We start from the raw sequence: 114709 nt of genomic DNA on the forward strand, positions 1-114709 counted from the left end.
CAGCGGCACGGCCGTGAACGGGACGCCGTAGGCGAGCGCGGCGAGCTTGTAGACGACGAAGGCCGGGTCGGCGAACACGATGTGCGACCCGGGCGTCGCGAAGGCGTGCACGATCAGGTCGAGCAGCTCGTTCGAGCCGTTTCCCTGGACGATCTCCTCCATCGTGACGCCGTGGACCGCCGCGAGCCGCTCGCGCAGCCGGTAGGCCGCCCCGTCCGGGTAGAGGTGCACGCTCTCGAGCGCCCGGCGCGCCGCCTCGAGGGCGCGCGGGCTCGGGCCGAGCGGGTTCTCGTTCGAGGCGAGCTTCACGGCGTCCGTCACGCCGAGCTCGCGCGCGAGCTCGTCGAGCGGCTTCCCCGTCTCGTAAGGCGAAAGCAGCTCGACGGAGGGCAGAACTAGCGCAGACATAGCGCGCACCCTATCACACCTCGGCCGTGGGGAGTGAGCCGGCTCGCCGGCGCCCCGCCGCGGGTTCGTCGCCGGGAGCTGCCGGGATCTGGCCTCTCCCACGGGGCTCCGTGTGATACTCGCCGTCCCGATGAAACCCGGGGACATCGTCGCCGACCGCTTCTTGATCGAGCGCCTCGCCGGGTCGGGCGGGATGGGCTCCGTCTACCGCGCCCTCGACCGGCACACGGGCGAGACGGCGGCGCTCAAGGTCATGTCGGGCCGCGGCCTCGAGCACGGCGAGCGCTTCGCGCGCGAGGCGCAGGTGCTCGCCGAGCTGCGGCACCCCGGCATCGTCCGGTACATCGCGCAGGGCGCCACCGAGAGCGGCGAGCCCTGGCTCGCGCTCGAGTGGCTCGAGGGCGAGAGCCTCGGCGACCGGCTGCGCCGGCGCGGGCTCACCATCGCCGAGAGCGTCACGCTCGGCCTCCGGGTCGCCGAGGCGCTCGCCGAGGCGCACCGCCACAACGTCGTCCACCGCGACCTCAAGCCGAGCAACCTGTACCTCGTCGACAAGTCGGTCGAGCAGGTCAAGCTCCTCGACTTCGGCATCGCCCGCCTCACGTCGCTCGCGCCCCTCACGATGACCGGCGTCGTGATGGGCACGCCGTTCTACATGGCGCCGGAGCAGGCGCGCGGCGAGCGCGACGTCGGCACCCAGGCCGACGTGTTCGCGCTCGGCTGCGTCCTGTTCCACTGCCTCACCGGGCGCCCGCCGTTCGTCGGCGACGACATCCACACAGCCCTCCTCCGCGTCGTGCTCGACGAGGCGCCGCGCCTCCGCGACCTGCGCGCCGACGTCCCCGAGAACGTCGACATCGCCGTGGCGCGCATGCTCGCCAAGGCCCCGGCGGACCGGCCCGCGAACGGCGCCGCCGTGGCCCTCGAGCTGCTCCGCGTCGGCGAGATCAAGAGCACCCCCCCCGCGCCCGCGAGCCGGCGCGCGAGCGCGCTCACGACCGGCGAGCGGCGCACGCTGTGCCTGATGCTCGCGCGCATGGGCGCGCCGGAGGCCCCCTCGTGGCAGGGGCCCACCATGCCGATGACGCTCCCGATGACGATGCCCCTCGCGCGCACCGTCCCGGAGGACGAGGTGAAGCGCGTGGCGTCGCGCTTCGGCGGGGCGCTGCAGACGCTGCCAACGTTGAGCGACGGGCTCCTGCTCATCACGCTCGAGGGGCGCGGCCTCATCACGGACCAGGCGGCTCGCGCGGCGCGGTGCGCGCTCGAGGTGCGGGACCTCCTGCCCGGCGTGCAGATGGCCCTGGTCGCCGGCCGCGGCTCCGCCGACGACCAGCTCCCGATGGGGCCCACCATCGACCGCGCCGTGCGGCTGCTCGACCGCGCCGACGGCGGGTCGATCCGCCTCGACGAGGTGATGGCCGGCCTGCTCGACGCCCGCTTCGAGGTCGGCGGGGACGCGACCGGCCTCGTGCTCCGCGCCGAGCGCGACCTCGTCGAGGCCGCGCGGACGCTGCTCGGGCGCACGACGCCGTTCGTGGGGCGCGACCACGAGCTCGCCATCCTCGACGCCGTGCTCGACGAGTGCCTCTCCGAGCCGACGGCGCGCGCGGTGCTCATCACGGCGCCCGCGGGGCTCGGCAAGAGCCGGCTGCGCTACGAGTTTCTGCGCCGCGTCGAGGAGCGCAAGGAGCGGGTGCAGGTCTGGCTCGGCCACGCCGACCCGATGAGCGCCGGCTCGCCCTTCGGGATGCTCCGCCAGATGCTCCGCCGCGAGGCCGGGCTCTCGGGCGGCGAGCCGCAGGAGGTCCGCGAGCAGCGCCTCCGCGCCCGCGTGGGCCGGTACCTGAGCGGCGCCGACCTCGACCGCGTGACCGAGTTCCTCGGCGAGGTGGCGCGGATCCGCTTCTCCGACGAGGGCCGGGTGGAGCTGCGCGCCGCGCGGAGCGACCCGATGCTCATGGGCGACCAGATCCGCCGCGCCTTCGAGGACTTCGTGCTCGCCGAGTGCCGGGCCGAGCCGGTGCTCCTCGTGCTCGAGGACCTCCAGTGGGGCGACGTGCCCACGGTGAAGCTCATCGACGCGGCGCTCGCGCTCCGCGACCAGCCGCTCATGGTGCTCGCGCTGGCGCGGCCGGAGGTCGAGACCGTCTTCCCGAAGGTGTGGGTCTCGCGCGGCGTGCAGGAGCTCCGGCTGCGCGAGATCGGGCGGCGGGGGAGCGAGCGGCTCGTGCGCGAGGTGCTCGGCGACGCCGTGACGCCCGACGTCTGCGCGCGCCTGTGCGAGCGGGCCGGGGGCAACGCGTTCTACCTGGAAGAGCTCATCCGCGCCGCCGCCTCGGGCCGGACCGAGGCGCTCCCCGAGACGGTGCTGTCGATGGTGCAGGCCCGCCTGGAGTCGCTCGACGGCGAGGCGCGGCGGGTGCTCCGGGCCGCGAGCGTGTTCGGCCAGAAGTTCTGGCGCGGGGGGCTGATGGCGCTGCTCGGCGGCGAGCGCCGCGCCCCCCAGGTGGACGGGTGGCTCGCGGTGCTCGTCGATCGCGAGCTCATCGCGCGGCGGGGCGAGGGCAAGTTCCGGAGCGAGGACGAGTACGCGTTCCGGCACGCGCTCGTGCGCGAGGCGGCGTACGCGACGCTCACGGACGCGGATCGCGCGCTCGGCCACCTGCTCGCCGGCGAGTGGCTGGACGCGGCCGGCGAGCGCGACGCGGCGCTCCTGGCGGACCACTTCGAGCGCGGCGGCGACGCGGAGCGCGCTGTCGTCTGGTTCCGGCGCGCGGCGGAGCAGGCGCTCGGGGCGAACGACTTCCGCGCCGCGATCCAGCGCGCCGAGCAGGGGGCCGCGAGCGCCGACGTGGACGGCGAGTTCTTCGCGGCGCTGCGCCTCGTCCAGGCCGAGGCGCACAAGTGGCTCGGCGAGGCCTCCCAGGCCGAGCGGTGCGCCGTCATGGCGATGCGGGGCTTCCCCCGGAAGAGCGCGCTCTGGTACGCGGCGGCCGGGGAGGCCGCGTCGATGCGCGTGCGCCTCGGCATGGGCGACCGGCTCGCGGATCTCGTCGAGGAGCTCCGGGGGGCCGGCCCGCGCAGCGGGGACCGCGGCTCGTGGGTCGACGTCGCGGAGGCGACCGGCGCCTCCGTGAGCGCGCTGGCGCGCATCGCCGGGTCGCTCCTGCACGGGGGCCAGTACGCCGCGGCGGAGGAGATCGTGCAGGAGCTCGCCCGGGTGGCGATGCCGCTCGCCGAGCGCGACGCGGCGGTGGCCGCGCGCATCCACGCGCTCCGGGCGTCGCGGGCGCTCTGCTACGGCGACCCTGCGGCGTCGCTCGCGTGCACGGAGCAGAGCATCCCCGCCTACCTCCAGACCGGCGACCTCAGGAACGCGTGCCTGAGCCGCGTGAACGCGGCGCACTGCCTGCTCCAGCTCGGGGTCTACGGCCGCGCCGAGGCCGAGCTGCGCGACGCGCTCGCGGAGGCGGGGCGGCTCGGGCTCTACAACGTGGCGGCGTTCGCCAAGCAGAACCAGGGCCTGCTCTGGATCCAGCAGGGCGATCTCGGCGCGGCGCGCGCGGCCACGGCCGAGGCGATCGACGCCTTCGTGGCGCAGGCGAACCGGCGGCAGGAGGCGCGCTCGCGGGCGTACCTCGCCGCGATCCTGACGCGGCTCGGCGATCTCGACGCGGCGGACAACGAGGCGGGCGCGGCCGTGGCGATGCTGGCGCACGTGCCGACGCTCCAGGCGCACGCGCTCTCGGTGCGCGCGCGGGTGCTGCTCGAGCAGGGCCGGGCAGCGGAGGCGCTCGAGGCGGCCCGGCGCGGGCTCGGGCTGCTCGTGTCGGTCGGCGGGACCGAGGAGGGCGAGGCGCAGATCCGGCTCGTCTATGCCGAGTCGCTCCGCGCCTGCGGCCACCACGAGGCGGCACGCGAGGCGATCACGGTGGCGATGCAGCGGCTCGTCGCGCGGGCGCAATGGATTCAGGACCCGGCGCGGCGGCAGAGCTTTTGCCAGGCCGTGCCGGAGAACGCCAAGACGTTCGCGCTGGCGGCGCTCTGGCAGCAAGAAGCGGAGCCGACGCTGCAGTGAGGCGCCGAGTCACAGCCGCGCTGTGGACGGAAGAGCTCATGTGTGATGGCTCGCCCGGCTGCGCCGGCGGGCGGGGGCGAGGGGGGGCGCAGCGCGCGTGTCACCGCGCCGCGGTGAGCGGATCGAGCTGAGCCGCGCCGCTGTCATGAGGAGTTCACTCATGCCATCTCCGCGGTAACCAATCGTGGCCGCGGGTGGCGTGGCGTGCGCGACATGTGGGTGGGCGCGGGGGCGTGGGTGGCGCGCGCGTGGGGAAGCGGCGACCCGGCCGTGGCTGCTTGACTGTGTGGCCGAGGTTCGAAAGAATCCTCAGCAGCCATGTATTCAACCCTCTTTCGGAACGTGCTCTTTCCGTTTTACGAGACGAAACTCCGAGGGAGAGCCACGCTGGCCTACCTGGGGGAGCTGGAGCGGTCCCAGTGGCGTCCGGAGCGCGAGCTCAGGGAGCTCAACTGGAGAAAGATGCTGGCGGCCCTCCGCTTTGCCGAGCAGAGCGTGCCCTTCTACCGGCGCCGCTTCGCCGAATACGGGGTGCGGGTCAAGGACGTGCACGCGCCCGAGGATCTCGCGCGCTTTCCGGTGTTGACCAAAGCCGATCTCCGCGCGCACGGCAGCGAGCTCATCGCGGATGGGTGGCGCGGCAAGCTCTTCAGGAGCGGTACGGGCGGATCGACCGGAGAGCCTGCGCGCTTCTTTTACGATCACGCGACGTACGAGTGTAGAAGCGCCGCGGCCCTGCGCTCCGACGCGTGGGCCGGCGGCCGGATCGGGGACAAGGAGCTGTACATCTGGGGGATTCCGACCCTGGAGCCCCGCTGGAAGAAGGCGAAGCGCACGCTGCACGAGGCGCTGATCCGGAAGAAGACGGTCAGCGCGTGGAACCTGGCGGAGGAGCGGCTCGCGGGGGTGGTGGACGAGATCCGGCGCTACCAGCCGAACCTGGTTGTGGGGTACACGAGCCCTCTCTACTACACGGCGCGCTATGCGCTCGAGACGGGGCACCGGCTGCCCACGCCGAGGGGGATCATCGCGACGGCGGAGCGGCTCTTCCCTCACCAGCGCGAGGTGATCGAGCGGGCGTTCCAGGCGCCGGTCTACGACCGCTACGGGTGCAGGGAGATGATGCTGATCGGCGCGGAGTGTGAGCGCCACGAGGGCAAGCACCTCAACATCGAGAACGTCTTCCTCGAGGTGGTGCGCGGCGGCCGGCACGCGCGGCCCGGCGAGCCGGGCGAGGTGATCCTGAGCGATCTCGTGTGCCGGTCGATGCCGCTGCTGCGTTACAAGAACGAGGATGTGGTGGTCGCGGCCGACAAGGCCTGCTCGTGCGGCCGCGGGTTGCCGCTGCTCGCCTCGGTCGAGGGGCGGGTGCTCGACATGATCGTCGGGACGGACGGCCAGCTCCTCTCGTCCGTGTTCTTCCCCTACTTCTTCAAGGACAACCCGACGGTGGAGCGGTATCAGGTCCACCAGGACAAGACGCGGGCGATCACGATCAAGATCATCCCGGGCGAGGGGTACGGGCCGGAGACGTCGCAGGCCATCGAGCGCGATCTGCGCCGGTTCCTCGGGGAGCGGGCGGACATCCGGGTCCAGCTCGTCAGCGACATCCCGGTCACCTCGGGGGGGAAGTTCCGCTTCACCATGACCGAGGTGCCGATCGAGTTCGGTCGCGGGGCCGCGGCGTGACTGGAGCGCCCGGGGTCCGGCCGGCGCCGCGCGCCGCGCCGGGCCGTCCCGCGAAGGTCGCCCACGTGGTGCTCTCGCTCAACGTGGGTGGGCTCGAGCGCGTGGTGCTCCGGCTGCTCGACAGGATGGCGCGCGACCGGTTCGCGCCGGTGGTGTGCGCGCTCCAGGAGCCCGGCGCGCTGGCCGAGGAGCTGGCGCGGCTCGGCGTGCCGCTCGTGGTGCTCTCGCGGAAGCCCGGCCTCGACCCGGGGCTGCCGTTAAGGCTCTCGGCGTGGCTGCGGCGCGAGGGGATCGCGCTCGTGCACACGCACAACCCGGGGCCGCACCTCTATGGCGCGCTCGCGGCGGGCCTCCTGCGGGCGGCGGCGCTCCCTGGCGGCGGCGGGCCGCGCGTCATCCACACGAAGCACGGGCGCAACTACCCGAAGCAGAAGCGGAAGGTGCTGGTCAACCGGCTGGCAGCGGCGCTCACGGACCGGGTGGTGGCGGTGAGCGACGACGCGCGGGCGGTCGCGCTCGAGGTGGAGCATGTCGATCCGGCCAAGGTCGTGACGATCTTGAACGGCGTGGACACGGACGTGTTCCGGCCGGGCGACGCGGGCGCGGCGCGCGCGCGGCTCGGGGTGCCGGCGTCGGGCTACCACGTGGGCTGTGTCGCGCGGCTGTCTCCGGAGAAGGATCACGCGACGCTGCTCGACGCCTTCGCGCGGCTCCGCGCGACGCGGCCCGACGCGCATCTGACGCTGATCGGCGACGGCCCGCGGCGGCCGGCGCTCGAGGCGCAGGCGGCGCGGCTCGGGCTCGGCGGGGCGGTGACGTTCACGGGGACGCGCGGGGACGTGGCGGAGCTGTTGCCGGCGTTCGACGTGTTCGCGCTCGCGTCGTTGACGGAGGGGATCTCGCTGACGCTCATCGAGGCGGCGGCGGCGGGGTTGCCGATCGTCGCGACGCGGGTGGGGGGCAATCCGGAGATCGTGGTGGATGGCGAGACAGGGATGCTGGTGCCGCCCGGAGCGCCGGAGACCCTGGCGGGCGCGCTCGAGGCGGTGGCCGTGCGGGAGGATCGCGCGGAGATGGGGTTGCGCGGGCGGGCGCGGGTGATGGAGCGGTTCGGGATCGACCGCATGGCGCGCGCGTACGAGGACCTCTATGACGAGGTGCTCGGGCGGTAGCCCCCGCGGCGCACGACACCCAACGCCGGTTCCCCATGTGAAGGCTCGGTCTTCGATTTCGCCCCCGCGACGAGAAGCGGCTGGTGTATCCCGCCCGCTCGTCGTGGGTTGCTTCGTATGCCAGCTGTGAGATACTTCGGGATACCACGCTTGCTTGCTTGACGAAGCAACAACATAGCAAGACTACGACGGTCACCCACGGGGCGTGCTTGCTTGCCCGAATGGAGGGACGAGATGCGTTTTCTTGAGACAGGGTACAAGAAGAGAGATCTCGCGCTGGGACGGCGCATCTTCTTGAAGGCGCTCGGGGCCGGCATCGCGGCGCCGCTGGCCTTCCGGATGAGCAACCTGGCGCTGGCCGAGCCGAGCTCCGCGCCGGTCCGGCTGTTCATCTACTTCGTCCCCCATGGCATGCCCATGGAGTATGCCGAGCCCTACGGCTCGGGAGCGGACTTCCTGAAAGGCTCCACGGTCCTCTCGCCACTCGCGCCCTTCGGCAAGTACATCAATGTCTGCCGCGGGCTCGGCATCAACGGCTTCAACAACCACGAGGCGGTTTCCGGCGTGCTCACCGGCGTCAAGGACGGCGCCGGGGTCGACTCGGTCGACCACACCATCGCGCAGGCGCTTGGCGTCGAGGCCTACAACCTCGGAGCCAACCCCTATCGGAGGTACCAGGACGGGACCGGGTTCGACAAGAACTCGTACCTGATTCAGCACGGGGGCGTGTGGGTGCGCCCGACGGAGGACCCCGCGGCCGCGGCGGCGGCCATGCTCGGGGCCGTCGGCGGCGGGCAGCAGGGCGGCGGGAGCGGGCCAGAGGCCGACGAGGTGGCGTTCCGCAACGAGGCGCTGGGGCTCACCGAGCGCCAGCTCGAGAGGATGCAGAGCGCGCTCTCGGGCCTCACGAAGGAGCAGAACAAGCTCGCCGTACACCTCGAGTCGGTGCGCTCGCTCAAGGCCGCGGCCGACAGGCCGGTCATGAACGGCTGCAGCAGCAAGCCGGCGCTGCCGGCGCTCGACGCGCTGGCGGGCAAGAGCGTGTTCGAGCAAGAGAACCTGCGGCGCGTCGTCGACGCGCACCTCGAGGTCGCCGCGAACGCCATGGTGTGCGGCACGGCGCGCGTCGTCACGATGCAGAACCTGTGGGTCAACTGCGATCTCCCCATGAGCTTCGACGGCGGCCCCGGGAGCGAGAGCCCCTACCATGGGGCCACGTCCCACGCCCGCGAGCCGCCGGGTCGCATGGAGTTCGCGACTGTCCAGAGCTGGTTCTTCGCGCGGCTCGCGGAGAAGCTGCTCACCCTCCTCGACCAGCCGGATCCGCTCGATCCCGGCAACACCGTCCTCCACAACTCGCTCATCTATGTGTGCAGTGAGATCGGCGACGGCGCGGATCACAACTCCAACGTCCACGACGTCTATCTCGGGAACCAGATCGTCCACTCGTACCTCCCGGCGATCCTGATCGGCAATGCCGGCGGCCGCATCGCGAGCCGCGGCGTCGTCGACGTCGACACCGACCACGTCAACATGCTGGCGACGCTCGGCGACGCCATGGGCGTCTCGATCAACAGGTTCGGCGCGCAGAGCGCGCAGCCGATCCAGGAGCTGAAGTCATGAAGCGCTGGCAAACGTGGGCGCTCGCCGGGCTCTCGTCCTCGCTCCTCGCGTGCGGCGCGGGCAGCATGGGGGGTGAGGACGACCCGGTGAAAGGTCCCGTCATCGACGGCAGCTCGTGCGAGCAGGCGCAGGTCGGCGCTCCGGTGCTGCGGCGGCTCTCCGCCCTGGAGCTGGAAAACAGCCTCCGCGACGTCTTCCCCGAGCTCGGCGCGGCGGCCTGGTCCGGCGTCCGGCTGGGCACGGACCCGACATCGGAGCTCGGCTTCACCAACGACGCGCAGGCGCTGCAGGTCGGCGCCCAGACCGCGAAGGAGCTCCTGAGCACGGCGGAGGAGGTCGCCGACATCGTGACCGCCGACGCCGCGCTGGCCGCCTCGCTCCCGTGCGCAGCGGCCCAGCCCGGCCCCGAGTGCGCTGCCGAGTTCGTCACGCGGCACGGGCTGCGGCTGTTCCGCCGCCCGGTGACCGAGGAGGAAAAGGGCGAGCTCCTGGCGCTCCACGCCTCGGTGAGCGGAAAGTCCGACTTCCGCGTCGGGCTCAAGTGGACGCTGGTGTCGATGATCCAGTCGCCCCAGGCATTCTACCGCTCGGAGATCGGCGTGCCGAACGCCGGGCGCTACGAGCTGACCCAGCACGAGATCGCGACGGCGCTGGCCTACAACACCACGGGCACGACGCCCACGCCCGAGCTGCTCGACAAGGCGGCGCGCGGGGAGCTCAGCTCGCCGGAGGCGCTCGTCGAGGAGGCGCGCGCGCTCCTGAGCACGCCGCGCGGCCGCGAGGCGATGAGCCGCTTCTTGCAGCAGTGGCTCAGCTACGGGAAGGTGAACGGGATCGCCAAGGAGAAGATCCCCGACTTCAGCACGTATGGCGCCCTCATGCAGGAGGAGACGCGCCTCTTCCTCGAGGAGATCATCTACACGCGCGGCGCCGGCGTCACCGAGCTCTTGACCGCGCCAACCACCTTCCTGAACGCCCAGCTCTCGACGTTCTACGGATACGGCGGCGTCACCGGTCAAGGCTTCCAGCGCGTGGAGCGGCCTCTGGAGTGGGGCGTTGGGCTGCTCGCCCAGGGCTCCCTCCTCGCCGGGAACTCGCGCATGGACAGCTCGTCGCCGACCCACCGTGGTCTGCTCGTCTTCGAGCGGCTCCTCTGCGGCCATATCCCCCCGCCGCCGGCGAACATTCCGGCGATCACCAAGCCTGATCCGGGGAAGACGACCACGCGCGCGCGCTACGAGCAGATCCACATCTCGGCCGACGGCTGCAACACGTGCCACGCGAGCTTCGACCCCACGGGCTTCGCGCTGGAGCACTTCGACGAGATGGGGCGTTACCGCGCCGACGAGGGGGGCCTTCCCATCGACGACTCGGGCTACATCGCCGTCGCGGACGAGAAGCGGCCTGTCGCCGGCGCGAAGGGCCTTGCGGAGACGCTCGCCAGCGCGCCCGAGGTGACCGAGTGCGTGAGCAAGCTCGGCTCGACGTACACGTACGGCGGGGCGCTCGGGGCCGAGTGCGCCATCGAGGAGGTCCAGCAGAGCCTGATGAGCGGGCAGATCGGCCTGCTCGAGTTCTTCGCGCGCCTCGCGGGCACCGAGCACATGCGCGCCCGCGTCCGCCGCGAGTAAGTAGCCCCCCGCGTCAGAGGCGCTGTCGCCTCCTCAGGCCGGCAGCCCTGCGGAGGAGTCGAGCGGTCGTGAGCAGGGCGAACGTGGAGGGCCCGCTTGAGGCCGCTCGGATGCCTCTCCGCGGGCGCCCGCTCAGATCAGCGTCGTCAGCGCCCCTCGCAAGAAGTCGCGCGCGACAACGACGTCGTGCACCTCGTCCGGACCATCGGCGATGCGAGCGGACCTGGCGAATCGGTACCAGAGCGAGAACGGCATGTCTTCGCTGTATCCGAGCGAGCCGTGCATCTGGATCGCGTCGTCCAGCACCTGGCAGAGGAGCCGGGCGACGTGGTTCTTCGCCATCGAGGAGTAGGGGCGCGCCTCCTTCTCCTTGCCTTGCTCGAGCATCGCCGCGCAGTGCAGCGTCATCAGGTTGCCGGCGTGGATGCCCGACGCTGCGTCGGCGATCTTCTTCTGGATCATCTGGTGGTGAGCGAGCGTCTTGCCGAAGCTCTCCCGCGTGAGGACGTAGTCGCGGCACATCCCGAGCGCGCGGTCGGCCCAGCCGAGCCAGCGCATGCAGTGCGTGAGGCGCGCCGGCACGAGGCGCCGCTGCGCGAGGAGGAACCCCTCGCCGACGCCGCCGAGGACCGCGTCGTCGCCGACGCGCACGGCGCGGAAGCGGAGCTCGGCCTCGCGGTGCTGGAGCATTGGCGGGCTCATCACGGGGATGTCGCGCACGTGCTCGACGCCTTCGGCGTGACGATCGACGACGAACAACGTCGCGCCGGTGCGAGGATCGTCGGACGTCCGCGCCATCACGATGAGGAACGCCGCCTCACCGCCGCCGGTCGTATACCACTTGTGGCCATCAATCACCCAGCCGCCGTCGACCCTGGCCGCCCTCGTGCGCAGATTCGATGGATCCGCGCCGGCGCCGGGGGCGGGCTCGGTCATCGAGAAGGCGCTCGAGATCTCGGCCCGGGCGAGCGGCGCGAGGTATTTCGCGCGGATCGCGGGCGACGCCGCCTTGTGCAGGAGGTCCATGTTGCCCTGGTCCGGCGCGTCGCAGTTGAAGCAGGCCGCGCCGAGCGGAGAGCGGCCCATCTCGCGAAAGAGCGCGCACATGCCCATGACGCCGAGCCCGAGCCCGCCGTGCTCCGCGGGCAGGTGCGGGACGAACAGCCCCTCGGCCCGCGCGCGCTCGCGGAGCGCCGCGAGCGTATCCCTCCGTCCCGCGCGATCCTCGTCGAGGATCGACGTCTCGTTCGGAATGACATGCGCGTCGACGAACGCGCGCACGCGGCCGCGGAGATCGGCCAGATCGGGGGGCAGATCGAAGGAGATCGTCACAGCGGCAGTATAGGAGGCCGAAGGGCTGCGTGATAGCGTCGGAGCTGCGATGGCCCTCACGCCGCCGACCAACACACGCGCGCCCCGCGAGGCGCACCGGATCGACGAAGCGGCCCTCGGCCGCTGGCTCGCCGCGCACGTCGAAGGCTGCGCGGGAGGCGCCGTGACCGTCGCCCAGTTCAAGGGCGGTCAGTCGAACCCGACGTACTGGGTGGGCGTCGACGGCGGAGCCGGCGGGGATCTCGAGCTCGTCTTGCGGAAGAAGCCGCCCGGCAAGCTCCTTCCCTCCGCGCACGCCGTCGAGCGCGAGTACCGGGTCATGCGCGCTCTCCGCGACACCGAGGTGCCCGTCCCGGACGCGCTCGCCCTCTGCGAGGACGGCTCCGTGCTCGGCGCGCCGTTCTTCGTCATGCGGTATGCCGCCGGACGGATCTTCTGGGATCCGACGTTGGCTGAGCTCGCGACCTCCGAAGAGCGCCGCGCGATCTATGCAGCGTACATCCGTGTCCTCGCGGCGCTCCATCGCGTCGACTACGCCGCCGTGGGGCTCGGGGACTACGGCAAGGTGGGCGGCTTCGTCGCGCGACAGGTCGACCGCTGGTCGAAGCAATACGAGGCGTCGCGCACGGGCGAGGTGCCGGCGATGGAGGCGCTCATGCGCTGGCTCTCCGCGAATGTCCCGGCAAACGACGAGACGACGCTCGTCCATGGCGACTACCGCATCGACAACATCATCTTTTCGACCGGCGCCGCGCCCGAGGCGATCGCGACGATCGACTGGGAGCTCTCGACGCTCGGACATCCGGTGAGCGATCTCGCGTACGCTTGCATGGGTTACCGCATCAACCTCCCTGGCCGTGGCGGCCTTGCCGGGGTCGATGTCGCGTCGCTCGGGATCCCGACCGAGGACGAGATGGTCGCCTCCTACTGCGAGCTCTCCGGTCGCAGCGGCATCGACGCGTGGCCGTACTTCATGGCCTTCGGCGTCTTTCGCCTCGCCGCGATCGCCCAGGGGGTCTACCGGCGGAGCCTGCAGGGCAACGCGAGCTCCGAGGACGCCGGCGGGTACGGCGCGGCCGTGACCCTGCTCTCGGAGCTCGCCTGCGGCATTGCGGGGATCTCTCCGCGCCAGGCCAGGTGAACGCGCGGCCTTCGATTTCGTCCACGCGGCAAGCAGCCGCGGGTGGCGCTGGGCCACGGCTCGCCGTTGAGCCTGGTGATTGCCGTCGTCGCCGCAGGTGAGGGGACCACGAAGGCCGACGTTGCGGACGCCGCGCTCACAAGGGGAGTCTTGCCGCTCGCGCTATACGGCCCACCGGGACGTCTTGTCCGGCGATGCGGCGCGGTGTAGCGTGCGTCACACGCAGGAGGGGGCGTATGAGACGTCTATGTGTCGCGGTGCTCGTTCCGCTCGTCGTCGGCTGCTCGATCGTGGACCCAGAAGATCGAGCGGAGCTGAGACGTCAGATCGCGATGCTGCCGCACGACAACCTGATGCAGATGAAGCGCTGGACCATGCACGAGCTGGCGAAGGAATGGTTGGAGACAAGGGACGAGAACGACCAGGTGGGCAAGGTAGTGTGCCGCGACAACGAGGGTGGTATGTGGAGCGGATGGTACGATCGTCCGAATAAGTACATCACCGTGGACGATATGCTCCGCTGTCTCAGGGAGAAGCCCGATCTTCCGAACTATCTCTTTTGCGCCGAAGACTTTGCGTCGTGGGTCGTCCCTGACGCGAAGAGGGAGATCGAGAAGTTGCTGCCCGCGTACACCGACATCGAGTGCAAGTACGTGTGGGATTTTCGATACGAGCCCGAGAAGGTGGATCCGAAGATGGTCGATATCGATGCGATCGAGTCGGATGATATCATCCAAGCCATGATCACCCTTCCGGGGCCGCCTCCAGGGTGGGCTATTCCTCGGTTCGCGCCGCTCCTCTGCCCGCTCGGCGCCGGGGAGGGCTGGGGATGCCCTCCCAGACCGTCCGACTCGTTCCCTACGGGCGGAGAGCCCACAGACCCTCCTGGCGGGGATCAACCGTGAAACGTTATCTCGTCGCGCGTGAGGCGGGCAATGGGTCGGTCATGTTCATGACCAAGGACCCACGAGAATGGAAGTCCTACGTCCAGAACCTGGGCGAGGTGTGCGGCACGGCATGGCGAGACGATCTGTTAGAGGAGGATGAACGCGCGTGGGCCGAGGCGCACCGGAAAGAGTTCAACCACTGGGTCGACGGCAGAGCCGCCCCGCCGTGGCCGATGCTGATCGCCGCCGTGAAGCGGGCGTTCGTTGCCGGTTATGGGGCTCTCGAGCGAAAGCCGATCACGCAGGCCGAGGCGCTCGCGCGCCTGGACACGACCTATCTCTGGAAGCTGCTGACGGCCGACGATGTGGCCCAGGGCCACGGCCCCGAGGCGCTCCGCGCCTTCCAGCGGGGCTTCCGGCTGGGACGAGGCCAGAGACCCTTCTCCACGAAGAGGAACATCCCCCGGATGGTGGATCCTCCCTATCACTGGTACCGCCAGCAAGCGGAGGCGAACTTGCTGGGACCGAGCGCGGCCCGCGAGCGAGCCCTCGTGGCCGCGTGGCGCGCGAGCGGCGCGAGTCGCGAGGACGTGGAGGCGAGCCAGCGAGCACTGCGCGAGCTCCACGCGGGCGCCTGGCGCGATGATGTGCCCGAGGAGGACCGCGCCTGGGCCGAGGCGTACCGCGAGACGTGCGCGCACTGGGTCATCGTAAGCCGGCGCGACGCGATGGCGCAGAGCGCCTACGATGCCTATCTCCGGAGCAGCGACGGAATCCTCGACGGGGAGCCTGCGCCCCCTCGGTCGAAGCGGTGCAACCGCGACTCGGAACCATGGCGGTACTTCGCAGATCGCGTCGAGGACGCACCCGAGGACGAGAGCGAGCTCGCGACAGCCGAGGCGGCCGCGCGCGAGTACTGGGACGCGCGCTGGCGCGAGGCGCCGCCGTGGGACGGCGATCCGGACCAGGTCCACTGGCTCGCGGCGGTCCGCGCCGCGCGGGAGACGTCGGCGGAGATGGCCGACCACATCCCGAGGCCCTGGTAGCTTTACCCGAGACGCCCACCGCCGTGGCCGTCGTGCCTCTGGCCACCCGGAGGCACCGGCGTCACCGCGGCTCTGCTGTTCTATGTTCTATTTGCGCTCGTAGAAGGTGAGGCTCACTCCGCCCCCCGCGCCGCCCGGGTCGGAGCTCACATACTGCTTCGTGTTGAGGATCGCATAGGGGCCGTCCGCGCGCGTCTCGAAGACAGGAATGAGCGCGCCGAACGGTCCGCAGTTCCTCACCACGATGACCTCGCCGTCCTTCGAGGACAGCGCGTACCGGGCGTCCAGCACCGTGGTCGATCCGATGAGCTGGTAGTCGGCGCCTCCGGGGAGCACCGTGCCCGACAGGCCGCTCAGCAGCGTTCCGCCGGTGACCGTGCCCCCGGTGATGGGGATGATGTTGCGCGTGCCGCGCTTGCTCGCGCCGACAGACACGGATGAGCCGAGCGTGACGGTCTCGGTGAACACGCTCGAGCCCCTCGCCCCGGTCGCCTTCGAGCACTCCCACGATTGGTTCGGGACGCCCTCTGGATCCTTGAGCTGGATCTTCGGCTCTCCGGCGGCCACCTTGCTGATGTCGTAGACGTCGAGCTGGATCGTGCCCGCCGCGGCGTTGACGACACGGGTGCCCGCGAACTTCCCGGTGTTGAGCCACGCGAGCGAGCTCGAGTTGGCGACCTCGAAGTCCGGGACGATCCGGACGACGTCATCGCCGGCGGCGGCCACGCCGCAGGTTCGCAGCAAGATGGAGCTGCCGTCGCTCGCCTTCAGGATGTTGATCTCCTCGAGCTCGACGGATCCGTTCGACAGCGTGAGCTCGAGGTCCATGCCGCCCGTGAGGAACGTGGCCTGGATCTTGTCGCCCGTGAGCGTGCCCCCCTTCACGTCGAGGAGGCGGCGGTGGCCGAACTGGGTGGTCCCGACGTCGTGGGTCTCGCCGAGCTGGAGCGTCGCCCGGAAGACGAGCTCGCCGCGCGTGGGGAGCGGAATGCCGTCCGGCATCGCGCAGGTCCACGACGGATCGGGGACGATCGTCGCCTCACCGCTGCCGCTGCCGCCGCCGCCAGCGCCGGGCGTCCCGCCAGCGCCGCCGCTGCCGCCGCTGCCCGTCTCCTCAGCGCCACCGGCTCCCGTGGTTCCGCTGCCCGCGGTGGTCCCGCTGCCCCCGCCGCCCGTGCCGGCGTCGCCGCCGGTGCCGGTCGCTCCGCCGGGACCGCTCGACGCCGCGCTACCGGAGCTGCTGCTCGTCGTCCCTCCGCTGGTATCGTCGGCCGACGAACCACACCCTCCGGAGCAAATGCCCAGGATTCCAGTTATCAAGAGCTTCGCTGGCAGATTTTTGATCACCATCGCCGGACCCATCCATTCAATCCACGCTGCGATTCGATGCGCCCTGAAACGTGGCGCTGGTTCGAGCGACACCCGGTTCAGAACTTCGAGAAGAAGCTCCAGATCGACTCGCCGGAGTTGTTCTGCGGGGCGTGGCCCCCGTCGAACTCGCACCAGACGACGGGATAGCCCGCGTCGCAGCCCTCGTAGCTGACGCAGGGGCTCGGCTCGACCGGTGTGGTCTGCTGACCGCAGTGGTTTCGCTCGAGGAAGACATCGCGAGCGCTCTGACCGTTCTCGAGCGGAACCACGTTGTCGCTCTTGCCGTGAGCGCCCCACATGGCCACGGGGCTGTCGCCGTCCTCGCAGCCGCTGTAGAGCGCGCCGGACATGGAGGCGATGGCGCGGAATTCGTCGCCCATCGCACAGCCGATCGCGTAGGACATCATGCCGCCGTAGCTGAACCCCGTCGAAAAGATCCTGCTCTCGTCGATGCAGAGCTCGGCGCGGAAGCGGTCGAGCATGGCCCGGAGGAACGCGATGTCGCGGCCCCCCGTGTTCGCCCAGCCCTGGTCGATGCCCTCGGGCGAGACGAAGATCGCCGAGCCGTTGGCGCGGCTCTGGAGGCCGTAGTAGCCGCCGCCGAACCCGGTCGCGACCTGCTCGGCCGAGCCACCGCGGGGATGCCAGGCGAAGATCAGCCGGTAAGGGTGCTTCGAATCGTAGTTGTCCGGCACGGCGAGGATGTACTCGCGCGTCGTGCCCCCGACATCGACGCTGAAACGGCCGCTCTTCGGCGCGGTCGCGCTGCCGCAGCCCGCGCTCTGCGCCTCTCCGCCAGCGCCGCTCGAGCCGGAGCCGGCAACGGCCCCGCCGCCCGCGCCAGTTTCCCCCGAGTCCGGGCGCCCGCCGCTGCCGCCGGCGCCGCTGAACGTCCCCGACGAGCTACCGGTTGTCGACGAGCCACCGTTTGCCGACGAGCCACCGGTCGCCGACGTGCTACCCGTGGCGCCGGAGGCGCTGGAGCCGGGCCCAGCGGGCCCTCCGGCGCTGCCGCCGGATGATGCCTCGGTCGTTGCTTCTCCCTGGCTGGCGCAGCCCAGCGCCGCGAACGCCGCGAGCGCAACGATCCCAGGAGCGATCACGCCGAAATTGCGAAGCGTTTTCATTCGTTTCCGCCTCTCTATTCGAAGAATTCTAAGATCGCCGTCCGTCCTCGCATCACCCGATGCAGGTCATCTGCGACGATGTCGTACCCTATGCCTCACGCCCGAGGCATAGGCATATTTGCCTATGCCTCGATGCGAGACGTCACGCCCAGAGGGGCGGACTGGACGACGCGGGCGAGGGGCGAGCTCGAAGCGGCAAGGTCGGCGCGAACGGCGCGGTTCTAGCTAGCCGCTCGGATCGAGCTGCACGCCGACGGTCCACGCGGCGCCGCCCACGTCGTCTTTCACGGTGATGCGCCCCGTCGCGGTGTCGAGATCGAACGCCGGGTCGCCGCCGTTCGGGGTCGTGTTCCCGTCGTGGACGCGGACGACCTTGTCCCCCTCCACCGTGCACTCGGAGACGCCAGTCGTGCCCGCGCCATAGAGCATGCGGCCGGCGCACGCGAGGCGCGTGAGGCACTTGCCGCCGCGCGGGAGCGGCGAGACGAGCAGCGCGCACCTCTGGCCCACCTTCACCGGGCTCGGTCCCGTGGACTCGGTGACGCGCGCGGACCGGCGCAGCGCTTTCCGCGTCGCGTCGAGGAGCGGCTCCCCCGCGACGGGCAGGCTCTGGTACGCCAGCGTGAGCTCGACGCGGTACGCGGGCGCCGAGTCGCGCCAGACGGCGCCCGCCTTGCGGATGCTGTCGAGCGAGACCTCGGCCCGCTCCCCGGCGCGCGACCCCTTGTCCTGGTACGAGAGGGCATAAGCATAGGTGCCAGGCTCAGGACCGGAGTCCTCCTCCACGCCGCTGCTGAACATCGACATGCCGTTCAGCGGATCGCTCGACCGGTAGATGGGCTTGCCGCCGCAGAGGACCCGGAGCGCGGGCACGCGGATGTCGTCGCCCGAGCTCGCGAGCTCCGCCTCGACGGTGCACGCCGCGCCGGCCGCGAGGGGGAGCCCCGTGGCGCGCGTGACGGCCGCCTTCCAGGTCGCGGTCGCGGTCCGCGACGGCGCCTCGCTCGCCGGCGCGGCCGGCTCCGGTGGCGCTTGCGCTGGCTCGGGGACCGGCGCCGGCAGCTCCGGGAGGGGAGGGGCAGGCGGGGGCAGGGCCGGCTGCTGGACGATCGCCATCGTCTCGCGCGCGGGCCGCGCCAGCAGATAGCTCGCGATCATCGCGCAGAGCCCCACGCCCGCCATCGTCACAAGGAGCGGCACCGCCGACGACCGCTTCGGCTGGCCGCGCACCGCGGCGAGCTCCCGGCCGAGCTGGTCGAGCACGCGGCGGGCCTCCGCCATCTGGCGCTCGATCTGCTCGACCCGCGCGGCCCGATCGTCGTCGCGGTGCTCCTCGAGCTCCTTTCTGGCCGCCGCGAGCTGCTCCTCGAGGCTGTCCACACGCCCCCGCAGCGCGTCTCGTTCGTCGCGGTATTGCATTGCTCGACGATACCACCGACCAGCTCGCCAGCGACGCCAGGCGCCGGCGGCGCGCCGGTCGTCGGAGCGCGTCGAAGCGCGTCGACACGCGCGCCGCGTGTGGGGCGGCCATGTCCGCAGTCTGACGCCACGCTCCGGATTCCACGGCAGGACACGAGACTCCTCGCCCGGGCCGGCGGCGCAGCGTATACGATGTAGCCGGTCCGCAGCGGCCGTGGGAAAGGCGGTCAGGTTGTGGAGCAGGAGGCCGTCGGGAATGGGTCAGCGTCGCCAGGGCAGTGCGGTACCGTTGCCGGAGCAGTGGGGCGAGCTGCCTGGCGCAGCGGAGCGGAAGGCCAGGGGAAAGGCCGGCGTCTCCGGCGCTGATCCGCGCCTGTCGGAGGGCGCGCACGCGGCGGTCCGCCCTCCCACCCTCGGCGTCGTCGCCCCGTTTCTCTCCGGCGCGTTCTGGGGCCCTGTCCTGCTCGGCATCCATGAGTCGGCCCAGCGGCGCGGGATCCGCACGCTGGTGCTGCGCGGCACGCCGTCCGAGGTCCTGGTCCCCTCGCTCGCCAGAGAGCAGGTGGACGGGTGGCTCGTCATCATCGAGTTCGGCGGCCTCGAGGCGCTCGCCGACGCGGGGGTCCCGTTCATCACGCTCGGCGCCCGCCCCGCCGGCGTCCGCTGTCCCGCCGTGGTCCCGGACAACCACGGCGGCATCCGGAACGCGGTGCTCCACCTGATCGAGCACGGGCACCGGCGCATCGCGTTCGTCGGCAACTTCGCCGCATACGACGTGCGCGAGCGCCGCGACGCCTACGTCAGCACGCTCGCCGAGGCCGGGATCCCCTTCGACCCCGATCTGGTCATCCCGTGCGACAACAACATGTACAGCGGAGGCCGGGCCGCCGCGCCGGCGCTCCTCGCGCAGCTGCCCGCGTGCACGGCGGCGGTCTTCGGGACCGACAAGAACGCGCTCGGGACGATGTCCGAGCTGAAGGCGGCGGGCGTCCGTATCCCCGAGGATTTCGCGATCATCGGCTTCGACGATGTCGTGGAGGCGCAGAGCGCCGACCCGCCGCTGACCACGGTGCGCCAGCGGTTCGAGATGATGGGGAGCGCGGCGTGCGAGCTGCTCGCGTCGATGGTCGCCGGTGAGCCCTTCCCGCCCGAGGGCGTGCGCACCGCCAACGCGCTCGTCCTGCGGAGCTCGTGTGGCTGCAATGTGGTCCAGAACTTCCTCGACACGGAGGACATGGCCTCCGAGGAGGACGCCGGCGACACCCTGGCCCGGCAGATGGTCGAGCAGCTGCTCCTGCCGCGCCCGCTCCCGCCGGATACCCCGCCGGACGCGGTCTGGCCGGCGGTCACGCGGGTGGTCGACATGTATTTCGCGGCGCTCCGGGGCACCGCGCCCGCCCCGGCCGCCGAGCTCGAGCGAGCCTATCGCCAGGCCGTCGCCATCACGCCCGATCTGGGGGCCCTGCTGTCGACGGCCCGCCTGATGGATCAGCTCCCGGAGCGGCGCCGCATGTCCCTGGACGCCGCGGCCAGGCGGCGGGTCCAGGATTTCGTGGAGCTGGCGCGCCTCGCGAGCGCGCGGGCGCGGCTCGACGCCGAGACCCGCTCCGTCCACCAGCTCGGGGTGCTCGCGAGGACCAACTACGATGTGAGCTTCGCCCTGCTCGGCGGCACCCAGCAGGAGTACCGGTCGCTCTCGTGGCTCGAGACGACCACGATGGTCTGGGGTTGCCTCGCGTTATGGGATGACCCGGCGGAGCGCGCGGGCCTCGTCGTCGCGGGCGCCTACAGCCGCGACGGCAGCCCGGTCCCCCCGAACGGGAGCCGCCATCGGCGAGAGGCGTTCCCGCCGGCGGAGATGCTGCCGCCCTCGGCCGCGGACGGCACGTACATGGTGCTGCTCCTGCCGATACGCTCCGTGGAGCGCGACTGGGGGATCCTCGTGCTCATCGGCCCGGCCGTCGTCGCGATGACCGGGGACGAGGGCACGGTCGCGATCTGGGGGACGCTGCTCGGGGCGGCCCTCGAGCGCGACGCGCTGCTGGCGTCGCTGTCGGCGCGGCACGCCGACCTGCAGCAGGCGTTCGCGAGCGAGCGCGCGCTGTCGCAGACGGTGCGGGAGCTGGGCTGCCCGATCATCCCGCTCCTCTCCGGCGTGCTGCTCGTGCCGCTGATCGGGGTGCTCGACGGCGGCCGCGCCCAGCAGGTGCTCGAGAAGGTGGCCGAGGGGGTGAGCCGGCACGAGGCGCTGTCCGTGCTGCTCGACCTCACGGGCGTTCCGTTCGTGGACCTCCAGGTCGCCCATTTCCTGGGCATGACCAGCCGCGCGGCTGCCCTGCTCGGCGCGCGGGTCTATCTGGTCGGCGTGCGCCCCGAGATCGCGGAGAGCCTCGTCGACGTCGATCTCGGCGAGCTGGCCACGTTCTCCTCGCTCGCGATGGCGCTCCTCGAGCTCGCGCCGGCGGCGGGGGGCGCGCACAAGGCGAGGTGATGGGCGCGCCAGGGCATTGTCGCTTTCCTCACCTCCGGCCCGAAATCGATTAAGGATGGCGCCGGCCACGGAAGTGGAGAGGCTCGGCCGGACGTGGGCGAGCAGGGCGGGAGGGAGCGCGAGGATGGGTCAGGAGCGCCGGGACAGCGGCATCGTGGTGCCGGAGCAGTGGGGCGAGCTTTCCGGCGCACCGGGGCAGGGGGCGGGCTCGGGGCGCGGCACCGGCTCTTCTTTCCCTCCGGGGCGCCGCTCATCGCTCCCTCCCGCGCGCCGCTCATCGCTCCCTCCGGCGCGCCGCACCGACGCCCCGCCGCTCCATGTCCCGGCAGCCGGCGCCGTGGCCCGCCCTCGCACCCTCGGGGTGATCTCCCCCTTTCTCGACGGCTCGTTCTGGAACCCTGTCCTGCTCGGCATCCATGACTCGGCCCAGCAGCGCGGGTTTCGCACGCTGGTGCTGCGCGGTACGCCGTTCGAGGTCCACGCGCCGTCGCTCGCCGGGGAGCACGTGGACGGGTGGATCGTCCTGATCGAGCTGCATGGCATCGAGGCGCTCGCGCGCGGCCGGGTCCCATTCATCACCGTCGGCACGCGCGCCGCCGATGTCGCCTGTCCAGCCGTGATCCCGGACAACCACGGCGGGATGCGGAGCGCGGTGCGCCACCTGATCGAGCACGGGCACCGGCGCATCGCGTTCGTCGGCTACTTCGACGCGTACGACGTGCGCGAGCGCTTCGCGTCCTACAAGGACACGCTCGCCGAGGCGGGCATCGCCTTCGACCCCGATCTGGTCATCCGGAGCGACAACAACTGGTACAGCGGCGGCCAGGGCGCCGCGCCGGCGCTCCTCGCGCGGCTGCCCGGGTGCACCGCGGCGGTCTTCGCGACCGACAAGAACGCGCTCGGGATGATGTCCCAGCTGAAGGCGGCGGGCGTCCGCGTCCCCGAGGATCTCGCCATCATCGGCTTCGACGACATCCCGGACGCGGAGAGCGCCGATCCGCCGCTGACCACGGTGCGCCAGCGGTTCGAGATGATGGGGAGCGCCGCGTGCGATCTCCTTGCGTCGATGATCGCCGGCGAGGCCTTCCCGGCCGAGGGCGTGCGCACGGCCAACGCGCTCGCCGTGCGGAGCTCGTGCGGGTGCAACACGATCCAGGAGTTCCTCGACAAGGAGGACGCGGTGCCCGAGGAGGACGCCGGCGGCGTCCTGGCCCGGCAGATGGTCGAGCTCCTGCTCCTGCCCCAGCCGCTCCCGCCCGACCTCCCGCCGACCGAGGTATGGCCGGCGGTCACGTCGTTGATCGACGGTTATTTCGCGGCGCTCCGGGGCGCCGCGCTGCCTTCGGCGACCGAGCTCGGGGGCGCCTGCCGGCAGGCGGTCGACATCACGATGGATGTGGGGACGTTGCTGGCGACGATCCGCCTGCTGGGCCAGTTTCACGAGCGGCGCGGCGCGTCCCTGGACGACACGGCCAGGCGGCGGGTGGACGCGTTCCTGGAGCTCGTGCGCCTCGCGATCGCGCGGGCCCGGCTCGAGGCCGAGAGCCAGTATGTCCGCCAGCTCGGGGTGCTCGCGAGGACCAATTACGATGTGAGCTTCGCCCTGCTCGGCGGCACCCAGCAGGCGACGCGGTCGCTCTCGTGGCTCGAGACGACCACGGTGGTCTGGGGCTGCCTCGCGCTGTGGGACGACCCGCAGGCGCGCTCCCGTCTCGTCGTCGCCGGCGCCTACAGCCGCGACGGCAGCCCGACCCCGCCGATCGGCCGCCGCTGTCGGCCGGAGGCGTTTCTGCCGGCGGCGATGCTGCCGCCGTCGGCCGAGGACGGCACGCACATGGTGCTGCTCTTGCCGATACGCTCTGCCCGGCGCGACTGGGGGATCCTGGTGCTCGTCGGCCCGACCCTCGTTGCCATGGCCGGAGACGAGGGGACGGTCGCGATCTGGGGGACGCTGCTCGGCGCGGCCTTGGAGCGCGACGCGCTGGTGGAGTCGCTGTCGTCGCAGCACGCCGACCTGCAGAGGGCGTACGAGATCGAGCGCGCGCTCTCGGAGACGGTGCGTGAGCTGGGCTGTCCGCTCATCCCGCTCCTGCCCGGCGTGCTGCTCGTGCCGCTCATCGGGATGATCGACGGCGGCCGTGCCAGGCAGGTGCTCGAGAAGGTGTCCGAGGGGGTGAGCCGGCACAGGGCATCTTCCGTGCTGCTCGATCTCACGGGCGTGCCGTTCGTGGACGCCCGGGTCGCCGAGACGGTGGGCATGACCAGCCGCGCGTCCGCGCTGCTCGGGGCGCGGGTCTATCTGGTCGGCGTGCGCCCCGAGATCGCGATGAGCCTCGTCGGCGTCGACCTCGGCGTCCTGAGCACGTTCTCCTCGCTGTCGGCGGCGCTCCGCGAGCTCGCGCCGGCGGGGCGGCGCGCGCGCAAGGCGAGGCGGGGGGCGCGGTGAGCCGCCTTGACCTGCCGAGACGCGGCTGGCGTAGAATCGGTCCATGCTCGCCGTGCATTGCCCGCGCTGCGGGCGACCCGCGCCTGTGTCCCTCGCCAGCCCGGATCTCATGGACTGCGCGGCGTGCCACTACCGCGGCCCGCTGCCCGTAGAGGCGGCGCAGGGCCTGCGCGCCGCGGCGCACGTGGTCTTCCAGACCGACGTGCGCCGCCGCCAGCTCTCGGAGGCGCTGCGGCGGAGGCTTGTCACGGCGTCCCAGCGGCACGCGCGGCTGCTTGTCGTGTTCGCGCTCGCGTCGGTGCCGATCACCCTGCTCGGCGCGCTCATCGTGCTGGGGGTCTGGGTGAGCCCCGACACCGAGGGGAACGTGATCACCGGCGGCATGACGGTGGCGGCGTGGCTCGGCACCGTCGGGACCGGTGCGGCCGTGCTCGCGGTCATGCGCAGCAGGCAGCGGCGGCTCGAGGAGGCGTGCGCCGCGCGCCCCCCGGCGGCCCCGGGCGAGCCGGCGGCGTGCCACGTGTGCGGCGCGCCGCTCGGCGCGGGTGACGGCGCGATCGCGCGGTGCGGCTTCTGCGCCGCCGACAACCTGGTCGCCGCGGCCGTCCTCGAGCGGGTGCGCGCGCGCCAGGTCGTGATCCTGCGGTCGTTCGAGCAGGCCGTGAGCGCCGAGCTCGCCTCGTTCGGCCGGGCGACGTCCGGCGCCGCCGCGGTCGTCGTGGCGACCGCGCTCGCGGTCCCGGTCGCCTCGTTCGTCCTCGCCGTCGCCGTCACCCTGGTGGGCGAATCGAGGCGGTCGCCGGTGGACGCCGCCGTGACGTACGCGGTCGTCGGCACGCCGCTCGGGCAGTGCATCGGAAAGATCATGCCGGGAAAGGGCGGCGGCACGGCGGTTCGGTTCGGCGGGTTCCGGCGCGCGGAGCTGCCCGAGGAGCAGGCGATCGCGCCGGGAGCGCCGATCGAGGCCGTGTCGCCCGGGTCGCTCGTCGGCCGCTCCGTGACGGCGAAGCAGGGGGCGGGCGTCGTTCAGGGGGTGTTCTCGTCGCCGCTCACGGGCAACTCCGTCGAGGTCCGGCGCGAGGAGGGGACGTCGTTCACGAGCAGCATCGCCGGCCTGTGCCTGAGCGGCTCGCCGCCGAGGTGATCTGCGCGTGTTTCTCGCCCGCGTCCAGCAATGGACGTCGAGACGTCGAGACGTCGAGACGTCGAGCGCTCAATCGCTGTTGATCGCCGAATGCCGCGCGGGCTCCGTGTTTGCTGCGCTGTCCACAATCGCGGAGCGCGCGCGGCATTCGGCCGTCGCTCCTCTGCGCGGCGGCTCGGTGCGGGCGCGCACGTGGGCGCCGGGCGCCGGAAGTTAGTTGTTCCGTGCCGGCGCCCTCCACGTATAGTGGGGGTAGTTGGTTGGGCGTAGTCGGTATTCACACCCAGTGGAGACAAGATGAGCCAAGGTGGCTGGGGCGGGGGATCAGGGGGCGGTCAGGGCGGTGGTGGTTACGGGCAACCGCCCGGCGGTGGCTACGGCCCGCCGCCGGGCGGCGGCTACGGACAGCCACCCGGGGGCGCTGGCCCCGGTCAACCGCCGGGTGGTGGTTACGGCCAGCCTCCGGGCCAGCCTCCGGGCGGTGGTTACGGCCAGCCGCCGGGCGGCGGTTACGGTCCGCCGGGGCAGCCTCCGGGCGGTGGTTACGGCCAGCCGCCGGGGCAGCCTCCGGGCGGCAGCTACGGCCAGCCGCCGGGGCAGCCTCCGGGCGGCGGTTACGGCCAGCCGCCGGGCGGCAGCTACGGCCAGCCGCCGGGGCAGCCTCCGGGCGGCAGCTACGGCCAGCCGCCGGGGCAGCCTCCGGGCGGCAGCTACGGTCAGCCGCCGGGGCAGCCTCCGGGCGGCAGCTACGGCCAGCCGCCGGGGCAGCCTCCGGGCGGTGGCGGCTGGGGCCAGCCTCCGGGCGGCGGGGGCTATGGCCCGCCCCCGGGGGGAGGCGGCGGCTGGGGCCAGCCGCCGGGCGGTGGCGGCGGCTACGGTCCGCCTCCGGGGGGCGGCGCCGGCTGGGGTGGGGCCAACCCCTACCAGCCCCCGGGCGGCGGCGCAGGCTACGGCTCACCCCCGGGCACGGGCGTCGCGGCGCCGTGGGGAGCGGGAGATGCGGCGTCCTTCGGCTGGGAGCGCCTGAAGCGCGACCCGGCTGTCCTCATCGGCGCCATGGTCGTCGTCGGGCTTGCGTCGAGCGTCCCCAACGGCATCGGCGGAGGCATCCAGGCGGCGCTCGCGAGCGACGCGCCCACCGCGGGGGCGGCCATCCAGTTCCTGATGCAGGCTGTCGCGCTCGTGGTCGGCGCCTACTTCGCCGGAGGCATGAACAACCTCCTCCTGAAGGTCGCGCGCGGCGAGCCGTACTCGTTCAGCGACGTCCTTGGCGGCGGGCGGTGGTTCCTGTCCATCCTGGGCGCCCAGCTCCTGACCGGTCTCGCTGTCGGCGCCGGCATGCTCCTCTTGATCGTCCCCGGCGTCATCGTCGCGCTCGGCCTGAGCATGACGACGCTGTGCATCGTCGATAAGAACCTGGGCGCCATCGACGCCATGAAGGAGAGCTGGCGAATCACGACCGGCCACAAGGGGGGCCTCCTCGTCTATGCCCTGCTCGCCTGCGCGCTCGTGCTGGCAGGCGTGCTCGCCTGCTGCCTCGGCACGCTCGTGGCCGCGCCGGTCGCCGCCATCGGGCTTGCGTTCATCTACCTGCGTCTGACGGGCCAGCCGACCGCGAGCTGAGCCTCCCGAGGGCGCGCTCCCGCGCCGCCCTCCTCCCTGCAAGCCGAGCCCCGCGCTCTCGCCGCATCACCTTCCCCCTCCTCGCGCTTGGCCAAGCTCGTTCGGTCGCGCTCAGCGCCCGAAGCCTGACCCCCCTCGCTCACCAACGCTCACCAACGTGGACGTGGACGTGGACGTGGACGTGGACGTGGTCGTGGTCGTCGACGACACAGCGTGGACGTAAACGCTCTGCCGAAACCCTGGTCAACGAATGAGAGCCGCGACTTCCGGGTGCCGTTCACGTTCACGACCTAGCCGTTGACGACCACGTCCACGTCCACGTCCACGTTGACGACCACGTTGGTGAGCAATGACGGGGGGCTGGCGTTGGGCGCTGAGCGCGACTGAACGGGCTCGCTCAACACCGAGGTCCCCCCCAGGTTTCCGCCCCGCGCCGAGCGCGCTCCTCCCTTCTCCCCCCCGTCCCCGTCTGCGCTCATCGCCTGTCCGAGGGGCGCTCCTCGTCACAAACCCCCTTTGCGACACATCGAGTCTCCGCTGCCATCCGGCGGCGCCGTACCCTCTCCAGGATGCGCGGAAGGCGCGATACCGATCGTCAAACAAAGCTCCTTCGATCGATTGCGGCTCTCCAGATCACATGTTAATCGCTGTCTCCTCAGGGACCCCCGCGCAGCGAGGCGCGGAGCCGGGGGGGGACATCGCGCGGCGGGCGGGCGTTCGGTTTGCCTGCCGCGCTGCGCCGTCGTGCGCCGTCCGTTCGCGAGGCGCTCTCTCTCATCACCCGCTCGCCCGCCGCTCGTCCAGACCGGAACGGAGCATCCTATGCCTGACCATGTCCTGATCACGGGGGGAGCCGGGTTCATCGGCTCTCACCTGGCCGACGAGCTGCTCCGAAATGGGGAGCCGGTCCTCGTGCTCGACAACCTCTCCCGCGGGTTCGTCGAGCGCAACGTCGAGCGCCTCAAGGGGCGTCACGGCGCCGGCGTGGAGGTCCGGGTGTGCGACGTCCGGGACGAGCAGGCCGTGCGCGACGCCGTGCGGCGCGCCTCGTTCGTCTTCCACCTCGCCGCGCAGGTCGCCATCGCGAGGAGCGTCGCCGACCCGGCGCACGACTTCGAGGTGAACGCGCGCGGCACGCTGAACGTGCTCGAGGCGCTCCGGAGGCTCGATCGCCCTCCGCCGCTCCTCTTCGCCTCCACCAGCAAGGTCTATGGCGCGCTGCCCGATCTGCCGATCGAGCGCGGCGAGGAGCGGTATCGACCCCTGTGCGAGAGCGCGCGCGAGCACGGCATCTCCGAGAGTCAGCCGCTCGATCTCCGGAGCCCCTACGGGTGCTCGCGGGGCGCCGCCGACCAGTACGTCCTCGATTACGCCCGCACCTTCGGCCTCCACGCCGTGGTGCTCCGGGTGAGCTGCGTCTACGGCCCCCCGCAGTTCGGCAACGAGGACCAGGGGTGGATCGCCCACTTCGTCGCGCGCGCCATCCGCCGCGATCCGATCACCCTCTACGGCGACGGGCTGCAGGTCCGCGACGCGCTGTTCATCGAGGACCTCGTCGACGCCCTCCTGCGCGCGCGGCGCGCGCTCAAGCCCGCCTCGGGCCGCGCCTTCAACATCGGGGGCGGCCCGGGCACGGCGGTCAGCCTCGTCGAGCTGCTCGATCTGCTCGAGGAGCTCGACGGGCGCCGCCCGGTCGTCTCGCTCGCCGCGTGGAGGCGGGACGATCCGCGGTACTACGTCTCCGACTGCCGCGCCTTCCAGGCGCTCACCGGCTGGGCGCCGCGGGTCGCCCTGCGCGACGGGCTGCGCGCGCTCTATCAATGGCGCCTCGGCGTCGAGGCGCGCCTCGGGGCCGTCTATGCCGACATCCCCTCGTCTGTCCGGATGGACCGGCTGGAGGCCGCCTCGTGAAGGTCGCGCTGGTCAACCCGCCCTGGACCTTCCACGGCAGCGTCTACCTCGGATGCCGCGAGCCGCACCTGCCGATCGAGCTCGGGTACGCCAGGGCGCTGCTCGAGCGCGCGGGCCACGAGGCCGCCCTCATCGACGCCCAGGCGCGCGGGATCGACCTCATCGCCCTGCGCGCCGAGGTCGCGGCGCTCCGCCCGGCCATGACGGTGATCGCCACGGCGCCGAGCTACCTCTCCTGGCGCAGCCCCCCGCCCGAGCTGCGCGTGCCCATGGCGACGGCCGCCGCGCTGCGGGGCCACGGCGGCCTCCTCGTCGCCGTCGGGCCTCACGGCTCCGCGACCCCGCGCGCGGCGCTCCGCAAGCTCGGCGTGGACGTTGTCGTCCTCGGCGAGTGCGAGGAGATCCTCGTCATGCTCGCCGGCGCGACCGAGTCGCGCTTCTGGCAGATCCCCTCGATCGCCTACCGCAGGAACGGCATCGACCACGTGCAAGGAGGCCCCTACGCCGCCTGCCTGAGGACGCTGCCGGCCCTGCGGTGGGACGGCGCGACGATCGCGCGGCACGTCCACCACCACCACCGCTTCGACGCCGTGCCCGAGGGGCCGAGCGCCGAGATGGAGACCTCGCGCGGCAGCCCCTGCCGCTGCGCCTCCTGCGCCAGGGACGGCGCGCGCGACAGGCTCCGCAAGCGCCCGCTCGCGACGGTGCTCGAGGAGCTCGACGCGCTCCTCGCCGAGGGCGTGCGCCACGTCTATTTCATCGACGAGCGCTTCCTGCCCGACCGGACCCTGCTCGAGGAGATCTGGGCGCGGGACATCGTGTTCGGCGTCCAGCTCAGGATCGACAGCTGGTCGCGCGAGATGCTCGATCTCCTCGGCCGCGCCGGCTGCGTCTCGATCGAGGCCAGCGTCGATCGCCCCTCGATCGAGGGGATGGACGCGCTCGCCAGGCGGTGCAGCGCGTCGACCGAGGAGCTCACCGCGCTGCTCGTCCACGCCCGGCGCAGCGTGCCCTTCGTGCAGGCCAACCTGAGCGACGCGGGCCCCGGCGATCCGGCCGAGGTGGCGTCGTGGCGGCAGCGCCTCCTCGGGCTCGGCGTGTGGGCCAACGAGCCTGTCCCGGCGTTCCCGTACCCCGGCTCCCCCGCGTACACCCGACGGTGGGGCGCGCCGGATGACGGCGCCTGGGAGCGGGCGCACGCCCATTATATCGCCGAGCACCGGACGTTCGGCGATCTTCCGGACAGCCGGCCGCTGCCGCTCACGGAGCTCGAGCATGGCGCGCGCTGACGCCGGATCCACGGGATCCCCGGGCGCCGCGGCGCTGCGGCCCGGCCGGGTGCTGATGACGGCCGACACGCAGGGCGGCGTGTGGACGGTCGCGCTCGAGCTCGCGGGCGCGCTCTCCCGCGCCGGCGTGGCCACGGTGCTCGCGATCATGGGCGGGCCCCTGTCGCCCGCGGCGCGCGCGGCGGCCGCCGCGATACCGGGCCTCGAGCTCGTCGAGAGCGCCTACCGGCTCGAATGGATGGATGACCCGTGGGACGACGTCGCGGCCGCCGGCGACTGGCTGCTCGACCTCGAGGAGCGGGTGCGGCCGGACCTCGTCCACCTGAACGGCTACTGCCACGCGGCCCTGCCGTTCCGGGCGCCCCGCGTCGTCGTGGCGCACTCCTGCGTGCTGTCGTGGTGGCGCGCGGTGCACCGCCGGCCGGCGCCGGTCCGCTACGAGCGCTACCGCGCGCGGGTCGCCGAGGGGCTCCGGGCCGCCGACGCGGTGGTCGCGCCGAGCGCGGCGATGCTGAGCGCCCTCGCGGGCGAGTATGGCGCGCTCGGCCTGGGCCGCGGCCATGTCATCCCGCACGCGCGCGACCGCAGGCGGTTCGCGCCGGCGCCGAAGGAGCCGTTCGTCTTCGCGGCCGGCCGGCTCTGGGACGAGGCCAAGAACCTCGCGGCCCTCGAGAAGGTCGCGCCCCACCTCGCGTGGCCCGTGCTCGTGGCCGGGAGCGACGTCGCGGCGGGCGGCGTCGGCCGCCGCGCCGGGGAGAGCCTCTGCTCCCTCGGGTGGGTCGATGAGCCGGAGCTCACGTGGTGGATGTCGCGCGCCGCGATCTACGCCTCCCCGGCGCGGTACGCGCCGTTCGGCATGGCCACCCTGGAGGCCGCCCTCTCTGGCTGCGCGCTCGTGGTCGGCGATCTGCCGAGCCTGCGCGAGATCTGGCGCGACGCGGCCGTCTACGTCCCCGCGGACGATCCGCGCGCGCTCCACGCCGCGCTCGACCACCTCATCCGGGACGTCGCGCGCCGCGAGGCGCTCGGCGCGCTCGCCCGCCGGCGCGCGGTGCGCTTCAGCCCGCGCGCCATGGCCCGCCGCTACCTCGACGTCTACGCCCTCGCGCTCGCCGCCCGCCCGCCGGCCCCCCGGCGGGTCTGCCCTCCTTCGTCGCCTTCACCCTGCGGGACACCATGCGAATAGCCCTCTTCTGCCACTCCTTGCTCTCCGACTGGGATCACGCGGACGCGCACTTCCTCCGCGGGATCGCGGCCGAGCTCGACGCGCGCGGCCACGACGTGCTCGCCTTCGAGCCCGAGGACGCCTGGAGCGCCCTGGGCCTCGTCGCGGCGTACGGCCCGGACGCGCTGCGCGAGGCCGCCGCCGTCTATCCGCGCCTCCGCCCGCGCCGCTACGCGCTCTCCACGCTGGACCTCGACGCCGCGCTCGCGGGGGTCGACGTCGTGCTCGTCCACGAGCGGAGCGACCCGGAGCTCGTGCGGCGGCTCGGCGAGCACCGCGCGCGCACCGATCGTTATCGCCTCTTCTTCCACGACACGCACCACGGGCTCATCACCGATCCGGCCGCGATCGTGCGGCGCGATCTCTCGGGGTACGACTGCGTGCTCGGCTTTGGAAAGAGCGTTTGTGATCTCTACCTGAGCCGCGGCGTCGCGCGGCGCGCGGTGGTGTGGCACGAGGCCGCGGACGCGCGCCTGTTCCGGCCGCTGCCCCAGGTCGAGAAGGAGCGTGATCTCGTGTGGATCGGCAACTGGGGCGACGGCGAGCGGACGGCGGAGCTCCACGAGTTCCTCGTCGAGCCCGTGAGGGCGCTCGGGCTCCGCGCGCGGGTCCACGGCGTGCGTTACCCCGATCGCGCGCTCTCGGCGCTCGCGGACGCCGGCATCGAGTATTCCGGCTGGCTCCCCAACCACCGCGTCCCGGACGCCTACGCGCGCGCCAGGATCACGGTGCACGTCCCGCGGCGGCCGTACGCCGCGTGGCTCCCCGGCATCCCCACGATCCGGCCGTTCGAGGCGCTCGCGTGCGGGATCCCGCTCGTGAGCGCGCCGTGGGCCGACGCCGAGCGCCTCTTCTCGCCTGGCCGGGACTACCTCGTCGCGCGCACGGGCGCCGAGATGACGGAGCACCTCCGCGCGCTGCTCGCGGACCCGGAGTTCGCGCGCGGCGTCGCCGAGCACGGGCGCCGGACGGTGCTCGCGCGCCACACGTGCGCGCACCGCGTGGACACGCTCCTCGACCTGATCGACGAGCTGCTCTTGCGGCCGTGCTACCGGCTCGGCGAGGCGGCGGAGGACGACGTGGAGCGGAGCGGCCCTGCGTCTGGCGTCCGCCGCCGCGACTCGGGCCGCTACCGGAGCCCGCTCGCGTGAGGTGCCGCGCGGCGCGGGGGGTCTCGGCGGTTCACGAGGAGCGGTGTTGCGACGACGGAGGTGTTCCTATGGGTGACGCGAACGGGAGGACGGTGGGGAGCGGCATGCGCGTCCTGGTGGCGGGGGGCGCCGGCTTCATCGGCTCGCACCTGTGCGAGCGGCTCCTCGCGGACGGCCACGAGGTCATTGCGCTCGACGATTTCTCGACGGGCTCGCCGGCCAACGTGGCTCACTTGATGCGCAACAGCCGCTTCTGGCTGGTCGAGCACGACGTGGCCCTGCCGTTCGACTACGAGGTCGACAGGGTCTACCACCTGGCGTCGCCGGCGAGCCCTGCGCGCTGGCGGGGCGATCCGGTGCGCTCCACGCTCACGAACGTGATGGGCACGCTGCACGCGCTCCTGTGCGCCGAGCGGCACGGCGCGCGGCTCTTGCTGGCGTCGTCGAGCGACGTGTATGGCGATCCCGAGGTCGACCCGCAGCCGGAGAGCTACCTCGGGCGGGTGGACCCGGTCGGGGTGCGCGCCTGTTACGACGAGGGCAAACGCTGCGCGGAGTCGCTGGTGATGGCCTTTCACCGCCAGGGGCGGGCGTCGGGGCGGATCGCGCGGATCTTCGACACGTACGGGCCGCGGATGGCGATCGACGACGGGCGCGCGGTGAGCAGTTTCATCGCCCAGGCGCTCCGGGGAGAGGAGCTGACTGTCTACGGGAATGGGTCGCAGGCGCGGAGCTTCTGTCACGTCGACGACCTGGTGGAGGGGTGTTTGCGGCTGATGGAGCACCCGTCGGAGGTGGGGCCCGTCAACCTGGGGAATCCGGTGGAGGTGACGGTGCTCGAGCTGGCGCAGGAGATCGTGCGGCTCACGGGGAGCGCGAGCCGGATCGCGTACCGCCCGCTGCCGGAGGGCGATCCGATGCGGCGGCGCCCGGCGATCGATCTGGCGCGGCGGGAGCTGGGGTTCGAGCCGCGGGTGCCGCTCCGGCAGGGGCTCTATGCGACGATCCAGAGCTTCCGGCGCGCGCTGGCGGGGCTCGACGAATGCGCGCGGCGAGGGGAGCCGGCGATGGCGAGCTGACGGATTCCCGCCCTGCGATGGCGGTGTCGGGGGCGGAGCGGGCGCCTCGAAGCGCACGATCACCACGTGTGTTCCTCGGCCACGTCGCTTGCGATGCTGCGCCTTGCGCTGATAGCCTCGCTCGTCGTGAGCGGTTGGGCAGAAGCTCGGGAGGGGTGGAGCCGCGATGTCCGCGTCGTGCGGCGGCGCGCTCGCGTCGCGATTGCGGGGCTGATCGCGATGGGGGCGGTGGCGGCGTTCACGGCGCTGACCGGCGCCTGGCACATTGTGTTGCTGGGCTCGACGGACGTCGCGGCGTCGACGTGGCGGCTTGCCAACACGCTCCGTGAGGTCGGGGGTTTGCTCGAGCTGGGGCTCGGGCTCCTTGCGGGCGTGGTGTTCCTGCGCTGGCTCGCCAGGGCTGTCGCGCTGGCGGGCGAGCTGGATCCCGTGCGCGGGTTTTCCTGGACGCCGTCCGAGGCGGTCCTGGGATTCTTCATTCCCGTCGTGAACCTGGTGCAGCCGTACAGGGTGCTGCGCGATCTCCACGACGGCCTTGCCCCGGAGGCCGTGCTCGAGCCCGCGCCGCGCCCTCTCCTGGACGGCGGGGGCGGTTACCGCCGCGTCGAGATGGCGCACGCCCCGCGGGCGGGCGCGGTGCACCATGCCGCGCTCGGCGCGTGGTGGGGGTGTTATGTCGCGAGCCGCGGCCTCGGGTGGCTGGCCTCTACCATGCCGGATCTGACCGTGGCGGAGTTCATCCGGTCCCGGGTTGCGTTCATTGCGTCCGACGCGGCGTCGATCGCTGCCGCGTGGCTCGCGGTGCGGATGATCCGGGCGATCGACAGCCGGGTCGCTGAGCGCCATCGACGGCTGGCGTACGCTTCCGAAGAGGAGCTCGACCAGCTCCTCGTGGAGCGCGATATTCAGCTGCGGCGGGACATGGCGAAGATCGCCGACTTCGACGATCGCGAGTAGGGCCCGCGCCTCCTGGTCGAGATCTCTCTCGGCGCAAACCGGGCGACGCCGACCCTGTCCATCGGTCTTCACCAGCGTACCGGGGTTCAGCCGCAAGCGCCAGGAGGGCGCCGGGAGCGACGCCGCGGCGCTCGCTGGCGTGTTGGGATATACAGTGAACAAAGCGTGCGCGCGGGGGGAGCCATGATCGCATTCCGTGTCTCGGTCAATGGAGCGAAGGTCTGCACCGCGGGCGTCGGCCCGACCGGCGTTCTGACGATCACGGTCACGCGGGTCGCCGGCTCTCCGGAGGCGCTGCTCGGGGACGGCGACGTGAGGATCTGCGGGATGGCCTCTGAGCCGCGAGAGTTTTTTCTGTGGCCTTCCCGCGCGCTCAGGGTCGGGGACGAGATCGGGATCGAGGTCCTCGATGTCGACACGGTCGACCCCCCTTTGAAACGCATGCCGGGCGCCGAGTCGTATCGCGACACGCTGCTCCGCCAGGTCCGTACCGCGCTGGGCGCCTTCGCCGGGCCGATGCTCCGCGATCCACGAGGGCAACTCGCGACCATCTCCCGGAGCGCCCGGGACCTTCTCTCGAGGACCGCGAGCGCGATGGCGCGCCGCGCTCTTCGTCCGCCTGGCGCGCGCGCAGAACGCGCCGTCCTCGTCGAGCTGAACTCGCGGCGCGTCTGTGTCGCGGGGGTGCCGCGCCGTGGTCATGTGATGTCCTTGATCACCTGGGCCGGACCTACGGGAAGCCGCGTCCCCAGCCATTTCTGGTTCTCGGTCGGTGGGCGGGACTACCGCACGGACGAATGCCTCGACTGGGGCCGTCCGGCGCTGGCCGTCGGCGACTCTATATCCATCCGATTTGCCCGTTCGAGAGAGCACGACGCGCCCACGCGGCGACGTGACCGCTCGGTGGCGCGGTAGGCCAACGCTTTCGTCGCGCTCGGCCAATGTGGGGGCGCGCTCGCGTCTTTATAAACGCCTCATGAACGACGGAGCTCCCGTCCGAAGGAGGCAGGACATGACATGTGAGTTGCATCGACGAGCGTTCGTGCGTGGGATCATCGCGGCGGCGTCGGCGGCGTGGCTCGGGCTCTCGCTCGGCTGCGGCGCCGACACCCCGGTGGACGCCGGCGACGCGAGCCCGGAAGCCCCGCGGATCGCCCGCAAGAGCGCGTCGGCGATGACCAGCGAGGAGATCGACAGGTTCAAGCGAGCCTACGAGTACGCCGTCGCGAACGGCTTCTTCGACGTCTTCAACGACGAGCACTACGACCACCACCGGCATCGCCACCACGGCGCCGACCTCCAGGCCACCTCGCCGATGACCGTCATGGTCATGGACGAAACGTCGGGATACCGGCTCCTGCCGTGGCACCGCGCCTTCCTCCTCGAGGCGGAGAAGATGCTCCGCGCCGCCCTCCGCCAGCGAGACCAGGAAGAGGGCGTCGACCCGAGCGAAGCCGATCTCCTGTTCATTCCGTACTGGGACGCGGCGCACGATCAGGACCTGCCGCACTGGGTCCACGGCTTCGAGCCCAGGGGCGGGACGGCCGCCGTGCCGCCCGGCCTGCCCGAGGGGCACGCCGGGTACGGCAAGGAGGTGGGCGAGCGCTACGAGATCGTCTTCGCGCGCTGGCCGGGCAAGAACCTGGTCTTCGATACGCTGCAGGCGCCCGATCACGTCGGGCGCATCCTGGCCGAGCGCACGTTCGCCGATTTCTATGATGCGCTCGACGTCACCCCCGAGCTCCGCATCGAGAACTATCCAAAGGCGCGGGCGGCGCTGGATGTGCTGGAGGTGAAGCTGCCGGAGAGCGCGGCGGTGAAGACGCTCGTCGATGCCTTCGGCGGATCTCCGAGCAGCTCGCAGCAGGGCGCGGAGACGACCAACGCCCTCTTCGAGATCGGCTGGATCGGAGCCGTCGAGGCGCAGAAGGCGGCGCCGGACACGGAGCTCGTCGGCGCCGTCAAGGACGTCTATGGCCTCTTCAACTTCATGCCCCACGTCCGGATGCACCTGTGGGCGGGCGGGCTCGATCCTGCGAACGCGGACGTGCGCGGCACCGTGACGTATTTCAATGAGCTGACGGTCGATCCCGTGTTCTGGATGCTCCACGGCGAGCTCGATCGGTACTGGTATACATGGGAGAAGACGCACGCGGACGCGCCGCCGCTCCAGGGCGACGACCGGAGCTTCAACCCGCTCACCGCGAGCGAGGGCGCCTGGTACGGAGGCGGAACGACGTACACGCTCGACGATCTCACCGCGCACGACGCGCTGCCGTACGTTTACGATGTGCTGTTCGACGGGTGACGCGCCGCCGCGCGCGGGAGCTCTCGCGGTGGGCGCCCCGCGCCGCGGCGGTAGGCGGCCGGCGTCACGCCGGTCCAGCGCTTGAAGGCGCGGTGGAACGTGCTCACCTCGGAGAACCCGAGAAGGAACGCGATCTCCGAGATCGCGTCGCGCGACTCGCTCAGGTAGCGCGCGGCGAGATCGGCGCGCAGCGCATCGAGCAACGACGAGAGCGATGTGCCCTCCTCCTTGAGCCGCCGCTGGAGGCTGCGCGGGCTCATGCGCAGGCGCGCCGCGATCGCCGGCAGTGCCGGCTCGCCGTGGGCGAGCTCGGCCGCGATCGCGGCGCGCGCGCGCTCGAGGAAGCTCGCCTCGGCCGGCAGCGCGGCGGCGAGCGAGGCGAGGTGCTGGTCGAGCACCTCGCAGAGCAGGGGCTCGGCGTGCGCCTGGGGCCTCGCGAAGAAAGCGCGCTCGAGCACCAGCTCGTCGTGGGCCTCCCCGAAGTGCAGGCCGGCGCCGAAGAGGCGGCGGTGCTCGTCGACGCGCGCGGGCGCGGTGTGGCGAAAGCGCGCGGCGCGCGGGGTGAACGCCGGGTCCGCGCCCCGCCTCGCGAGGACGACGAGGTTGCCCAGGAAGAACTCGACGGCGTGGCGTGAGGGCGCCGGGCTGCTCCGGGGCGGCTCGTGGCGGAGGCGGGCGACATCGCCGTCGATCTGGATCTCGAGCGAGGGGCCGATGGCCACGACGCGGAGGTAGCGAGCCGCGCGCGCGTAGGCTTCCCCGAGGGTGGCGCTGCTCCGCACCGCGAACCCGAGCGCTCCGAGGCTGCCCACCGGCAGCCTCTGCGCGAGGCGCAGGCCGAAGCTGTCGTCGCGGGCGAGCCGGGCGGCTTCGCTCCAGAGCCGGGCCTCGATCGCCCGCGGAAAGCGCATGTCCGGATCGGCGAGGTCCCCCGGATCGACCCCGGCCGCGGCGAGCAGCTCCGCGGGCGCCACGCCGTCGGCCGCCGCGCCGGCGACGACGGCCTGGAAGACCTTCACGGAGATGTCGCTCATGGCTCTCCGCGGAGCTGGGCGGCATCGTGTCGCGTTCTCGAACGATACCTCGACACGGCAGCCTCCACGCCTGATCTCGAGCTGCTCAGAACGGGGATCCCGAGGTGGCGGACCAGCTCGGCCGCGGGGGCCATCGACGCCTGAGCCAGGAGCACGAGATCGCCCGGGAGCGCCGTCGCCTCGATCGTCCGGGCGATCTCGCCGGCATAGCCAGGAGAGTCACCCCTCTCGAAGAGCCGCCATGCGCGCCCGCACAGGACTTCGACGACATCGATCGAGCGACCCGCGTCGGAGGCTATCTGACGCAGCAGCGCCCCGGTGGGCTGAAAGGTGCTCTGGAGCGCGGCCACGACGAGGATCCGGCGGCCGCCCGCGACGGCTTGCTCTGCCATCGGGCGATCGATCCGCATCACGAGACAGTCCGAGACGGCGACCGCCTCCGCGACGCCGCCGAGGGTCGAGCAGGTGCACACGATGACCCTCGCGCCCTCGCTCGCGAGCGCCTGCACGACCGTGGCGGTGGCCGAGCGGATGCCGTCCGTGATCGCACCGGCCGCAAGCGCGTCCGCAAGGAGGCTCTCCTGCACCTCGTGCCGGACCGGAATCGCGTCGTCTGCGTCCCGAACGAGACGGCTGAACGTCTCGACGTGAACGCGGGAAGTATGAAGAAATGCGAACATATTTCTCGGTGTCCGGAAGCGGCGTGCCTCGTCATGGGTCGATGAGCAGCCGCCTGGCAATCTTCTCGTCAACGGCGTAGGGCCTCTCGCGCGGCAGCGACTTCGCCGCGCTGTCCGCGTGGCCGGCCTGAATCTGCTGGTACATCTTCCGGACCAGGGGAGTTCGATCCTCGATGGCGACGACCCAGCTCTCTGCGTATTCGCGAATGAGATCGCGCCCGACGCCGACCTGGATGCTGTAACAAGGCAGCGGGCCGCCTCGGAGGTTGCGCTCGGTATCCCATTGAATGTGGACCTTGGCTTCGGCAAACGCCTTGCTCCACTCGTCCGGCGAGCGAAACACCGTCGCTTCCGGCGAGGTGAGGACGGCGAGGGAGAGCGCGTGCTCCCAGCCGGTCCGCCGGATGCGGACGGCGAGGATCCGCTCCTGCCCGGCCTTGCGCCCCCAGTTGCTGCGGTGCATGAGCCAGAGAAACGACGGCTTGATCCAGGTCATGCGACCGAACGAGAACGGGGCGACGAAGCGCTGGGCAGCGAGCGCAGGCTCGGCGATGGCCGGCGCGTAGGCCTGGTACATGACGATGGTCTCCGCGTCGTAGTCTGCTCGGATCTCGTGAAGCTTCGGCATGCAATCCACTCTTCGCGATCGGTGTGATCTGACTGGAAGCTACCCCCGAAGACGGCGCTCAGGCGAAGGACTTGATGAGCATCGCTTGCGAGTATATGGCCACGAGGCCCGCGCGCTCCAGATTACGCTGTGAGGTGCTCCCCGCCTCGGCCACCGAGTAGGCGAGGTCGCACCCCGCGTCGCGGGCGTACGGGAGGCGGGCGTCGATGAGGGCGCGCTGCACGCCCCGGCCGCGGTGGGCCGCGAGTGTGCCTCCCGCGAACAGGAGGGCGACTCGCTCGTGCACGTAGACCGCGCCGACGCCGGCGACGGGGCCGGCGATTGACGATGCCAGGAAGTACGCCGCCCCGGGCACGTGGAAGCCCGCCTCGAAGATGTCGGCCCGATCGGACGGAGGCTCATCCGGGGTGGCGAAGGCGGAGAGCGAGGCCGCGACCCACGCCGAGGCCTCCTCGCGCGCGGCGCGCCGCACGACCACGCCGCTGTGCGCGGCTGGCTCAGGCGCGTGGGCCTCGACGGCGGGGGCGAGGTGGCGCACGAGCACGGTGTCGAGCGAGTCCAGGCGGAAGCCGCGCTCCCCGAGCCGCGCGAGCAGCGAACGGTGGGCAAAGGGCGAGACCAGGATGCGCGCCGCGGTGCCTCGCGAGGCGTAGAAGTCCTCGAGGGCCTCCACGTCGCGCGCCTCGACCGGGCCGCTCAACCCGAGGCCGACCGCGCGCGAGAGCCGGGCGTGCGGGGCGACGAACGCGGCGCGACCGCCGGCGATGGCCGCGACGGCGGCGCGCCGCGCCGGGACCCGCGTGGCGACCTCGCGCGCGAGCGCCTCGATTTGAGCGGCCTCGGTGGCCTCGAGCCGGGCGGAAAGGGCCTGATTGACGAAGACGGGTCGGGACGTCACGCGGGAAGGATAGCGCCGGAGACGGCGGCGCGGACGCTCACGTCGGCCCGACCGCTGGGCAGGGTCGTCGCTCGCTGCGCCGACGGCGGGCGGGGGCCGACGCGGCCTGAACAATGCGAGGCGGTCGAACGACTTCGTGTTCACCGGCGTGGCCGGAGCGGAGCGGTGGGCACGTCGGGGCAACACCCAGCCCTGCGGCATCGTGTTGCGTTCTCGATCGACACCTCGACACGGAAGCCTCCACGCCTGACGTCGCGCTGCTCAGAACAGGGATTCCGAGCGGTGGCTCCTGATGGCCTCGGCGAGAGCCTCGGTCTCGGCGCTAGCAGAGATTTTTCACTCATCATGTTCCCTGTCCCGCGAACCGGGATCGACGTCTTTTCGCGGCATCTCGCCTCGAATCTTCCATTTCATCATGCGCCCGACGCGGTCGAGGTAGGCTGCCATGGCCTCCGTACTGGCGGTCGGGACGCAGCCATCGTCGTACAAGAAGATCTCATCAAGCTTGGGGTTGTGGTCCCAGGACACGCTGGCGGCCATGCTCGGCGTGACTCGCAAATCCACCAGGACCGGCAGACCGTCATACTTGACCCAGCCGCCCGTGAAGAGCCCCACGGGCTTGTATCGCCGATTCAGGATCGCATAGCGGCCATCGGGCTGGCGCTTCAGGCAATACGGGAAGAACACTTCGCGCATCTCGGTCATGGTGTTCCCTCTCGATGCTGCTCCGGACCGTCGGAGCCAACGGCACGCTGGACGCCCACCCCCCCTCGGTGTCCGCAGGATGCCGCTCGAGGACGGGCGTCGGGGTAAATGCACGCATCGATCACGGGCGCGGAACTTTGGGCACTAGAGCGGCGATGAACTGGATCAACTCGCGATGAGGAGCGAACCACTCACCCTTGCGACGGTATTGGCCGAAGCGCGCGTGAAGATCGGCCTCGGTCGAGCGATCTCCGTCCATGGTGGCAAGCACTCGAAGCGGCTCGGGGTGACCAGTCTGAAGGGCCGCCCGCCGGCGTTCGACCGGGCCAGACGTATATCCGATCTTGATCGCTCCGTCCTTAGGTTCCTGGATGAAGTAGACCTTCGTCTGACGGCGCCTCCGAGCGCCAAATCCCCACAATCGGAGTCGCGCCTCGAGCCTGGCAACAAGCTCGCTCGGAGCGCCACACTCATTCGCAAAGGCATTCAGACCACCCAGGTCGGGACCATCGAAAAGCTGATGGAGGTCGATAGAGCATCGTGGCACACCTTGAACACAGCACGTGTGAAGAACCTCGAATCCGCCGGATTCTGTCCACACAAGGACGCCTTTCGGCAGTTCAACGATCGCCCGAGCGCATCTTTCGCACCAGGCCGCCTTGACAGCTCGCTCGGGATACCTGGCAAGATATTCGTTCCATGCTTCCGCGAGCGCATTCTGCGCTCCCAGGCAATAGCCCTGACTCTGGAGGTATTCCAGCGCCTCCGGGTAATGCCTCGCATCTCTCGGAAAGTCCGGATCATGAACCACGTCGTGGGCCAAGTCCCCGACGGGATCTTCTCGCCCGACGTTGCTGATGAGCCACTGCCCAAAATCTGCCCCCGAGGCCAGATCTCGAATCTTACGAGTCTTAGCAACCCGGCTCTCTTGTAGCATATGGCTGGAGCCCCGGTCGATGCTGTCGTCATCGGGTAGCACAACGATGACGTTTCCTTGGATGGGTTGCCCTGCGAAGAGCGTCTGCGGGCCTGAGCCGAGATCCGAGATGTTGAGCGCTGCGTCGAGCCTCTTGCCCTTGAGCTTGGTCCGCCTCGCGATACGCGCACGCTCAGCGGCCCGAAGCTCCCGTGCGATGCCTGCGCCAGCGTAGGTACGGTCATGCAGTCGCTCAGGAGCAACGCGGCGCTCTAGAACTAACCAGCGGTAGAGAGATTCAAACACAGAAATATCGTCGCGGAGCCCCTCGGGCCAATCATCAGGCAGCACGACCGTGTGCGCATCGGGGAAGACGGCGACGATCCGCTTCATGTTGATTCCGGTCACGTCCGTTCTCCAGAGGTGCTGATCTTTCGGCGAGGTGTGAGCAGCGTCAACAGATTCCTAGTGCTCTGCCCCTCCGGCAGCAAGCGGTGCAGCAACTTGTTCGTGCCTGCTCGCTACCTACACCCGAGTGCGGCCCGCATCTGCTCCAGCACGCCGACGAGCCCAGCCTCCAGCGGGGCCGCCACGAAGTCCACCCCGCGCTCCTCGGGAATGGGGTGCGTCTCCCTGGAGAACTCGAGCGTGACGTCGAGGCGGTCCCCGATCCGGAAGACGTGCCCGAGCACGTTGTCCGTGGTCGGCTCCCAGCGGGGGAACCAGAACTGCTCCCTCGCCCCGCTGTCAGCGGCCAACAGCCGCCGGTGCGTCTCGGCCGGGGACAGAGCCGGGAACGGTAACGACAGGTCGCAGCCAGACCGCAGCCAGCTGATCGTGCCCTGCACGCTCATGCAGAGCTGCGGGACGAACGCAATGTTGTCCTCGCACGTCAGCCAGCGGCCGGCGGCCCAGAGGTCGACGCGCCGAAGCTGCTGGTTCCCCTCTCAGAGCTCCCCCACCTCCGCGGCGAATCGCTGCTTGTCGCCGATCAGCACCATCGTCCGATGCATCCTTCGTGGTCCAACGAACCGCGTGAGTTGCTGCGTTGGGGGTCGAATAGAGCGCCGCAAAGCGGACATCGCTCGGGATCCCCCACAGGCCTGTATGGCTCGATGCGCGCGGGCAGCCGGCTCGACGCTCGGGCCTGGTCCACGCACCCGGCGTTCAGCCGCGCCGCGCCGCCGCGCCGTCGACCACCGCCGGCACGGACTCCCGCATCACCTCGATGAAGCGACGCAGCCGGGCCGGATAGAAGCGGGCATGAGGATAGACCAGGTGGACCGGCAGCGGATCCGCCTGCCACGACGGCGCGAGGTGCAGCAGCCGCCGCTGCGCCAGGTCGTCGGTCAACAGCCAGGACGAGGCCACGCAGACGCCCAGCCCCATCAGCGCGGCGCTGCGCAGGGCATACAGGCTGTCAGTGCTCATGCGCGGCCGGATCGCGAGCTCGACCCGCTCGCCACCCGACGCGTGGGTCAGCGTGATCGTGTCGCGGTAGTAGGTGCGCAACGCCAGCCAGGGCATGTCGGCCAGGTCCGATGGATGAGCCGGCCGCGCGGCCCGGCCCAGCACCGAGGGCGCGGCGGCCACGATGCGCGGCACCTCGGTCAGGCGGATCGCCACCACGGCCGGATCGGCCACCGCGCCGACCAGGATCGCGCAGTCGATGCCGTCGGCGATGAAGTTCGGCTGCCCGTCGTGCAGCAGCCACTCGACCGAGACGCGCGGGTACCGGCGCAGGTAGTCGGCCAGCGGTTTGACCAGCTGGTGCTGGCCGAACGCGTGCGGCACGACAACGCGAAGCGTCCCGTCGGGCTGGTCGCGGTCGCCTCGCATGTCCGACGCGAACGCCTCCAGGCTGGCCAGCAGCGCCTTGGCGCGCTCGAAGCACCGTTCGCCGTCCTCGGTCAGCTTCATCGTGTGCGTGGAGCGCTGCAGCAACGGCAGGCCCAGCGAGCGCTCCAGCGCCTGCAAGCGCCGGCTCACGGTGGGCTGCGTCGTCCCCAGCAGGGTGGCCGCGGCCGACAGGCTGCCGGCCTCGACGATCCTCACGAAGGTCTGCAGCAAGCCGATGTCGTCCAGCGACGAGGGCGAGGGAGGTACCGGCCTGGTCATACGCCGACGGTATAACCATCGTGCGCTCCATGCCACTACAGCGCTGGAGCGATGGTTCCCATACTCCGTGTACCATGCACGCCATTCCGTTGACGCATACACCCCCCGCCACCCAGCCGCTGCCCGCCGCGTCCGCGCCGCCCCTGCCCGCCGCCCTGGTGCTGCTGCTGGCCACCGGCGCGGGCCTGGCAGTGGCCTCGATCTACTACAGCCAGCCCATGCTTGGCGTGCTGGGGGCCGAGATCGGCGCCTCGGATCGCGCGCTCGGCCTCGTGCCCACGCTCACCCAGCTGGGCTATGCGCTCGGCATCCTGCTGCTTGCGCCGCTCGGCGATCGCTACGACCGGCGGCGCATCATCCTGGCCAAGGCTGCCCTGCTGGCGGGCGCGCTGCTGCTCGGCGGCGCCGCGCATGCGATCGGCACGCTGCTGGTCGCCAGCCTGGTCACCGGCCTGGCCGCGACGTTGGCGCAGGACATCGTGCCCGCCGCCGCGACGCTGGCCCCGGAGGCGCATCGGGGCAAGGTGGTCGGCACCGTGATGACCGGCCTCTTGCTGGGCATCCTGCTGTCCCGCGTGATCAGCGGCTTCGTGGCGGAGAATTTCGGCTGGCGCGCGGTGTTCGTCGCCGCCGCGGCCAGCATCGCCCTGCTCGGCGCGGCGATGTGGCGCAGCCTGCCGCGCTTCGAGCCGACCACGCGGTTGAGCTACGCCGCGCTGCTCGGCTCCCTGGCCGACCTGTGGAAGCGACACGGCGCCCTGCGCCGCGCGACGCTGGCCCAGGGGCTGCTGTCGGTGGGGTTCAGCGCGTTCTGGTCCACGCTCGCCGTGATGTTGCACGGCGCGCCGTTCCACCTCGGCAGCGCGGTGGCGGGCGCCTTCGGCCTGGCCGGGGCGGCCGGCGCGGTGGCGGCGCCCCTGGCCGGGCGCATCGCCGATCGCAGCGGGCCCGAACGGGTGACGCGCATGGGCGCCGCCCTTTCGTTCGTGGCCTTCGCCGCCATGGCGCTGTCGCCCATGCTGTCGGCGCATGGACGGCTGTGGCTGCTCGGCGCGAGCGCCGTCGCCTTCGACCTCGGTATCCAGGCCGCGCTGGTGGCGCATCAGACCATCGTTTATGGCATCGAGCCCGGCGCGCGCAGCCGTGTCAACGCCGTGCTCGTCGTCGGCATGTTCGTCGGGATGGCCTCCGGCGCCGCGCTGGGCAGCGTGCTCTTCGCCCGGTGGGGCTGGCTGGCGGTGACGGCCCTCGCCTCGTCGGCGGCGGCCAGCGCGCTCCTCGTCCGGCTCTGGCCGGCGACGCGCCCGTCTCCGAGCGCGTGACGGCTCACGACAGCAGACGAGCTCCTGTCCTTCAGCCCTGCTTTTGCCAGCGTGATCCGCGCGACGTCCCCTTCTGTACCTCGACGATGTCGCGCGTCACGTGGTGATCGCTCAGCGCGCCGGCGTCTCGCTCTCTCCGTCGTCGAAGAACTCCATCCCTTCATAGGGTTTTTCGCGGCAGGACGTAAGGCGCGTCCGGAGGTCGCCGACGTGGATCTCGAGCTTGTGGCCGTCCGGGTCTTCGAAGTAGAGCGATGCCCCTTCGGAGCGGTTCTCTTTCCAGATCCGGGCCCCGCTCAGGCGAATGGCCTCGCCCAGGGAGGCGAAGCCCTCTGCATCGACCGAGAACGCGAGGTGCGAGTCGTCGGCCTGCCGCGCGGCGCGCGCGTTGAGCTCCAGACAGAGCCAGAGCGCTCCCAGCTCGAGGTATGCGCCCCTGGACCATTGCGCTCGCCGCGTTCCGCCGAGCACCTGGACGTAGAACTGCACGGCGCGGTCGAGATCTCGAACCGCGAGGGTCACGTGGTTGATGCCGCCGATCGCCATGGTTCCGGCAGCATAGGCGACAGCGGGCCCGTGCGGGAGTGTTCGAGCTCTCGAAGCTCCCGGTTGACGGCCCGGCGCGGTCTCGCCCCTTCACAGAGTGTCGCGCCAGCAGACGCCCGAACGCAATGAACTTCATGCTTTTTTACATTATTTCACGCGATAGTTTTCGAAATTAAACCACGAGTCGCCGAGGGGCGCCAAGCGCATGAGGAGCCGTGCTGAAGTCCGGAAGAACCCTACTGGCGCAGGCGTCGAAGAGCGACTATGCAATGCCCCGTCATCGGCCGTTCGGCGATGGGAGAGATGATTTTGCACTGCTGAGCTTGACAGGGCTCCTTTGTTTGCCAATAGCGTTCGTCACACCGAGAGCGACCGCCCGCCGCGCCGGCACGAGCGCGGCGGGCGTCGCCAGGTGTGAGCCCCGGCATCACGGCTGAATGACGGCATCACGCATGCGCATCGGGCCATCCCCGGCGCTTGCCAGGCCATGAATCCGGACGCTAGATCGGTTCGAGTGTCAGCAGCGCGCCGTGACGCACGGGGTGGTTCGTCGCCCTGCCGAACGAGGCGCGACGGTCGGACGCTTCATCACCAACTTGGGTAAGAACCATGCACAACTTCAGCTTCCAGAGCAGATGGGACACGTGGATGGCCGCTGCAGCGCTGGCGCTGCTGCCGGCATGCAGCGACGGCTCGACGGAGCCGATCGGCACATCGCAGGCCGCGCTGCAGGGCGCGAACGGGATCAGCGCGGATCGCGTGATCGATTCGCAGTGGGGTCAGGGGTACTGCGCGCGCATCGTGGTGAGCAACCAGCACCCGAGCGCCACGACGGGGACGTGGAGCGTCGCGCTCGACGTCGGCCCGGGCGCCGTCTTCTCGTCCTGGGATGGCACGTTCAGCGGGAGCACGGGTCAGATCACGGTCACGCCCCAAGGCAGCAATGCGGCGATCCCCCCGTCGGAGAGCCGCCAGTTCGGGTTCTGCGCCAGCATCCCGAGCCAGGGGATCGAGCCGGTCGTGCTGTCGGTCAGCAGCGACCTGCCGCCGATGGGCGGCGGCGTCGCGATCGCGGAGTACAAGTTCCCGGCCGCGATCGACGCGATGGTCAGCCCTGACTACGCGACCGAGCTCTGGGCGTCCTTCTACCGCCCGGCGAACCTGGAGGCCGGCCGGCAGTATCCGCTGCTCGTGTTCATGCACGGGAACCACCCGACGTGCGGCACGGGCGTGAATCCTCGTACGGACAACAACAACCAGTATGCCACGACGGGGACGTGCCCGGCGAACTACGTCGTCGTCCCCAACCATCGCGGCTACGACTACATGGCCGAGGACCTCGCCGCGCGCGGCTATTTCGTGGTGTCCATCAACACGAACCGGGGTATCCATGCCGCGTCGGGCTCGCCCGGCGACGAGTTCGTCATCGGGCCGCGCGGACGCCTGCTGCTCCGCCACCTGGAGCGGCTGAGCCGCTGGGACAGCGGCGCCGAGCCGACGCCCCCGGAGCTCGGCGTGGATCTGCTCGATCGCATCGATTTCGACCAGGTGGGCTTGCTGGGGCACTCGCGCGGCGGCGAGGCCGTGCGGTTCGCCTACAACGAGTACCGCCGGAGCGGCAGCCCCTGGCCTGCGCTGATCGACAGCCCGGTGAGCATCCGCGGGATCTTCGAGATCGGCCCGACCGATCAGGGCCAGAACGGCCAGCGCCTGAACGCTGACCAGACGGCCTGGAACGTGATCCTTCCGGCATGCGACTGGGACCTGAGCGATCTGCCCGGGATGCGCCCGTTCGATCGCATGATGAGCATCGCCGAGCCGGAGCCCCTTTCCAAGTCCTTCTATCATGTGTGGGGCGCCAATCACAATTACTACAACAGCGAGTGGCAGCTCGCGGACGGGAACAGCGGCGGGATCACGGGTTGCATCGACCATGAGGAGCTCTTCGATCCGCTGGAGTATGGCTCGCCGGCGCAGCGCGAGACGGGTCGCCTCGCGGCCGTTCAGTTCTTCACCGCCAACGTGGGCGCGGAGCGCGACGAGGCCGCGAACGCCCTGTTCGACCCCGCCTTCCCCTTTCCGGACGTCCCGTACCGCGTCCGCCGCGGCTATCACCCGGGCGGCGGCTCCGCCGACAGCCTGATGCTCGAGGATTTCATCAATCCGACAGGCACGAGCTCCTACGGCCTGCCGAACACCACCGGCGGCACCATCGCGGTGGACCACACGCCCCTGAGCGGGCACGACCCTTCGCTCTCGGGCGCCTGGATCCACGACGTGGCCGCGGGCAGCGCGACGTTCTTCCAGTCGAACTGGTCTGTGGCTGGCACGGGCTTCGATCTCACGAGCTATGACACCCTCGATCTTCGCGCCGACCGCAGCTGGGGCTCCGACCCGGCCGAGGCGTCGTTCCTCGTGGAGCTCGTGAACGCCGACGATACCCGGTCGAGCGCCGTCGCCATCGATGAGTTCCTGGAGCTCGGTCCTCCGCCGCGCGGCGGGACCACGCTGCCGACCGCGCGCATTCCGCTGTCCTCGTTCAGCGGCGCCACGCTCGCGTCGGTGCGCGGGGTTCGTCTGACCTTCACCACCCCGCTCGACGGAAGCAGCCTGTACCTGGCGAACATCCGCGCGACCCGCGCCACCACCGAGGCCCTGGCGGCTTCGGGGCAGCTCGCCTCCGTTGCGTCGAGCGCAGCGCCGCCGATCTCCCTCGCGCGCGCCGCAGGCACGAGCAGGCCCGAGGCGCGGCGGATCACGGCGGGCAATGCCATCCAGAGCGTGAGGCGCAGCGGGGCCGACGCTGTCGAGCTCACGCTCACGAGCGCCGAGTTCTTCGACCTCCGCGCGACCAACCTGGTGCTCACCGTCGGCGCCGAGCGAAGCACCGCGGCTCGCCATCCGAACGGCGATCTCCACACCGTTCAATTCCTGCTCCCGCGCGCCGCCTTCGACCGCCTCGCCGCGCAGGAGCCGGTGACGGTCGACTACGGTCAAGGCTCCTCCGTGGCCTGGGACTTCGGGCACCTCGACAAGACGGCGCTTGCTCCCTGAGCCGCCGACGGCGCGCCCTGGCCTGCATCGAGGCCGGACCGGGGCGCGTCGCCGCCACTTCACACGCGCCGAGGCTCATTCCCACGTCGTCGCTCTCGTCGCCCATGCGGGCGCTGGGCCATCGCAATAACATTGATATTTCACAATCGTGAAATCGTACGAGGGTGGTTGAGGATAAAAATGCCGTAGACCGACTGTGAGCGATTCGGAGATGGATGACTGAGGGCGAGCACATTCAATCGCATGAAAATCGTCAACTCGGCGCAGCGTTGGAGCGCATGCGCTTGAGCATCGTGGTCCCGAACGCAACCAGCGGATAAAGAGGCGGACCATATAGAATTTTCTTCTTTGACGCGCTGAAGATGGTGTCGCGCGGCGCCCTCGCGCCGATGAGCACCGTCCACCTGCCACGCGCGGCACCATCGGCCGGAATTTGCGTCAGCTCCACTTCGTGGAGCAGCGTCTTGTCGAAGATCAGCGCATCTCCCCTGCGCAAGCCGAGATCTGCTTCGACCCTTCGCCGCGTCCCGTCCTTCGAATAGATGACTAGGTTGCCACCTTCGTAGTCCTTCCCCGGCTCCGACAGGGCGACCCAGAACTGAATCAGCGGCAGCGGTGCCGGGCCATTGTAATCCCTATGTCGCGAGAGCATTCCACGATTCCCGTAATAGTGGGTGACGATTACGTAGTCATGTAGAGTGGCCTTCTCGTTACGATAGATTGGGTTGCTGAGCCACGCGCTTTCGATTGTATCGCGAATCGCGATGGCCCGACCAAGGAGGCCGCCAATAAAGTCGTCCTGGTGATTGTGGAGGTACTGGTAGATCCTGGCGGTTCGCTCCACGTGGTCGTGTGATCTGGGATGGACATAGTCGCACATGGAATTGGTGATGATCCGCGCGCGAATGCGACGAGCGTCCGTCATGAATCGCTCGCAGCTTTCCCGGTACTTGTCCGTCTCTTTCGTCGAGAACAGGCCGCGAATCACGAAGAAACCCAGGGATGGATCCAGCAGGTCCTGCCGCGCCTTTTCAGTGTCGATCATGGGGCCTCTTAGACTTTGCCAATGATTTGTTGTCAAAGCCTGCCCGAGAGGATCGTGCCTGCGCTCGGGCGGGCTCTCTGCCATGTGCGGAGTGAACGGACATTCGGCCAGATGAAGTAAGAGGTCGAAATGCGGCATCGCCTCTCGCCGGAAGACGTCCGCCGCATACCCGGCGGCGTGGCATTTAACGAATCATAAAGTGCGTCCCCGTCGAACGCGTCAGTGCGCCGTCATTCGATCCGTGCTAGGTTGCGTTTCGCTTCCTGCAGAACCAGTCGCGACACCAGTACGGAATTCTACAACGGGGCGATCCAGCTGCCAACTTATTCTTCCGACTCCATTTTTTTTGATATGTTTCACTCAGTTGTCCTGAAAACCGCAGCTCAGGCGGCGACAGGTAGAGTGCCGTCCTGATCGGATATTGTCGTTGATGACATACGGCTCGTGCTCATGCTCGCCGTTCGCCAGGCGCGGCCCGTTGTGGACACCTGCGCTGTGCGGCCGAACGGCGTGTACCTGGCGGCCGCTCGAGGATATCGTGACCATCATCGCGGACCTCATTCGCTCTTCACATCGCCCCTCACGTCACGTAGCTGACTCGATGACGACCTTGCGCCTGCGCTCCGCCCTTGTGGCGATGCGCTAGATCCCGCGGTGCCCTACCTGGCGCACGGCACGCGTCTCGATGGACAGCCTGCACGCCGAGGAGCGCCCGCCGCGCCGCCTGACGCAGTAGACTAGGCCGCGATGGCGGTCGGCTGCCGCGCCTCGCGCGGCTTGTGGCCCATCCATTGGTCGCGCAGGATGAGGAAGGGGTGCTCGACCAGCACGTACGTGACCGACGAGAGCAGCGCCGAGAGGCCGAAGAGCGACATCGCGCCGCAGAGATACGACAGCGCTGGTGGCCAGCCGGCCGTCGCTCTCACCCACGGCCCGGGGAGCACCTCGGTCAGCACGAAGTGGTTGAGGTACATGCCGTACGAAAGCACGCTGAGCGCGTGGAACACGCGATGGCGCGAGGCCCACCGGCAGGCCGTCGTTGTGCAGGTGAATGGCGAAGTAGAGCGTGCTGAGGTCGCCCGTCTCGACCACCGAGGTGGTGTACGTGAAGTAGCGGTTGAGCGAGGTGATCGCAGCCAACACTGCGAGGATCACGAAGAAGCCGCGAAGCGGGATGCGCCGACCGAGCGCGATGACGAGCAGCGGCGCGAGGATGTAGAACTGCTCCTCGGTCGACAGCGACCACGCGCCGCCGAGGCCGCTCTGGGCGTAGTTGGAGAAGAACAAGATGTCCGCGATCCCCACCGGACCCTCACCAGGTAGGGGAAAGATCGTGACCACGAAGCAGATGAAGAAGTAGAGCGGCCAGATGCGCAGGGCGCGGCGGGCGAAGAAGCGCGGAAAGACAACCGTTTTGCTAACAGCTGCCTCCTTCCATAGCTGCCGGCCGATGAGGTAGCCGGAGAGCACGAAGAAGATGTCGACGCCGACCCAGCCGAAATGGAAGAACGGCAGGCGTTCCATGCCCACCTCGACGCCGTCGGCCCGGCGGAACCCGCTGGCCCAGTGTCCGCACACCACACTCAGCACTGCCATCGTGCGCAAGAAATCGAGCGAAGGGACGCGCCCGTCATCGGGACGTCCGGTGATGGCGTCGAGCCCGGCGCGGAGGACGCCGGCAACCCGTTTCGGATGGCTCTCGGTGCAGGCGGCGGTCATTGCGGCCACCCAACCTTGGAAGTGCGTGCGAAAGGCATGCCTCATGCTCCCTCGTGTTGTCTTGAAGAGCGAACGTCCTCCATGCCCATGCGCGCTCGGCTAGCACGCCGCTTGCACAAGGACCTTCTCGGCCCCCGCACGGCCGTCCTGGCTGAGCAACTCCACGTTCTTCCCTTCGAGGAGAGAGATGAAGCCCGCTATCATTAATTCGAAAAATGGACTTTTGCAATCGGTGATCGCTCCAGCGAGATCGAGAGCGGCAAATGTACCAAGAGAGGCCCGTCCGGGATGGCAGCTGGGCGAGGACCGGCAGCGTTTCCCTCCGCGAATGCGCCTCAAACGGTGCTCGGAACGGCTCGGCAAGCGTGACGGATGGCCGCTCTGCGGCAGAAGGCCACAGCGCTCGTTGGGAGAGAAGCCATCCCAAGATGCACGGTCCAACGGCTCGCACACCAGCCTTGGATGGCCGGCACGCCCAGCATACCGCTCGCAAGCGCGGCTCAGCACATCTCCCGCGCCGGGGGCCCTGCCGATCGAGAACGACTCGACCTCGAATGGCGAGTACGTTCCGAGGCCGCTCGATGATCGGCTCCGCTGGTCCTGGCGAACAGCGCTCGAACGCATTGAACAGAACGCTCGTCACGCCGGTATGTCCCGCGGAGATTTCTTGCGCTCAACGTGCGGGGCGGCGACGGCCCTGCTCGCGATCAACTAGGCTATCGCCGCGGCTGAGGGCTATGCATCGCCCTGCCTGGGGCGAAGCCGGGCCGTTTTGGACACGTGCGCAGCACGACGGGTACAGGACGTCCCAGGCGAGCTCTGCCCGTCGCCGCCCTGCACGACTAGCTCCCTCCCCGGGGGCCGGGCGGCTCGATTCCACCTTACATGCAATCGGGGAAGAACTTGAACGACGAGCTACTCTTCCGCATGTCAGCGATCAATCGAGCGATTATTGACGTACGGAAATTGAATCGGCCCGCGAGGGCGCGCGCCCGCGCTTCGGGCGTGTCCGGCCGGAACGCTCGGCCCGCGTGCACGTCATTCCGTGCGCTTCGCCCGATGCGAGGTCCTCCTCCCGCCTCCACGCACGCTCGCCAACCAGGCTTGTGCCGATTTTCATGCAGCGCACCGGAAAGGCATATTAGTCTTTCCAGACTATGGTCGCCACTCCTTGAGCGCCGGCCGCCCAGTCCATCACCGAGCCGGCGCAGGGGGCTCGGGCCGCGCGTCGCCCGGAACGTGCCGCGCGGCGGGACATCGTTCCAACCGGCCTGCGCGACCCGCACCAGCCGGAGGCGCCTATGTCCGCAATGGGACAGATGCGTATTCTCTATTTTGCACCCCGTGCCTGCTGGCCGCTGGACGCCGGGGCCAAGCTACGCAACTGGCACTTTGTCCGGCAGCTCTCGCGCTTCGCGCGGGTCACTTACCTGAGCTTCGAGGACGGCGCCCTCGGGGAGGGGCGGCTGCGCATGGGCGGGTTCGGCCCCGTTCCTCCGGCGATGAGGGAGATCGCGCAGATCTCCGATCACGTGGTGACGCTCGCCCGGGAGCGGCCAAACTCCCTGGGCAAGATCCTGCTCGGGGCCGTGGGGCAGCTGCCGCTCGTCGTCCTCAACTACACGACGAACGCCATGCGTCAGGAGCTCGCGCGCGTCCTCGAGCAAGGCCAGTTCGACGCCGTGCAGGTCGAAAGCGTGCACCTCGCCGGCTATCTGCCCTTACTGCGCGCGGCGCGCAATCGACCGCTGCTCCTCTGCGACTGGCACAACATCGAGTCGGAGGTGCTCGTTCGCTACAGCAAGCACGCGCCCGACCCCCTCCGCGGGCTCGCGGCGTCCGCGCTGGCATCGCAGCTCGCCGCCTTCGAGCGCAAGGTGCTCGAGCAGTTCGACGCGCACCTCACGGTCAGCGAGCGGGATCGCGCGCAGCTCCTCGCGCTCCGCCCCGACCTGCGCGCCTTCGCCGTCGACAACGGCGTCGACGTGGACGCCTTCGCCGGAAGCGGGCATGCCTCCGAGCCCGCCCAGCGCCGCCGCGTCGTCTTCGTCGGTTCGATGGATTGCCTCCCGAACGCGCAGGCCATCGTCGCCTTCGCGCGCGACCACTGGCTCGCCATCCACGCCGCGCGGCCGGAGTGGCGCCTCACCGTGGTCGGCAGGAGCCCCGGGCCGGAGGTGCGCGCGCTCGGCGCATTGCCCGCCGTGGAGGTGACCGGGACGGTGCCCGATGTGCGTCCCTACTATGCCGACGCGATCGCGTCGGTGGTACCACTGCGCATCGCGGGCGGGTCGCGGCTGAAGATCCTGGAGGCGCTCGCGGCCGGCGTGCCCGTCGTCTCCACGCAGCTCGGCGCAGAGGGGCTCACGCTGCGCGATCGCGAGCATGCGCTCGTCACCCGGACCGTCGAGGAGCTCCGCGGCGCGCTCCTCGAGCTCGACGCGGATCCGGCGCTGCGGGCGCGCCTGGTCGCGTCCGGCCGGGCGCTCGTCCAGAACAGGTACGACTGGAGCATCGTGGGCGACACGCTCGCCCGCATCTACCGGCAGCTGCATCAGCAGCGCTTCGGCGTCCTGGCATCGCCCGCGGCCGAGAGCCTCTCCGCGCGTCCTTGCTGACCCGATCCCCCCGAGAGTTGCCGCGCTCCACGCCTAGCCGGGCGCCGTCCGCCGCCCCCTCAGGCCATTGCGGAGCCGGTCACCGCGGCGGTGGCCTCGAACCCCTCCGCGCGCGCGCCCACGACGAGCGGGTTGTCCGCGACCTTCGCCTGCCGGTGCGGGATCACGGCGAACGAGACGTCGCACGCCCCGCGATTGCGCAGAACCCTTGCCGCTTGGACGGTCTGCCGCTCCGGACCGCCCCAGAAGCGACACGGCATCAGGTGGAGGAGCCGGAGCCGTCGCAGAGACTCCGAATCTACACAATCGCTGCGCGCGCCGCACCAGGTTTACCTCGAGCGGAGGCTTCCTGATACGAGCGCGGGGCACGCCCACGTGTCTTTGGTTGCCGTTGTCGGTGCCCGGCGTTATCTCATGGTCTCCTCCCTCTCCCTTCGGAGCGGTTCTCTTTCCAGATCTGGGCGCCGCTCGTGATGGCCACGGGGTGTTGTCCCTGATGCGTCCCATCGCATCGTCAGAGGAAAACTGCACAGGGAGGCAGCGAGACGGGGAGTGAAATCCCATCACTCTCCCTGTCTTCCCGCCTCCCCGTTCAATTTTTTGGCCAAAACGGCCAACAAGAGGAGGGGATTGTCAGGTGTTGCCCCGGAAGCACCTCCGCAGCACCCGTGCTTCCCCACGGGCTCTCGTCGCGCCGCTCGGCGGCCCCTTCCGCGCACCTGCACCGGCACGACGCTTGCCCAGGTCCTCGGCGCTCGGAAGGTGGTTCCACCAGGGCCGACCGAGCCCGCCGTCCCGCCATGGGCCCGCGGCGGCTGACCTCTTCACGACCCAGCCCCAGGACCCTTCTCATGAGCTCACCCCGCAAGCAGCTTCGACTCGGCGCGTTCATCCCCGCCACCGGTCACCACGTCGCGGCCTGGCGGCACCCCGACGCGCACGCCGATGGAGGTCACAGCTTCAAGCACTACAAACGGGTCGCCCAGGCCGCCGAGGAAGCCAAGTTCGATGCCGTCTTCCTCGCCGACAGCGCCGCCGTCTGGGGAGGGGCCTCCGATCTCGCTTCCCTGTCCCGGAGCGCCCACGCCGCGGCGTTCGAGCCCATCACCCTCCTGTCCGCCCTCTCGTCGGTCACGGAGCATATCGGACTCATCGCCACCGTCACGACCACATACAACGAGCCCTATCACCTGGCGCGCAAGTTCGCGTCGCTGGATCACCTGAGCGGCGGCCGCGCCGGCTGGAACCTTGTCACGTCGGCCAACCAGGCCGAGGCGCAGAACTTCGGGCTGGACGCCCACGTGGAGCACGCCCGCAGGTACGAGCGCGCCGAGGAGTTCATCGATGTCGTGATGGGGCTCTGGGACAGCTGGGAAGATGATGCCTTCCTGCGCGACAAGGAGTCCGGCGTCTTCGTCGATCCGGACAAGCTGCACCCGCTGAACCACAAGGGAAAGCACTTCTCCGTGCGCGGGCCGCTCAACGTGGCGCGCTCGCCGCAGGGCTACCCGGTCCGCGTGCAGGCGGGCTCGTCGGAGCCGGGCAAGGAGCTGGCGGCGCGCACCGCGGAGGTGATCTTCACCGCCCAGCAGACCCTCGCGGACGCCCGGGCCTTCTACGCGGATGTGAAGGGACGCCTGGCCAAGTACGGGCGCAGCCCCGAGCACCTGAAGATCATGCCCGGCCTCTTCCCGGTCGTCGGGCGCACCCAGGCCGAGGCGCAGGCGAAGTTCGACGCCCTCCAGGACCTGGTCCATCCGACCGTGGGGCTCGCGCTGCTGTCGGGGATGATCGGGGGATTCGACCTCTCGAAGTACCCTGTCGACGGGCCGATCCCGGAGCTCCCCGCCAGCAACGGCGGCAAGAGCCGTCAGGCCCTGCTCCTCGATATCGCGCGGCGGGAAAACCTCACCATCCGCCAGCTCTACCTCCGGATCGCCGGGGCACGCGGCCACAAGCAGCTCGTGGGCACGCCGGAGACGATCGCCGACCTGATGGAAGAGTGGCTGTTGAACGACGCCGCCGACGGCTTCAACGTGATGCCGCCCCACCTGCCCGGCGGGCTCACCGATTTCATCTCCCTGGTGGTCCCCGAGCTGCGCCGCCGCGGCCTCTTCCGCACCGAGTACGAGGGCCGCACGCTGCGCGAGAACCTGGGGCTGCCGCGCCCCGAGAGCCGATTCACCCGGCGCGCAGCCGGCGCGGCCTGACCGGACCTCGGAGCCTGGGTGCCTGGTCGGCTTGAACGAACGGCCAGGCGCCGCGTCGGGCGGCGTCTGGGACCAAGCGGGGAACATCATGCCGGAGGCGCTCCCTGGTGCATTGACATCAACGACCTGGATTGACCTCCTCGATGAAGTAGGCGGTCTCTACGGAATCGTCGTCTACATCGAGGAAGCTCGCCGCGTCGGCCATCGATGGTCCGACGTTCGTCTCCAGCCACTTCTTCACGTCGCCAGCGCCGGCGTCTTCGAACAGCAGATCGGACGCTTCTGACGGCCTGAAGCCGCTGTCCGGTAGGTAGATGACCATGCTCGCTCGAACCACCGTTGACAATAGCCGGAGGGACTCTCGCAGACCCTGCCGCACGTCACGCTCGTGAAGAAATGACCACCATCGCGCCAGATGCGTGAATTCGATCAACCTCTTGTGGACAGCGGCGCGGAACCCGTCTGGGCCATCCATACACACGTAGCCCTCGTTGAATAGCTCCTCGGCGGCGTTCGAGCTGAGCCCGCTCAGCTTCCATCCCCAGGACGCTCGTCCAGCCCGGGCCCACTCCTGCACCCACGGACGGAGCGCGGGCGGCAGTGCCCAAGCAGCGTTGAGCGCGCGTGGCAGTTCATAAAGTTCATCCCAGGATAGGCCATGGTCGACGATGGCGGTGAAGTCTATGCCCATGTTGTGACTCCATTGCTCGGCAATACAGCGTGCTCGCTCCAGCTGACGCTCTGCGGTGCCGCCGCGGCTCGAAGCGCGGCCGGCAGCACGGCTTGCTTGCGCGGCCTCGCTCGTCAAGCGCCGCGGCGAGATCTGCTGCCAGGGTCATGCGGCTGTCAGCCTCCATTCGAGTAATCGGGGAGCTCGATCTTGTCGGCCGCGGAGGAGCCGAACCACCCCTCGCGGCGCTGCAACAGGGGAGTGGAAGCGAGCCAGAGGACCCGGTGAAGGAGCGAAACCCCGAGCCTCGACCTCGGGTGCGCGATCCAGGGGACGCCTGGCGGGAGCTTCTGGGCCAGGTCGACATAGGGGCGCATGAGCTTTTCATACGCCGCGAAGGCGTCTCGATGGTCGGCGTGCCGCGACAGCTCTCCCGCGAGCACGTAAGCGCCGACGAGTGAGAGGCTCGCGCCCATCCCGCTGACCGGCGACGGGCAGTACGCAGCGTCACCCACGAGCGCGGCGCGACCGTTTGACCAGCGTGGCGCCATGACCTGGCTGACCGCGTCGAGATAGACGTCCTCGGAGCCCGCCAGCGCCGCGAGCACCCGCGGCGATTCCCAGCCGGCGCCGGCATAGACGCGCGTGATGACCGCCTTCTGCTCGGTGACGCTCAGCCTTTCATACCCACGCGGGGGCGACAGGAACCAGAGCGACGCCCGGGTGGTCCCCGTATTGTCTGGGCGCAGGAGGATCGATCGCCCGCCGGGGGCGTGGTACCAGCGAGCCCAGGCGCTGTCGGATGCTCCGCGGGGAATCGTGAAGTAGCTGGCATACAGGTCGAGCGGGCGAATCCTGGGCTCATCCCCGACGATGAACGTACGGGTTCGCGAGCGGATGCCGTCGGCAGCGACCACGAGGTCGAAGTCGCGCGCCGCGCCATGCTCGAAGGAGACAGTCACCCGGTCGCCGTGGTCCCGGAGGCCCGTGATCTGGTCACCAAAAACATACTCCGTCGCGTCTCGGGTGCGGTCGTAGAGGATCCTGGCGAGGTCACCGCGGAGGATCTCGAGCTCCTTGGTAAACCCACCGGTGTCCGAGGTCTCCGCGGGGAACTCGGCCCTTGTCACGTCGTGCTCGTCGACGAAGCGGAGTCCCAGCTCCCCCGTCGTGGCGGCTCGGATGTCGCCCTCGATCCCCATGCGGCGCACGACCTTCCGCGCCGCGCCCTGGACGTCGATGTTCTGCCCGCCGAGCCGGAGCGCGTCGGCGCGTTCCACGACGACGGGTCGGAATCCGTGGCGCGCAAGCCAGAAGGCGAGCGCGGGGCCGGCGATGCTCGCCCCCGAGATCAAGACCGCCCGATGTTCCACCGGTGGAGTGTCACCGGGCGGGGGCAGGTGTCAACCCGGTCCGGTTCGACCGGATCCTCACCGCGGCAGGATCATCGCTGGGCTGTCGCGTCGCGGTCCGCTCGGCGGGGCTCAAGCCCTCGGGTACCCTCGGGGCGTCGTGCTGGCGCCGGCCTGGCGGTGCGTTCGGCCGCCGCTTCGTCTATCCTGGTCGCCATGATCAAGCGCAGCGGGAGCAGCCGAGTCGCGCCGGCGGACGACGTGTTCGCCGCGAGGAAGCGCAAGCCGGTACCGCACGAGTTCGTGCTCGACGCGCTCGCCCCGCTCGGGCCCGAGACGCGGCCGATGTTCGGCTGCCTGGCGGTCTATGTGGAGGACAAGATCGTCCTCATCCTGCGCGACAAGCCCGCGCCCGCGCAGGACAACGGCGTCTGGCTCGCCACGACGGCGGAGCACCACGCGGCCCTGCGCCCTGAGTTTCCGAGCATGCGAAGCATCGAGGTGCTCGGGAGCGGGGTGACGGGCTGGCAGGTGCTCCCGGCGGAGGCGCCCGATTTCGAGGAAGCCGCGTTGCGGGCCTGCGCGCTCATCGAGGCGGGCGATCCGCGCATCGGGAAGGTGCCGGGCGAGCGGCGGAAGCGGGGCGAGGCGCCGGCGAAGAGGGCGGTGAAGAAGGCGCCGGTGAAGAAGGCGGTGAAGAAGGCGCCGGCGAAGAAGACGGTGAAGAAGGCGCCGGCGAAGAAGGCGCCGGCGAAGAAGGCGGCTGCGAAGAGGGGCGGGAAGGCGACCGCAAAGAGGGGAGCTTGAGCGCCCACGGCCCGAGTTCCTTCGCCAGGTAGCTGTCGGTCATCATCGCGAGCCGCGAGCGGCCGTGCCCATGGCGATGGCTGGGCGATCACCCTCATTCGATCATCAGATCCCGCTTGGTCGAGCCCAGGCCGCGTCGAGCTCGGGCGAGCGGACCGGATCGGAGGTCCGGCGCGCCGGCTCGACCGGCACCTGACGGTATTCGATTCTTACGAGGGGACCCAGCTCCGTCTGCAGGGTTCGCGCCACGTCCGCCCCGGCGCGATCCGCGAGCACGTCATAACGTCCTTTCGCGACGTCCAAGGAATAGAGGAGCTCCACCTCCGCGGCGCGCGGGTGGAACTCTCCGCGCTGGATGACCTCGAGGGCTCGCCTGAGCTCACCACCGCTCCTGCAGCTCGGTCGCACCACGAGGGGGATCGTGGGCTGGAGCAGCTCCAATCTCTCCGCCACCGTCGAGAGATCCTGGGTCGCGCCACGGTCGACCAGCGCGATGAAGTGCTGCGCGGCATCGTCCGCCGTGATCCCGAGGATCTGCGGGTCGCCTTCGAGCGCCTCCTGAAGGCGAGCGAGCTCGATCTGAACGTAGGCGCCGCTTCGCCAGGTATGACGGCGAAGGTATCCGTTGGGCAGCTCGTCTTCAGCATCTGGCGAGAGAGGCGGCGCACCGCAAAACGGTGAAGCCACGACCGGCACATGGTATCCGAGCGCCAGGCGGTCGAACGAGACGGCCCCGGCGCTGCTCGATGTGCTCAGCTCGAAGCGAACCACAAGATCCCGACAGCCCTCCGCGAGGCGATCGCGCAGAGATTGCGATACCGGCATCGATACGATCTCGAATCGTCCCGTGGCGATCGGGGCGATCTCGGCGGTCCCGATGAGCTCGTGAAGAACGCCCGCGGCAGCGTGGGCGGGGCGGCGACGACGGCCACCTCCTCCGGGGGCGGCGACGCACCGGGCGAGGGAGGTGGGCTCGGCGGAACAACGCCGGACACGGGGTCCTCCGACGAGGGTTGTGGGTGCGTCGTCGCTGGAGCCAGCACCACGACAAGCTCGTGGGCCGCGGCGCTCGCCGTGGGGCTCTCCGCCCTGGCGATGCGACGGCGCCGGAGCCGCGGCTGACCTTGGGCCAGCCGAGCGGCCCGACCATGGGAAAGCACACCGTGAGGCGATCCGTCACCTTGGCGCGGCGACCCTCGCCCACACCGCGAGGATCATCGCCTGTTCCATGGTGCTCGGCGGGGGATGACCTCTCGGGGGCTCGGCCGGCAGGGGCACGGGGGCCTTTGCCTTGCGCCATGGCGCGTCGTGGCGCGCCGAGGCCCCGGCCGCGGGGCCGCGGCGCGCGACCTCGTAATCGACAGCGGCCACCGCCTCTTCGAGGGTGGAGAAGCGCTCGACCTGCTTGCCGTCCAGCAGGACGTGCCATCGCTTCCCGCGAGCTCCGCGGGCGAGGACGACGACCTCGCTGATCGCGCCGGGCTTCCTCTCGTAATGGAGCGCGAGCCCGAAGCGGCCGAGAGAGGCCCACGCATTGCGCGAGATGGCCATCACCTCGGGGTCGACGCGGAGGCTCAGCGGATCGAAGTGCGCGGCGCGCTCCTGGATCTCGCGCAGCGTGATGCGGCCCGCCTCGACCTCGAACCCGGGGTAGTCGAAGGTCACTTGCCGAAAGAAGCGGCTCGCCTCCGAAGCGTCCCGGCCCTCGAGATCGAGGTCTCGGGGCATGCCGAAGAGCGAGGGCAGCGTGCACAGCTGGAGCGAGGAGAGGTCGACGAAATCGAGGATGAGGCAATCCTTCTTGCCTGGATGCAGGCGCGTGCCGCGCCCGACGCACTGGGCATAGAGCCCGTCCGAGCGGGTGGGGCGGGCCATGGCGATGCAGGAGACGCCAGGGTCGTCGAAGCCCTCGGTGAGGACAGCGACGTTGGTGAGGACCTGGACGCGCTCTTCCCGGAAATCGGCGAGGATCCGGCCGCGGAGGTCGGAGGGCATGTCGCCGTGGACATAGGCGGATCGGACGCCGAGGTGGTTGAGCGCCTTCGAGAGGTTCCTGGCGTGCGCGACCGTGACGCAAAAGGCGATGGTGCGCCGGTCGCGGGCGAGCTCTTGAATGGAGCGGGCGACGAGCGCGTTGCGCTCCTCCATGTCCACGGCCTCCTCGAGCTCGTCCGTGGCGAAGTCGAGGCCGCCAACGTCGAGGCGGGAGAGGTCGGTGGCGGTGGCGACGCGGTAGCCGGTGAGGGGGGCGAGGTAGCCGTCCGCGATCATCTCGGTGAGGGAGCGGCTGTAGACGATCGCCTCGAAGACATCGTCGAGGCCTTTGCCGTCGCCGCGGGCCGTCGTGGCGGTGAACCCGAGGAGGGTGCCTGTCCACGCGGGGTCGAAGGCGCCGAGCTGGCGGAGGACGCGGCGGTTGTCGTCGGCGGGGGCGTGGTGGCATTCGTCGTAGATCACGAGGCCGATATCGCGGCCGCCGGTGACCTGTTCGAGCCGCTTCTCGTGGAGGGAGCGTATGGAACAGACGATGACGCGCGCGTCCGCCGGGGCGCGGAGCTCGCCCTGCTCGACGGCGACCGTGGCCTGTCCGGCGAGGGCGCGCTCGATCTTGTCCTTGGCCTGGAAGAGGAGCTCTTCGCGGTGGGCGAGGACGAGGACCTGCCGCCTGGCGAGTCGGGCGAGATGGGAGAAGATGACCGTCTTGCCAGCGCCGGTGGGGAGGCACACGACCATGCGCCGGACGCCGCGCCTGCGGGCCGCGAGGACGGCGTCGACGGCGGCGCGCTGGTAAGGGCGCAGGGCGGGGGCGCCGGGGCCCATCGGTGCTGAGGCGGTCGTGGGTGTGGTCATGAGCTCTCGCGCGGGCGCCGCGCACCATAGCCCGGAACCCCTGGGCCGGGCCGCGCCGGGTCGACTGCGACGGTACGCCTGGACCGGTCAGCGGCGATCGCGACGCCGCCCCGCGCGGCTCGCGAGGGATAGCGCGAGCCCGATCGCGGGCAGCGTCCAGCCCGACGAGGCGCGGCGTCCCGCGCTGACCGCGCTGACCGAGCAGCCGCCGCTGTCGTGCTCGGCATTCGGGTCCTCCGGAGAGGTACCGCCACCACCCGCACCGGTGTCCTCGCAGGAGCTCACGTCATCGTTGGCGCAGAGGCTGATATCCTCCGCGCAGAATGCCTCCCTCGCGCTGCACCAGGCCTCCTCGAAGCCCTCGGGCGGAGAAGCGCACGCCTCGATGGTCTCGCCGATGCCCGCCGCGTCGGCCGGGAAGACGCCCGTCGCGCCCGCGTCGCCGTGCGCAACACAGGTGCGCTCCTTCTCGACCGTCGCGCCGTCGACGAGGCTCTTGTACGTGAGCTGGTAGCAGTACTCCGTGGCCGCGACGTCGTACGTCGCGGTCAGGGCCCCTCCCCAGGCCGTCTGCTTGCCGAGCTCCTCCCCGTCTGGACTCGAGAAGGTGACGATTTGCACGTACTGGCCCACGCCGTGGTCCACCCCCCCGCTCGCATCGAGGAAGACGGTGACGTAACGCTCCACTTCCTCCGCCACGCAGCTTCTTTCCCCACCGCAGCTCCCCGGGCCCCAATCGGGGGTGCAGCAACTCGCCTCGCCGTGCCAGCGCTCCCCCAGGAGGACGCTGGCCTGGACGGGGACGGCGCCGACGTCCATGTCGACAGCCGCGCTGGCCTGGGTCTCCTGGAACGCGGCGCTGAGGTTCGGTCCCTCGACGGTGACCTGGTAGGTGTGGCCGTCGACGAGCGGGGCCGCGGGGCGAAAGGCGAGCACGCTCTCGCCCTCGCGGACAGGCACGTCGGCGACCTCCTCCTGGGTTCCGGTGAGGACCTCACCCGTGTCCTTGTCCTTCACCACGAGCACGGGCGCGCTCTCCGGACAGCTGGAGTAGCAGACGGTCCGGGCCACGATGACCCCATCGATCGGCACGGCGCGCGGGACCAACGACGCATAGGGCCCGTCCAGCGGAGGCGAGCAGGCAGCGCTCGGACGGGAGATACCGAGAGCGGCCAGGCCTCCCATGACGGCGAGCGCCATCGCGGTGAAACGAGAATAAGGCATCGAAGTTCCTCCTCGAGCGACCCGACAAGGGTCAGCTCCGCGCGGGCATTTGCAGGGACCGCGCCGGTATGCAGACGCCGTGCCGCCCGCGACTCGCCCGAGCACCGCGAGGTCCTTGTGGGTCCCCGCGCGTGTCGCGCATGACCGTGGTGTCAACCTGTGCCGGCCGCCCTGTGTCACCTCGACCATTGGGAGAAGAGATATCTGTAGAATTGCTCGAGATCCACATGGTCGAGCGCCTGCACCGGGCGGCCGCCGGGCACGACCCTCGTGCGCCCTTGCGAGGGGCCCGCGGTGACTGAGCGCGCCGCCCATCCAGACGATCTCCCGGATGTTCCTCTCGATGCCGAGGATCGATGTCGAGCGCCGCGGCGGGTGCTACTGCAGGCGGTGTAGGTGGTGCTCCTCGCCGTTCAAGGTCAGCACCGCCATGAACCCGTCACGCGCGAGCTGCTTCTCGATCCTGAACTCGTGCGTTCCCTGCGCGACGGAGGTGTCGACGATGCGCGCGACCTCCGGCTCCAGGGCGCCGCCGGGGTAGCTGTAGATGTCGAGGCGCAGCGCGCAGGCGCGCTCGATCGTCGCGCGGGCGACGAAGGTGTCATTGGCCTCCGTCACCGAGAAGGCGCTCCCGAGCTCGCCCTCGACGGAAGATCTCCTGAGTGCCCGGGCGATCTGCTGGCTGGCGATCGGGGCGTACACGTCCAGCACCATCACGTCCTTGTTCTGCTCCTTGAAGCGCGCGTGGAGGCGCGCCCGGGTGGCGGCGTCCACGCCGCCGCCGATCGTGATGAGGTCGAAGTCGCCGGCGTGGAACTCCGTGTCCGGCGACGCGCTCAACGTGCCGACAGCCGAGTGCCCCTGCGCGTCCAGCGCTGCCACACTCCGCTCGAGGATATCGGCCCTCTTGCCGATGACGAGGATCCTGGTCGCTCTCGTTGCCATGCTCTCTCCTCCTTGGCGATCTACCGCCGCGCCCTACTGGAACGCTTTCACGTGGCGTTCCAGCCATTCGTCGAACGTCCGCGCCCTGCGCCCGAGGAGCTGCTCGACGGTGGACGACGGCTCCTCTCCCTTCCCGGACCTGATCAACGCGAACGCCTCGAGCAAGGCGCGGATGAAGCCCTCGGGGAGCTTCGCCTTCACCATCGCCTCGCGGGCGGCGTCCTCGCTCACGTCGACGTACCTGAGCGGCCTGCCAATCGCGGCGCCGATCTTCGCCACCTGCTCCGCTGCGCTCAGCGCCTCCGGCCCGGTGAGCTCGTACTCCTTGCCTTCGTGCCCCGGCGAGGTCAGCGCCTTCACCGCGACCGCCGCGATGTCGCGCTCGTCGATGGGCCTCGTCCTGGCGTCGCCCAGGGGCTGGAACACCGCGCCCTGCGCCTTGATGGACGCGGCCCACCGGAGCGTGTTCGAGGCGAACCCTCCCGGCCGGAGCATCGTCCAGGCGACGCCCGACGCCTTGACCCTCGCCTCGGCCTCGCGGTGCCAGCGGGCGATCTGGACGTCGGGCGCGCGGGCGACGCTCGACGACGAGAGCAGCACGATGTGCTTCACGCCCGCCCTCTTCGCCGCGTCGGCCGCGTTGCCGGCGAGGTTCGGCAGGTCGCCGCCCGCGCAGACCAGGAACGCCCTGTCCGCGCCCGCGAACGCGGCGTCGAGCGTCTCGGGCTTCGAGAGATCGCCCTTCACGACGGCGATGTCGCCGCCGAGCGCCCCCAGCCTCGCCGGATCGCGCACGAGCGCGCGGACCGGCTCGCCCGCGTCGACGAGCTGCTCGAGCACCGCACCACCGACATTCCCTGTCGCTCCGGTCACCAGGATCATCTGCCGCTCCCTTTCATCGCGTTCACCTTCCATGGCGCACCGCCCTCGCCTCGCCGGCGGGCCGCGCCCGAGGAGCAGCGTGCAACGGAGCCTCCCGCATGTCGGATCTCACGCCAATGCATTGGAATATCTCTGCTCGTTTGTTGCCTGCCCACCGTGCGCTTCCGGGCGGGAAGCGCTCTGTCGGCCGAGATCAATCGCCCGGCGAGCTTGCCGCGATCGCCTCCGCTTGTCGTATCGTGAGCGTCGTGCGGCCTGGCCCACCCGTCTCGTCGGCGTCTTTCTGAAGGGCCGACCCGCCCTGTCGTGATTCCCAGGCCGGCGCGCTACGGCCCGCGCTACGCGGCCACGCCGAGGGTGCCGATCTCCTCGAACTCGCGGATCATCCGAGCGAGCCCGCCCTCGTCGACGCGGAGGCCGAGCGCCGCCGCGGCGTGGACGAGGAGCTTCCGCTCGCGCAGCGACGCGACCTTGTCCACGGCCGCCGCGATCTCGAGCGCGCGCAGCAGCGGGGCGCGCGCGCCCTCCGGCACGTCGCGGAGGCGCTCGATCCAGGTGATGTCGTCGGCGAGGCGCTCGTTCAGGCCAACGCGCGCCGGGGCCGGCAGCCGCCGCAGCACGGCCGCGAGCAGCGCGGACTCCTCCGGGGTGAGGCGGCCGTCGGCGGTGAAGATGAACCAGAGCCCGTCGAACAGCCGATCGAGGTGCGGGCGCAGCGTCTCGTCGCAGAGCGCCTCGTCGAGCGCGCGCCGGTAACGGAGGTATCGACGCGCGGTATCCCCGAGGCGCCGGGTGACTACCCAGCTCGTGATCGACGACGAGGCGACCGAGAGCACGGGCACCAGGTTGCGCGCCACGCTCTCGCCGGCGAGCCGCGCCGCGAGCTGCTTCGCCACATCCGAGCCGCGCCCGCGCGCCGAGCGCACGAGCACGCCCGCTGGATCGTCGGTGTCCTGGGGGTGCTCCACGGCGCCGAACGCGAGGGCGAGCAGCGCCCACACGTCGGCCGGCTCGTCCGGATTGAACCGGAGCCCGAAGAGATCCGCGAGCTCGCAGAGCATCTGCACGTGGAGGAGCAGCCGGAGCACCGTCTCTGCACCGATCGCGAGCATGGCCGAAGGGATCGCAACGAGCCCGCCGAGCCCGTTCGTCTCGGCCGTGGCCACGGCCGCGCCGGTCGAGAGCGCCCCGGTCGCGCCGCCCGCGAGCGCCGAGCGGATGCAGGCGCGCCGGATGACCGCGCGCGCGTCGGTCGCCTCCGTCACGCCGGTCGCCTCCGCGATGATCTCGGGTCGAGGCCGCCGGTTGTAGCGGCGCACCGCGCGGGACAAGAGCTCCTCGAGCCATGCGTCGACCAGGCGCCCGCGCGCGCCAGCTTCGCTCGTCGCCTCGCTCAGCGGGAGCGCCGCGGCCCCCGCTGCGTCACCAGGATGCGCAGCCTCGTCGCCCATGGATCAGGGCGGTTCAAGATGCATTCCGCGCCCCGCGGGCGCCGAGGCAGAGCCCGCTCGCGGCCCTGCCGAGATCGGCCATTGCCTTGGTCGGGCGTACAAGGATTCACCTGCTCCCTCGCCGAGGAGGAGGAGCACCTTCCGCTCACACGGCTCGACGAGCCAGCTCAGCTCCAGGAGGCACCGGCCGTCTGGGCCTGAACGGATGATCCGTGTATGGGCGTCCTCGCCCTGCCTCCCGTTCCAGCATGTATACCGGAACTCTGGCGTTGATACGATGAAAAAACGCGTCTCCGGTGCCATCGTCGCCTCCGTCATCCACGCGGCCCGCGTGGTGGAAGGGAGAGAGACGATGCGGGTATTGCTGACGGGAGTGGGGACTCGCGGTGACGTGCAACCCGTGGTGGCCTTGGCCGTCGAGATGCGGCGTCGGGGGCACGATGTGAGGTTGTGCGTCCCGCCGAACTTCATCGACTGGGTGGGCAGCATGGGCTTCACGGCGACCCCGATCGGAATCGCGATGCGGCAATCGAGCGGGGCCGCCGCGCCGGCCGCCCCGCCGACGCCGGAGCAGGTCCGCGCGCTGGTCGAGCACCTCGCGAGAGACCAGTTCGACGCGACCGCGTCGGCCGCGGAGGGATGCGACGTGATCGTGGCCGGCGGAGCGCACCAGTACGCCGCGCGGTCCATCGCGGAGCGGCTGGGCATCCCGTCCGTGGTCGCCGTGTACGCCCCGGTGGCCCTGCCATCGCCGGACCATGCGCCCGGCGGGGAGCCCGGGGGCGACCCGGAATCGAACCTCCGGTGCTGGCAGGACGAATCGCGGAGCTGGAACGAGCGCCTCCTCGAGCGCCTCAACGCCAATCGAGAGCGCCTTGGCCAGGGTCCGGTGAGCGACGTCTTCAGCCACGTCCTGGGCAAGGCGCCGTGGCTCGCGGCGGACTCGGTCCTTGGGCCGCTGCCGGCGACGCCCGGCCTGCAGGTCACGCAGACGGGAGCCTGGCTCCTTCCCGACCAGGCGCCGCTCGTCCCCGAGCTGGAAGCGTTCCTCGCCGCCGGCGAGCCGCCCGTCTACATCGGCTTCGGCAGCATGCCTGTCGACCCGCAGACGGGCCGTATCGTCATCGAGGCCGTGCGGGCCGCGGGGCGCCGGGTTGTGCTGTCGCAGGGGTGGGCCGAGCTCGGTCTCGTCGACGACGCCCCCGACGGCATCGCGATCGGCGACGTCAACCAGCAGGCCCTGTTCCCGAGGGTCGCCGCGGTGGTGCACCACGGCGGGGCGGGTACGACGACGACGGCGGCGCGCGCGGGCGTCCCGCAGGTGATCGTCCCGATGTTCGCCGATCAGCCCTACTGGGCCTCGCGCGTCCGGGCGCTCGGGCTCGGGACGTCCGTGGCCCGTGGAGCGCTGAGCGCGGAGTCCCTTCTGGCCGCGCTGGAGGGCGCCCTCGACCACGGGGTCGCCGCCCGCGCGGCGGCGAACGCGGGCGCCGTGGCGGTGGATGGAACGGCCGTCGCCGCCGACCTCATCGAGCGGGCTTCCATGTGAAGCTCGGGTGATGGCCGCGCTCGTCCGGTCGTGTCAGCAGGTCAACCCGGGGTGATGCTCAGCTCGAACGAGCCGGCAGAGACATTGTTGTAGCTGTCGACGAAGATGTCGAGCGGAGTCCCTGCGGCCACATCCAGCGTGACCGACTCGGGGTCTCCGGCGTAGCCGGCGTCCAGGCAATTGATCTCGGTCGCGCTCTCGCCGCAGTCCGTCCGCACGTGGAGGACGAGATCGGCGGATCCCGTCGGCGTCACGGTGATCGTCGCGCTGCCGTCCGCCTCGGGGGAATAGCGGTACACGAGCTCCGGGCCGTTGCCCGCGCATGTCGCCGTGAAGCCGCGCGTGCCCTCGGACGTGTCGCCCGTCACCGCCGCCGCCCGCCGACACGTCGATCGCCCCCGCGCACGCCGCGGCAATGCCGTCCACGCACGCTTCGTGCCTGGAACAGTCGAGCTCCTCGCAGTCCCGCAGGACGTCTCCATCGTCGTCCTCGTCGTTGTCGCACGCCTCGTCGAGGGAGCAGCGCTGCGTCTCGCTGTTGCAGGCGACCTGGCACTGATCGTCGCTGTCGCAACCGCCCACGCACGCCGCCGTCGCGTCGTTCTGGCTCGCCACGAGGCAGCTCTGCCCCGCGCCCGGACAGTCGGCCGCCTCTTCACAGGATCTGAAGCAGAGCGAGAAGTTGCCGCCAGTCGCCACACAGATCGAGCCAGCCTCGCACGGGGCGAGCGGCTCCGCGCAGAGCGCCGTACAATAACCCCCCGCCCAGCCCAGGTCCGCCTCGGTCAAGCAGAGTTCACCGCTGCACTCCTCGTCGGCGGTGCACGGCTCGCCGTCCGCTCTCCCCGCCTCCGGGGCGCCGCCTTCGTCGCCTTCGCCTTCGCCGCCTTCACCCGCCGCGCCGGACGCCGCTCCCAGCGGCGACAGCTTTTCATCGTCATCGCCGCACGCGGCGAGCGCCAGCCACATCGTTGTCACCGCGGACAGGGAAGTGCCAAGTCGCATGTCCTGTTCTCCTCTTCCGGGGAGCGTAACGCCCTCGCTGCGCGGTGTACGACAGAACGTGCCCCAGGACCGCAATGGCAGAAATGGGGAGGTTGTTGTATTGGGGGCAAAATTTTCCAGGGGCGTGACGACGGAATTCCCGAAGGCGCCGCGGCGCGCGAGGGCGTCTGATAACCGGCGTGCGTAAACTCCTGCTAGACGGAGGGCTCCCGTCGCCGGACATGCTGTTCGAGCCAAGCTAGGAGCTCGTGTCGTGAGAGCGCGCCGGAAGCAAGCGAGAGCATGATGCGCTCTTGATCATCGACATGGGCATCAAGGGAGTAGCCGTTCAGCATCAGGAAGACTTCCATCGCCGCATGGCCGACACGCTTATTGCCGTCGATGAATGGGTGGCCTTGCACGAGCGAGAAGCAGAGAGTTGCCGCCTTGGCGATCACGGTAGGATAGAGCTCCTCACCTCCGAAGGTTGCCTTCGGCTGGGCCACAGCAGCCTCGACGGCGCGGAGGTCGCGAACGCCTGCGGCGCCACCGCTCGCCGCAAGAACCCGCTCGTGGAGGAAGAAGACCTCCGCCAAGGTCAAGTAGCGCACGCTCAGGCGAGCCGCCTGTACAGGTCTGCGTTCTTCACGAGGACAACCTCGGCTGCAGCGCGAAACTCGTCGTCCGGCGTCGTCAGCAGATCCGCCACGGCGGCCCGCGCCAGCTCTTCCGGCTGCAAGCCGAGGCTCTTTGCGCGTTCCTGGAGGCGGTCGGCTTGCGCGGGCGACAGGTCGATGGCGAGCTTCATGGGACGAAGTGTACCTCGGGCGACCCTGGCTCGTCACCCCGCATACGGGTGGGCCGGCGAGCGATGAATCCCGGCGGAGAAAGGCGGTTCCATCCGTCCCGAGAGCGCAGCGGCCGATGGGGGTTGAGGCTGGAGAGAGGAAGATTCCGGAGCGCTCGGGAGTAACGGCGTGCCATGCGAGCCGTTCCGCGCGGGGTCGTCAGAGACGCTCCGGCGCCACGCGATGGCCGCCCGACCCGGGTCGCCCCCATCCGGGTCCGGCCGCCGCGCTTTGTCAGCATGTTTCGTCGGCGACACGCCGCACCAGCGCGAAAGAGAGCACGAACGACGGGGGATGAGCTTCCCTGAAACCACCCGCCCGCTGCCGCGTAGAGGTGGCATCTCCGCGCCGCCAACGCCGAAAGCAGCGCCATACGGGTCGCTCGCAGGCGTAGCGCTCACCGCTGCGGCGCGGGGAGACGCCTGGCTGTGGGCGCTTCTGCCCGCAGCGGGCTGTGCTCGGCCGGCGCCCCTGGCGCCTTCACGTGGGCCACCAGGCCCGAAGGAGACAATGACCATGAAGACGATCCGATTCGCGCTCTGCTCTCTCCCCCTCATGCTCGCGGCCTTTGCCTTCACCGCGACCTCGGCGGCCGAGACCGGCCCGACCTCTGCCGCGAGCCTTCCGCGACGTCGAGGGTGACCAGCGCGGCTCGTCGGCGACGGTCAGCGTGAACTCCAGCGGAGCGCGGACGAACGCACCGGGATCAGATGTCAGGAGGGTGTCGATGATCGGTTGCCAAGCGAGCACGGCCAGCTAGGGTGCGGGCCCCAACGGACGGAAGGCGCGGATGAAGGACACCCTGTCGGCGGCGGAGGCCCGGCGCATCGCGCTGGCGGCGCAGGGCTTCCGGGCGGAGCGACCCGGGCCGGCGACGACGAAGCAGCAGTTGACCCGGCTGATCGAGCGGCTGGGCGTGGTGCAGATCGACAGCGTCAACGTCGTCTCGCGCACCCATTACCTGCCGGCCTTCTCGCGGCTGGGGGCCTATCCGCGGCCGATGCTGGAGGAGCTCGCGTGGGCGAACAAGCGGCCGCTGTTCGAGTACTGGGCGCACGAGGCGTCGCTGCTGCCGCTTACCACCCAGCCGATGCTGCGCTGGCGGATGGCCGACGCGCACGACGGGGTGGGCGTCTGGAAGGGTGTGGCGCGCTTCCTGCGCGAGCACCGGCAGCTGGTGAACCGGGCGCTGGAGCAGATCCGCGAGCGCGGGCCGCTGGCCGCCTCCGAGCTCGAGATTGGCAAGAAGGGGCCGGGCGGCTGGTGGGGCTGGAGCGACGCCAAGCGGGCGGCCGAGTGCCTATTCTGGAGCGGCGAGCTGACGACCGCCACCCGGCGGGGGACCTTCGAGAGGGTGTATGGCCTGCCGGAGAGGGTGCTGCCCAGGGCGGTGATCGAGGCGCCGACGCCCGCGCGCGAGGACGCCCAGCGCGCGCTGATCCGCATCGCCGCCCGGGCCCTGGGCGTGGCGACCGAGCGGGACCTGCGGGACCATTTCCGCATGGGAGTCGCCGAGACGAAGGCGCGGGTCACCGAGCTCGTCGAAGCCGGTGAGCTGATCCCGGTGAGCGTGAAGGGCTGGCGGGAGCCGGCCTTCCTCGATCCCGCCGCGCGGCGGCCGCGGCGTATCGAGGCCTGCGCCCTCCTCTCGCCCTTCGACAACCTGATCTGGTTCCGCGAGCGCACCGAGCGGATGTTCGGCGTGCGGGTGCGGCTCGAGATCTACACCCCCGCGGCGAAGCGGACCCACGGCTACTACGTGCTGCCGTTCCTCGAGGGCGATGCGATCACCGCGCGGGTGGACCTGAAGGCCGACCGCAAGGCGGGCGTGCTGATCGTGCAGGCAAGCCACGGCGAGCCGTGGGCGGGCGTGCAGACGCCGGAGCGGCTGGCGGGCGAGCTGCGGACCATGGCCGCGTGGCTGGGGCTGGAGCGCGTGCGGGTGGAGCCGAGGGGCGACCTGGCGGAGCGGCTGACAGGGGCGCTGTCGGGCAGATAGCCACGAACAACACTCCGCGTATGCCCAGGTGCTCAGAGGGCGATCTTTACACGACGATCGACGCGGAGATCGCGCGGTGGTGCGCGCGGCCGATCGACGCGGGCCACCCCGGCTTGACGCTGACGCCGCTGGTGCTCGGGCCCGCGGGCGTCCCGGTCGTCACCGATGCCGAGCAGGCGAGGTCGGCGCCCGAGGTGGTTGTGCTCTCGGCCATGGCGCATGCGCAGGGCGAGGCGGGGGAGGCGATCGGCGTGGCGTTCCTGGCGGCGGCAGCCGGGCTCGATGAGGAGCGTCGCGCCGTCTACGGGGACCTGGTGCTATCCTCGCTGAACGCAGCGGCGAGGCGGATGTTGGAGGCGATGATGAAGAGCGGATACGAGTTTCAGAGCGAATTCGCGCGCAGCTACGTGGCGAGGGGCGTGGAGAAGGGCCGGGAGCTGGGGCTCCTAGAAGCGAAGGCGCAGGCTGTGCTGGCCGTCCTTGATGCCCGCGGGCTGGAGGTCCCTGCCGAGATCCGGGAACGCGTCCTCGCGAGCACGGATATCGCCGAGCTGGATCGCTGGATCCGCCGCGCTGCATCCGTCCGCGACGCTAGGGAGCTGCTCGCGACGACGGGCTCCTGAGCCACCGGCGCAGGCAGCGTCTTCGACGCCTGTCGGCTCGCCGTTGGCGGCGACGTCGTCGTCGTGACGATTAATTTCCGGCTCGGCATCTTCGGGTTCTTCGGATACCCCGACTCGACGATTCGGGGACCTTCGGTCTGCAGGACCAGCAGGCGGCGCTCCGCTGGGTGCAGCGCAAAATCGCGTCGATCGGCGGCGATCCGGGCAACGTCACCGTGTTCGGCGAGTCGTGGGGGCCTTCGCGGGCGCGCAGGGGGTCGAACCGCCGCAGCGGGGCCCGGCGTCGCCCCCGGCGCCGATCCGTGCCAGGATGCCGCCGGATCGTCGCATGGGAAACCACCTGGAGCGGGTCGTCGGGGTGCTCAACGGCGTCCTCGGCGACTACCTGAAGCGGACCAGCAACGGCCTCGCGACCGCGATGCAGCTCGTCCGCGACGGGCACCCCGTGCCGCTTGCCAGGGCGTTTCCCGCGGCCGTCTCTGCCGAGGCCATGCCCCGCGTCGTCGTGCTCGTGCACGGGCTGATGAGCACCGAGGAGGTCTGGACGATGCAGGACGGCGAGACCTACGGATCGCTCCTTGCGCGCGACCTCGGCTACACGCCGTTTTATGTGCGGTACAACAGCGGCCTCCGTGTCTCCGAGAACGGCGAGGCCCTGGACGTCCTCCTCGAACAGCTCGTCTGTGCCTATCCTGTTGCCGTGGAGGAGCTGGCCCTCATTGGCCACAGCATGGGCGGCCTCGTCGCGCGCAGCGCCGCGCACGCGGCGAGCGACAAGGATCGACGGTGGCTGCCCCTCGTCAAGCGGGCCTTCTATCTCGGCACACCGCACCTCGGCGCCCCGCTGGAGCGCTTTGGCAACGTGGTCACGTGGGCGCTCGCGAGCATCGACAATCCGTACACGAAGCTCATCGCCGACATCGTCAACCTCCGCAGCGGCGGGATGAAGGACCTGGCGTATGCCAATCTCCGCCGCGAGGACTGGGAGGGCGCCAGCGCGAACGCCCTGCTCCAGAATCGCCGCCATCCCGTGCCCCTGCTCCCCCACATTCGCCATCATCTCATCGCCGGCGCGCTCACGGCCGACCCGAGGCTCTCCCTCCTGTTCGGGGACGCGATGGTCTCGCTGCGGAGCGCCACGGGGCGGGCCGTCGCCGAGGACCGGTGCTCGCCCTTCCCTCAGGAGCACGCGCGGATCATGCCGTCGCTCGGACACCTGCGCCTGGCTCACGACCCGGACGTCTACGCGCAGATCCGCGCGTGGTGCGAGGAGGCAGTGTGATGGACCGGTGGCGCGGCTTGAAGGACCTCGTAGAGGACGCGGTCGACCACGGCTCTCGGCGCGTGGAGCGCCTCCAGAAGGACGCGGCGAAGCTGCCCTTCGACCTGCTGGAGCAGATTCCCCCGATCAAGGCGCCCGTGAGGGGGATCCGGCTCATCCACGATACGACGCTGTCCGGCGTCCACGGGGCGATCCGCCTCGTCAACCGCGCCGTGGGGGGCGCGGTGGATGTGGTCCTCTTTCTCGTGGAGCAGAAGGCACGGCCGGGGGAGGCGCCGGCCGGCAGCGCGGGCGCCACGCCGGACGCGCCCTCCGGGAGCTCGGACGACAAGGTGATTTGAGCCCGGCGGCTCGGAAACGTCAAGCCCGGCGCGTGTTCGCCGCGCCGCCCGCGTGTGCTGGGCGAGTGTTCGCCGCGCTGCCCGCCTGTGCTGGGCGCGTGTTCGCCGCGCCGCCCGCGTGTGCTGGGCGAGTGTTCGCCGCGCCGCCCGCGTGTGCTGGACGAGTGTTCGCCGCGCTGCCCGCGTGTGCTCCCTGAGCGTTCCGGCGCGCGCGGTCTCGCGGGCCGTTCGGTAGAATCACCACCTCGACCTCGCGAGGCGGGGACGACACGCCCCGCATGCTCCGCCCCTGCGCCTCACGGCGGCGGCGCTCGTCGCGGTTGGCATCGCTGATGAGCCCCAGGACCGCTTCGGTATCGACCCGCCTCGAAGACGCCCGGAAACGCCCGCTCAGCCGTGTTTCGGGCGTGAGCTGGCTGCACGCGTAGAGCTCCCACATCTCCTGCGCGTAAGGGCGGGGCTGTCGGTTGGGAGCGAACCGAGAGAGGAAGCGCTGGAGGTTGTCGACGTCGCGCAGCAGCAGCTTTCGCGCGTTCTGATTGCTGGAAGCGTCCACCGCCTGCGGGAAATCGATGACGACCGGCCCGTCCGCGCCCATCAGCACGTTGAAGTCGGACAGATCGCCGTGCACGACCCCGGCGCTCAGCATCCGGACCGCTTCTGCCAGCAATCGGTCGAAGACCCTCACCGCCTCGTCGGGGTTCAGTCTCACCTCGGCGAGCCGCGGGGCCGGGCTGCCGTCGGCGCCGGTGATGAGCTCCATGATCAGCACACCGTCGATGAAATGGTGGGGTATCGGGACGCGCACCCCTGCGCTGTGCAGGCGGAAGATCATGTCCACCTCGGTCGATCTCCAGGCCGCTTCGTCCTGCGCACGACCATGGCGCGAGCGCTTGTTGATCGCGCGCTGATCGCGGCTGTTGCGCACCTTGCGCCCCTCCGTGTACTCCGCCCGGTTCTTGAAGGTCCGGTCGTGCGCCTCTTTGTAGACCTTGGCCACCCGAAGCTCGCCGCCGGAGCGCACCAGGAAGACCTCCGCTTCCTTGCCGCTCATCAGCGGGCGCACGACCTCCTCGATGAGCCCTTCGTCGGCCAGAGACATCAGGCTGCTGGGAATTCGCATCTCGTTCTTGCTTCTCCGCCGGGGATCGTTCGCCGCCTTCTAGCCACACGACCTGGGGCGCCGCAACTGGATTGGTCCTCCCCGCTTCCGCGGACACCCCGGACGACGCCAGGGAGCAGGAATGGGACGGTGAAAGAGGAGGGCGTTCACGCCCGCGTCGAAGGCGCCGGAACGTCGCGGGGCCGGTAGGGTGGACGCAGGTCCGCCTGGGGCGTGGTCCTGCCACGAAGAGCGCTCCACCGGTCGGAGCTGGGCTACCATGATCGCCATGAACCTCGCCGGAATCGCCCACATCCAGCTCTCGGTCACGGACTTCCCGCGCAGCCGCGCGTTCTACCGCGCGCTGTGCGAGCACTTCGAGATGCAGTGCCAGTACGACGATCCGGGCAGCGAGAACGAACGGCCCATGCTCTATTACATCGGCGGCAAGACCGGCCTGTTGATTCGCCCCGTGAACCCGGAGTACGCCGGCGCCCGCTTTCACCAGTACAAGCCCGGCCTGCACCACCTGTGCTTCCGCGCCCGCAGCCGCGAGGATATCGACGCATTCCACGAGTTCTTCGAGAGCACGCTGGCCGCGCTCGGCGGCAAGCTCGTGCGCGCGCCGCAGGACGGTGCGTGGGCGGCAGGCTACTACTCGATCGTGTTCGAGGATCCGGACGGCATCCGGCTCGAGATCAACCACGTCCCCGGCAAGGGCAACCTGTCCGAGGGCGTCGAGCTTCCGCTGCCCGCGCGCGTCCCGGGGGGCGTACCCGAGCAAGCGTGAGGCGGCGCTGTCTTCTCCGCCTTCATCGGGCGACGAGCGCGCTGCTGAGCTCCGCGGACGCCCCCTCCGCCTCGTGCGGGCACCTCCACGTCCGCTCAGCCGGAAATGGAGCCCCCTCTGCGCTCCCTGGTCCGCAGCGCGTAATCGATGCCGCTGCGCAGCGTGGCCTCTGTCACGAGGCCCTGCAAATCCACGCCAATGTCGATGAGCATCCGCGCGATGGCTGGCTGGATGCCCGTGAGCACGACCCTCGCCCCGAGCAGCCTCACGGCACGAGCGGCTTGCATGAGCACCCCCGCCACCTGGGCGTCGACCGATCTCACCCCCGTGATGTCGATGATCGCGATGGTCGCCTGGTGCGCGCCGACCCCGGAGAGCAATGTCTCGATGATCCGGCTCGCCCGCTCGGGATCGAGCGTGCCGATGAGCGGCATGACGAGCACCCCGTCGGCGATCGGCAGGAGCGGCGTCGCGAGCTCCCGGATGATCGCCTGTTGCGCCGCGATGACCGCCAGCTGCGCCTCCTGGCGCTCGGCCTCCGCCCGCTTGATGGCCGTGATATCGATGGCCGCGCCCCCGACCGTCCCCTCCGGGAGGCCAGGACCCCGGACGGGAAACTTGACGGAATGGAACTGCTTTATCCCTTCTGTCGGGTGAGGGACGCTCTCCTCGAACGCCGTCGCGACGCCGGTGTTCCTCACCGCGTCGTCCGCGGCCTTCACCTGCGCGACGATGTCGTCCGGGAGCATGTCGTGATCGCGCATGCCAGCGCCGCTCCCCGGCTCCATGCCCATGAACCGTTCGAATTGAGCGTTGAGCACGACATACCTGCTATCCGAATCCTTGGCGAACATCATGGCAGGCATGTGCTCAAGGAACGCGTGAAACAGCGCTTCGCTCCTCTGCAGCTCCACCTCACGGCGCGCTCTCTCGGTGACATCCTCGGCCGAGACGAGGATCTGATGCGCCGCCCCGTCGTCGCCGCGCGTGAGGACCACACAGCGCAGGGCAAAGGAGCGCTCGACGTCTCCGGTGCACTGCGCGCGCAGCGCGCGTTCGAGGGGCTGGCCGTCCAGTGCATCCGTGAGCTGCCGCACATGACCCGCCGATGCATCGAGGTCCTCGGGGTGGATGCGAGAGATGAGGGTCTCCCAGGCGCGCTCCGGCGTCTCCTGGTCGCTGATCCCGAGCTCACCGCAGCAGCGATTCCGAGTCGCGAGGCCGCCCGGCGGCTCTCCCAGGAGGCATGCCCGCTCAGCGGGGCGGCCCGGGGTCCGCCGCGGCGCGCTTCGCGCGGAGCTCCGCGAGCGTCCACTGCGCCACGCCGCGCGCCCCCTCGATCGTGAAATGCACGCCGTCGGGCCGGATCGCCCCGTCCTCGTACATGCGCCGGCACTCGCCCCCGGGGCAGATGTTCTCCTGGAGGTCGAGGAGCGCGACGTCGGGCAGCGTCGCGACGACCTTCCGGATCGAGCGGTTGATGCACGTGACCTGCTCGCGGACGTCCTTCGTCTCCCAGTCGCCGAGCGCGTAGGGGACGGTCGCCATCCAGACGCGCCCGTGCGGGTTCCGGAGCTTGTCGAGGTTCAAGACGAGGTTCGTCTCGAAGCGCTCGTGCCACGCCGGCTTGCACGCCTTCGTCCACTCGTCGTTCACCGTGATGCCGTGCATGAAGGCGCCGCCGAGGTAGAGGACCGCGGCGTCGGGCTTCGCCTGCGCGAGCAGCGCGGGCCACTCGGTCATGCCGCAGAGGTCCGCCATGATGGTGCAGCCGTCCCGCCCGTGGAGGTCCACCGCGAGCCCGCGCTCCTGCAGACCGCGGAGCGCCCAGCCGAGCGTGTTCGCGGTCGAGTCGCCGACGACGACGACGCGGAACGTGACGTCGTCCTTCACGACCGCGGTGACGAGCGCGTTGATCATCGCGGAGCCCTTCGGCGCCTCGCCGTCCTGCGCGTGCGTCGCGCGCACGGCGATGAGCAGGCCGAGCGTGACGCCCGCCGGCACCGCCCAGAACGAGCGCCCCTTCGGCAGCCCGCGCTCGCGGATCGGCCGCTCGAGGAAGCGGTAGGAGACGAGCGCGACCGCGAAGGTGATCGCGAAGCGGAGCGCGGTGAGGGCGGGGCCGTGCAGGCGATCGCTCGACACGAACACGTGCACCGGCCAGTGCCAGAGGTAGACGCCGTAGCTGATGGTGCCGACCCACGCGAGCGGGCGCCACGAGAGCGCGCGCGCGACGAGGCTCCGCGAGCCCTGCACGGCGCACGCGATGAGGACGAGGGCCCCGAGCTCCGTCAGCCAGAACCCGCCGTGGTAGAGGAGCCACGACTGGCCGTCGAACACGGACCACGCGATCGCGAGGCCGATCGCCGAGGCGACGCCGGCGCCGTCGAGGAGCCGCACCGCGCCCGCGGAGAGCTCGGCGCGCGGCGTGAGCACCGTCGCGAGCGCGGCGCCGAGGAGGATGCCGGAGGCGCGCGTGTCCGTGCCCATGTACACGCGCGTCGTGCTCTCCGGCGCGAAGAGGGCGAGCATCGCGATCGCGGAGAGCGCGGCCAGCGCCAGCGTGAGGACGAGCACGCCGCGGCGCGACCACCGCGAGAGCACGAAGACGATGACGAGCGGCCAGACGACGTAGAACTGCTCCTCGATCGCCAGGCTCCACGTGTGCTCGAGCGGCGAGCGCGACGTGAAGATCTCCCAGTAGCTCTTGTGCGCGTAGATGGCGCGCCAGTTCGCGACGTAGCCGAGCGTCGCGAGCACGTCGGCGCGGAGGCCGGCGAGCGCGCTCGGCGGCCCGAAGAGGCGCCCGTGGAGCACGACCACCGGGACGAGCGCGAGGAGCGCCGGGAGGAGCCGGCGCGCGCGGCGGATCCAGAAGTCCTTGAGCGAGATCTTGCCGCGCGCCTCGTGCTCCGCGAGGAGGAGCGACGTGATGAGGTAGCCCGAGAGGACGAAGAAGAGATCGACGCCGAGGAAGCCGCCGCGCAGCATCCCGTTCGCGTGGAAGAAGAGGACGCCGAGCAGGGCGAGCCCGCGCAGCCCGTCGAGCGCGGGCAGGTGAGGGAAGAGCGGGCGGCGGGCGGGCGTGTCCACGAGAGGAGGACGAGACTATCAAAACGCCCGGGCGGCGCCTCCCATGCCGCGCGCTCGCGTCGCGCGGATCACGCCGTGGCTGAGGTCACCGGTTAATAGTGATCCCCCTTCTTCGTGACGCCGAAGGGGATGAGCTGCGACGGCTGGCCGTTGATCGTCGTCCCCCCGGCCTGGATCATGTGCGCCAGATTGAGGAACTCGGCGGGGAAGTTCAGCTTCGGAGCGGTGAGCGCGTCGAGCGCCGCCGTCTGCTCCGGCGTGAGCTTCACCTCGAGCGCCCTCACGTTGTCGTCGAGCTGCGCCAGCGTGCGCGCCCCGATGATCGTGGACGACACAGCCGGGCGCGCCTGCACCCAGCTGAGGGCGACGCGCGCGACGGTGGTCTCGAGCTGCTTGGCGATCCGCTCGAGCTCGTCGATCACCGTGTAGCTCCGCTCGTCGAGGTAGCTCGCGGTCCACTGCCGCCCTTCCGGCTTGACCGTCGCGGCGTTCCTCCGCGTGTACTTGCCGCTCAGGATCCCGCTCCGGAGGGGCGACCACGGCGTCACCCCCAGCCCGAGCTCCTGGGCCATGGGGATCAGCTCCCCTTCGACCGTCCGCTCGAGGAGCGAATACTCGATCTGCAGCCCGATGAACGGCGCCCATCCGCGGAACTGAGCGATCAGCTGCCCTTGCGTCACCTTCCACGCAGGGGTGTCGGACACGCCGATATAACGGACCTTCCCCGACTGGACGAGATCGTGGAGCGCCGCCATGGTCTCCTCGATCGGCGTGAACTTGTCCCAGTTGTGCAGCCAGTAGAGATCGATGTAGTCGGTGCGCAGCCGGCGGAGCGACTGCTCGCAGGCGGCGAGGATCGATTTGCGGTTCGAGCCGCCGCCGTTGGGATCACCGACGTACAGGTTTCCGCTGAATTTCGTGGCGATCACCAGCCGGTCACGCTTCTGCCGGTCGTGGCCGATGTGGTCCCCGATGATCTTCTCCGAGTGTCCTTTGGTGTAGAGGTTCGCCGTATCGATGAAGTTCCCCCCGAGCTCGATGAAACGGTCGAGGATGGCTTCGGAGTCCTTGACGCTGCTCCCCCAGCCCAGGTCTTCGCCGAACGTCATGGCGCCGAGGCAAAAGGGGCTCACCCGCAGACCTGAGCGACCGAGCGTGACATAATGATCGAGCGGCATCGCATCACCTCCGGAAGTTGTTCCGTTTCGAACAGTTTAATATTGAACTAATAACGCCGCACCGCTCCATCGTCAAGCGCGAGCAGAAAGAACATGGACAAGCTTTCGCCCTGGGAGCTCTGGACGCTGAACTTCGAGTTCAGCATGGCGGTCATGGCCGAGGTGGAGCCAGAGGTGCGCGCGCTGGGGCTCGAGATGAAGGAGTTCTTTCTCCTCGGCAAGCTCGATGACCACCCTTACCCTGCCGAGCTGGCGCGCGTGCTGATCACGCCCAAGCCTTCGATCACCTTCATGGTGAAGCGGATGGAGGCGGCGGGCTTCGTCCAGCGCGAGACGGAGGCGGGCGATCTGCGGCGCTTTCGGCTGACGCTCACCCGCTCGGGGCGCAAGGCGATGGAGGCGGCGCGGGCGATCCTCGACGACGCCTTCGGACGAAGGCTCGCGCGGATCTCGGCAGGCGAGCGCGCCGAGCTGGCGCGGCTCCTCACGCGGCTGATGGGGGAGCGCGCTCGCCCGCGCTGACGGCCGCCCTCGCGCTCACTCGTAGTCGCGCCGCAGCTCTTCGTAGAACGCGTCGCTCATGAGGTAGTCCGCCCACCACTGCTCGACCGGCGTCACGCCCCGGCGCTGCTGGAAGAGCACCAGATCGTCGAGCTCGCCGTCGTACCAGCCCCACAAAAACCGGGCCCGCAGCACGTCCACGTTTCGCACGCGGAGCTCGGCCACCGCGTCCTCGAGCGACTCGTCGTCGAACTCGTCGACCAGCGCCTCCGCCTCGTCGATGATCTCGCCGAGGTAGGCCAGCCCCTTCTTGGTGAGCTCGAACCGCGCCTTGCGGCGGTTGACCTCGATGAGCTCCGCGTTCACGAGCTCCTGCAGGACGTCCTCCAGCGGGCTCAGCTCGGACGGGAGCACGAGGGGCATCTCCATGCCTCCATCGGCGGGCTTCAGGTCCATCTTCTTCAGCACGTAGATGCCGGCATAGACCAGCTTCTGCTCGCGCGACACGATCGGCTGCTGTCTGCGTCCTTCGAACATCGTCTCACTCCGCGATGCGCCAGGCCTCCGCCTCGAGGCGGATGTGCCGGCGACCGTCTGCGTCGGTGTCGAGCCACGCGTCGACGTCGCCGTCGGCATAATACACGGGGGTGCGCCCCGCCGCCTCCGGCCGCCGGATGCGCGCGGCGTGGGGGTTGCACATGGCGAGCACGATGGCGCGCTCGCCGGAGAGCGCGGCCGGCAGCCAGCGCTCGAGGAACGCCGACAGGAGCACGGTCACCGAGTAGTCCTTGGCGACCTCCTCGACGAAGAACTCGAGCTCCACGTCGTCGGGCAGCACCTCCGGCTCGTCCGCGGCGTGCACCGCCACGACGAGCGCGTCGGTCACCCGGAGCGGCCCGCGACCCGCGCGGCCGTCCAGCCAGAGCGCGTCCACCCGGCACCAGCCGAACTGCGTGGACTCCACGTCCGGCTCGTCGCGGTGCTGTTCGAGGTTCAGCAGCTCCAGCGCGGGACGGCAGCGGAACGGGAGCTCGGAGATGCTTCGCAGGGGCTGCATCGCGGCGGCTGGCGCGCGGCTACGCGACCAGGCGCTCGGGCCTGCGGCCTCGCTCGCTGCGGCGGACGCCGAAGCGCGAGCCTGCGCCGGACTTGCCGCTGCCGAAGCGGCTGCTGCCGGCGTTGTTGTAGCGCCGCCCGGTCTGCGACGACCTGCTGTGGTCGACGCTCGACGGGTTCGAGGCGCGGTACGCTTCGCGGTGGGATCGCAGATCGGGCGCGCGGCCGGGCGGCGTGGTGTACGGCTGCGTGTACACCGGCACGTAGTTCGGGCGCAGCGCCGACGACACCATGGCGCCGAGGAGCATGCCCGACGCCAGGCTCATCACCGGCGAGTGGTAGTACCCGTAGGGGCCGAACCCGGACGTCTGGATCTGCGCCGCGCCTTCGCCCGAGACGTCACGGCGGATCGAGAACACCTTCTCGGGGTCCTGCACGCTGCCGTCGCTGTTCTTGTCGAAGAACCCGGTGACGACCTGCGTCTTGGCGTCCAGGTCCTGTACGGCGACGCTGATGACCTCGCTCCCCTGGTAGATCTCGTTGACGCGCCGCTCGAAGTCCTCGGGCCCCTCGGCCGCCTTGAAGGCTTCGTTCACCTTGTCGAAGTCGAGCTCGACGGTGGTGTTCTCGGTGGTCGCCCAGCGCTCCTTGGACCGCCCGCCGCTGCCGCTGGAATCGCAGCCGGCGGTCGCGATGGCGAGGGCTGTCAGGAGCACGACGGGCAGGGTGGTGGTCTTCGTCATCATCTGGAGGGATCTGTCTGGTGCTGCTTGAGGATTCTGTCAAGCAGGCGCCGAGCCCAGCACCGGGAGCCCGCTGGCGCCGGGAGAGAACCTGCGCACGAGGGGGCGCCGCGCAAGATCCGCAAGATCATGGAGGGCGCGGCAAAATCATGGAGGGCGCGGCGCGTCAGCGCGCGCCGGCCGGAGCGGCCCCCGGGGCCGCCGGGCGGCGGCAGCTCGGCCGAGCGCAGCCGCTCGGGCAGGGGTCGGGTCGCCGAGCGCGGGGTATTCAGGTCGCCTTCGGCTTGTGGGTGGCGAAGAAGAGGCCCGGCAAGACGAGCGCCGCGCCGAGCCAGTGGTAGAGGGCAAACGCCTCGCCGAGGAGCAGCCAAGCCAGCACGGCGGTATAGACCGGCGACAGGTAGAGCAGCAGGCCAGTGCGGCTGGGGCCGAGATGCTCGGTGATATAGCTGTACGTGGCATAGGCGCCGACGCCCGGCACCAGGACCAGGGTCACCACGGTGGCGATGGTGCGCAGATCGAAATGCGGCGCGCCGCGGCTGGCCAGCTCCCAGCCGAGCAGCGGCAAAAGAAGGATCGCCCCGGCCAGCGCGATCGCGGTGAGCCGCGCCTGGACCCCCAGCGGATCGGGCCATCGCTTCAGCAGCACCGTGTAAAGCGCCCAGGAGATCGCGGCGCCGAGGATCATCAGGTCACCGGTGCTGAAGCTGAGCGCCAGCAGCGCCGCCGGGTCGCCGCGCAGCACGATGACCAGCACGCCGGTCAGCGCCAGCGCGGCGCCCAGGCCCTGGCGCCGGCTGAGCCGCTCCCCGAACATGGCCCGTGACAGCAGGATGATGATCACCGGCGAGACGGCGTAAATCAGGCCGATATTGGTGGCCGTGGTGGTGGCGGCGCCGTAATAGACGCCGGCGCCGCAGATGCCCATGCCCAGCAGGCCGAGCAGGGCATATCGGGCCCAGTCGCGCCGTAGCGCGGCGCGGTTGCGCCACAATTCACGGCCGCAGAAGGGGAGCAGCACCAGCACGACGCCCGTCCATCGAAGCTCCGCCAGCGCCACGGGCGGGATGAAATCCGCCGTGGCGCGCGCCAGCAGCATGTTGGCGGTGAACAGCGCCGGGGTGACGAACAGCAGGACCTGGGCGGTGCGCCGCTGGCGGGACTCGGCAAAGCCGAGAGAGCTGGAAGCCATTGGCGCCGACAGTAGGGAAGCGCCGCTACCCTGGCCAGGGCTCGTCGTCCCGCTGCGACCCTCGGCGCTCTATCCCAACCCGCCTCGCTGCCTCCGCCGCTGTCGGCCAATACACCTCTTCCCGCGGGATCTCGAGCTCTCCGACACCCCGGCCGCGCAGCACCTCCCTCTGCTCCGCCACGAGCGCCGAGATGTCCTCCACGCCCACCGTCCACTCCTCGGCGAACCGCCGCAGCGTCGCGCCCCGCAGGCCGAGCTGGATCGCCCTCCGCGCGACCGGCGCGCCCGACGGATGGTGGTCCGGATCCCACTGGAGCCGCACGTCCGAGCGCTGGAGATCGCTCTTCCACGCCTCCTCGCTCGGGTGCAGGTCGGGCACGAAGCCCGACGGCACCGCGGCCGCCAGGATCGCGTCGAACCCCGCGCGCTGGATGCGGATGGCCAGCACCGCCTCCTGGTCGGGCTTCGTGCCCCAGCCCGAGCGGAACATCATCCAGAGGAAGTTCGGCTTGATCCAGCTCATGCGACCAAAGCTGAACTCCGGCCCTCCGAGCCGCTGGTGCAGGGCCGCGTGACGCGCGATCGACGGACGGTACGCCTGATAGACCACGATGGTCTCGGCGTCGAACTGCGCGAGGATGTGGCGTCCTGCCGTGGGCCAGCGGGCGGACTGCGCAGCATACGACTCGAGCTCCAGCTTCTTCATCACGCCTGCATCACTCCCTCCTCGTGCTCTCCTCGACCCACTCTGCCTCGTCCGAGCCGCCGTGTCACCGCGGCGCTCCTCTTCCTCCTCACTTCCTCCTCACTTCCTCCTGGGCCCTCGGGCGCCTGCGCGCCGACCCGATCAGGTGTCAGGCGCATTTTGTGCCGCCACGGAGTACTCGACGACCAACACGCAGGAAGCGGACGTCGACGAGGCCGACTTCATCAAGAACGACGGAGAGCACGTCTACATCCTGGCCCACGGGCAATTCCAGATCTTCGACGCGTGGCCCGCCGCCGACATGCACCGCGTCGCGTCGGTCGCGATCGAGGGGAGCCGAAGAAGCTCTTCGTCCACGAGAAGCGCGCCCTCGTGTACTCGTCGCTGTCTACCTGTCGAACACGGGCGACGGGCATGGTGGACCAGCTCGCGCCCGGCGAGGACATCCGATCCGCCCGCTTCTACGGCGACGTCGGGTTCGTCGTGGCCTTCAAGAAGACCGACCCGCTCTACACCATCGACTTCTCGGATCCCGAGGCGCCCAGGGTGCGCGGCGAGCTGAAGATCCCCGGCTTCTCGACCTACATGCACATGATCGACGAGGGGCACGTCATGAGCATCGGCTACGACGCCGACGACCAGGGCGACTTCGCGTGGTTCCAGGGGATCCTGCTCCAGATCTTCGACGTGACGGACCTCGACGCGCCGAAGCTCACGCACAAGGAGGTGATCGGGACGCGCGGCTCCGCGAGCGACGCCGCGACCAACCACCTCGCGTTCAACTACTTCACCCAGCGGGGGCTGCTCGGGATCCCCATGGTCATCTGCGAGGGCGGGAGCGGCGGCGACTTCGGCGACACGATGACGTTCAGCGGGCTGCTCGTCTACAAGGTGGATACCGGCGCGGGCTTCACGTCCGTCGGTGGCGTGCCCCACCCGCTGCCCGACGTGAGCGAGGGCGGGAGCGGCCCGAGCTGCAGGAGCTGGTGGAGCAACGCGACGTCGTTCGTGAATCGGAGCGTCTTCATGGAGGATCACGTCTACTCCGTCTCCGAGGACGAGATCCGGGTCGCCAACATCAGCGATCTCGCGACGCCGGAAGCCGTCGTGCCGCTCGTCCCCTGAGCGAGATCCGCCGCGCGGCCGCGTGCTAGAGCTCCGCCATGGAAGCGCTGGACCTCCCCGCCGAGCAGCTGGCCTCGGCGGTCGGCGCGCGGCCCTTTCTGCTGCTCGCGCTGCTCTTGATCGGAACGGTGGGGGTGCTCCTCGGGCTCGTCGCCGTCGCGCGCTTCTCCGACCGCCACGCGCGGGCGCTGTGGGCGTGGGCCGTCCGGGTCTACGCCGCGGCGGCCGCGCACCCGGCCACGCGGCGCCTCTCGGCCCGGTTCCCCGCTGTCGCGAGGGTGCTGCGCGAGCTCTCCGCGGCCGAGTACCTCGTGATCCACCTCGGCCTCGGGCTGGCGCTCAGCATGGCCGCGCTCGTGTTCGTCGCGCTCGCGGAGGGGGTGCGCGAGGGCGAGCCGATCGTGGACGTCGATCTCGCGCTCGCGCGCGCGCTCCACGCGTCGTCGAGCCGCGCCGGCGTGGCGGCGCTCCGCGCGTTCACCCTCCTCGGCAGCTTCTGGGCGCTCGCGCTGCTCGCGGTCGTCGTGGCCGCGGCGCTGCTGAGGCGGGGCCGGCGGGTCCTCGCGGTCGGGTGGCTCTTCGCGCTCGCCGGCGGCGGGGTCCTCAACTCCGCGCTCAAGGCCCTGTTCGCCCGGCCGCGGCCGACGTTCGCCGATCCGCTCGCGGTGGCCGCGGGGTGGAGCTTCCCGAGCGGGCACTCGATGGGCACGCTCGTCGCCTTTGGCATGCTCTCGTACCTGGGCCTCCTGCTCCTCCGGACGCTGCGCGCTCGCCTCGTGCTCGTCGCGCTCGCGCTCGGCTGGACCGTGGCGATGGGCTTCAGCCGCATGTACCTCGGCGTGCACTACCTGAGCGACGTGCTCGCGGGGTTCGCCGCAGGCACCGTGTGGCTGGCCGTCTGCATCTCGGGGATCGAGGTCGCGCGGCGCAGGCCAGGTCGGATCGACGGGCAGCCGCTGCCTTCCTGAGACGGCCAGTCGCCGAGCGCCGGGTGAGCGGCGGCTGGCCCGCGTACACCTCGCCGCCGCCCTGATCCGCAGCGCGCCCGGCGATGTCAAGATCGAACTCCGGCCGTGCTCGATTCGACATCAAGCCGCGAGCTCGTCGGCAGAAGCCGAGTTGAGTCACGGTGGAAATAGACATTATTGTCGAAATTTGCGCCGTGGCCAGCGTGCAGAGGCGAGGTGGACGCCTGGGCGCAGAACCAAGGCGCAGAACCACGTCGGCTACCGGCGGTGAGCCAGGATGAAGCGCTGCGCCGAGCACAGCGGCGCCGCCGATTTCGCCTGGAGACGGGGTGCACTTTTACGATAAAGTGTGTCTAGCGCCGTTTGCTCGGGAAGAGCGCAACGTGCGTTATCGAGGTGGCCGTGGGTTTAAGGACTTCTTATCTGGCTTTGGCGGTGGGATTGCTTCAGATCACGGTCGCCTGCGGCGGGGGCGGCGCGACCACGAGCGATGCGACCGGCTCCGGGAGCGGCGCGAACTCCGGCGGCGCGCCTGGCGTCGGCGGCGCCGGCGGCAGCGGCGGTGAGCCCGATTTCACGGTCGGCAGCGGCATCGGCCTCGGCGGCAACGGCGGCGGCGAGCCGGACCCGTGCGAGGTCGATGATCCGCCCCCCGAGTGCTTCCTGCCTCCCGACCCCGCCTGCGGGGACGCGGCGCTGAACCAGGCGTCCGAGGCCTGCGACGACGGCAATACGCTGCCGGGCGACGGCTGTTCTGGGCAGTGCCAGATCGAGCCTTACTGGGAGTGTCCGACGGCCGGTCAGCCTTGCGAGCTGACCATCGCGTGCGGCGACGGCGTCGTCGACCCCGGCGAGTTCTGCGACGATGGCAACAACGTCGACGGCGACGGCTGCAGCGCCGACTGTTACTACGTCGACCCCTCGTACGTGTGCCCGAAGCCGGGCGAGCCGTGCATCCTGCTCTACGACTGCGGCGACGGCCGCGTGAACGGCTCGGAGGAGTGCGAGGACGGCGACGACCCGCCTGCGTCCGGCGACGGCTGCAGCGCGGACTGCAAGCGCGAGGCGGGGTTCCAGTGCAGCCGGCCCGGTCAGCCGTGCACGCGGCTGCCGGTCTGCGGCAACGGCGCCAAGGAGACAGGCGAGGGGTGCGACGACGGCAACACCGCGAGCGGCGACGGCTGCTCGAGCCTGTGCCGGCAGGAGCCCTATTACAACTGCCCGACCCCCGGATCGCCCTGCGTGCGGCTGATCGAGTGCGGCGACGGCAAGGTGCAGCCGGGTGAGCTCTGTGACGACGGCAACGCCGTGGGCGGCGACGGTTGCTCCGCCGACTGCCAGGTGAAGGACCCGGCGTACGTGTGCCTCGAGCCGGGCGAGCCGTGCATCCCGCTCTACCTGTGCGGCGACGGCCGCGTGAGCGGCAACGAGCAGTGCGACGACGGCGACGACCCGCCGGAGAGCGGCGACGGCTGCTCGGCGGACTGCCGGCTCGAGGAGGGCTGGGTCTGCAAGCCCGGCCAGCCCTGCACCGTGAGGACCTATTGCGGCGACGGCGCGGTGCAGCTCGGCGAGCAGTGCGATGACGGCGGCGGGGAGAACCCTGTCGGCGGCGACGGCTGCACCGCGCAGTGCAAGATCGAGGTCGGCTGGACGTGCCCGCCGGGCGGCGGGCGCTGCACCCCGCCGCCGCCGCCCGTGTGCGGCGACGGCAAGATCGGCGGCACCGAGGTGTGCGACGACGGGAAGCAGCCCCCGGCGAGCGGCGACGGCTGCAGCGCCGACTGCCAGACGATCGAGGACGGGTGGGATTGCTCGCGCGTCGGGTTCCCCTGCAAGACCATCTGCGGCGACGGGCGCAAGCGCGGCGCCGAGCAGTGCGACGACGGCAACCCCGCGAGCGGCGACGGCTGCGACGACACGTGCCGCATCGAGCCCGGGCGGGTGTGCACCAACGGCGTGCCCCAGGACTGCAGGGGCTTCTCCGTCTGCGGCAACGCCATCCGCGAGGGCACCGAGGCCTGCGACGACGGCAACGGCAACTGGCGCGACGGCTGCACGCCGGACTGCAAGGGCGAGCCGAACTGCAGCGGCGGCGCGTGCATCTCGAAGTGCGGCGACGGCATCCTCCTGCCCGGCGACGCCACCGAAGCGTGCGACGACGGCAACACCGTGAGCGGCGACGGCTGCTCCGCGACGTGCACGATCGAGCCGGGCTACACCTGCACCGTGGCGCCCACCGAGATGCGGCTGCCGATGGTCATCCGCGACTTCATCGGATGGTGCCCGACCTCGTACGACCGCACCGTCAGCAATGCCGACTGCGACAACAACCTGACGGACACCCTCATCGGGCACTTCGATTTCGAGATCTCGCCCAGCAGCGCCAGCGGCATTCAGACCGACGGCACGGTCCAGGCGACTCTCGACGGCGACGGCAAGCCCGTGAGCAGGTTCGGCCCCGCCTTTGTCAACCCGAGCGATGCGAACGGCTGGACCACGGGGCAGAACAACTTCCAGTGGTGGTACCGGGACAACCCGACGTACAACAGGACGCTCGTCACCTCCATCGAGCTGCTCCCGGACGCCGGCAGGTATGTGTACCAGCGGAACCCGTTCTGGCCGGTGGACCGCGACCCGCCGGGCGACGATCCCGTGCTCGACAACCTGGTCTCCGCCGGACTGGAGAAGGCGCAGTCCCAGGGGCACAACTTCTACTTCACGAGCGAGGTCCGGTACTGGTTCCAGTTCAACCCGAACGGAGCCGCGGCCGATCCGGTGCTCACCTTCTTCGGTGACGACGACGTCTGGGTGTTCATCAAGAACACGCTGACCGCGGACATTGGCGGCATCCACGGGCAGCTCCAGGAGAGCGTGACCATCCTGGACAACGGCGACGCGCGCGTGACCCCGTGCACCGCCGCTGCCGGCTGCACGAACCGGGGCGCCAGCTACGACGTCGACCTGAACCTCGAGCCGGGCAAGGTCTACGAGATCGCGGTGTTCCAGGCCGAGCGCCACGTCACCGGGTCGAACTACCAGCTCACGCTGTCGGGCTTCAGCGCCGGCACGTCGGTGTGCACGCCGCAGTGCGGGGTCGACGAGCCGGTCGTGACGCCGGGCGAGGAGTGCGACGACGGCAGCAAGAACGGGACGGGCTACGGCCAGTGCAACAACTGCCAGCTCGGGCCGTACTGCGGCGACGGCGTGACGAACGGCCCGGAGGCCTGCGACAACGGGGTCAACAACAGCACGTACGCCAACGCCTCGAACGCCTGCGCGCCGGGGTGCGTGGCCCCGCCCCGCTGCGGCGACGGCGCGGTCAACGCGCCGTACGAGGCGTGCGACCTCGGCGCCGGCAACACGGCGAACGGCTACGGCGGCTGCACGCGCGAGTGCGAGATCGGGCCGTACTGCGGCGACGGCGTGACGAACGGCCCCGAGCAGTGCGACAACGGCAGCAACGACGGTTTCTACGGCACGTGCAACCCGAACTGCACGCCCGCCCCGCGGTGCGGCGACGGCAACGTCGACGAGGAGTGGGGTGAGGAGTGCGACGACCCGGCCGACCCGAACTGCGTGGGCTGCCAGCTCGGGGCGCTCTGCGGCGACACGGTGGTGCAGGCGAGCTACGGCGAGGAGTGCGACGACGGCGTCAACGACGGCGGCTACGGCGAGTGCGCGCCGATGTGCCTCTACGGCCCGCGCTGCGGCGACGGCGTGGTGCAGCCCGACGAGGAGGACTGCGACCTCGGCGAGGCCGACAACAACGGCGCTTACAACGGGTGCACTCAGCACTGCGCGTACGGGCCGTACTGCGGCGACGCGACCGTCAACGGCGCGGAGACCTGCGACGACGGCGTCAACGACGGCTTCTACGGCAGCTGCTTCCCCGATTGCACGCCGGCGGCCAAGTGCGGCGACAGCCGCATCGACGAGGACTGGGGTGAGCAGTGCGATCCGCCGAACGAGGCGACCGGCTGCAGCGAGAACTGCCGCCTCGGCGCTCAGTGCGGCGACTCGGTGGTGCAGACCAACCTCGGCGAGAAGTGCGACGACGGCGTGAACGACGGCGGCTACGGCGAGTGCGGCCCCAACTGCCTGTACGGCCCGCGCTGCGGCGACGGCGTGGTCAACGGCCCCGAGCAGTGCGACGACGGGGACGGCAACAACACCGGCGGCTACGGCAAGTGCGCGCCGGGGTGCATGTACGGGCCGTACTGCGGCGACGGCGTGCGGCAGAGCCCGTACGAGGAGTGCGACGACGCGAACAACACGAGCGGCGACGGCTGCAGCTCGGCCTGCAAGCGCGACGGCCAACCCCTCTAGCGACGGTCACCCGCTGCGGATCCGGGCCCACCTCGGCGTTTTCGGTGCTCAGCGTACAAGAGTACGCTTCCGCGCCGAAAACGCCGATCTGGGCCCGTCTCCTGTGCGGGTGACCGTCGGCGTCGGCGTCGCCCGGCGGAGGCGCACACAAGAGTACGCTTCCGAGCCGAAAACGCCGAGGTGGGCCCGGATCCGCAGCGGGTGACCGTCGGCGTCGCCCGGCGGAGGCGCACGGGGGGCGGGAGAACACCCTGGGATCGGGCTCACCTGGGAGCGCGATCGCTCACGAGCGCGGCGCGTCCGGAGGGCGCGGGCGCACCGTGGTGTCGCCCAGCGGCTTCTCCAGGAGGGGAGGGCCCGCGATGGGAAGCCAGATCTCGAAGACAGCGCCGCCCTTCTTGGCCTTGCGGTAGGTGATCTCACCGCCGTGCTCGAACACGATCCGCTGCGCGATCGCGAGGCCTAGACCCGTCCCCTTCTCCTTGCTGGTCGCGTAGGGCTCGAACAGGCGCGGCACCATGTCCTCGGCCACGCCGGGGCCGTTGTCGCGCACCACGATCCGCACGCGGTCGTTCGGCAGCGGGCCGATCGTCACCGAGACGCGCGGGTCGCGCCGGATGGCGCTCGCGGCGTCCAGCCCGTTCTGGACCAGGTTCGTGAGGACCTGGATCAGCTGATCGCGATCGGCCGAGACCTCCGGGATCGGATCCGCCACGAGCTCGACGCGCGGCGACGGCGCGCCGGTGCCAGAGGTGGCGCCCGCACCGGAGGACAACCTCGCGCCAGAGGTCGCCTCGCCCGACGCCGGCGCGGCGTGCAGCGTGACCACCCCGCGCGCGACCGCGACGAGATCGATGGGCGTGAGGTTCGGCGGCGGCAGGCGCGCGAACTGGGTGAACTCGGTCACGATGTTCGCGATCCGGTGCACCTCGTTCAGGACCGTCGACGTCGCCTCCGCGAAGTAGTCGTCGAACGCCGGGTCGTCGCGCTGACGGAGCCGGCGCAGCGTCTCCACCGCCGCGCGGATGGGCGCCAGCGGGTTCTTGATCTCGTGGGCGATCTGGCGCGCGACCTCGCGCCGCGCGGCGATGCGCTCGGTCGCAGCCAGGCGCTTGCGCATCGCCGCGAGCTCGTCGATGGTCGCGTTGAACGCCGCCGCGAGATCCGCGATCTCCCGCCCCCCGCGCCCCTCCACGCGCCGCGGCGCGCCGCTCATCACCTCGCGCGTCTCGCGGGCCAGCGCCACGAGCGGCCGCGACAGGCTGCGCGCCAGCACGACGGCCATCGCGACGGCGATCGCCAGCACCGTGGCGCCCGTCAGCGCGATCGCGCGATCGAGCCGGGCGAGCGCCTGCCTCAGCGGATCGCGCGGAACGGACGCGACGACGTCAAGGCCCGGGATCTCGGCGAAATGCAGGACGCGCACGACCTCCGCCTCGCTGCTCCGAGGGGCGAGCTCCCCCTCCCGCGCCGCCGTGAGGCGCACATGGTACGCCTCGCCGATCCGCGCGAGGACCGGTCCGATCCGCCGCGCCCCCACGAGGCCGATGGTCACCCCGTGGCGCGACAGGGCGCAGTGGACCTCCAGCGACGGCTCGCCGCCCGCCTTCGCCGGCCGGAGCCGCGGCGCGCCCCCGGGGGCCTGGATGAGCTCCGCGAGCCGCTTGTCGCGCGTGCCGATGCGCGCGCCGTCCTCGGCCCCCAGGACGCTCCCGTCGCCCGCCACGAGCGACAGCTCGTCGAGGCGCAGCGCCTTGGCCTGGCTCGGGACCAGCCGCCCGAGGGCGATGCGGCTCCCCGGGTCCATCGCGTCCGGGTCGCCCTTGGCGCGCTCCAGCTCGACGTGGGCCTTGTCGACGAACGTGTCGTGCCGGCAGAGCGGCGGCAGGAGGTCGCGCAGCGCGTCGGCCTCCCACGCGAGCTGCTGCCGGACGCCTGCATGCGCCGCGTCGATCCGCTCGGCGAAGCCGCCCTCGATGATCTCGCGGGACGCCTCGCGGAGGGTCAGCCCGACGAACGCCGTCGCGATGATCGCGACGAGCCCGAAGGCGAGCAGGAGGCGAGCGGCGAGGGACATGGCGGGACGGCCACGCCCGCCCGGCCGCACGGCCGCCGGTACGGCCGGGCGGCCGCCGCGGTCCGCGGCGGTGTTCAGGGTCGGTGCGGTCGAACCTAGAGGAATCGGCGCCCGTGCCGAGCCCCCGCGGCGGGCTCCTTCTCCGCCGCAACCTCTGTGCATACGCCATCGGGTCGAGATCGTCCAAGTTCATCGCGTTTCCCCCAACCGCGCGGGCCCGTCCCCTGCGCCTCTGCCCAGGAGATCTCGGTTCACGGCTCGCCTGCTTGCGGTTCCCGTGCCGCGCCCGCCACGCTCGCCGCGCTTCTGCCGCGCGCTCTCCTTGCACCGGGGGGCACTCGCCTCTTACGCTCGGTCGTCCTTCGGGGTCGCCCTTGGCGCGCCGGCCAGCGCGCGCTGCAGCTCGACCGCGCTGGAACGCACGAAATGAACGCCAAGCAGCTCTCCATCCCCATCGCCGCAATCCTCGCGCTCATCGGCTTCGGGCTGAGTTTCGCGTCGAAGTCGCTGACGGAGTTCTCGGGCCAGCTGTTCATGATGTTCGGCGTCTCCGCGGCGGTGGCGGTGGTGTACGCGAGCTTCGGGGCCAAGGGCGGCGTCCCCCTGGGAGGCCTGCGCGACGCGCTCCGCGGCGCCGCCCGGGGCAAGCGGCCCAAGCTCCCCGAGGGCGCCCCCGCCGACGTCGCCGAGACCTACGAGCAGATCGCCGAGATCGCCGGCCGCCAGCTCGAGCTCGCGGAGGAGCGCCACGCGCTCGCCGAGGAGCGCGACAAGCTCGCGAGGGAGCGCGACGGCCTGAGCCGGGAGCGCGACGGCATCGCGAAGGAGCGCGACACCCTCGAGCGGGAGCGGGACAACCTGAGCCGGGAGCGCGACGGCATCGCGAAGGAGCGCGACACCCTCGAGCGGGAGTGCTCGACGCTCACCCGCAAGGTGAACGATCTCGCGCAGCGCGGCCCCGACATCGACGTCGACGCGCTCGTGGACGCCGTGCTCCGCGCCACCGCCGGCGAGCGGGTGCGCGTCCCGCCGGGCTCGTCGCCCGAGCTCTCGCGCCTCTACGCGGAGCTCAGCGGCATCGCGGAGCGGATCACCCAGGCGGAGCTGCGCGACAAGCAGCGCCGCTCGGAGCTGGCGCAGGCCACCGTGCTCCTCGACGAGCTGCTGCCCAAGCTCAGCGACGGCGTGAGCAGCGTCATGCACGCGAGCGAGCAGGCGACCGTGTACATCCGCGAGATGACGACCGCCCTCGCCAACATCGCGCAGTCGGTCGAGTCGCTCGCGTCGAGCGCGGAGGAGTCGAGCTCGAGCATCCTCGAGATGACGGCGACGAACGAGGAGGTCGCCGAGAACGTCGGCGAGCTCGGGTCGAGCGTGCGCGAGACGGTCTCCTCGATCGAGGAGATGGCCTACTCCATCCGCGAGGTCGCGAAGAACGTCGACGCCCTGGCGCTGACGGCCGAGGAGACGAGCTCCTCGATGAACCAGATGGACGTCTCGATCGACCAGGTCCAGTCGAACGCGAACGAGACGGCCCGGCTCTCGGAGGAGGTGGCGACCGACGCCGAGAAGGGCGCCGAGGCGATCCTGAAGACGATCGGCGAGATCTACCGCATCAAGGAGTCGAGCCAGGAGGCCGTGGCGGTCATCTCGAACCTCGGCTTCCGCATCGAGGCGATCGGGCAGATCCTCGCCGTCATCGACGACGTCGCCGAGCAGACGAACCTCCTCGCCCTGAACGCCGCCATCATCGCCGCCCAGGCCGGCGAGCACGGCAAGGGCTTCGCCGTCGTCGCCGACGAGATCAAGGACCTCGCCGAGCGCGCCGGCGGCAGCACGAAGGAGATCGCCGAGCTCATCAAGACCATCCAGTCCGAGTCGAAGAACGCGATCGCCGCCGTCGAGCGCGGCGCTCACAACGTCGACCGCGGCGTCGAGGTCTCGAACGAGGCCGAGCGGGCCCTCAAGAAGATCCTCGAGAGCTCGCAGAAGTCGACCAACATGGTGCGCGCGATCGCCCGCGCCACGGTCGAGCAGGCCAAGGGGTCGAAGCAGGTCACGGACGCGATCGGGCGCATCGCCGAGACGGTGCAGCAGATCGCCGCCGCCACGGCGGAGCAGGCGCGCGGCTCGGAGCTCATCATGAAGAGCGCCGAGAAGATGCGGACCATCACGCAGCACGTGGAGCGGTCGAGCCAGGAGCAGGCGCGCGGCGGTCGCCAGATCACGAGCGCGATCGAGCAGATCTCGCACGGGGTCAACAGCCTCAACGCCTCGCACCGCAGCCAGACGCGCGGCGGCGAGCAGCTCGTCGAGGCCGGCAAGCGCATCGAGGAGGCGGCGCGGCAGCAGGACCAGGCGGTGCGCCAGCTCCTCAGCGCCACCGAGCGGATGCGTCGTACGGCGGCGATTTGAGGCCGAGCCGCCCCCTCGCGCGCAGGCAGCATCGATGGCGTTGACGATCGTGGTGCTCGCGCCCGACGGGGCGGGGAAGGCGGACGGCGGCGAGCTCTCCCTGACGCTGGACGCGCCCCGCGTCATCATCGGCCGCGCGGAGGGCTGCGAGGTGCGCCTCCCCGACACGAGCGTGAGCCCCCGGCACGCGTCGATCCGGCAGCGGGGCGCCACGTACCTGCTGCTCGACGAGGGCAGCGAGAACGGCACGTTCCTCGGCAAGACGCGCATCGCCCTGCGCACGGCGATGCCCCTGAAGAGCGGCGACCGCATCCGCATCGGGCGCGTGTGGCTCCTGCTCCGGATCGAGCCGGCGGTCGCGAAGGCCGCCCCGGCGGCCGCCGCCAAGGAGCTCGCCCTCGAGCTCGTCGCGCGCGGCCTCGCGGCGCAAGGGGAGGATCCGGCGCCGCGCGTGGTCGTTGTCGAGGGCCCCGACAGCGGCCGCGCGTTGCGGATCGAGGAGGCGGCGCGGCCCTACATCCTCGGGCGCGCCAAGGACACCGATCTCGTCCTCGACGACCCGGACGTCTCTCGCCGTCATCTGGCCATTACCCGCAGGGGCGATCAATTCTCGGTTCAAGATCTCGGATCGCGCTCGGGCGCTTCGCTCGACGGCGCTCCGGTGCCTCAGTTCGATACGATCTGGCGTCCTGGACAGGTGCTCGCGATCTCGGGCGATCGGCTCATCTTCGAGCACCCGGCGGCCGAGGCGCTCGCGGAGATCGAGCGAAGCCCGTGTGAGCCGCTCCGTCCAGACGCGGTGTTCGAGCCGCCTTCGCTCGAGGAGCCGAAGGCAGCGCATTCCACGCCGACGCCTCCGCCTGCCTCGGTGAGCACGAGTTCGCCGCTCGCGCAGCCCGTTGAAGCGGCTCCGGCGTCTCGCGGGGCGCAGGGAAGTGGATGGGGCTTCACAGAGGCGCTCATTGCCCTGCTCGCGCTTGGTGTGCTGGCGCTCAGCATTGCTGGCCTGTTGTGGCTGCTGGGTCGCTCTTAGCGTCTTGACGTCGCGCGCGCGCAGGGTTCGATGAGCGCAGTTCCGGAGGGGTGCGCATGCGTGCGATCCGAATGAGAGCTGACGGCGAGGGCGAGGCCACCGAGGCGGAGCTCGAGGCGGAAGGGATCCGGTGCGGCGCGTTCGACCCGGGCGCAGCTGCGCTCGCCTTGCAGCGCGTGGTCGCGGACCGCGGATGGACGGAGCACGAGGATGTCCGCCGCGACGGGAGCAAGCCGCGCGACGAGGCGGAGAGCGCGAGAGAGGCGGATGAGCACTGTCACCTCGGCGACGAGGTGCGGCTCTTCGTGGAGGGACAGGGCTGTTACGACATCCGTTGCACGAACGACGATTGGCTGCGGATCTGGGTCGGCGCCGGCGATCTCATCGCCGTGCCGGCGCGGCGCTACCATCGCTTCATGGCGAGCAAGGCCGGCGCGATCCGCTACCTGCAGCCGTACGGCGGCCGTCACCTGCTCATGCAGCTCTACCGCGTGTCCGATGATCGGACGCGCGCGATGTGATCGCGAGGTACTCCAATGGCGCATCCCTACCGTCTCGTCACCTCCAGGGCCCGGATCCCCGTCCCTGGCGGCAAGCTCATCGAGGAGCTCTTCGGCCGCGTGAACACCGGCACGGAGGGGTTCAGCCTGGCGCACATGGTGGCCCCGCCGGGCTGGAGCGAGCCGGCGCAGACGCCTTCGTTCGGCGAGCTGACGCTCGTGATTCGCGGCCGTGTGCGCGCCGAGATCGCGGGCGAGACGGTCGACGTCTCCGCCGGTCAGGCCCTCTGGACGGAGCCCGATCAGCGCGTCCGCTACAGCAACCCGTTCGACGAGGAGAGCGAGTACTTCGCGCTCTGCATACCGGCCTTCGCGCCGGACCTGGCGCGGCGCGACGCCGAGTGAGCTCCGCAGTGCGCGGCGCCGGCGCGTGATCTGCGCGGCGCCGGCGCGGGATGCGCGCATCGCGGCGCGCGGGGCCAGCGCGCGCGCCGCGCAGATCGTGGATCCCTGGTGGGCGCCGAGCGCGTACTATGCCCCATGCTCTTCGATCCCGCGGAGTTCCGGAAGGTGCTGGGTCAGTTCGCGACCGGGGTCACGCTCGTGACCACGGTGCAGGACGGCACGCCGCAGGCGATGACGGTGAACTCGTTCAGCGCGGTCTCGCTCGACCCGCCGCTCGTGCTGTTCTGCGCGGACAGGCGGTCGCGCACGAGCGCGGCCATTGAGGCGTCCGGGGTCTTCGCGGTGAACATCCTGCGGGAGCAGCAGCGGGAGTTCTCGGACCTGTTCGCCGGCAAGGGCACGGACATCGATCGGCAGGCGGTGCTCACCGAGGCTCACGTGGCCGAGTCGGGCAGCCCGATCCTCAAGGACGTGCTGGCCTTCATCGACTGCAAGGTGGAGCACACGTACGACGGGGGTGATCACATCATCTACGTCGGTCGCGTGCTCGCGTCGGGCCGGGGGGAGGCGGGCGCGCCGCTCCTGTATTACCGGGGCACGTACCAGGCCCTCGACGACGTCTGGCGGTGGCGCGATCGCTACGCGGCGCGAGAGCAGGCGACCCCGTTCCACGAGCTCGTCGACTTCTTCGATCGCATGCAGGCGGAGGGCCCTTATGCGACGCTCATCGACGAGCTCGTCACGCTGGTCGATCCGGGCGTCGAGGAGCGGTGCCTCGACCTCGGCTGCGGCACGGGCCGCCTGACCCGCGAGATGGGTCGCCGCTGCCACGAGTCGATCGGGATCGACGCGACGGCGGCGATGGTGGAGCGCGCCGCGCAGCGGGCGAAGGCGCTCGGCCTGGACAACGTGACGTTCCGGGAGGCGCTGGCGACGCGGCTGCCGTTCCCCGACGCCTCGTTCGACGTGGTGACCGCGTCGAACCTGCTCCTGCACCTGCCCGAGCCGGGCCCGGTGCTGGCCGAGGCGGTGCGCGTCCTCCGCCCGGGCGGCCGCCTGGCGCTGCTCGAGCCCGCGGCCACGATGAGCCGCGCCGCGATGGCCGGCTACCTGCGCGGCCACCGGTACAACCCGTCGACGGCCCACGCGATGCTGGCGTGGGCCGACGCGGCGGAGGTCACCTACCGTCACACCGAGGACAAGCTCGGCGGCGAGCTCAGCGGCGCAGGGCTCCAGGTCGACCGCCGCGAGCGCCGGATGAACGGCCTCGCGCTGCTCTGGATCGCCCGCAAGGCCTGAGCGCGCCGCCCGAAGCGCCTGGTCACCAGGCACCAGGCACCGGCCCCGTCCGGCGCGCGGAGCCCCGCGCTAGAGGCTCATGCCGACCGCCGGAGCCCTGCCTCGTCGACCAGCCGGGGCACCCAGTCCTCCGCGCCGATGGACCGCATGTGGATGCCCGAGAGCCCGGGGATGTCGCGGAGCCCGCGGATGAGCTCCAGCGTGATCCGGTAGCTCTCCCCCTCCGCGTCGCCGCTCAGGCGGACGCGCTCGATCAGGTGATCGGGGACCACGAGGCCCGGCACCTTCTGCAGGAAGCTCAGCCGATCCACGCCCGCGAACGGGAAGATCGCCGCGATGAAGTGCGCCCGCTCGTGCAGCCCGCGCTCCACCACCGCGGCCATCCAGCGGCGCATCGACGCGAGCTCGAACACCGCCTGCACCTGGATGAAGCTCGCGCCCGCGTCGATCTTCGCGGCGAGCCGGTCCATCGCCCCGGCGATCGCCTGCTCCGCGCACGGGAAATCGATGGTCCCGACGTGGAAGTAGGGCGCCGGCGAGACGACGTCTCCGTTGAAGAGCTTCCCCTCGCGCGTCAGCCGGCGGGTCAGCTCGATCGCCGCGTAGCTGTCGACGTCGCTCACCTCCTTCGCGTCGGGATCGGAGCCGATGGCGCACGGGTAGCCGCCGAGGACGATGATGTTCGAGAGCCCGAGCGCCGCCATCCCGAGCAGGTCGCCCTGGAGGGCGATCTTGTTCTTGTGGCGGAGCGAGAACTGGAGCACCGGCTCGAGCCCCTCCTGCTTCACGAAATGGCCGACTGCCATGTTGGCGCAGCGCGCCTGCGAGAGCAGGTGATCGTTGATCTGCACCACATCCACACAGCCCGCCATATTTCGGGCGTGCTTCAGCAACTTCTCCAGATCGTAGTGACGCGGGGGCGTCAGCTCGGCGGAAACGAGGAACTGGCGCTCGCTGAGGAGGCGCTCCATCTTCGACTTCGTCACCATCTCCTGCTCCTTCCGTCACTCGACGAACCTGAGGACCCGGACCTTGGCCCCGCTCCGGCCGTGGAACCGCGCGGCCGCGCTCGCGATGCGCGCCGCCTCGGCCCGCGCCAGGCTGCAGGGGAACCCATATTTCTTGAAGACCCGCTCGCTCGCGATATCGAGCGCCGTCCGGCAACGCGACACGAAGTCGTCGAGATCGTAGCTCTCCCCGACGTCGAGGTGCTCCTTCACGACGAGCGACGGAGAGTAACAGACCTGCTGCTCGCCGCTCGGCCACTCGATAACGAAGCGCATCTCCGGCATACGTCGCTCGCTTGTTCTACGTTTGGCGGGATCCAAGGAACTCGCGGTACACGCCGGCCGCGATGCGGGCCGAACGATCCCACGTGTACCGGGCCGCGGTCTCGAGCCCCGCGGCGCGGAGGCGCCGCCTCACGCCCTCGTCCAGGATAGCTTCCATTGCGCCGGCGAGATCGTCTGTTCTCGAGGGATCGACGAGCAGCGCGCTCTCGCCGTCGGCGAGGAACTCGGTGAAGGGAGGTTGCGCAGAGCTCACCACCGGAGCCCCCGAGGCCATCGCCTCCAGCAGGACGAGCCCGAACCCCTCGCGGACGGACGGAAAGACGAACGCGTCGGCCAGCCGGTAGAGCGGCGGGATCAGCGCGTCGGGGAGCACGCCCGCGAGGACGAGCGGCGGCGGCGACGCGCCCGAAGGCGAGGGCCATACGCCGCCTTCGCGCGCGATCGCCTCGAACTCGCGCTGGTAAGGTTCGTAGTCGAACAGCGTCTCTCCGCCGGCGATGATGAGCTGGGCTCCGGGCAGCCGCTTCCGCACCGACAGGAACGCCTTGAGCAGGCCGATCGAGTTCTTGCGCGGCTCGACGCCGCCCACGGTCACGAAGAGCGGCGATCCGGTGGCGCCGAGGCGCGCGCGCAGCGCCGCGTCCCGCTCGTCGGGCGTGGCCGTGTAGCGGCGCAGGCTCACGCCGTTCGGGACGATCGCCGCGTCGACGCCGTGCTCGGCCCGGAGCGCCTCCCTCCACGCCTCGCTGACCACGAGGCACGCGTCGGCCTCGCGCACGGAGCGGTCCTGGCAGGCGCGCAGGTACGGGCTGTCGTAGTCGTCGAGGTGGTGCACCGTCCGGATGAAATGCGGGACGCGCCCCTCGGCGCGCAGCGCCGCGAGCGCGTTCGCGCTGATGCAATCCTGGGAGTGCCAGACGTCGTGCCGCGCCCCGAGGCGGCGCAGCCCGTCCTCGAACTCCGCGATGCGCTGCTGCACGACCGCGTCGATCCCCGCCGGCGGGGGCGCGGCGGGCACGAGGACCGAGGGGCAGCGCGGCGCGCGGTAGAAGCCGCCCTGGTCCTTGTTCAGCGCGTAGATGCAGACCGAGACGCCGAGGTCGTGGAGCGCCTCCGCGAGCTCGACCGTGTGCACGACGCCGCCGCGCGGCTTGGTCGAGTAGGTGAGGAGCGCGACCGAGAGCGGCGCGCCCGAGGCTTTCGTGGCGCCGGCGCTCATCGCGCCGGCTGGGGTGCGGGCGCTCATCGCGCGCCCTCGCGCGCGAGCCCGGTGAGCGGCTCCGCGGAGAGGTCCCAGAGCGTCCGCCGCTCGCCGGCGGCCTGGAGGGTGAGCCTGCGCGAGCCGTCGACGGCGCCGACCGCCGCGCTCGCGATGCCCCGCCGCGCGAACGCCGAGAGCACGTCGCCGGCGACCCCGGGGCGCACGCTGAGCAGGAAGCCGTAGCTCGGGAACGCGAGCAGCCAGCGCGCGAGCGGGACGTCGCGCGGCCGCGGGACGGCCTCCAGATCGAGCACCGCGCCGGCGCCGGACGTCTCCAGGAGCATGAGCAACGTCCCCGCGACGCCGCCCATGCTGATGTCCTTGCCCGCGTCGCACAGGCCCGCCTCGGCGAGGGCCGGCAGGACCTCGAGGTCGCCGCGGAGCCGCGCCGGATCCGCGCCCGTCGAGGCGTTCCAGAACGGGTGCTCCGCGTGCATCTCGCCGCGCAGATCGATCGCCGCGACGAGCACGTCGCCGGGGCGCGCCGCGAAGCTCGTGATGAGCCGCCGCGCCCGGCCCGCGATGGCCACGGCGAGGGCGTTGTACGGGCTGCGCGCGCTCGTATGCCCTCCAACGATCGGCACGCCGTAGGCGCGCGACGCGGCGACCATGCCCTCCCAGACCGGCTCCAGCGCGCCGGCCGAGGTCCCCCAGACGACGTCGACCACGGCGATGGGGCGGCCGCCCATCGCGTAGACGTCGCTGACGTTGACCATCACGGCGCTGTAGCCGGCGAACCGCGGGTCCCCTTCGAGGAACGCGGGCCAGATCCCCTCGGCGGCGAGGAGCAGGTAGCCGTCTCCGTCGGGGATGGCCGCGCAGTCGTCGCCGAGCGCCGCGGGTCGCTCGACGGAGCCGGCCGCGTCGCCCGCGAGCGCCGCGCCGGCCGCGCCCGGCGCGCCGGACAGGTGCCGCGCCGGGATCTGCACGTCCCGCTTCGCGAGGACGCCGATCGCGCCGCGCAGCTCGGCCGCGAGGCCGCCGAGCATCAGCGGAACCTCTGCCCGGGCGGCGGGCGGGGCTCGTCGCTCGGCGGGTAGCTGTCGAGGTCGGCCTCCATCAGGTGGTGCGGCCGCTCGCGGTGCGATCGCTCTTCGAGGGAGCGCCAGTGGATGCCCTCGAAGAACGGGACGTTGGCCGCCTGGACGAGCGCGAGGAACCGGCGGCACCCCCAGCCGTGGGCGGTGGTGACCGCCTTGTGGACGAGGCCGCGGCCGACCACGCCCTGCTTGCGGTGGGCGCGCTCGACGCCGAGCCGGCCGCCGTACCAGAGGCCGGGCTCCGCCTCGTAGATGCGCACGGTGCCGACGAGCCGCGGGCCCCCGGGCGCCCCGTGCTCCAGGGCGGCGATGGGGAACGCGGAGGCGTCCCAGTCGTCCTCGTCGGTGGTCTTAAACAGCCCTTGCTCGTCGCAGAAGATGGCCCGGCGCAAGCGGAGGTACTCGAGGTACGTGTCCCTGCTCTGCACAAGCTCGAAGCTGTAACGTGGCGTCATCGGAGCTCTCCGAGGTTGGTGTCCATGCCGCGCCGGACCCCGGCCGCGCCGCGGGCCGGCCTCCTGCCTCGAAGCCCGAGAGCCCCGAGCAGGCGCCGCAGCGGGCGCAGCCCGCCTTCACGTCGGTCGAGCGCAGCCCCGCCCGCGCGAGCAGCGGGCCGATGTGCTCGTAGAGCGCCCGCATGAAGTCCCCCGAGGGCGGCGCGCGATCGGCCCCGGGCGTCCCGGGGATGGGCACGAGCGGGACGAGGAACGGATAGACCCCCAGCGCGATGAGCCGCTCGCTCGCGTCGAGCAGCGACGCCAGGGAGTCGCCGAGCCCCGCGATGAGGTACGTCGACACCTGGCCGCGCCCGAACACGCGCACGGCCGCCTCGAACGCCTCGAAGTAGCGGGCCACGCTCACCTCGGCCTTGCCCGGCATCGCGGCCGCGCGCACCTCGTCCTCGACCGCCTCGAGGTGCATGCCCAGGCTGTCGACGCCGGCGGCGCGCATCCGCTCGAACCAGGCGAAATCGTCGGGCGGCTCGCACTGCGCCTGCACCGGCAGATCGACGCGCGCCTTGATGCCGCGCGCGCAGTCGGCGAGGTGCGCCGCGCCGCGATCCGCCGAGCGCGGCGTGCCCGTCGTCAGCGTCACGTGCCGCACCCCGTCGAGCCGCGCCGCCGCCTCGGCGACCTCGCCGAGCTGCTCCGGCGTCTTCTTCGCGGTGGTGCGCCCCGCCGCGAGCGACTGCCCGATCGCGCAGAACGTGCAGGCCTTCTCGCGCTCCGTGTACCGGATGCACGTCTGGAGCACCGTCGAGGCGAGGACGTCCGCCCCGTGCAGCAGCGCGATCTTGGGGTAGGGGATGCCGTCCTTCGTCGAGAGGGCGTAGAAGCGCGGCGTCTTCACGAGGGCGATGGGCGCGAGCGCCTGGCCGTCCCGCTCCACGGTCCCCGCGCCGTCGCGCCCGAGCCGCGCGACGAACGGCGACGCCGCCGCCTGGTCGGTGTGGATCGGGATCATCACCGTGGCCCCGCGCAGCGTCGCCGCGACGTGCTGGGTCGGCCCCGCGCCGCCGCGCCGCGAGGTCCACGCCGCGCGGCGGCCGTCGTCCTCGCCTGAAGGCTCGCCGGAGGCGGGCTCTGGCGGGGGCGCGTCGCCCGCCTCGGGGGCCTCAGCCAGCCTCAGGCCGAACGACTGGAGCTCGGTGATCAGCGTCTGGGTATCCATGGTCCACCGCCGCCGGGGCAAGGGAGGAGGCCTTGGGGCTGCCCGCGCCGAGCGTTATCGAGCGCTCCGCCGTATCCATCCAAAGCCGCAGCAAGTCGGGCCGGGCGTAGTGCCCCGCCGCATCCATCATCCGCTTTCGCTTCGTGATCAGGGCGAAATCGAGCTCGGCGACGGCCATCCCCTCGCCGTCGGTCACGGGCGGGCACGCGTGCACGCCCTCGGGCGTCACGATCGCCGTCATGCACCCGCCGCGCAGCACGCCCTGGATCTGCTCGTTCGGAGCGACCTCCCGGACCTGCTCCGGCGTCAGGAAGGCCGTGGCGTTCACCACGAAGCAGCCCGACTCCAGCGCGTGGTGCCGGATCGTCACCTCCATCTGCTCGGCGAAGATGGGCCCGACGAGGGAGCCGGGGAACTGGCTGCAATGGATCTGCTCGTGCTGCGCGATGAGCGCGAACCGCGCGAGCGGGTTGTAGTGCTCCCAGCAGGCCAGCGCGCCGAGCCTCCCGGCCGCGGTGTCCACCGTCCTGAGCCCCGAGCCGTCGCCCTGCCCCCAGATCATGCGCTCATGGTAGGTCGGCGTGATCTTGCGCCGGTGGAGCACCAGGGAGCCGTCGCTGTCGAAGACGAGCTGCGCGTTGTAGAGGGTCCCGTGATCGCGCTCGTTCACGCCGAGCACGACGACCACCCCGTGCGCGCGCGCGGCGGCCGCCACGGCCCGCGTCACCGGGCCGGGGACGGTGACCGCCTCGTCGTAAAGGCGCATGTGCTCCTTCCCCATGGCGGGCGGCGGGAGCACGAAGGAGAAGTACGGGTAATACGGGACGAACGCCTCGGGGAAGACGCACAGCTCGGCGCCTTCCTTCGCGGCCCTGGCGATCGCGGCGACGACTCGCTCGGTCGTCCCGTCCCGGCTGCCGAGGACGGGACTGGCCTGCACCGCGGCCGCCCGGACTTTGCGGTTGAACTCCATGGACCGCGCTCGGATCAGAGCGTCCAGGAGTGGACCATGAACGCGTTGTCCCGGCGGTGGATCAGCTGGATGTCGAGCACGTCGAGCGGGCTGATGGGCTTGATGCCCGGGATCAGCGCGTGCTCGCCGTGGCCGTAGAGCGCCTGCAGCGCGAACCGGCAGGCGTACACCTTGCCGCCCTCCTCCATGAACCGGCCGATCTGCTGGTTCACCGCGAGGTGCCCGGAGAACGCCTCGCTGCCGAGCTTGGGGAAGCCGCGCTGGAGCCCCAGGGTGACACCCGGCCCATAGAGCAGGATGGATGTCTCAAACCCCTTACGTTGCAGGCGGATCGCCGTCAGCACGTTGACGAGGCCGATCGACCCTTCGAAGGCCACCGTGTGAAAGGTAACCAGCGCCTTCTCTCCCGGCTTCGCCTTGACGTCTTCGAAGACCTTCTCCTCGTAATCGACCAGGAAGTCACCAGCGTTGTAAGCGGGATACGTCGGCTTGGGCATTGGTTACCTCTCTCCTAGAATGATTTAGTTGAGAACATAGTGGTTTTCTGGACGCAAGGGAAATGCAGGAGCCGCTCGCTCGTCGGCGTCGGGTCGTCTCGATGATTTCGACGAGGTTTCGTGCTTGTCCGCTCGAGCGAGCGTGGCTGGGAAGGTGCTGCGCGCTCGTGCGTTCGAGCGGCAAAGCCTGCAGGGATTCGAGCCCTTGAGCGCGCTGCTACCGCTGCTTCTTTCGCACCTTGGCGCTCTTGCCGCCTTGGGTGCGCTTGCTGGTCTTCATGCCCTTCAGGGGCTTGGTGCTCTTGCTGATCTTGACACGACGGGGGGGCCGTGCGTCCGCCGCGTCGCGCCGCAGCCGGCGCGGCTTCGGCTCATCGGCGGTCGGTTCGCCGGCGAGGCGCCGGCCATAGACGGCGCGCCGGAGGATGGCCACGTCCTCGATCTGCACGAGCATCGCGTCGCCGATCGCGATCCGGTCCCCCGAGCGGCGGCCGATGACGCGCAGCCCCTCGTCGTCGATCTCGTACTGATCCGGGCCGAGCGACTCCATGCGGACGAGCACGTCGACGAAGGGATCCTCGATGTTGACGTAGACGCCCCCTCCCACGATGCCCGTGACGGTGCCCTCGAAGGTGTCGCCGAGCCGGGAGCGCATGAGCAGCGCGCGGTGCAGGTCGACCACCTCGCGCTCCACCTCCATCGCCTTTCGCTCGCGCTCCGACGCCGTGATGGCCGCCTCGCGCAGCCGCTCGGTGGCCGCCTCGCTCCTGTCGACGCGCTCGCCGCGCAGCACCGCGCGGATGGCCCGGTGCGCCGTGATGTCCGGGTACCGCCGGATGGGCGAGGTGAAGTGCAGGTACGCGCTCGAGGCGAGCCCGAAGTGGCCCACGTTCGCGACGTCGTACACCGCCTGCTTCATCGCGCGGAGCAGCAGCATGTGCAGCACCTGCTTCTGCGGGTGCGCGTCGAGCTTCTTCAGGAACACCGACAGCCGCTTGGGGTCGGCCGCGTCCTCCGGGTCGAACGCGAGCCCGAGCTCGCCGCACATCGTCGCGAAGCGCTCGAGCTTCGCCTGGTCCGGGGGCGCGTGGTACCGGAAGACCGTGGGGATGCCCTGGTCGACGACGAACTGCGCGCACGTCTCGTTCGCGAGGAGCATCAGCTCCTCGATGAGCTGGTAGGCCTTCGCCACGCCGGGGTCGTGGCTGCGCTTCTGCACGTCGACGGGCGCGCCCGTCTTCGGGTCGAGCACCACCTTCGCCTCGGGCAGGTCGAGGTCGAGCGCGCCCCGCCGCATCCGCCTGCCGCGGAGCAGCCGGGCGAGGTCCCACATCACCTGAAGGTCGTTCCTGAGCGCCTCGGCCTCGGGGCTGCGCGGCGGCTCGGGGGTGAAGCCGAGCGCGCGCGCCACGCCGGGGTAGGTGAGCTTCGCGATCGAGCGGATGTACCCCTCGATGACGCGGGCCCGCCGCACCGCCGCCGTCGCGTCGAGCTCGACCTCGACGCACAGGCAGAGGCGGATCACGCCGGGCAGCAGCGAGCACAGGTTCGACGACAGCGCCCGCGGCAGCATCGGTATCGCGCGATCGGGCAGGTAGACCGAGTTGCCCCGCGCGAGCGCCGCCTGGTCGAGCGCGCTGCCCGGCCGCACGTAGTGCGAGACGTCGGCGATCGCGATCCAGGCGCGGTACGAGCCGTCTTCCTCGCGGATCACCCACACCGCGTCGTCGTGGTCGCGCGCGTCCTCCGGGTCGATCGTCGGCATGGGCAGGTGGGTGAGGTCCGTGCGCCCCTCGAGCGCCTCGGCCGGCACCTCGCCCCCGAACGCCTCGGCCTCGGCGATCGCCTCGGGCGCGTGCTCCTCCTCGATGCCCTCGCGGACCAGGATCTTGGCGACCTCCACGTTCGGGTCGCCGGGCGTCCCCAGCACGGCCTCGAGCACGCCCTCCGGGTTCTCCTCGGCCAGATCCGGGAAGCGGGCGATCGACACGACCGCCGCGGCGCCGTCCTCCGCGTCGGGCGGAACGAGCGGCGCGCCCGGCTCGCGCGGCACGATCACGATGGGTCCGCGGACGCGCCCGTCGTCCGGCTCGAGCCACGCGCTCCTGCCACGCCGCCGCAGCACGCCCGCCACGCGCGCGTGGCGCCGCTTGACGACCCGGACGATCTCCCCCTCCACGCCGCGCCGCGAGCGGGTCGAGATGCGCACGACGACGGTGTCGCCGTGGAGCGCGCCGCCCATCGCCTCGGGCGAGATGTAGACGTCGTCGGCCGCCCCTCCGAGCGCCACGAAGCCGAAGCCGCGCGGGTGCACCGTCAGCGTCCCCTCGCGCTCGGCGCCGCGCGCCTCGACCTGCTTCTGGCTCGTGCGGAAGCGCTGCCCCGGGAGCGCGACGATGCTGCCCTCCAGCGACAGCTCCTCGAGCAGCCGCTGCAGCTTCGCGTAGCGGCTCGGCTCGACCCCGAGGCGCTCGGCGATCTCGTTCGCGTGCAGGGCGCGCTTGAACGAGGACAGCAGGTCGACCACGGCCTCCCGGCGGCGCGCGCCGGAGCCGGTCGTCGGGGGATCTCCGCGAGATGAAGAACGCATGAAACTCGACTAGCACGAGTCTCCTCGCGCTGGCTGTCTCCGCCCGGGTCCGGTATGCCTCGAACCCACCCCTCTTCCACCTGCAACGCACCCGCAACGACCGATGCTGCTGAACTCGATCGCCCTGCTCCTCGCGCTGGTGCTCCTCGTCGCCCTCGCCGGCAGGGGCAACGTCTTCGCGGTGCGTCCGGCCGGCGACCGGCGTGAAGGACGTGAAGGACGCGACGGACGGCCTGGGCGCGCGGAGGCGCCTCAGGCGAGCCCCGAGGCGCCTGCGTCGCCGTCCTCGAGCGAGCTGCAGGCTGGGCGCGCCCGGTTCTTCGTCACGCTCTTCCGGCTCGCGCTCTTCGTCGCCATCGCGGCGAGCGCGGCGCTCGTCGTCGAGTACCAGAACGCGGGCGATCCGGCGTTCTGCGGCGTCACGTCGGGGTGCTTCGCCGTCAGGATCTCGCCGTACAGCCGCTTCCTCGGCGTCCCGCTGCCGAACCTCGGCCTCGCCGCCTTCACCGCGCTCCTCACCGCCTCGCTGCTCGCGCGGGCGCGCTGGCACCACGCCGCGATCGCGGCCGCCTCGGCCGTCGGCGGCCTCGCCGCCGCGGTGCTCCTCGGGCTCCAGAGCTTCGTGATCGGCGCCTTCTGCGCGTGGTGCATCGCGGTCGATCTCGCGGCCTTCGCCGCGGCGATCACGTCTGCCCTCGTCGCGCGGCAGGCGCGGCGCATGCCGGCCGGGGCGTTCGAGCGCGCTGCACAGGGCGGGCCGCTGGGCGTCACGGTGTGGGGCGCGGCCGCCGCGGCCGCGATCGGCCTGCCGTTCCTCTGGGGCAGCCACCCGGTCATCCCGCCGCTCCCGCCGGAGCTCGCGGCGCTGCAGGAGCCGGGCAAGATCACGATCGTGGCCTTCACCGACTTCGAGTGTCCCTTCTGTCGCAGGCTGCACCCCGAGCTGAGCAAGATCGAGGAGCCCTACGGCGACAGGGTGCGCCACGTGCGCAAGATGGTGCCGCTCCCGAACCACCCCGGCGCGCTCCCCGCCGCGAAGGCCTACGTCTGCACGCCCGAGGACAAGCGCGAGCAGGCCGCGGCGCTGCTCTACAGCGCGTCGCCCAGCAAGCTCACGGACGAGCGCGTCGCGTCCGTCCTCTCGCCGCTCGGCCTCTCCGCCGCGGAGCTCGCGGCTTGCCTCGCCGCGCCCGAGACCCAGGCCGCCATCGACGCGGACGTCGCGCTGTATGGGCGGATGGAGGCGCGCGGGCTACCGACGACCTACGTCGGCCGGCGGCTCGTGGTGGCGTACAACCCCGAGCGGATCCGCGATGCGCTGCGCCGTGAGGCCGCCGGGGACGACATGAGCTTGCCGCTCCCGTGGCTCTTCGTCGCCCTCTTCGGCGTGGCCGCCGTCGCCGTGCTCGCGGCCGGAAGGGATCGCTCGCGCGGCGCGGCGGACGAGGGGGGCGCCGCGCCCTCGTCGTCCTCGCCAGAGCGATCGTGAGCGACGTCGCGCCCCGCGCTGCCTTTCGCGGCCGGTCGCCGGGTGACAGAATAGCTCATGAGTGATCATCCCGAGCTAGCCGGCAAGCTCCCCCTGGAGTTCTTCCGGCAACTACCCAAGACCGATCTGCACGTTCACCTCGACGGCTCGCTGCGCCTCGAGACGATCATCGAGCTCGCCCGCGCCCACCACGTCGAGCTCCCCACGTACGAGCCGGCGGAGCTGTGCAGGGTGATGAACCTGGGCCAGAACTGCGGCTCGCTCGTCGAGTACCTCAAGGCGTTCGACATCACGCTGCGCGTCCTGCAGACCGAGGAGGCCCTCCACCGCGTCGCCTACGAGCTCGCGGAGGACGCCGCGCGCGAGAACGTGCGCTACATGGAGGTCCGCTACTCGCCGATGCTGCACACCCGCCTCGGCCTGCGGCTCACGAGCGTGGTCGAGGCGGTGCTCTCCGGGCTGAGGACGGCGCGCGACGCGCTGGGCATCGAGAGCAACGTCATCGTCTGCGGCATCCGCAACATCTCGCCGGAGTCGTCGCTCGAGATGGCGGAGCTCGCGGTGGCGTACAAGGGCCGCGGCGTCGTCGGGTTCGACCTGGCCGGCGCTGAGTACGACCACCCGGCGAAGCACCACAAGGCCGCGTTCCAGCTCGTGCGGCAGAACAACATCAACTGCACCATCCACGCCGGCGAGGCGTACGGCCCCGAGTCGATCGCGCAGGCGCTCCACGTCTGCGGCGCGCACCGGATCGGCCACGGCTGCCGCCTGCGCGAGGACGGCGACCTGCTCCACTACATCAACGATCACCGCATCCCGCTCGAGTGCTGCCCGTCGTCGAACGTGCAGACCGGCGCCGTGCGCGACCTCGCCTCGCACCCGCTCAAGCTCTACCAGAGCCTCGGCCTGCGCGTGACCGTCAACACGGACAACCGGCTCGTCACCGACACGACGGTGTCCCACGAGCTCTGGCACTGCCACACGAAGATGGGGTTCGGGCTGAAGGAGATCAAGGCGACCATCGTGGCCGGCTTCAAGAGCGCCTTCCTGCCGTTCCACATCAAGCAGGCCTATCTCCGCCGCGTCACCGAGGATCTCGAGCGCTTCTCGGCGGACGGCTCGATCCGCCCCGCCGTGACGCCCGTGGCTCCTGGCATGGCCGCTGGCCACGACGGGATCGAGATCGCCTCGAGGGACGGCAAGGACGGCAGGCAGGGGGCCCCGGCCTCCGTCGAGAAGGCCGCCAACTGACGCGCTGCCCGCCCGCGCGCCGCGCGCCGCGGATCGAGCGCCGATCGCGCGGCGCAGGGCGGCGGCCGCGCCGTGGCGTCGGGCTCAGCCGCCCTTCCACTCGGTCCGCTGCACCACGGGCAACTGCAGCGCGCGCTCGCGGTCGAGATCGAGCGAGCCGAGGTGGATCGCGATCGGCGACTGCACCCACTTGAAGATCGATCTCGAGAACAGCGTCGCGAACTTCTCGGCCCAGGCCCGCAGCGCGGCGGGGTCCTTGTCGGGGAACAGGCTCGGGAGCGCCGCCGCGACCTCGTCGGCGGCGAGCTTCTCGGCGCCGTAGAGGTGGAGGCACGCGTCGAGGACCTCGAACGGCATGAGCTCGGCCTCGCCCGACTGGTTCTCGGCGAGCTCCGGCCCGGCGGTGGTGGCGAGCGTCTGCTGGATGCCCTGGAAGCGGAAGCGCTGCGAGAGGCGCTCGAGCAGCGCGATGACCACCGTCTTCGGCAGGTTGGCGATGACGCTGAACGCCCCCTCCAGGTCGCCGCCCACCGTGGTGTAGCCGAGCGCCTTCTCGCTCATGTTCCCCGTCTGCAGGAACAGCGCGCCGCTCGTGTTCGCCCAGTTCCACATGCGCCCGCCGCGGATGCGCGCCTGCACGTTCTGCTTCGTGAGCTCGGTGAGCTGCCCGCCCTCGCCGACCATCGCCTGGGCGGCCTCGAGCTCTCGGGGGAACGCGTCCTCGATCGGGATGACCGCGAACGACACCCCGAGATCGTCGGCGATCTGCGCGGCGGCGCGGTGCGTGGCGTCGCTGGAGTAGCGGGAGGGCATGAAGAACGCGTGCAGCGACGCCCTCATCCGCTCGCGCAGGGCCGCGCCCTCGAGGCCCGGGTGGATGAGCTGCACCGCGCGCCAGGCGACGAGCAGCGTGAGGAGCGAGTCGCGGCCGCCCGAGAGCGCGAGGCCGATGCTCTTGAAGGCGCCGATCTTGCGGTAATAGTCGGCGACGCCGAGCGCGAGCGCCTCGTAGAAATCGTCGAGCAGCTCGTCGCGCGCGGAGATCGCGGGCAGCGCCGCCGAGGGCAGGAACGGCGTCGTGCCGGCCGGCGGGGCGGGGTAGGCGAGGCGCGCGCGGTCCGCGGTCTCCCCGTCGATCCGGAGGACCTGCACCATGCGGGCCGAGGCGCGGCGGAACTCCTCGAGATCGCTGCGCCAGGTGCTCGCCTCGCGGCGGCAGCGGGTGGTCCGGTCGAGGTCGACGACGGCCGCGGAGAACCCCTCGCGGAACCGCGGCGCCTCCAGCATCGGCCGGCCGTTCTGGTTGATGAACCCGCCGCCGTCGAAGACGAGCCCGTCGTTGCCGCCGACCAGGTTCGCGTAGGCAACCGTGCACTGGTTGTCCGCGGCGCGGGTCGCGATCATCTCGCGCCGGGTGCCCGTCACCCCGGCGCGGAACGGCGACGCCGAGATGTTGCAGACGATCTCGGCGCCGGCGTAGCAGCGGCGCCGCATCGGGCCGTCGGGCGACCAGATGTCTTCGCACACCTCGACGGCGATCGTCCCGAAATCGAAGGCGTAGACGCGATCGCCGCAGAGCACGCCGTCGGCGTCGAGCTCCATGAGCGGCATGCCGCGCGAGAACGTCCGCGCCTCGTAGAAGATGTTGTAGGTCGGCAGCTTCTCCTTGGGGGAGAAGGCGAGCACCCGGCCGGCGTGGACGATGGCGCCGGCGTTGAAGAGGTCGCCCCCCACGCCGACGGTCACGCCGATGATGAACACGGTGCGGAGCTGCGCGGTCTCCTCGGCGAACCGGCGGAGCTCGCGCTGCTGGCTCGCGACGAACGCCGGCCACTGCACGAGGTCCTCGGCCGCGTAGCCGCCGATCACCTGCTCCGGGAAGACCGCCAGGGTGACGTCGTCGCGCGCCATCGCGCGCGCGAGCGAGAGGCACCGGTCGGTGTTCGAGCGGACGGCGCCGACGGTCGCGTTGACGTTGGCGATTCCGATCTTGACGAGTCGCATCGGGCGGCAGCCTACCGCGGCAGCACGGCGCTGAGCAGGCCGAAGAGCTTGTCGAGCTCCCCGGGCGTCACGCGCCGGTTCGACTTCACGCGGTCCCCCTCGGCGAAGAAGACGATCGGGTCGACGACGCGGACCGTCACGATGGCGATGCGGAACGAGGTCGCGCGCTCGATCTCCTCGTTGAGGAAGGCCGCGTCGCGGGCGGCGAGCTCGGCGCTCTCGCTCGCGCCGTCGAGCGCGACCGTGGCGCCGCCGTCCTTGGTCAGCGTCACGGTGGCCTCGAGCGATCGCAGGGTGGGCGGCACCCGGGGCGCCTCGCGCGGCCCCTTCAGCGTCCGCGCCGGGTCGATCGCCGCGGCGATCGCGGCCTCGTCGCCTGTCGGATCGGGGAAGCCGCCCGTGCCCAGGAAGCGCCGCGCCTCGCGCGCCCGCGCGACCGGCAAGACCACGAGGAAGTCGGGCTCCACGGTCGCCACGACGCGCGTGTGCCCCTTGATGGTCACGCGCACCGCCGGCACGCCGAGCCCGCTCTCCCGGGCCCCTGGCGGCTGGCTGCGCGAGAGGAGCGCGTCGAGGCCGGACGCCAGCCTGTCCGGCGGCACGCTGTGCTGGACGACGACCACCGCCTCGTGGGCCGCGTCCGCGCGCGGCGCGGTGACGAAGGCGCGCTCGACGTCCCGCTCCGGATCGAGCCCCGTGCCGGTGAGCACGGGGCCCCACAGATCGAGCGCCGAGAGCCGCGCCATGATCGGGTGTCCCCGGGTCCTGTCGCCGTAGACGAGCACCGAGACCTTCCCCCCGGCGATCGACTGCGCGATCGCGGCCGCGTTGCGCGGCTTCGGCGGCGGCGCCGTCTCCGCGCTGACCGGCGCACCGGACGACGCGGAGCCGCACGCGGCGGCGAGGAGGGCGAGGCCGATGGCGGCGAGCCGCAGCAGCGAGCGGCGCGGCAGCGAGGCGCGCATCGCGGCGGGGAGCCCTTGGCGAACGGACGGCATCACCCGGGCGACGTTACCGGCACCTACCCGATCCTGCCAGCGGGGCAAACCTCCACGGCGCCCGGGCGCGCGCCTCGCCGCGTCGAGGCCATCCCTCTTCCTCGGCTCGGGACCTGGAGTAGGATGCCGCTCCCGCGGTCCACGCAGAGCTCGTGCGCGCCGCAAGGCTCCGTGTCCCGCGACGCCGCGGACGCGGAGCCCGACCCATGTTGAAGAGGAGTGTCATCCCATGGCGGTCCGCCCATCCGACCTGCACGCGATCCCGCTGTTCGAGAGAATCACGGAGGATCACCTCGATGACCTGATGAAGGCGTTCCAGCGCCAGGAGGTCCCGTCCGGCCACGTGCTCTTCGAGGCCCGGAGCGCCCCGGCGCACCTGTTCCTCCTGGTCCGGGGCGAGGTTGCGCTGCTCGACGCGGGCGAGACGCGCTTCCGCCTGAGCCCCATCTCGCCCATCGGCGAGCTCGGCGCGCTGACCGGCTTCCGGCGGACGACGACGGCGGTGACGACGCAGCCTTCGGAGATCTGGCGCATCGGCGTCGCCGAGCTCCAGGACTTCTTCGAGGACCACGGGGACGTCGCGTACCCCTTCTACAACAACCTGCTCAACGTCGTGGCCGGCAAGATCCGGCGCGACGCGCGCCGCCTCGAGGAGACCCGCGCGAACCTGATCCGCACGCAGAAGGCGATGAAGCGGCTCCTCGATCTGGTGCTCGACAGCGAGGAAACGCCGCTGAGCAAGGTCATCTGCGCGACCCTCGAGGAGCTCATCGAGAAGAACCGGCGCTCCCATTACATGGTCGAGCCGGCTCACACGCTGAAGAGCTCGGTCCGTCTGGACAGCGGCGACCTCGTCCCCGTCGTCGAGCTCTCGGACGGCTGGCTGCGCCTCGCCGGTCTGCGCGACGTCGCGAAGGGCGCGCACTGGAGCGGCGTGCTCGTCCTGCCCGCGCGCGAGATCCCGGTGAGCGGGACCATCGACGCGGTCGACGATCACGGCGCGCTGGTGAAGCTCGATCTCCTGATCGACGAGTACGCCTCCGCGCTCCAGGACTACCTGACGCGCCTCCAGATGCTGGATTTCGTGGTGTGACCTCGCGCCGCGCCGCGATCGCGGGCCGCGCCTCGAGGCGTGGCGGCGGCGCGGCGGCGCTGCTTCTGGCTTCGCCGCGCCTCCTGCCCGCGCGACCGCTCTCAGGCTCTCAGGCTCTCTGATGGTTGCCAGGATCGTGCCCGGTGATCTACGGTTCCAGGAGCTCGCTGACATCGCAGCGCTGAGC

93 protein-coding genes, 1 tRNA gene and 3 pseudogenes (2 of these 97 only partly in view) are annotated in these 114709 nt (G+C 70.9%); 48 read left to right on the top strand and 49 right to left on the bottom strand.

Translation table 11 applies throughout. From position 1 onward, the window contains the following. A protein-coding gene (hisC, locus tag WMF34_RS45535) for a histidinol-phosphate transaminase (protein ID WP_012241526.1) crosses the window boundary here: on the bottom strand, positions 1-408 show its 5' end (the start). It extends 675 nt beyond the left edge of the window; the window shows 408 of its 1083 coding nt (coding positions 1-408); the start codon lies at positions 406-408; its stop codon lies beyond the left edge, outside the window. A 130-nt stretch (positions 409-538) separates the two neighbouring features. On the opposite strand from hisC, the gene WMF34_RS45540 reads away from it, so the two are divergent. The 5 genes from WMF34_RS45540 (at position 539) to WMF34_RS45560 (ending at position 10604) form a co-directional block, all read left to right on the top strand. Further along, positions 539-4489 (top strand): protein kinase domain-containing protein, encoded by a 3951-nt coding sequence (locus WMF34_RS45540; RefSeq protein WP_437991739.1) that lies wholly within the window; start codon positions 539-541, stop codon positions 4487-4489. 318 nt (positions 4490-4807) lie between these two features. Further along, on the top strand, positions 4808-6178 hold the full coding sequence (locus WMF34_RS45545; RefSeq protein ID WP_012241528.1) for a phenylacetate--CoA ligase family protein: 1371 nt from the start codon (positions 4808-4810) through the stop codon (positions 6176-6178). A 65-nt stretch (positions 6179-6243) separates the two neighbouring features. Then, positions 6244-7350, top strand: coding sequence for a glycosyltransferase family 4 protein (locus WMF34_RS45550; protein WP_231864598.1), 1107 nt, complete (start codon positions 6244-6246; stop codon positions 7348-7350). Between the two features lie 234 nt (positions 7351-7584). Then, positions 7585-8973 (top strand): DUF1552 domain-containing protein, encoded by a 1389-nt coding sequence (locus WMF34_RS45555; protein WP_437991740.1) that lies wholly within the window; start codon positions 7585-7587, stop codon positions 8971-8973. Further along, entirely contained in the window at positions 8970-10604 is a 1635-nt protein-coding gene (locus WMF34_RS45560; protein ID WP_437991741.1) for a DUF1592 domain-containing protein, read from the top strand. The genes WMF34_RS45555 and WMF34_RS45560 overlap by 4 nt, the downstream gene beginning before the upstream one ends. 132 nt (positions 10605-10736) lie before the next feature. Here WMF34_RS45560 and WMF34_RS45565 read toward each other — a convergent pair whose 3' ends face one another. Next, positions 10737-11936, bottom strand: a complete 1200-nt coding sequence (locus tag WMF34_RS45565; RefSeq protein ID WP_437991742.1) for an acyl-CoA dehydrogenase family protein — start codon at positions 11934-11936, stop codon at positions 10737-10739. A 49-nt stretch (positions 11937-11985) separates the two neighbouring features. On the opposite strand from WMF34_RS45565, the gene WMF34_RS45570 reads away from it, so the two are divergent. The 3 genes from WMF34_RS45570 (at position 11986) to WMF34_RS45580 (ending at position 15010) form a co-directional block, all read left to right on the top strand. Further along, positions 11986-13077 carry a phosphotransferase family protein gene (locus tag WMF34_RS45570; protein ID WP_437991743.1) on the top strand — a complete coding sequence of 364 codons (1092 nt, stop codon included), beginning with the start codon at positions 11986-11988 and terminating at the stop codon, positions 13075-13077. Positions 13078-13334: 257 nt separating this feature from the next. Continuing rightward, positions 13335-13982, top strand: coding sequence for a hypothetical protein (locus WMF34_RS45575; protein ID WP_437991744.1), 648 nt, complete (start codon positions 13335-13337; stop codon positions 13980-13982). Continuing rightward, positions 13979-15010 (top strand): hypothetical protein, encoded by a 1032-nt coding sequence (locus WMF34_RS45580; protein ID WP_231864599.1) that lies wholly within the window; start codon positions 13979-13981, stop codon positions 15008-15010. Before WMF34_RS45575 ends, WMF34_RS45580 begins: the two co-directional genes overlap by 4 nt. 87 nt (positions 15011-15097) lie before the next feature. Here the strand turns inward: WMF34_RS45580 and WMF34_RS45585 are convergent, their stop codons facing one another. From WMF34_RS45585 to WMF34_RS45595, 3 genes are all read right to left on the bottom strand, one after another. Next, the gene (locus tag WMF34_RS45585; protein WP_437991745.1) at positions 15098-16330 is read right to left on the bottom strand and encodes a DUF3237 domain-containing protein; all 1233 of its coding nucleotides are present in this window, start codon (positions 16328-16330) and stop codon (positions 15098-15100) included. A 107-nt stretch (positions 16331-16437) separates the two neighbouring features. Beyond that, the gene (locus WMF34_RS45590; RefSeq protein WP_012241538.1) at positions 16438-17508 is read right to left on the bottom strand and encodes an alpha/beta hydrolase family esterase; all 1071 of its coding nucleotides are present in this window, start codon (positions 17506-17508) and stop codon (positions 16438-16440) included. A gap of 225 nt (positions 17509-17733) precedes the next feature. Continuing rightward, complete coding sequence (locus WMF34_RS45595) at positions 17734-18927, bottom strand: hypothetical protein (RefSeq protein ID WP_437991746.1); 1194 nt, start codon at positions 18925-18927, stop codon at positions 17734-17736. A gap of 256 nt (positions 18928-19183) precedes the next feature. On the opposite strand from WMF34_RS45595, the gene WMF34_RS45600 reads away from it, so the two are divergent. From WMF34_RS45600 to WMF34_RS45615, 4 genes are all read left to right on the top strand, one after another. Further along, a complete protein-coding gene (locus WMF34_RS45600) occupies positions 19184-21418 on the top strand; it encodes a substrate-binding domain-containing protein (protein WP_012241542.1) in 2235 nt (744 codons plus the stop codon). A 124-nt stretch (positions 21419-21542) separates the two neighbouring features. Further along, complete coding sequence (locus WMF34_RS45605) at positions 21543-23864, top strand: substrate-binding domain-containing protein (protein ID WP_012241543.1); 2322 nt, start codon at positions 21543-21545, stop codon at positions 23862-23864. 43 nt (positions 23865-23907) lie between these two features. Continuing rightward, positions 23908-25008, top strand: a complete 1101-nt coding sequence (locus tag WMF34_RS45610) for a hypothetical protein (protein WP_012241544.1) — start codon at positions 23908-23910, stop codon at positions 25006-25008. Between the two features lie 297 nt (positions 25009-25305). Then, positions 25306-26631: a hypothetical protein gene (locus WMF34_RS45615; RefSeq protein WP_437991747.1), complete on the top strand. Its 1326-nt coding sequence runs from the start codon at positions 25306-25308 to the stop codon at positions 26629-26631. A gap of 290 nt (positions 26632-26921) precedes the next feature. Here the strand turns inward: WMF34_RS45615 and WMF34_RS45620 are convergent, their stop codons facing one another. Continuing rightward, a complete protein-coding gene (locus WMF34_RS45620; RefSeq protein ID WP_437991748.1) occupies positions 26922-27110 on the bottom strand; it encodes a hypothetical protein in 189 nt (62 codons plus the stop codon). Positions 27111-27453: 343 nt separating this feature from the next. Here WMF34_RS45620 and WMF34_RS45625 point away from each other — a divergent pair, with 343 nt between their 5' ends. From WMF34_RS45625 to WMF34_RS45660, 8 genes are all read left to right on the top strand, one after another. Continuing rightward, a complete protein-coding gene (locus WMF34_RS45625) occupies positions 27454-28542 on the top strand; it encodes an SDR family NAD(P)-dependent oxidoreductase (protein ID WP_437991749.1) in 1089 nt (362 codons plus the stop codon). Beyond that, entirely contained in the window at positions 28539-29831 is a 1293-nt protein-coding gene (locus tag WMF34_RS45630) for a TIGR04295 family B12-binding domain-containing radical SAM protein (protein ID WP_437991750.1), read from the top strand. The genes WMF34_RS45625 and WMF34_RS45630 overlap by 4 nt, the downstream gene beginning before the upstream one ends. Further along, entirely contained in the window at positions 29818-31017 is a 1200-nt protein-coding gene (locus tag WMF34_RS45635; RefSeq protein ID WP_437991751.1) for a glycosyltransferase family 4 protein, read from the top strand. The genes WMF34_RS45630 and WMF34_RS45635 overlap by 14 nt, the downstream gene beginning before the upstream one ends. Then, positions 31008-32207: a CgeB family protein gene (locus WMF34_RS45640; RefSeq protein ID WP_437991752.1), complete on the top strand. Its 1200-nt coding sequence runs from the start codon at positions 31008-31010 to the stop codon at positions 32205-32207. The genes WMF34_RS45635 and WMF34_RS45640 overlap by 10 nt, the downstream gene beginning before the upstream one ends. Before the next feature lie 68 nt (positions 32208-32275). Then, the gene (locus WMF34_RS45645; protein ID WP_012241550.1) at positions 32276-33286 is read left to right on the top strand and encodes a UDP-glucuronic acid decarboxylase family protein; all 1011 of its coding nucleotides are present in this window, start codon (positions 32276-32278) and stop codon (positions 33284-33286) included. A gap of 126 nt (positions 33287-33412) precedes the next feature. After that, positions 33413-34243 carry a DUF4328 domain-containing protein gene (locus WMF34_RS45650; protein ID WP_437991753.1) on the top strand — a complete coding sequence of 277 codons (831 nt, stop codon included), beginning with the start codon at positions 33413-33415 and terminating at the stop codon, positions 34241-34243. A gap of 183 nt (positions 34244-34426) precedes the next feature. Next, on the top strand, positions 34427-35158 hold the full coding sequence (locus WMF34_RS45655) for a hypothetical protein (protein ID WP_437991754.1): 732 nt from the start codon (positions 34427-34429) through the stop codon (positions 35156-35158). A 97-nt stretch (positions 35159-35255) separates the two neighbouring features. Next, positions 35256-36551 carry a tyrosinase family protein gene (locus WMF34_RS45660; RefSeq protein WP_437991755.1) on the top strand — a complete coding sequence of 432 codons (1296 nt, stop codon included), beginning with the start codon at positions 35256-35258 and terminating at the stop codon, positions 36549-36551. Here WMF34_RS45660 and WMF34_RS45665 read toward each other — a convergent pair. The 8 genes from WMF34_RS45665 to WMF34_RS45700 all read right to left on the bottom strand — a co-directional run bounded on the left by WMF34_RS45665 (position 36527) and on the right by WMF34_RS45700 (position 43632). After that, on the bottom strand, positions 36527-37585 hold the full coding sequence (locus tag WMF34_RS45665; RefSeq protein ID WP_437991756.1) for an AraC family transcriptional regulator: 1059 nt from the start codon (positions 37583-37585) through the stop codon (positions 36527-36529). The two genes, WMF34_RS45660 and WMF34_RS45665, sit on opposite strands and share 25 nt — an antisense overlap. After that, positions 37582-38265, bottom strand: coding sequence for an aspartate/glutamate racemase family protein (locus tag WMF34_RS45670; protein WP_437991757.1), 684 nt, complete (start codon positions 38263-38265; stop codon positions 37582-37584). Before WMF34_RS45670 ends, WMF34_RS45665 begins: the two co-directional genes overlap by 4 nt. 31 nt (positions 38266-38296) lie before the next feature. After that, positions 38297-38893 (bottom strand): DUF4291 domain-containing protein, encoded by a 597-nt coding sequence (locus WMF34_RS45675; RefSeq protein ID WP_012241556.1) that lies wholly within the window; start codon positions 38891-38893, stop codon positions 38297-38299. Between the two features lie 58 nt (positions 38894-38951). Next, on the bottom strand, positions 38952-39791 hold the full coding sequence (locus WMF34_RS45680; RefSeq protein WP_437991758.1) for an N-acetyltransferase: 840 nt from the start codon (positions 39789-39791) through the stop codon (positions 38952-38954). Between the two features lie 336 nt (positions 39792-40127). Then, positions 40128-40496, bottom strand: coding sequence for a hypothetical protein (locus WMF34_RS45685; RefSeq protein WP_012241558.1), 369 nt, complete (start codon positions 40494-40496; stop codon positions 40128-40130). Between the two features lie 121 nt (positions 40497-40617). Continuing rightward, positions 40618-41820: a YozE family protein gene (locus WMF34_RS45690; protein ID WP_157907376.1), complete on the bottom strand. Its 1203-nt coding sequence runs from the start codon at positions 41818-41820 to the stop codon at positions 40618-40620. A gap of 113 nt (positions 41821-41933) precedes the next feature. Then, positions 41934-42266, bottom strand: coding sequence for a hypothetical protein (locus WMF34_RS45695; RefSeq protein WP_012241560.1), 333 nt, complete (start codon positions 42264-42266; stop codon positions 41934-41936). Positions 42267-42579: 313 nt separating this feature from the next. After that, positions 42580-43632 carry a LysR family transcriptional regulator gene (locus WMF34_RS45700; RefSeq protein WP_437991759.1) on the bottom strand — a complete coding sequence of 351 codons (1053 nt, stop codon included), beginning with the start codon at positions 43630-43632 and terminating at the stop codon, positions 42580-42582. Between WMF34_RS45700 and WMF34_RS45705 the strand changes: the two genes are divergently transcribed. Further along, positions 43605-44852 (top strand): MFS transporter, encoded by a 1248-nt coding sequence (locus WMF34_RS45705; RefSeq protein WP_012241561.1) that lies wholly within the window; start codon positions 43605-43607, stop codon positions 44850-44852. The two genes, WMF34_RS45700 and WMF34_RS45705, sit on opposite strands and share 28 nt — an antisense overlap. Before the next feature lie 111 nt (positions 44853-44963). Here the strand turns inward: WMF34_RS45705 and WMF34_RS45710 are convergent, their stop codons facing one another. Then, positions 44964-45398, bottom strand: a complete 435-nt coding sequence (locus WMF34_RS45710; protein WP_437991760.1) for a fosfomycin resistance glutathione transferase — start codon at positions 45396-45398, stop codon at positions 44964-44966. Positions 45399-46007: 609 nt separating this feature from the next. Here WMF34_RS45710 and WMF34_RS45715 point away from each other — a divergent pair. Beyond that, positions 46008-48452: a cellulose binding domain-containing protein gene (locus WMF34_RS45715; RefSeq protein WP_437991761.1), complete on the top strand. Its 2445-nt coding sequence runs from the start codon at positions 46008-46010 to the stop codon at positions 48450-48452. A 253-nt stretch (positions 48453-48705) separates the two neighbouring features. Here WMF34_RS45715 and WMF34_RS45720 read toward each other — a convergent pair whose 3' ends face one another. Beyond that, positions 48706-49497: a 2OG-Fe(II) oxygenase gene (locus WMF34_RS45720; protein ID WP_437991762.1), complete on the bottom strand. Its 792-nt coding sequence runs from the start codon at positions 49495-49497 to the stop codon at positions 48706-48708. A gap of 642 nt (positions 49498-50139) precedes the next feature. Continuing rightward, complete coding sequence (locus tag WMF34_RS45725; RefSeq protein WP_437991763.1) at positions 50140-51261, bottom strand: acyltransferase family protein; 1122 nt, start codon at positions 51259-51261, stop codon at positions 50140-50142. 1274 nt (positions 51262-52535) lie between these two features. Between WMF34_RS45725 and WMF34_RS45730 the strand changes: the two genes are divergently transcribed. Beyond that, positions 52536-53834: a glycosyltransferase family 4 protein gene (locus WMF34_RS45730; protein ID WP_437991764.1), complete on the top strand. Its 1299-nt coding sequence runs from the start codon at positions 52536-52538 to the stop codon at positions 53832-53834. An 851-nt stretch (positions 53835-54685) separates the two neighbouring features. Then, complete coding sequence (locus tag WMF34_RS45735) at positions 54686-56044, top strand: LLM class flavin-dependent oxidoreductase (protein ID WP_437991765.1); 1359 nt, start codon at positions 54686-54688, stop codon at positions 56042-56044. Between the two features lie 118 nt (positions 56045-56162). Here WMF34_RS45735 and WMF34_RS45740 read toward each other — a convergent pair whose 3' ends face one another. Further along, positions 56163-56735, bottom strand: coding sequence for a hypothetical protein (locus WMF34_RS45740; RefSeq protein ID WP_437991766.1), 573 nt, complete (start codon positions 56733-56735; stop codon positions 56163-56165). A gap of 155 nt (positions 56736-56890) precedes the next feature. Next, positions 56891-58087 carry an FAD-dependent monooxygenase gene (locus WMF34_RS45745; protein WP_012241572.1) on the bottom strand — a complete coding sequence of 399 codons (1197 nt, stop codon included), beginning with the start codon at positions 58085-58087 and terminating at the stop codon, positions 56891-56893. Positions 58088-58282: 195 nt separating this feature from the next. Between WMF34_RS45745 and WMF34_RS45750 the strand changes: the two genes are divergently transcribed. Next, positions 58283-58873: a hypothetical protein gene (locus WMF34_RS45750; RefSeq protein WP_086018286.1), complete on the top strand. Its 591-nt coding sequence runs from the start codon at positions 58283-58285 to the stop codon at positions 58871-58873. A gap of 105 nt (positions 58874-58978) precedes the next feature. Here the strand turns inward: WMF34_RS45750 and WMF34_RS45755 are convergent, their stop codons facing one another. Beyond that, positions 58979-59698 (bottom strand): hypothetical protein, encoded by a 720-nt coding sequence (locus WMF34_RS45755; protein WP_437991767.1) that lies wholly within the window; start codon positions 59696-59698, stop codon positions 58979-58981. A 60-nt stretch (positions 59699-59758) separates the two neighbouring features. On the opposite strand from WMF34_RS45755, the gene WMF34_RS45760 reads away from it, so the two are divergent. Next, positions 59759-59995, top strand: coding sequence for an MYXO-CTERM sorting domain-containing protein (locus WMF34_RS45760; RefSeq protein ID WP_231864602.1), 237 nt, complete (start codon positions 59759-59761; stop codon positions 59993-59995). Positions 59996-60049: 54 nt separating this feature from the next. On the opposite strand, the gene WMF34_RS45765 is transcribed toward WMF34_RS45760, so the two are convergent. The 5 genes from WMF34_RS45765 to WMF34_RS45785 all read right to left on the bottom strand — a co-directional run bounded on the left by WMF34_RS45765 (position 60050) and on the right by WMF34_RS45785 (position 66225). Further along, positions 60050-61723: a DEAD/DEAH box helicase gene (locus WMF34_RS45765; protein WP_437991768.1), complete on the bottom strand. Its 1674-nt coding sequence runs from the start codon at positions 61721-61723 to the stop codon at positions 60050-60052. A gap of 87 nt (positions 61724-61810) precedes the next feature. Continuing rightward, entirely contained in the window at positions 61811-62947 is a 1137-nt protein-coding gene (locus tag WMF34_RS45770; protein ID WP_437991769.1) for a hypothetical protein, read from the bottom strand. 378 nt (positions 62948-63325) lie between these two features. After that, positions 63326-63892 carry a hypothetical protein gene (locus tag WMF34_RS45775; RefSeq protein ID WP_437991770.1) on the bottom strand — a complete coding sequence of 189 codons (567 nt, stop codon included), beginning with the start codon at positions 63890-63892 and terminating at the stop codon, positions 63326-63328. 33 nt (positions 63893-63925) lie between these two features. After that, the gene (locus WMF34_RS45780) at positions 63926-64774 is read right to left on the bottom strand and encodes an SDR family oxidoreductase (protein WP_437991771.1); all 849 of its coding nucleotides are present in this window, start codon (positions 64772-64774) and stop codon (positions 63926-63928) included. 338 nt (positions 64775-65112) lie between these two features. Further along, positions 65113-66225 (bottom strand): hypothetical protein, encoded by a 1113-nt coding sequence (locus tag WMF34_RS45785; RefSeq protein ID WP_437991772.1) that lies wholly within the window; start codon positions 66223-66225, stop codon positions 65113-65115. A gap of 352 nt (positions 66226-66577) precedes the next feature. Between WMF34_RS45785 and WMF34_RS45790 the strand changes: the two genes are divergently transcribed. Further along, positions 66578-67774 (top strand): glycosyltransferase, encoded by a 1197-nt coding sequence (locus WMF34_RS45790; RefSeq protein WP_437994711.1) that lies wholly within the window; start codon positions 66578-66580, stop codon positions 67772-67774. Between the two features lie 41 nt (positions 67775-67815). Here WMF34_RS45790 and WMF34_RS45795 read toward each other — a convergent pair whose 3' ends face one another. The 3 genes from WMF34_RS45795 to WMF34_RS45805 all read right to left on the bottom strand — a co-directional run bounded on the left by WMF34_RS45795 (position 67816) and on the right by WMF34_RS45805 (position 69566). Continuing rightward, a complete protein-coding gene (locus WMF34_RS45795) occupies positions 67816-68142 on the bottom strand; it encodes a hypothetical protein (protein ID WP_044967399.1) in 327 nt (108 codons plus the stop codon). An 831-nt stretch (positions 68143-68973) separates the two neighbouring features. Then, positions 68974-69369, bottom strand: a complete 396-nt coding sequence (locus WMF34_RS45800) for a type II toxin-antitoxin system death-on-curing family toxin (protein WP_044967401.1) — start codon at positions 69367-69369, stop codon at positions 68974-68976. A 2-nt stretch (positions 69370-69371) separates the two neighbouring features. Then, positions 69372-69566 (bottom strand): hypothetical protein, encoded by a 195-nt coding sequence (locus WMF34_RS45805; protein WP_044967403.1) that lies wholly within the window; start codon positions 69564-69566, stop codon positions 69372-69374. 556 nt (positions 69567-70122) lie between these two features. On the opposite strand from WMF34_RS45805, the gene WMF34_RS45810 reads away from it, so the two are divergent. The 6 genes and pseudogenes from WMF34_RS45810 to WMF34_RS45835 all read left to right on the top strand — a co-directional run bounded on the left by WMF34_RS45810 (position 70123) and on the right by WMF34_RS45835 (position 73851). Continuing rightward, positions 70123-70248: a hypothetical protein gene (locus tag WMF34_RS45810; protein ID WP_437991773.1), complete on the top strand. Its 126-nt coding sequence runs from the start codon at positions 70123-70125 to the stop codon at positions 70246-70248. Between the two features lie 148 nt (positions 70249-70396). After that, positions 70397-71605 carry a winged helix-turn-helix domain-containing protein gene (locus WMF34_RS45815; protein WP_437991774.1) on the top strand — a complete coding sequence of 403 codons (1209 nt, stop codon included), beginning with the start codon at positions 70397-70399 and terminating at the stop codon, positions 71603-71605. A gap of 113 nt (positions 71606-71718) precedes the next feature. Then, entirely contained in the window at positions 71719-72228 is a 510-nt protein-coding gene (locus WMF34_RS45820) for a hypothetical protein (protein ID WP_437991775.1), read from the top strand. A gap of 3 nt (positions 72229-72231) precedes the next feature. Continuing rightward, positions 72232-72464 (top strand): annotated as a pseudogene (locus WMF34_RS45825) (carboxylesterase family protein); the annotation flags it as partial. A gap of 92 nt (positions 72465-72556) precedes the next feature. After that, positions 72557-73510, top strand: coding sequence for an esterase/lipase family protein (locus WMF34_RS45830; RefSeq protein ID WP_157907380.1), 954 nt, complete (start codon positions 72557-72559; stop codon positions 73508-73510). Next, a complete protein-coding gene (locus WMF34_RS45835; protein ID WP_012241587.1) occupies positions 73510-73851 on the top strand; it encodes a hypothetical protein in 342 nt (113 codons plus the stop codon). Before WMF34_RS45830 ends, WMF34_RS45835 begins: the two co-directional genes overlap by 1 nt. A 253-nt stretch (positions 73852-74104) precedes the next feature. Here WMF34_RS45835 and WMF34_RS45840 read toward each other — a convergent pair. Beyond that, a pseudogene (locus WMF34_RS45840) lies at positions 74105-74974 on the bottom strand (PA4780 family RIO1-like protein kinase); the annotation flags it as partial. 268 nt (positions 74975-75242) lie between these two features. On the opposite strand from WMF34_RS45840, the gene WMF34_RS45845 reads away from it, so the two are divergent. Then, the gene (locus tag WMF34_RS45845) at positions 75243-75743 is read left to right on the top strand and encodes a VOC family protein (protein ID WP_012241589.1); all 501 of its coding nucleotides are present in this window, start codon (positions 75243-75245) and stop codon (positions 75741-75743) included. A gap of 95 nt (positions 75744-75838) precedes the next feature. On the opposite strand, the gene WMF34_RS45850 is transcribed toward WMF34_RS45845, so the two are convergent. The 3 genes from WMF34_RS45850 to WMF34_RS45860 all read right to left on the bottom strand — a co-directional run bounded on the left by WMF34_RS45850 (position 75839) and on the right by WMF34_RS45860 (position 80014). Next, positions 75839-76840, bottom strand: coding sequence for a PAS domain-containing protein (locus WMF34_RS45850; RefSeq protein ID WP_437991776.1), 1002 nt, complete (start codon positions 76838-76840; stop codon positions 75839-75841). A 157-nt stretch (positions 76841-76997) separates the two neighbouring features. Beyond that, entirely contained in the window at positions 76998-78836 is a 1839-nt protein-coding gene (locus tag WMF34_RS45855; protein WP_012241591.1) for an acyltransferase family protein, read from the bottom strand. 92 nt (positions 78837-78928) lie between these two features. Beyond that, positions 78929-80014 carry an aldo/keto reductase gene (locus WMF34_RS45860; RefSeq protein WP_012241592.1) on the bottom strand — a complete coding sequence of 362 codons (1086 nt, stop codon included), beginning with the start codon at positions 80012-80014 and terminating at the stop codon, positions 78929-78931. Between the two features lie 93 nt (positions 80015-80107). Here WMF34_RS45860 and WMF34_RS45865 point away from each other — a divergent pair, with 93 nt between their 5' ends. Then, on the top strand, positions 80108-80536 hold the full coding sequence (locus WMF34_RS45865) for a MarR family winged helix-turn-helix transcriptional regulator (protein WP_012241593.1): 429 nt from the start codon (positions 80108-80110) through the stop codon (positions 80534-80536). 15 nt (positions 80537-80551) lie between these two features. Here the strand turns inward: WMF34_RS45865 and WMF34_RS45870 are convergent, their stop codons facing one another. From WMF34_RS45870 to WMF34_RS45890, 5 genes are all read right to left on the bottom strand, one after another. Then, on the bottom strand, positions 80552-81052 hold the full coding sequence (locus tag WMF34_RS45870) for a hypothetical protein (protein ID WP_012241594.1): 501 nt from the start codon (positions 81050-81052) through the stop codon (positions 80552-80554). Between the two features lie 4 nt (positions 81053-81056). Beyond that, the gene (locus tag WMF34_RS45875; RefSeq protein ID WP_437991777.1) at positions 81057-81572 is read right to left on the bottom strand and encodes a hypothetical protein; all 516 of its coding nucleotides are present in this window, start codon (positions 81570-81572) and stop codon (positions 81057-81059) included. A gap of 19 nt (positions 81573-81591) precedes the next feature. Continuing rightward, positions 81592-82317 (bottom strand): hypothetical protein, encoded by a 726-nt coding sequence (locus WMF34_RS45880; protein WP_012241596.1) that lies wholly within the window; start codon positions 82315-82317, stop codon positions 81592-81594. Between the two features lie 265 nt (positions 82318-82582). Continuing rightward, positions 82583-83506: a DMT family transporter gene (locus WMF34_RS45885; RefSeq protein WP_012241597.1), complete on the bottom strand. Its 924-nt coding sequence runs from the start codon at positions 83504-83506 to the stop codon at positions 82583-82585. A 25-nt stretch (positions 83507-83531) separates the two neighbouring features. Next, entirely contained in the window at positions 83532-84212 is a 681-nt protein-coding gene (locus WMF34_RS45890; RefSeq protein WP_044967406.1) for a DUF4291 domain-containing protein, read from the bottom strand. On the opposite strand from WMF34_RS45890, the pseudogene WMF34_RS45895 reads away from it, so the two are divergent. From WMF34_RS45895 to WMF34_RS45910, 4 genes and pseudogenes are all read left to right on the top strand, one after another. After that, positions 84145-84534, top strand: a pseudogene (locus WMF34_RS45895) (beta-propeller domain-containing protein); the annotation flags it as partial. The gene WMF34_RS45890 and the pseudogene WMF34_RS45895 overlap by 68 nt on opposite strands. 92 nt (positions 84535-84626) lie before the next feature. Next, a complete protein-coding gene (locus WMF34_RS45900) occupies positions 84627-85337 on the top strand; it encodes a beta-propeller domain-containing protein (protein ID WP_437991778.1) in 711 nt (236 codons plus the stop codon). Between the two features lie 38 nt (positions 85338-85375). Continuing rightward, a complete protein-coding gene (locus WMF34_RS45905; RefSeq protein WP_437991779.1) occupies positions 85376-86305 on the top strand; it encodes a phosphatase PAP2 family protein in 930 nt (309 codons plus the stop codon). Between the two features lie 441 nt (positions 86306-86746). Continuing rightward, a complete protein-coding gene (locus WMF34_RS45910) occupies positions 86747-90634 on the top strand; it encodes a DUF4215 domain-containing protein (RefSeq protein WP_437994712.1) in 3888 nt (1295 codons plus the stop codon). 283 nt (positions 90635-90917) lie between these two features. Here the strand turns inward: WMF34_RS45910 and WMF34_RS45915 are convergent, their stop codons facing one another. After that, positions 90918-92711, bottom strand: coding sequence for a sensor histidine kinase (locus WMF34_RS45915; RefSeq protein ID WP_437991780.1), 1794 nt, complete (start codon positions 92709-92711; stop codon positions 90918-90920). A gap of 426 nt (positions 92712-93137) precedes the next feature. On the opposite strand from WMF34_RS45915, the gene WMF34_RS45920 reads away from it, so the two are divergent. From WMF34_RS45920 to WMF34_RS45940, 5 genes are all read left to right on the top strand, one after another. Further along, complete coding sequence (locus WMF34_RS45920; RefSeq protein WP_437991781.1) at positions 93138-95126, top strand: methyl-accepting chemotaxis protein; 1989 nt, start codon at positions 93138-93140, stop codon at positions 95124-95126. A 34-nt stretch (positions 95127-95160) separates the two neighbouring features. Further along, a complete protein-coding gene (locus WMF34_RS45925; RefSeq protein WP_012241603.1) occupies positions 95161-96159 on the top strand; it encodes an FHA domain-containing protein in 999 nt (332 codons plus the stop codon). A 71-nt stretch (positions 96160-96230) separates the two neighbouring features. Next, a complete protein-coding gene (locus WMF34_RS45930; protein ID WP_437991782.1) occupies positions 96231-96680 on the top strand; it encodes a hypothetical protein in 450 nt (149 codons plus the stop codon). Positions 96681-96695: 15 nt separating this feature from the next. Beyond that, positions 96696-97064 carry a cupin domain-containing protein gene (locus tag WMF34_RS45935; protein WP_012241605.1) on the top strand — a complete coding sequence of 123 codons (369 nt, stop codon included), beginning with the start codon at positions 96696-96698 and terminating at the stop codon, positions 97062-97064. Positions 97065-97199: 135 nt separating this feature from the next. Then, the gene (locus WMF34_RS45940) at positions 97200-98363 is read left to right on the top strand and encodes a flavin reductase (protein ID WP_012241606.1); all 1164 of its coding nucleotides are present in this window, start codon (positions 97200-97202) and stop codon (positions 98361-98363) included. A gap of 77 nt (positions 98364-98440) precedes the next feature. On the opposite strand, the gene WMF34_RS45945 is transcribed toward WMF34_RS45940, so the two are convergent. The 9 genes from WMF34_RS45945 to rnr all read right to left on the bottom strand — a co-directional run bounded on the left by WMF34_RS45945 (position 98441) and on the right by rnr (position 107687). Beyond that, positions 98441-99352, bottom strand: a complete 912-nt coding sequence (locus tag WMF34_RS45945) for a methylenetetrahydrofolate reductase (RefSeq protein WP_012241607.1) — start codon at positions 99350-99352, stop codon at positions 98441-98443. Between the two features lie 15 nt (positions 99353-99367). Continuing rightward, positions 99368-99655 carry an MSMEG_0570 family nitrogen starvation response protein gene (locus WMF34_RS45950; protein ID WP_012241608.1) on the bottom strand — a complete coding sequence of 96 codons (288 nt, stop codon included), beginning with the start codon at positions 99653-99655 and terminating at the stop codon, positions 99368-99370. Positions 99656-99671: 16 nt separating this feature from the next. Continuing rightward, positions 99672-100901: an MSMEG_0565 family glycosyltransferase gene (locus tag WMF34_RS45955; RefSeq protein ID WP_437991783.1), complete on the bottom strand. Its 1230-nt coding sequence runs from the start codon at positions 100899-100901 to the stop codon at positions 99672-99674. Beyond that, positions 100898-101905: a sll0787 family AIR synthase-like protein gene (locus WMF34_RS45960; RefSeq protein ID WP_437991784.1), complete on the bottom strand. Its 1008-nt coding sequence runs from the start codon at positions 101903-101905 to the stop codon at positions 100898-100900. The genes WMF34_RS45955 and WMF34_RS45960 overlap by 4 nt, the downstream gene beginning before the upstream one ends. After that, positions 101905-102411, bottom strand: coding sequence for an MSMEG_0567/Sll0786 family nitrogen starvation N-acetyltransferase (locus tag WMF34_RS45965; RefSeq protein ID WP_012241611.1), 507 nt, complete (start codon positions 102409-102411; stop codon positions 101905-101907). Before WMF34_RS45965 ends, WMF34_RS45960 begins: the two co-directional genes overlap by 1 nt. Continuing rightward, positions 102308-103627: an MSMEG_0568 family radical SAM protein gene (locus tag WMF34_RS45970; RefSeq protein WP_437991785.1), complete on the bottom strand. Its 1320-nt coding sequence runs from the start codon at positions 103625-103627 to the stop codon at positions 102308-102310. The genes WMF34_RS45965 and WMF34_RS45970 overlap by 104 nt, the downstream gene beginning before the upstream one ends. Next, positions 103572-104600: a Nit6803 family nitrilase gene (locus WMF34_RS45975; protein WP_012241613.1), complete on the bottom strand. Its 1029-nt coding sequence runs from the start codon at positions 104598-104600 to the stop codon at positions 103572-103574. The genes WMF34_RS45970 and WMF34_RS45975 overlap by 56 nt, the downstream gene beginning before the upstream one ends. 14 nt (positions 104601-104614) lie before the next feature. After that, positions 104615-105097 carry an MSMEG_0572/Sll0783 family nitrogen starvation response protein gene (locus WMF34_RS45980; protein ID WP_012241614.1) on the bottom strand — a complete coding sequence of 161 codons (483 nt, stop codon included), beginning with the start codon at positions 105095-105097 and terminating at the stop codon, positions 104615-104617. Positions 105098-105314: 217 nt separating this feature from the next. Further along, the gene (gene rnr, locus WMF34_RS45985) at positions 105315-107687 is read right to left on the bottom strand and encodes a ribonuclease R (RefSeq protein ID WP_012241615.1); all 2373 of its coding nucleotides are present in this window, start codon (positions 107685-107687) and stop codon (positions 105315-105317) included. A gap of 103 nt (positions 107688-107790) precedes the next feature. On the opposite strand from rnr, the gene WMF34_RS45990 reads away from it, so the two are divergent. Further along, entirely contained in the window at positions 107791-109176 is a 1386-nt protein-coding gene (locus WMF34_RS45990; protein ID WP_437991786.1) for a vitamin K epoxide reductase family protein, read from the top strand. A 57-nt stretch (positions 109177-109233) separates the two neighbouring features. Beyond that, on the top strand, positions 109234-110427 hold the full coding sequence (gene add, locus WMF34_RS45995; RefSeq protein ID WP_437991787.1) for an adenosine deaminase: 1194 nt from the start codon (positions 109234-109236) through the stop codon (positions 110425-110427). Positions 110428-110511: 84 nt separating this feature from the next. Here add and nadE read toward each other — a convergent pair whose 3' ends face one another. Together nadE and WMF34_RS46005 are read right to left on the bottom strand one after the other, a co-directional pair. After that, positions 110512-112431 carry an NAD(+) synthase gene (nadE, locus tag WMF34_RS46000; protein ID WP_012241618.1) on the bottom strand — a complete coding sequence of 640 codons (1920 nt, stop codon included), beginning with the start codon at positions 112429-112431 and terminating at the stop codon, positions 110512-110514. Positions 112432-112442: 11 nt separating this feature from the next. After that, positions 112443-113429 carry a hypothetical protein gene (locus WMF34_RS46005; RefSeq protein ID WP_157907383.1) on the bottom strand — a complete coding sequence of 329 codons (987 nt, stop codon included), beginning with the start codon at positions 113427-113429 and terminating at the stop codon, positions 112443-112445. Positions 113430-113658: 229 nt separating this feature from the next. On the opposite strand from WMF34_RS46005, the gene WMF34_RS46010 reads away from it, so the two are divergent. Together WMF34_RS46010 and WMF34_RS46015 are read left to right on the top strand one after the other, a co-directional pair. Beyond that, positions 113659-114522, top strand: a complete 864-nt coding sequence (locus WMF34_RS46010; RefSeq protein WP_012241620.1) for a Crp/Fnr family transcriptional regulator — start codon at positions 113659-113661, stop codon at positions 114520-114522. Between the two features lie 185 nt (positions 114523-114707). After that, a tRNA-Leu gene (locus WMF34_RS46015) sits at positions 114708-114709 on the top strand (it continues 81 nt past the right edge of the window).

The sequence above is a fragment of the Sorangium sp. So ce145 genome, assembly GCF_051525985.1.
GTDB classification, from domain to species: domain Bacteria; phylum Myxococcota_A; class Polyangia; order Polyangiales; family Polyangiaceae; genus Sorangium; species Sorangium cellulosum_B.

Bases quoted from the DNA above. Each gene is read 5' to 3' on its own strand.
- WMF34_RS45595 (WP_437991746.1), bottom strand. From the start codon at position 18,927: ATGCAATACCGCGACGAACGAGACGCGCTGCGGGGGCGTGTGGACAGC.
- WMF34_RS45925 (WP_012241603.1), top strand. From the start codon at position 95,161: ATGGCGTTGACGATCGTGGTGCTCGCGCCCGACGGGGCGGGGAAGGCG.
- WMF34_RS45950 (WP_012241608.1), bottom strand. From the start codon at position 99,655: ATGCCGGAGATGCGCTTCGTTATCGAGTGGCCGAGCGGCGAGCAGCAG.
- WMF34_RS45935 (WP_012241605.1), top strand. From the start codon at position 96,696: ATGGCGCATCCCTACCGTCTCGTCACCTCCAGGGCCCGGATCCCCGTC.
- WMF34_RS45975 (WP_012241613.1), bottom strand. From the start codon at position 104,600: ATGGAGTTCAACCGCAAAGTCCGGGCGGCCGCGGTGCAGGCCAGTCCC.
- WMF34_RS45695 (WP_012241560.1), bottom strand. From the start codon at position 42,266: ATGAGCGTGCAGGGCACGATCAGCTGGCTGCGGTCTGGCTGCGACCTG.
- WMF34_RS45830 (WP_157907380.1), top strand. From the start codon at position 72,557: ATGGGAAACCACCTGGAGCGGGTCGTCGGGGTGCTCAACGGCGTCCTC.
- nadE (WP_012241618.1), bottom strand. From the start codon at position 112,431: ATGCGACTCGTCAAGATCGGAATCGCCAACGTCAACGCGACCGTCGGC.
- WMF34_RS45965 (WP_012241611.1), bottom strand. From the start codon at position 102,411: ATGACGCCACGTTACAGCTTCGAGCTTGTGCAGAGCAGGGACACGTAC.
- WMF34_RS46010 (WP_012241620.1), top strand. From the start codon at position 113,659: ATGGCGGTCCGCCCATCCGACCTGCACGCGATCCCGCTGTTCGAGAGA.
- WMF34_RS45885 (WP_012241597.1), bottom strand. From the start codon at position 83,506: ATGGCTTCCAGCTCTCTCGGCTTTGCCGAGTCCCGCCAGCGGCGCACC.
- WMF34_RS45805 (WP_044967403.1), bottom strand. From the start codon at position 69,566: ATGAAGCTCGCCATCGACCTGTCGCCCGCGCAAGCCGACCGCCTCCAG.
- WMF34_RS45720 (WP_437991762.1), bottom strand. From the start codon at position 49,497: ATGATCGACACTGAAAAGGCGCGGCAGGACCTGCTGGATCCATCCCTG.
- WMF34_RS45930 (WP_437991782.1), top strand. From the start codon at position 96,231: ATGAGAGCTGACGGCGAGGGCGAGGCCACCGAGGCGGAGCTCGAGGCG.
- WMF34_RS45915 (WP_437991780.1), bottom strand. From the start codon at position 92,711: ATGTCCCTCGCCGCTCGCCTCCTGCTCGCCTTCGGGCTCGTCGCGATC.
- WMF34_RS45780 (WP_437991771.1), bottom strand. From the start codon at position 64,774: ATGATCCTGGTGACCGGAGCGACAGGGAATGTCGGTGGTGCGGTGCTC.
- WMF34_RS45775 (WP_437991770.1), bottom strand. From the start codon at position 63,892: ATGGCAACGAGAGCGACCAGGATCCTCGTCATCGGCAAGAGGGCCGAT.
- WMF34_RS45865 (WP_012241593.1), top strand. From the start codon at position 80,108: ATGGACAAGCTTTCGCCCTGGGAGCTCTGGACGCTGAACTTCGAGTTC.
- WMF34_RS45710 (WP_437991760.1), bottom strand. From the start codon at position 45,398: ATGGCGATCGGCGGCATCAACCACGTGACCCTCGCGGTTCGAGATCTC.
- WMF34_RS45940 (WP_012241606.1), top strand. From the start codon at position 97,200: ATGCTCTTCGATCCCGCGGAGTTCCGGAAGGTGCTGGGTCAGTTCGCG.
- WMF34_RS46005 (WP_157907383.1), bottom strand. From the start codon at position 113,429: ATGCCGTCCGTTCGCCAAGGGCTCCCCGCCGCGATGCGCGCCTCGCTG.
- WMF34_RS45900 (WP_437991778.1), top strand. From the start codon at position 84,627: ATGGTGGACCAGCTCGCGCCCGGCGAGGACATCCGATCCGCCCGCTTC.
- WMF34_RS45750 (WP_086018286.1), top strand. From the start codon at position 58,283: ATGATCAAGCGCAGCGGGAGCAGCCGAGTCGCGCCGGCGGACGACGTG.
- WMF34_RS45610 (WP_012241544.1), top strand. From the start codon at position 23,908: ATGCTCGCCGTGCATTGCCCGCGCTGCGGGCGACCCGCGCCTGTGTCC.
- WMF34_RS45905 (WP_437991779.1), top strand. From the start codon at position 85,376: ATGGAAGCGCTGGACCTCCCCGCCGAGCAGCTGGCCTCGGCGGTCGGC.
- rnr (WP_012241615.1), bottom strand. From the start codon at position 107,687: ATGCGTTCTTCATCTCGCGGAGATCCCCCGACGACCGGCTCCGGCGCG.
- WMF34_RS45945 (WP_012241607.1), bottom strand. From the start codon at position 99,352: ATGGTGACGAAGTCGAAGATGGAGCGCCTCCTCAGCGAGCGCCAGTTC.
- WMF34_RS45685 (WP_012241558.1), bottom strand. From the start codon at position 40,496: ATGACCGAGATGCGCGAAGTGTTCTTCCCGTATTGCCTGAAGCGCCAG.
- WMF34_RS45890 (WP_044967406.1), bottom strand. From the start codon at position 84,212: ATGAAGAAGCTGGAGCTCGAGTCGTATGCTGCGCAGTCCGCCCGCTGG.
- WMF34_RS45600 (WP_012241542.1), top strand. From the start codon at position 19,184: ATGGGTCAGCGTCGCCAGGGCAGTGCGGTACCGTTGCCGGAGCAGTGG.
- WMF34_RS45570 (WP_437991743.1), top strand. From the start codon at position 11,986: ATGGCCCTCACGCCGCCGACCAACACACGCGCGCCCCGCGAGGCGCAC.
- WMF34_RS45730 (WP_437991764.1), top strand. From the start codon at position 52,536: ATGCGTATTCTCTATTTTGCACCCCGTGCCTGCTGGCCGCTGGACGCC.
- WMF34_RS45605 (WP_012241543.1), top strand. From the start codon at position 21,543: ATGGGTCAGGAGCGCCGGGACAGCGGCATCGTGGTGCCGGAGCAGTGG.
- WMF34_RS45665 (WP_437991756.1), bottom strand. From the start codon at position 37,585: ATGAGCGACATCTCCGTGAAGGTCTTCCAGGCCGTCGTCGCCGGCGCG.
- WMF34_RS45560 (WP_437991741.1), top strand. From the start codon at position 8,970: ATGAAGCGCTGGCAAACGTGGGCGCTCGCCGGGCTCTCGTCCTCGCTC.
- WMF34_RS45615 (WP_437991747.1), top strand. From the start codon at position 25,306: ATGAGCCAAGGTGGCTGGGGCGGGGGATCAGGGGGCGGTCAGGGCGGT.
- WMF34_RS45545 (WP_012241528.1), top strand. From the start codon at position 4,808: ATGTATTCAACCCTCTTTCGGAACGTGCTCTTTCCGTTTTACGAGACG.
- WMF34_RS45705 (WP_012241561.1), top strand. From the start codon at position 43,605: ATGCACGCCATTCCGTTGACGCATACACCCCCCGCCACCCAGCCGCTG.
- WMF34_RS45970 (WP_437991785.1), bottom strand. From the start codon at position 103,627: ATGGATACCCAGACGCTGATCACCGAGCTCCAGTCGTTCGGCCTGAGG.
- WMF34_RS45990 (WP_437991786.1), top strand. From the start codon at position 107,791: ATGCTGCTGAACTCGATCGCCCTGCTCCTCGCGCTGGTGCTCCTCGTC.
- WMF34_RS45740 (WP_437991766.1), bottom strand. From the start codon at position 56,735: ATGGGCATAGACTTCACCGCCATCGTCGACCATGGCCTATCCTGGGAT.
- WMF34_RS45875 (WP_437991777.1), bottom strand. From the start codon at position 81,572: ATGCAGCCCCTGCGAAGCATCTCCGAGCTCCCGTTCCGCTGCCGTCCC.
- WMF34_RS45880 (WP_012241596.1), bottom strand. From the start codon at position 82,317: ATGATGACGAAGACCACCACCCTGCCCGTCGTGCTCCTGACAGCCCTC.
- WMF34_RS45870 (WP_012241594.1), bottom strand. From the start codon at position 81,052: ATGTTCGAAGGACGCAGACAGCAGCCGATCGTGTCGCGCGAGCAGAAG.
- WMF34_RS45815 (WP_437991774.1), top strand. From the start codon at position 70,397: ATGAAGGACACCCTGTCGGCGGCGGAGGCCCGGCGCATCGCGCTGGCG.
- WMF34_RS45635 (WP_437991751.1), top strand. From the start codon at position 29,818: ATGGCGCGCGCTGACGCCGGATCCACGGGATCCCCGGGCGCCGCGGCG.
- WMF34_RS45590 (WP_012241538.1), bottom strand. From the start codon at position 17,508: ATGAAAACGCTTCGCAATTTCGGCGTGATCGCTCCTGGGATCGTTGCG.
- WMF34_RS45980 (WP_012241614.1), bottom strand. From the start codon at position 105,097: ATGCCCAAGCCGACGTATCCCGCTTACAACGCTGGTGACTTCCTGGTC.
- WMF34_RS45960 (WP_437991784.1), bottom strand. From the start codon at position 101,905: ATGCTCGGCGGCCTCGCGGCCGAGCTGCGCGGCGCGATCGGCGTCCTC.
- WMF34_RS45715 (WP_437991761.1), top strand. From the start codon at position 46,008: ATGCACAACTTCAGCTTCCAGAGCAGATGGGACACGTGGATGGCCGCT.
- WMF34_RS45640 (WP_437991752.1), top strand. From the start codon at position 31,008: ATGCGAATAGCCCTCTTCTGCCACTCCTTGCTCTCCGACTGGGATCAC.
- WMF34_RS45675 (WP_012241556.1), bottom strand. From the start codon at position 38,893: ATGCCGAAGCTTCACGAGATCCGAGCAGACTACGACGCGGAGACCATC.
- WMF34_RS45540 (WP_437991739.1), top strand. From the start codon at position 539: ATGAAACCCGGGGACATCGTCGCCGACCGCTTCTTGATCGAGCGCCTC.
- WMF34_RS45625 (WP_437991749.1), top strand. From the start codon at position 27,454: ATGCCTGACCATGTCCTGATCACGGGGGGAGCCGGGTTCATCGGCTCT.
- WMF34_RS45670 (WP_437991757.1), bottom strand. From the start codon at position 38,265: ATGTTCGCATTTCTTCATACTTCCCGCGTTCACGTCGAGACGTTCAGC.
- WMF34_RS45770 (WP_437991769.1), bottom strand. From the start codon at position 62,947: ATGCCTTATTCTCGTTTCACCGCGATGGCGCTCGCCGTCATGGGAGGC.
- WMF34_RS45845 (WP_012241589.1), top strand. From the start codon at position 75,243: ATGAACCTCGCCGGAATCGCCCACATCCAGCTCTCGGTCACGGACTTC.
- WMF34_RS45955 (WP_437991783.1), bottom strand. From the start codon at position 100,901: ATGAGCGCCCGCACCCCAGCCGGCGCGATGAGCGCCGGCGCCACGAAA.
- add (WP_437991787.1), top strand. From the start codon at position 109,234: ATGAGTGATCATCCCGAGCTAGCCGGCAAGCTCCCCCTGGAGTTCTTC.
- WMF34_RS45735 (WP_437991765.1), top strand. From the start codon at position 54,686: ATGAGCTCACCCCGCAAGCAGCTTCGACTCGGCGCGTTCATCCCCGCC.
- WMF34_RS45555 (WP_437991740.1), top strand. From the start codon at position 7,585: ATGCGTTTTCTTGAGACAGGGTACAAGAAGAGAGATCTCGCGCTGGGA.
- WMF34_RS45660 (WP_437991755.1), top strand. From the start codon at position 35,256: ATGACATGTGAGTTGCATCGACGAGCGTTCGTGCGTGGGATCATCGCG.
- WMF34_RS45920 (WP_437991781.1), top strand. From the start codon at position 93,138: ATGAACGCCAAGCAGCTCTCCATCCCCATCGCCGCAATCCTCGCGCTC.
- WMF34_RS45655 (WP_437991754.1), top strand. From the start codon at position 34,427: ATGATCGCATTCCGTGTCTCGGTCAATGGAGCGAAGGTCTGCACCGCG.
- WMF34_RS45755 (WP_437991767.1), bottom strand. From the start codon at position 59,698: ATGCCGGTATCGCAATCTCTGCGCGATCGCCTCGCGGAGGGCTGTCGG.
- WMF34_RS45835 (WP_012241587.1), top strand. From the start codon at position 73,510: ATGGACCGGTGGCGCGGCTTGAAGGACCTCGTAGAGGACGCGGTCGAC.
- WMF34_RS45645 (WP_012241550.1), top strand. From the start codon at position 32,276: ATGGGTGACGCGAACGGGAGGACGGTGGGGAGCGGCATGCGCGTCCTG.
- WMF34_RS45725 (WP_437991763.1), bottom strand. From the start codon at position 51,261: ATGAGGCATGCCTTTCGCACGCACTTCCAAGGTTGGGTGGCCGCAATG.
- WMF34_RS45860 (WP_012241592.1), bottom strand. From the start codon at position 80,014: ATGCCGCTCGATCATTATGTCACGCTCGGTCGCTCAGGTCTGCGGGTG.
- WMF34_RS45810 (WP_437991773.1), top strand. From the start codon at position 70,123: ATGAAGACGATCCGATTCGCGCTCTGCTCTCTCCCCCTCATGCTCGCG.
- WMF34_RS45620 (WP_437991748.1), bottom strand. From the start codon at position 27,110: ATGAGCGCAGACGGGGACGGGGGGGAGAAGGGAGGAGCGCGCTCGGCG.
- WMF34_RS45765 (WP_437991768.1), bottom strand. From the start codon at position 61,723: ATGACCACACCCACGACCGCCTCAGCACCGATGGGCCCCGGCGCCCCC.
- WMF34_RS45785 (WP_437991772.1), bottom strand. From the start codon at position 66,225: ATGGGCGACGAGGCTGCGCATCCTGGTGACGCAGCGGGGGCCGCGGCG.
- WMF34_RS45790 (WP_437994711.1), top strand. From the start codon at position 66,578: ATGCGGGTATTGCTGACGGGAGTGGGGACTCGCGGTGACGTGCAACCC.